We start from the raw sequence: 114,221 nt of genomic DNA on the forward strand, positions 1-114,221 counted from the left end.
CCTCACCCCCTTCCGAGGGCCACCGTGATGGACGGTAACGACGAGCGGCCGGGCGCGACCACCGTGATGGTCGTGGACGACGTTGCGGCCAACCGCTACGCCATGGGTGCCGTGCTGCGCCGCGCCGGTCACCGGGTGGTGCCGGTGGCGAGCGGCGGCGAGGCGCTCGTCGAACTCGAGGCGCGGCTACGGGGCGGGGCCCTACCTGATGTGGCGCTCGTGGACGTCGGACTGCCGGACATGAGCGGCTTCGAGCTGTGCCGCCGGGTGCGGGCCCGGCCCTCCACGGCGGACCTGCCCGTCGTCCACTTCTCCGCCGCCGCCGTCGGCCCGGGCGACCGGTGCATGGGCCTGGACGCGGGCGGCGACGCCTATCTGAGCGTGCCCGCCGAGCCCGAGGAGATCCAGGCCGTCGTGCGGGCCGCGGTGCGCGGGGCACGCCGACGCGGCGGCTTCGAACTGCTCGCGCAGCGGCTGACCCTGCTGTCCGAGGCGATCGTCACCGTGCAGGCCGCCCGCTGCCCGCGGGAGCTGGCCGACGCCGCCGCCGAGGGCGCGGCCCGGATCACCGGCACCGACGCCGTGGTCTTCGTCCTCGGCCCGAACGGCGAGATGGACTCGGGCACCTCCAGGAGCCGGCTCGCGATGCCGGACGCCAGCGCGCACGAGGCGGCGGCCCGGCTCATCACCCGCATCGCCGAGGGCCGCACCGGAGTGCACAGCACCGTCGTGCCCGCCCCGCTGTGGCCCGCCGGGTTCTTCCGGTCCGGACGGCAGGACGACGCCCGGCTGGTGCTGGCGTTCACCCAGGAGGGCCGGACACCGGTGTGCGTGGCCACACCGGCCCGGCGCACCCCGCTGGACGACGTGTCGGTGCTCCGGCTCGCCCAGGCCACCGCCTTCGCCGCCGAACCGCTGTTCATGTACCGGGCGGAGCGGCACATCGCGCTCACCCTCCAGCGCAGCTTCCTGCCCGACCCGCGGCGCCTGCCCCGGCTGCCCGGCGTCGACCTCGTCGTGCGGTACGTGCCCGCCTCCCGCGAGACCGAGATCGGCGGCGACTTCTACGCGGCCCTGCGCACCCCGAGCGGCATCCTCACCGCGGTCGGCGACGTCGTCGGGCACTCGCTGGAGGCGGCCACGGTGATGGTCGAGATCCGGCACGCCCTGCGCGCCTACTGCGTCGAGGACGGCGATCCCCGGGTGCTCGCGGTGCGGCTCGACCGGATGCTCCAGCACTACCACCCCGACGTCACGGCGACCGTCTGCCTGGTCCTGGCCGACCCCGCCTCCGGGAGCGTCCGGATCGCCAACGCGGGCCACATCCCGCCGCTGCTCCTGCGCGAGGACGGCGACTGCGCGTATGTGAAGGTGCGCGGCCCGCTGCTCGGCCTCGGCCTCGACCGACCCGAACCCACCGAGGTGACGCTGGCCGCCGGCGACCGCCTGCTGATGGTCACCGACGGTCTGATCGAGACCCGCGGAGTCGACCTCGCCGTGTCCATGGACCAGCTCCGCACCGCCGCGAGCGCGGCCCCCGCGGGCCTGGACTCGCTGTGCGACACCCTCCTGGGCTGCTTCGGCCATGAACGGGAGGACGACATCGCGATGCTGGCGCTGCGGCTAGGGTGAGCGAAATTGCCGTAGAACAGGAGTGCCCATGCCGCAGATCACCGTCGAACGTTCCCCGGCGCTCGACCACGTCGACTGGGAAGCGTTCGCGACCGCCCTGCACCCGGTGGTCGTCGAGACGGCGGCCGCACGTCTGGAGGCGTGCAAGACGCGGGTCCTGCGCACCACGGACGAGGCGGTCGGCGCCGAGCCGGAGGGCCATGCCGTCGTGCAGGTCACGCTCGCCCTGCTGGCCGGCCGCAGCGACGAGACGAAGGCGCGGCTCACCGAGGCGGTCGTGGACCTGCTCACCAAGCACGTCCGCCCGGTGGACGGCCTCAAGCTGCACCTGTCCGCCGAGGTCCGCGACCTCGACCCCTCCTACCGCAAGGCCGAGATCTAGGACGCCAGCGTGATGAGCCGGGCGGCCAGGTCGCTGAACGGCCCGTCGGCCGGCTCGTCCTTGAGGATGCGGCGCAGCAGCGCCGTCATCTCCTCGTCGTAGGCGGCGCTCACGGCGGCCAGCGCGGCGAAGTCGTGCACCAGCTGCACCTCCAGCTCGGCGCGCGGGATGCGCCGGCCGTCCAGCCAGATCAGCGCCGTCGACTCGGCCAGCGAGATCCAGGAGCGGACGACCAGTTCCAGCCGGGCGGGCGGGTCCTGCACCCGCAGGTGCGACAGGATCTGGACGTACGCGGCCTGCCGTACGGAGTCGATGAGCGCGTTCGTCGTCGAGGAGCCGACCGCCGGGCCGCCGCGCATCAGCGCGGAGAAACCGGGGCCGTGCTCGTCGACGAAGTCGAAGTAGCGGCGCATCACCCGCAGCAGCCGCGCACCCAGCGGACCGTCGTGCGGCTCCACGAACCGGGACGCGAGATCGTCCGAGGCCCGCTTCAACGCGGCCTCGTACAGGCTGAGTTTGCCGGGGAAGTAGTGGTAGACCAGCGGACGGGAGATGCCCGCCGCCGACGCTATCTCGTCGATGGAGACCTCGTCGGGCGAGCGGCGGCTGAACAGGTCGAGGGCGACGCCGATCAGCTGCTGCCGTCGCTCCTCGACGCCCATGCGGCGGCGCACCCCGGTACTCATACGAACACCTTACCGATCGGATTCGGCCCCGGAACGGGCCGCACCGGCCGGCGAGGTTCACATGTCCAGCACCAGGCGCTCACCGCGTGCCCGCGACACACAGATGAGCATCGAGTCGTCACGCTCCGCGTCCGTCAGCAGCTCGTCCCGGTGGTCCACCTCGCCCTCCAGCACCCGCTGTTGGCAGGTGCCGCAGAAACCCTGCTCGCAGGAGTACAGGGTGTCCGGCAGCTCGGCCCGCACGGCGGCCAGCACGGACGAGCCGGCCGGGACGGTCAGCACCCGTCCGCTGCGCCGCAGTTCCACCTCGAAGGAACCGTCGCCGCAGGCCGGGGCGCGGGGCGCGAACCGCTCGGTGCGGACTCCCGGCGCCCGCTCCGCCACCGCCGCCATGAGCCCCTCGGGACCGCAGCAGTAGACGGCGGCCTCCTCGGGCGCCCCCGCGAACAGCCGGTCCAGATCGGGCAGTCCGTCCTCGTCCTCGGCGACCACGGTCACCCGGCCCTGCCCGGCGTCCAGCTTCTCGACCTCCTCCAGGAACGGCATCGACGCCCGCGTCCGCCCGCCGTACAGCAGCCGCCAGTCGGTGCCCTCGGGCAGCGTCCGCAGCATCGGCAGGATCGGCGTGATCCCGATGCCCCCGGCGACGAAGACGTACGCGTCCGCCGCCACCAGCGGGAAGCGGTTCCGCGGCCCGCGCACCTCCAGCTCGACACCCTCCTGCACCTGCTGGTGCACCTCGCGCGAACCACCCCGCCCGTCCTCGACCAGCCGGGTGGCGACGGTGTACGACGAGGTGTCCTCCGGGTCCCCGCACAGCGAGTACTGCCGGACGAGCCCCGAGGGCAGCACCAGGTCCAGATGGGCGCCGGGCTCCCAGCGGGGCAGGTCGTGGCCTTCCAGACGCAGCTTCACGACCCCGTCGGCGACCTGCTCGTGCGCGGTCACCAGCAGCCGCAGCGCCCGGGTCCGGGGCCGCCCGGAGACCGGCTCGTCCAGCGCCGGCATCGGCCACAGCGGCGAGGCCTGGATGCGGCGGCGCAGGGCCCGCCGCGCGAGGAGCGCCGCGCCCGCGACGACGGCGACCGTGCTGAGCCTCGGCATCACTTGCTTCCCTTCTCGGCGGCGACGGCGGCGGGGGAGGAGGCCAGATAGGCGACCGCCTGCTCGGTGGAGCCCTCCTGGGAGGGGTGGTACTCCCGGCTGAGATAGCGCGGGATCGAGCGGAGCAGGTCCCCGGTGGCGGGCAGCACCCCGCGCCGCCCCCGGACGTAGAAGGCACGGAAGCTCGCCCTGCCGTCCAGCAGGGTCGGGTCGTTCTCCATGAAGAAGCGGGCCCCGCGCTGCCACAGGAACACCAGCGCCGTGAACGCCGTCGCCCAGGTCCGCACCCGCCGCCGGTAGCCGCCGTCGACATGCAGGAACAGGTCGAAGGCCACGGACCGGTGCTCCACCTCCTCGGCGCCGTGCCAGCGCAGCAGGTCCAGCATGGTGGGATCGGCGCCCCGGCGGTCCAGCTCCGCGGCGTTCAGCACCCAGTCGCCGAGGAACGCGGTGTAGTGCTCGATGGCCGCGATCAGCGCGACCCGCTCCATCAGCCACCAGCGCCTGGCCCGGCCCGGCGGCAGGGTCCGGTCCCCGAGCAGCTTCTCGAAGAGCCAGTCCACCTGCGCGGTGTACGGCGTCGGATCGAGCCCCTGCTCCTTCAGATGCGGCAGGACCTCGTCATGGGCCTGGGAGTGCATGGCCTCCTGGCCGATGAACCCGATGACGTCCGCCCGCAGCCGCTCGTCCCGGATGTACGGCAGCACCTGCTTGTACACGTGCACGAACCATCGCTCGCCGGCGGGCAGCAGCAGATGCAGCACGTTGATGGTGTGCGTGGTGAACGGATCCCCCGGCACCCAGTGCAACGGGGTGTGGTCCCACGAGAAGGACACCTTGCGCGCCGTGAGCGCGGTCCACTCGTCCTCGACGGGCCGGGGCACCCGGGCCTGCTTGTTAGACATGGCGTCAATGTACTGACGGGTAAGTCCGAGGGAAACCCTCCTGCACCGACTTCTTGGCGCCCCGGCCGGACGGCCGAACCCCTGGATCAGCCGAGCGCGTTGATGGCCCGCCCGTCCTTGAGGGTGCCCTTGAGCTGGGCCTGCGCCCCCTGCCGGGTCTTCGCCGCCAGCACCGAGCCCTCGCTCTGCGCGCTCACCCCGCCCGTCGTGCGGATGGACTCGGTGTCCCGGCTGCCCGCCGCCAGGACGTACCAGGACCCGCCCTGCGACTTCCACAGCACCCCGGCCAGCACATGCGGATCGCGCGGACCGCACGCGGCGACGTTCTCGGCCTTCGCCGCCACCGCCCCGTGGCTGGTGCCCGGCGTGCGGAACTGGGCCAGCACGCGCGTGCCGCCGCCCCGCCAGGTCTCGGCGCGGGTGCACGCCCAGTCGGCCGTGCCACTCGCCTCCGGCAGCGGCTGGTGCGCGAACTCCCAGGCGTTCACCGTCCGCACCCCCTGCGTCCGCACCGCCGACAGCGAGCACGCGTACGGCGCCCAGGTCCGCAGCTCCTCGGCGCCGGAGGCGTCCTTGACCGAGCCCGGGCGGCCGGTGGTCAGCCGGGCCGGGACCAGCTCGCCGAGGTCCGACAGCAGGCGGGAGCCGTCGCCGTCGGTCACCTCCAGGACGTTCCAGGAGGTGCAGTTCGACTGCTGGGCGGCCGGGCTGGCCAGCGGTGCGGTCACCCCGTCGGTCAGCGGGAGCGCCATCGCCCCGGAACCCGGCTTCAGCAGGTCCCGCTCGGCGGCCTTCTCCACCCACGGCGCCATCAGGTAGCGGACGTTGATGTCGGCCCGCCCCAGCACCACGGCGCTCGCCTCGGCGCCGGTGGCGTTGTCGACCCGCGCGAAGTCCAGGGCGGCACCGGCCGTGCCGTCCTTGGGCTCGGCGTAGCGGGCGATGCGCAGTCCGTCGTAGAGGATCACCACGCGCGCGTTGTCCACGGTGCTTGCGTACAGCAGTTGCGGCGGGCCCGCGGGGCCGCCGGAGAAGGTGCCGGGGGTGACGGAGACGCGGACCTTCGGGCCGGGGCGGGCCCACACCGCGAGGGCGCGGCGCAGCAGGGCCCGGTCGCCGGTGAGCTCGCCGCGCGCGGGCCAGACGGAGAAGTCGCGGCGGGACGCGGACTGCCAGGCGGCCGGCGGGACCTTCAGCAGCCGGCCCGGGTCGAGGGCGGCCTCGGCGGCCGGGTTCTTCGCGTACGAGGGCGCCGCCGCGCCGTCGGGGCCCCAGCCCTCGCCGGGCAGCCCCAGCAGCGCCCCGCACACCACGAGCGCGGCCCCGGCGACCAGCGCGGCCCGCAGGTGCTGCCTGCGCCGCATCAGATCGGTGGGCCGGGCCTGGAGCGAACAGGGGTCGAACTCGGGGGACTCCAGCAGCGGATACTCGGCGGGAAGGTCGTCCGCCTGATCCAGCGCCTCGTCGACGTCCGCCACCCCGGCCGCCGTCAGCAGGTCGCGTACGTCGCCGTCGGGGAGCTTCTCCAGGCCGCGCAGCACGTACACCGCGCGCGCCGGGCCGGACAGCGTCGAGAGCTGCTGGTCCAGGGCGAGTTCCTCGGCGCCGCCCGAGCGCGGGAAGAGCCGCAGGCCCCACACCTGGGGCAGCAGCGGCGGCAGTTGGGCCCGCTTGGGCCATGCCCTGCGGGCCAGCGGCAGGCCCGCCTCCAGTGCCGTGCGCACCACCTGGAGGCGGACGAAGGCGTACCCGGGGTCGCCCGCCCGGCCGGTCGACTGGGCCGGGATCACGGCGGCGGAGGTCCGGCCCCGGGGCAGGGCCCGCTGGGTGAGGGCGTGGGCGGTCAGGACCCGGCGGTTGCGGCCGAGCCCCGGCGGCAGCACCAGATAGGCGAGCCGGACCAGCCGGGGATAGTGCTCGACGAGCGCCGCCTCGGCCTGTTCGACGTCGACGACGGGGCCGGTGGCGGAGGAGGGCGTGGGGCGCGGGGCGACATCCTGTGACTGCACGTCCAGCCAAACGAGCGACCCCGCTGGTTGGTCACCGCCGTCCGGACGACCCTCAGCCGCCGGGCTCCACCAGGGCCCGCGCGTAGTTCGCCATCGACCGCTGGTAGCGCGGCAGATGGGCCGCGAGCGCGCCCAGCACCAGGGAGAGGCCCTCCCGGTCCCGGCCGAGGCTGGACAGGCACAGCGCGAGGGTGGCCCGTACCGCGTCGTCCAACTCGTCGGACGGCGCCTGCAGTTCCGGCGTCAACAGCGCGACGCCCTCCTCGGCCCGCCCGATGTTCCGCAGCGAGCTGGACAGCTGGATCTTCGCCCTCCGGCCCCGGTAGCCGGTGAGGCCTCCCGCCAGGGCCTCCCGGTACAGCGGGACGGCCCGGTCGGAGTGGCCGGTGGAGTCCCAGGCGCAGGCCCGCTCGAAGGGGCCGAGCGGGCTGCCGTCCGGGAGTTCGGCGACGAGGGCGTCGATCACGGCCCGGAAGTCGCCCGCCTCGTCCTCGGCGTAGTCGTCGAAGCTCGCCCAGGCGGCGCTCACACGGTCTTCCCAGTCTTGGTCCACCGCAGCACTCTCGCACGCGTACGTGCACGGCGGCAGCGGTATTTTGAGTGCTCCGCGCGCGGGAGCCGTATCCATCGGGAGGCAGGCCCCTGTATGGAGGAACTGATGAAGGTGACCCGACCGATGCTCGCGGCGGTGGCGGTGCTGGCGCTCGCGGGGTGCGGCTCCGGCGGTGACGAGGCGGCCGTACCCGAGACGGCGTCCGGCAGCCTGGAGCAACTGGCCGCCGAGGTGAAGTGCACGCCCGACCTGCAGACCGACGCCGACGAGATCCGGCAGGCCATCTGCAAGAACCCCGACGGCAAGTTCATCCTCGCCACCTTCGCCACCGACCGCGGCCAGCGCGAGTGGATCAACGGCGCGAAGGACTACGGCGGTCACTACCTGGTCGGCCGCAAGTGGGTGGCCGTGGGAGACGAGACCAGCACCCTGACGTCGCTGCGCGAGACGCTCGGCGGGGACATCGAGGAGGGCACCGACCACACGGCGCACACCGGCGGCCACTGAGACACGGACATGCGCGAAGGCCGGCGGTGAGGAATCCTCACCGCCGGCCTTCTTCATGGCGTCACGCGCAGCGCTGGCCGTTGTTGATGCAGTTGACCATCTTGTTCATCAGCCTCGTGGAGAAGAAGTTGATGAAGTCGTTGTGGTCGGTGATCGGCTTGTGCAACTGCTCCGGGAAGGTGTCCACCGCGTACGGGTTCACCACCTGGCCGTTCTCCACGGTGGGCGGGGGAACGTCGTAGACCAGCCGGACCTGGAGCTGGGGGATCGCCTTGAAGCCGTTGGCGCAGGTGCCGTCGGCCTGGACGAACGCCACGTGGGTGCGGTGGTTGGCGCTGTCGATGTTCTGGCCGTCCCAGCAGCTCTGGAAGTTGGTCGTGCGGACCACGTCACTGCCCTCGGGGCAGATCGGGTACTTGTCCTTAAGCTGGACCTTGTTCTCGAAGCCGGTGCAGCTCCAGTTGACGTTGGCGTTGCCGTTGCCGTTGACGAAGGCCTTGGCGTCACCGGTGATGATGCGCAGCGCCTGCGGCATCGCGACGACCGGACCCCGCTTGTTGCCGACGAACTTCAGCTGCGCCTGGACGGGTTCGAGGATCTTGCCGACATTGCCCTCGGTGCCGCCGCCGGCGTTGTTCTGGTCGAAGTCCTGCGTGCCATCCTGCAGACGCAGCACCGGCCAGAAGTACGACGACCGGTCGCCCTGGTTCTGGCAGGTGGTCTGCGCCCCGGCCAGGTCCTGGTCGCTGGCGAAGGCGTCGTTGTTCTGGTTGCCGACGTAGTCGTGCAGGTGGTGGGCGCCGTTGCTGACACCCGGGGCCACGATCACGTTGTCGGTGTTGTGGTTGTCGTTGCTGTTGGTGCCGCACCTGGTGGTGAAGGTGCCGCGCGAACCGGACCTGCCGTTCGCCTTCAGACCGTTGGCGCCGACCCCCGGCTGGGCGTTGGCCTGCACCTGGGTGATGTCGACGAAGTCGTCCGCGGTCGGGCCGTTGCCGGCCTGTCCGTTGCCCTGGTCCTGGCCGTCACCCTGGTCCTGGCCGTCCCCTTGATCCTGGCCGTCCCCGTCCTGGCCCTGATCCTGGCCGTCACCCTGGTCCTGGCCGTCGCCGCCCTGGTCCTGGCCGGCCTCGCCGTCATTGGTCTGCGGCTGCTCCGCGGGCGTGCCGGTGCAGCCGGACAGGTTGTCCAGGTCCTCCGAGGCGTTGCCACCGACGCGGTTGATCTCCAGCTGGATGCGGTCGATGAGGACCTTCCGCCGGTCCTTGAGCGGCTGGAGAATGGCGTTCTGGACGAAAGCGGCGTCCCGGGCCTGGGCGTCCCGCGTGGTCGCGAGCCGCTGGTAGGCCTCGGTGATCTGCTGGTCCATCGTGGCGAGCTCGCCGTCGACCTCACCCCGGGCCTGGCCCGGTACCTCGGTGAGCTTCTGGCCGACGTCCGGGCAGTCGATCGTGGCGATCTGCACGCCGGCGGACCTCGTCCGGTTCTGGTCCGGGCCCGACTCGTGCGCGGATGCGTAGAAGTTCGCCCAGATCAGCCCGCCCCCACCGAGCGCTAGGGCCGCCGATGCGGCAATGGCCTTGGTGGCCAGCGGCGTACGGCGTTTTCGTGTGTTGCGTCCCATGGAACTCCTCTGACTTCCTTGCGGGGCAGCGAGGCGCCCGACAGGAGTGAAGCGGCTCCCTTCCATACGGACGCAGTCCCACCGGTGTTCAGCAGTCCCAGGAATTTCACGGCAACTGCCGTTTGACGCTTGTGATTTCAGCGCCCTTGGTCCAGATAGGCGAGAACCGCCAGGACGCGGCGATTGTCGTCGTCCGAGACCTCCAGATCCAGTTTGGCGAAGATGTTGGAGGTGTGTTTGGCGATGGCCCGCTCCGTGACCACGAGCTGGCCGGCGATGGCCGCGTTGGACCGCCCCTGCGCCATCAGCTCCAGCACCTCCCGTTCGCGCGGGGTGAGCCGGTCCAGCGGCCGCCGGTCCTCCGCCGCCCGCCGGGCCAGCAGCTGCTGGATCACCTGCGGGTCCATCGCGGTACCGCCGGCCGCGACCCGCCGTACGGCGTCCGTGAACTGCTCCGCGTCGAACACCCGGTCCTTGAGCAGGTAGCCGACCCCGCCGTCGCCGTCGGCGAGCAGCTCACGGGCGTAGAGCTGCTCCACGTGCTGGGAGAGCACCAGCACCGGGAGCCCGGGCCGGGCCCGGCGGGCCTCCAGCGCGCACTGCAGGCCCTCGTCGGTGTGCGTGGGCGGGAGCCGCACGTCCACCACGGCGACGTCCGGCTCCAGTTCGGCCAGCGCCCGCTGCAGCTCGGGTCCGCTCTCCACGGCCGCCGCGATCTCGAAGCCGTGCGCCTGGAGGAGCCGGACGAGTCCGTCGCGCAGCAGGAACAGGTCTTCGGCTAGGACAACGCGCAAGGGAGCTCCATGGTGACCAGGGTGGGGCCGCCCACGGGGCTGCTGACGGCCAGGATGCCGTCGAATGTACCCAGTCGGCGCTCCACCCCGGCGAGCCCCGAGCCGGCGCCGGTCACCGCGCCGCCCTTGCCGTTGTCGGTGACCGAGGCCCGCAGCATGCCCTCGGCGTGGTGCAGGTCGACCCAGATGCGGTCGGCGCCGGAGTGCTTGACCGCGTTGGTGAGGACCTCGCTGACGGCGAAGTACGCGGCCGACTCCACCGGCGCCTCCGCCCGCCCCGGCAGCTCCACCGTCACCTCGGTGGCCACCGGCAGCCGCAGCGCCAACGCCCGTACCGCGTCGCCGAGTCCGCGTTCGGCGAGGACCGGCGGATGGATGCCGCGCACCAGATCGCGCAGTTCGGCGAGCGCGTCGACGGAGGACTTGCGGGCCTGCGCGAGGAGCTGCCGGGCCTGCTCGGGGTCCTTGTCGAGGAGCATCTCGATGGTGCCGAGGTCCATGCCCATCGCGACCAGCCGGGCCTGCGCCCCGTCGTGCAGGTCGCGTTCGATACGGCGCAGTTCGGCGGCGGAGGTGTCCACGGCGTCCCGCCGTGTCTCGGTCAGCACCCGGACCCGCTCGGCCAGTTGGCCCTGGTTGGAGGCGAGCACGGCCCGGGTGAGCGTGAAGTGCAGGCGCAGCAGCCGGGTGGCGTAGAAGTGCGCGAGCACCAGGAACCCGGCGGCGAGCACGGCAGCGCCGAACGCCGACGCCTGCCCGGTGATCGGCAGGAAGCCGTACCAGTAGCCGTCGGGGAAGATCCGCCACATCCCCAGCGCCAGCGCGAACCCCTCCAGCGGGTACAGCACGAGCACGGCCGGAAGGAGCGCGGTGACGAAGCCGACCGTCATGTCGAACGGCAGCCACCGCAGATCCCGCCAGGTCGCCGGGTCGCGCAGCATGCCGAAGGTGCGGGTCCAGGGGTTGGCGTCGCGCGGTATCGGCCGGTACGCCGGAGGGATCCGCACCCCGCCCCACTGGACCGCGACGACCCGCCGCCAGTCCGCGAACGCCCGCACCCCCGTGAGCACCCACGGCGTGGTGACGATCCCGACGCCGATCGGGATCAGCGCGATGGACACCAGGGACAGCGTGAAGCAGAGCACCGCCCCCGGCAGCAGCACCAGCGCCAGCCCGAGTCCCCGTACCGCCGCGAGCGTCATGCCGCGGGCCCTGCTGTTCGTCTCTGCGGTCGTCATGGCGCAAGTCTGGACGAGCCCGGGGACCGGGTCACGGGGCCGGGCCCCCGCTCAGGGGGTGTCGCCAGGTACACCATCGAGCGAGGCCAGCACCTTCGCCTCCACCTCCGGGTCGAGCCCCTTCGTCGAGCGGTCCGCGCGCATCGGCGCCGTGCCGCCGAGGCTGCCCAGCCAGCTCCAGGTGTCGGCGACGGTCTCCTCGACGGGACGGCAGCGCAGCCCCGTCGTCACGGCCCGGGAGACGTCGGCGGCGTGCAGCGCGGCATGCATATCGCTGTCCGGCGGCACCCACACCGGCAACTGGACCCAGGGCTCGATCCCGGCCTCCAGGATCGGCTCCGGTGCGGTCCAGCGCAGGTCGGCCGTACCGCCGGTGACGGCCGCGCACGCGTCGAGCAGCGCGCCCATCGTGGCGTGACCCGAGGGGCCGATCAGGTTGTACGGGCCGCTCAGCTCCTGCTCCGCGGCGCCGAGGAGCCAGTCGGCGAGGTCGCGGGCGTCGATGTACTGGATCGGCAGCTCCCGCGGCCCCGGCGCCAGCACCGGTCCGCCGCGGGCCGTGCGGTTCAGCCACCAGGGCAGCCGGCCGACGTTCTCGTACGGGCCGAGGATCAGCCCCGCCCGCGCCAGCACCGAGCGGTCGGGGCCGAAGGCGTCCAGCACCGCCAGCTCGCCGCCCCGCTTGTCCTGGGCGTACGCCGTCTGCTCGGCGTCGGGGGAGGCGCCGGTCACCGTCGGCGCGTCCTCGGTGTAACCGGCGGGCGGGGCCCAGTCGTACACCGAACAGCTGGACACGTACAGGTACCGCCCGACGCGGTCCCGCAGCAGCCGGGCGGCGTCCCGCACCGCGCGCGGCGCCGCCGACCAGGTGTCGACGACGGCGTCCCACTCGCCCTCCGCCAGCGCGGCGAGCCCGTCCGGGGCGGTGCGGTCGCCGTGCAGCGCCCTGACCCCGGCCGGGGCCTCGTGCCGCCCCCGGTGGAAGACGGTCACCTCCCAGTCCCGCCCGAGCGCCGCCTCGACCACGGCCCGCCCGACGAACTCCGTACCACCCAGCACCAGAAGTCTCATGGGTCTGACTCTGCCCGGCCCGGGCGCCGAGGGGAACAGGCATCTGCCGTCAGCAGAGCGCCGCCGCACGGCATGCGGAAGGGGCGCCCGCCATGACGGCGGGCGCCCCTTGCCGGAACCTCGTGGATCAGACCTGGCCGGCCTTCTCCAGGGCGGTGCAGCAGGTGTCGACGATCAGACGGGTCACCACGTACGGGTCGACGTTGGCGTTCGGGCGGCGGTCCTCGATGTAGCCCTTGCCGTCCTTCTCGACCTGCCACGGGATACGGACCGAGGCACCGCGGTTGGAGACGCCGTAGGAGTACTCGTTCCACGGGGCGGTCTCGTGCAGACCGGTCAGGCGGTCGTCGATGCCCGCGCCGTAGTTCTTGACGTGGTCGAGCGGCTTGGAGCCCTCACCGAGCGACTCGCACGCGGTGATGATCGCGTCGTAGCCCTCACGCATCGCCTTGGTGGAGAAGTTGGTGTGCGCGCCGGCGCCATTCCAGTCGCCCTTGACCGGCTTGGGGTCGAGGGTCGCCGCGATGCCGAAGTCCTCGGCGGTGCGGTAGAGCAGCCAGCGGGCCACCCACATCTGGTCGGAGACCTCCAGCGGGGCCAGCGGGCCGACCTGGAACTCCCACTGGCCGGGCATGACCTCGGCGTTGATGCCGGAGATGCCCAGGCCCGCCTTCAGGCAGTTGTCCAGGTGAGCCTCGACGACGTCACGGCCGAAGATCTCGTCGGCGCCGACGCCGCAGTAGTAGCCGCCCTGCGGGGCCGGGAAGCCGCCCTTGGGGAAGCCGAGCGGGTAGCCGTCCTTGAAGAACGTGTACTCCTGCTCGATGCCGAAGATCGGCTCCTGGCCGGCGAACTTCTCGGCGACCTCGGTCAGCGCGGCACGGGTGTTCGTGGCGTGCGGGGTCATGTCGATGTTCAGGACCTCGCACAGGACGAGGATGTCGTCGCCGCCGCGGATCGGGTCCGGGCAGGAGAAGACCGGCTTGAGCACGCAGTCCGAGGCGTGACCCTCGGCCTGGTTGGTGGAGGACCCGTCGAAGCCCCAGATCGGCAGCTCGGCACCCTTCGCGTCGTCGCCAAGGATCTTGGTCTTCGAACGCAGCTTGGCCGTCGGCTCGGTGCCGTCGATCCAGATGTACTCAGCCTTGAAGCTCACGGGCCACATCCTTCGGGGTGGGTCTCTAGGCGCACTTGCGGGTGCTGCGGCGCTGCGGCACTGGGGCGCCGCGTTGATGCCCGCGAGCCTGTCAACAGGCGATTTCCCGGTCATTGCTCGAATGTGAACCCCGTGTTACCTGGTGGTGCTGTGGTGCGTCTCACGCTGTGAGGGCCGGACGCGCGGCGGCGAGGGCGGGTGGGGCCGCCGGGGGCCGGACTCGTATGCGATGGGGTTGAGCAGGGGACATGGAGAGGCGACCGGCTGCCCCCCGAGGTACAGCCGGTCGCCACTCGTCGGCGCCTCCCGGCGCCTGGGAAGGTCAGGGGGTCATCCGACCTTCTCGATCACGGCCCGGCGGATCAGGAACTTGCCGGGCTCGCGGACCTGCTCGAACGCCGCGTTGTTCAGCAGGACGCAGGAGCCGGAGACCGAGGTGACCTCCACCGTCGTGGACTTGTTGTTGTCCAGGTTGGTGACCTTCAGCTTGGTGCCGGCCGGGAACTGGTTGCTGGACGCGGCCGGGGCGCCGCCCTCTCCGGAGAGGGTGACGGTGGAGCCGTTGCAGACCTGCTCCCCGGCCTGTTCCGCGGGCTGCTCGCCGGGCTGCTCGCCGGGCTGCTCGCCGGGCTGCTCGCCGGGCTGCTCGGCGGGCTGCGAGGGCTGGGCCTGCTCCGCCGGCGGCTGCGACTGCGCGGGCGGCGCGGCGGGTGCGGCCGCCTGGGAGCCCTGAGCCGACTCCCCGACGACGCACCCGGACGCCTCCTGCTGGACCTTGATCTGCGCGACGACCGCCTCACGGTTGGTGATCCGGGCCGCCGACTGGGCATCGGGCCTGGCCCGCTGCTCCTCGATGAACCGCTGGTTGTTGCCGAGAGCGGTGGCGAGTCCCTGGCAGACACTCGACTCCGCGGCGGTCTTCGGCGGGGCGGCGTTCGACGTGCTCGCCATGACGAAGGCACCACCGCCCGCCACCGTGGCGGCACTGACGAGCAGCGCGACCTTCTTCTTCGTACTGAGGGTTCTCCGGCGTGACATACGCGCCTCCTGGGAGGTGGGGAGCTGTATGCCGGTAGGTACGAGATACCGAACGAACTTGCTCAGGAGTTGCGGGAGTGACTGAAGTGACCTGCACCACAAGGGAGTTGCTGACTCCCGTTGGTTCACTCCTGGGGCGCGGCGTCCTCGTAGGCCACCACGTCGTCGTTCACGTACTGGAGCAGCCCCTGGGTCTGGCGGGTCAGCTCGTCCTCGCGGGTCTCGGAGCCGTCGCCCCACTGCCCGTTGGCGAACACCACCGACCGCACGGTCATCAGCCGCTCGAAGAGTCCCGGCGAACCCGGCGGCACGGTCGGCAGTCCCGCCTCCGGCGCCGGGTCGAGCGAGACGACCTGGTAGGTCACCGGGTCCATGGCGGCCATCATGAACACCCGCGAGGCGTCCTCGGGGCGCTCGAAGCTCAGCACGGACACCGTCACCTGGGAACGCCGGTCCGCGTCCGTGAACAGGGCCGCGGTCATCCGTGCGCACGGCCCGCCCTGCTCGATCAGCTCCGCCAGTTCCTGCGACATCCCGCGCGCGCAGTCGGTGGTGGTGACCCGGTCGACGCGCTCGAAGGCGGAGCCGTCCTCGAGGGTGACCGTCTCCCGCGGGAACGCCTGGTCCGCGCTGATGATCGGGCGCTCCAGCAGCGAGGGCAGCGCGCTCGGGACGTCGGAGGGCGTGCCGACGTCGACGCGGGGGACGCCCTCGGTGCCGGACGGCTCGGCGGCAGCGCTCGGGGTCGCGTCCGCGGCCACCGCCGGGTCCTCGCCGTCGCCGCCCAGGAGCAGCAGGGCCCCGACCACGACGGCCCCGGTCAGCACCCCGCCGGTGATCCCGGCCACGGTCCGCCGCATCCGCCGCCGGCGTATCCGCTCCTGCTCGGCGACCCAGGCGGCGTGCGGGTCCGGGGGACCGGCGTATCCGTACGGGCCGGGACGACCGTAGGGGGCGGGGTGTCCGTACGGGTCGGGACGACCGTACGGGTCGGGGTGTCCGTACGGCGTTCCATGATCCTGGCTTGTCATGGCGGCGGAGGGTAACAGGGTCCCCGGCCTCCGCTCACGCCGAGCGACAAACCCTCAACAACCGTGCGCCCAGGTCACTTTCGGGACAGCGCGTCCCGTACGGCCTCCTCGGTTCGGGCCACGACCGCGGTGCCGTCGTCCGCCGTGATGATCGGGCGCTGGATGAGCTTCGGGTGCTCGGCGAGCGCCTTGACCCACCGGTCGCGCGACGCCTCGTCCCGCGCCCACCCCTTCATCCCGAGCTCCTTGGCCACGGCTTCCTGGGTGCGGGTGATGTCCCACGGTTCGAACCCGAGCCGGTCGAGTACGGCGCGGATCTCGTCCTCGCCGGGGACGTCCTCCAGGTAGCGGCGGACGGTGTAGTCGGCGCCCTCGGCGTCCAGCACGGTGAGGGCGCTGCGGCACTTGGAACAGGCGGGGTTGATCCAGATCTCCATGGCGACAACGGTAAGCGGATGGGTGCGGAGATCATCGCTGTTCGATTTTCTGTGGCCCCAGGGGCCCCTCCCTGCCCCGCTGTGGCAGACCGTCAAACCCCTTGCCCACCAGGGCGTTTGCCGTCACAGGCGCTCTGCTGATTGTCAGTGGGGGGCGGTAGACTGGAAGCAGTGTTCGAGGGTGTCGCCGGAGCGTCCGGACGGACGGCGCCCTGACCGCGACAGGAGGATGCCTGTGCCCGCTGCCGCACTGAAGCCGAAGCCGACCCAGTCCACCGCGAAGCGCCCGGTCCTGCTGGACCTGCCGTACGTCCCGCTGGAGAAGCGCCCGCTGCCCGCGGGCCGCCCCCGCGAGTGGTACGTCACCCACAACCGCCGCCTCAAGGCGATGCGCCTCGCCATAGCCCTGCTCGACTCGGGCGTCTACGTCCCGAACCAGGCCCGCAACGAGACGATCCGCGACACGGCGGAACTGATCGGCATCCATCCCCCGTCGGACACGACGTGCCACATGGTGCGGGCGTTCATGCGCTACAACCGCTGAGGCGGCGGACGTCGCTGCGGGCCGTGCCTCCCCGCCGGGGGAGGCACCTCGCCTCACCCCCGCCGGGGAGGCACCTCACCCCGCCAACTCCCGCTCCAGCGGCGTCCGGAACCGCGGAGTGACCCGGGTCGTCCCCACCCACTGCCGCAGCCGCTCCGCCTCCGCCGAGATCGCCGTCTCCGCCTCCCGGCCCGTCCCGGAGGAATCCAGCAGGCGCCACGCGATCTCGCCGTCAGGACGCTGCGCCCAGCCCCCGACCACCCGCCCGTCCCACCACACCGTCGGCCCCACGTTCCCGCTCCGGTCGAACAGCGCCCCCCGCAGTGCCGGCGCCAGATACCAGTCCCGGCCCTGCCACCCCATCGCCGTGGGATCAAGCCCCGGCAACAGTGCCGCCCACGGCTGCCCCGGCTCAGCCGCCGGCCCGGTGTCCCCGGCGACGACGTATCCCGTGCCCTCGTCCAGCCCCACCGCCTCCGCCCCGATCGCCGCCAGCGCCCGCCGCACCTCGGTCACCCGCCACCCCGTCCACCACTTCAGGTCCGCCTCCGTGGCAGGCCCGCACACCGCCAGCCACCGCCGCAGCAGCTCCGCCTGCGCCTGCGCAGGGTCCAGCTCGGGGTGCTCCGGCGCCGGCGCCCACCGGAACTGCGTCGACGTCCACGAGCCGAGCGGCCGCCCCCGGACGACCTTCCCCTCGATCCCCAGCACCCTCAGCAACCGCGACGAAACGGTGTGCACCCCCTCGTAGCTCTTTCCGGCCGCGTACACGAACTGCTCCCGCAACCGCGGCTCGTCCCGGGCCAGTTCGGCCGCCGTCGCCTCCCCGCGCCGCGCCAGCGCGGCCAGCGCCGACGCCTCCACCTCCCGCAGCCACTCCGCGTCCGGCGCCCCCGCCTTCGCCATGTCCTTGACCAGCGACGCCCGCTCCCGGGCGGCGACCGCGAGTCCGGTGGACGCGTGCACCACGGCGGTGAGCTCGGTCGGGAACACGAACACCGTGTGCCGCATGCCATGCATCCGCACCAGCGAGCGGTCCTCGTACAGCGCCCGCTCCGTACCGGCGACGGTCTTCGCCGGGTCCGCCAGCCTCGCCCCGACGGCGAGGAACACCGTCGCCGGGTCCGTACCGTGCAGCGCCACCAGCGACCCGGCGACCTCCTCCGGGCTCCCCGCCCGCGCCTCCCCGGTCAGCCGGTGCCGCACCGCCAGCCGAGCCCGCCGCTCGGCCGCCCCGATGTACCGCAGCCCGTCGCCACCCATGTCCGACCTCCACCCGTCACCACCGTCACCGCATTTTGACGGAAGCCACTGACAAGCCCGGCGGGGCGAGTCCGGACCGGGGGCCTCGGGCTAGGCCCGCGCGGTCACGCGGGCTCCGTCTTCCGCGTCGCCGCCGCGATGGCCTCCCGCAGATGGTCCTCGTCGGCCTTGCTGAGCGAGGTCTGCACCAACTCGCCGCCGTACGGAGTGAGCTGCGGGATCACCTTGTCGTCGGCGGCCTTCTTCACCAGCACGAACAGCGCGGCGGCACCCGGCCGCAGATTCTGGCTGAGGTTCTTCATGAAGTCGTCGTTGATGCCCGTGTCGGTGACCGCGCCCCCGGCCGCACCGGCCGCCGCGCCCACCGCAGCGCCGAGCAGCGGGGCCAGGAAGAGCAGTCCGATCACACCGCCCCACAGCGCACCGCCGGCCGCGCCGACGGCCGTGTGGTTGACCGCCTGATGCAGCTTGACCTTCCCCTCCTCCTGGCGCTCGACGACGACCGCGTCCTCCAGCTCCACCAGATGCTGCTTGGACAGCTCGAACAGCTTGTCGCGGACCTGGTTCGCGGTGGCGACGTCGTTGTAGGCGATGACGAAGAGATCGCTCATGCTGGGGCACCCCTTGCTTCCCGTACGGCATCTTCCCGTACGTCCGTATTGCGGTATTTGCGCAATCGATCCGACTCTAGGCCGGTGGAAAAGGGGATGCACGCCGAGTGCCCGGCTCCCTAGCCTGGACTAATCTCAGCCACCCACGCCCATGGAGGGGAGGCCGTCATGGGCACCATCGTTCTTTCCGGGACCGTCGTCCTGGTTGTCATGGGTTTCGGTAACCCTCTCTACTGGCTCGCCGCCGTCGCCGTGCTGTTCCTGTACGTGCGGTACGGGCGCGTCGCGTCGCCCGCCCCACGGTCGGGCGGCGGATCCGGCTCGATGCCGTCGGACTACCGCGCGTACCGGCAGCGGCGCGACATGCAGGCCAAGTGGGAGCGCCGCTACCGCCGCGAGCGGCCCATGGAGTCCCGCCGTCAGGACCGAGGCCGCAACGGCTGAGCGCCGGTCAGAAGTTGGAGATCACGCTGGTGATCACCTTCTCGATCGTCTCGACGTCGTGTGCTTCGTACGCCTGCCCCCCGCCGGCGTCCGCGATCCGCTGGAGCACGCTCCTGCCCTCGCGGTCGCGGTCGTCGGCCTCGCTGCCGTAGGCGATGGTGAACACGCGCACCAGGGGCTTGGACGTGTCCCCGATGCGCCCCAGCAGCTCCTCCTCGGTCAGACTGCCCCGGTCCTCGTTGCGGCCGTCGGTGAGCAGGACGATCGCGTTGATGGCGCTCGGGTCGTAGTCCTTCCGCATGGCCTTGGTCGCCGCGTCCAGCGTGTCGTACAGGCCGGTCGCGCCCTCCGCCTCCAGGGCACGGAAGTTGTCGGACAGCTGCTTGCTCCGGGCCTGGTCGTAGGGGCCCACCGGGACGAGTTCCCGGTAGTCCGTGACGCCGCCCAGGTCCTCGGCGTCGGAGAACTTCCACAGCCCGACCTTGTCCGACCGGGTGAACTCACCGAACAACTCGGTCTCCGCCCGCTTCAGACGCTGCAGCTTGCTCTCCCCGGCGCTCACGATCCCGTCGTTCATCGAGGCCGAGGTGTCGATGACGAGGAGCACATTGGCGGGCCGGCGCAGCACGGGCCAGATGTCCAGCAGGTGCTTGAGCACGTCGTCGTCGGGGGTGGACAGAGGGTCGGGCGGGGTGTCGGGCAGGACGCCGTGGGCCTCGTTGAGCACGGGGGAGTTCTTCGGGGCCGTGCCCTCGTGCGTGCGGAAGCCGTAGGGCGCGAAGTGACGGGCGAAGACCTCGGGGGAGTGCAGGTAGGTGAGGAAGTCCTCCGCCACCGCCTTCTTCGCTGCGCCCCTGCCGTTCAGCTTGATGTAGGGGTGGTCGGAGAACAGGATTCCGTCCTCCGGGTAGAACGACACCAGGGGAGTCTGCGGCTTGGTGGTCTTCTTGCAGCCCTCCTCGTCGCTGAGCGCGCCACAGGGGTGGCCCGCGTTGTAGGCCGCCACGGTGCTCTCCTCCAGCGTGACGGCGGAGATGTAGGACATGGCTTTGTCCTCGTGCTCCTCGTCGGCCCGGCGCAGATTGGCGGTGAAGGTCAGCGTGGTGTCGCCGTAGTGCACCGCGGACTGCTCGATGTCCTTGACGAACTCGCGGTTGCCTGCGTCGTCGAGGCGCCCCTTGCTCAGCTCGCCGCTGGTGCCGGTCGCGGCGTAGAAGGCGCCGATCGTCGCGTTGAGCCCCGAGGTGGAGTACTCGGGATTGGTCTTGCCGAGCGTGAAGTCCCCCCACCCCGGCTTGCCCCGGTCCTTCCGGCCCCAGAAGCCCTTGGCGTTTCTCGACCAGTCGGCCAGCTCACTCCAGCTGAACCCGTTCTCGGGCCACTCCAGCACCTCGGCCATCGGCCGGGGCATGGCGACGGTGAGCGGACTGGTGACGATCGGCTCCGCCCGCTCCGGGAACAGGCCCTGGTTCTTGCCCGTCGCGTTCGTCCGGGCCAACGACAGCCACGCGCCCCCGGCCGGCGACCACACGTCCGGCCGCGGCCCGTCGTCCTCCTCCCAGCCCCGGGCGAGCGCCCGCATCGCCTCGCCCGAGTTCTTGTCGTGGACGACGACCTCCACGCAGGCGCTGCCGCTGCGCCGGGGACCGTAGGCCTTGGCGGCGCGCCGCAGGGATTCCGACTTGTCGACGGACGCGGCGATGCGCAGGAAGGTGTCGGCCTCGCCGCAGCTCGCCAGGGAGGCGGCGGGCGCATGGTCGTCGTCGGCCGTCGAGTCACCGCTGCCGCAGGACTGCACGGCCACGACGGCGATGACCGTCGCCGTGGCGACCAGCGGCACCCCCCACAGCAGCCGCCGCCGACGCGCGCCTGAGACGGCCCGCCTCCGCGGAGCCCTGGGCGGGACGGGCGGCCTGCCCGGCTTCCGGGGCATCCGTAAGGACAGGGTCGCGGCGGGGCGAGCAGGCGGGGCGGACGGCTCGACGTCGAGCGCGAGGAGGACGCGTACGGCCACGTGCGCCGCGTTGAGCGCGGCGTCCTGCTGCCCGCCGGCCGCCTCCAGCCCCTTCTTGTCCCCGTCCGCCAGGTCGCTGATCCCACGGATGAGGAGCCACTTGAGCCCCGTGGAAGCACGGCTCTGGACCGCCCGGGCGAAACCGGCGCCCTCCGTCTCGATCGCCGCCGTGTCCTCGTAATGCGTCCGGATGATCCCGTGCTCGGGGGCGTACGGGGAGTCGATCACGGTGTCCCCGGACGCGATCGGCTTCACGTGGATGCGGCCGGTGAGCAGCGGGGCGAGATCCTGCGCCACCTGTTCCGCGGTGCCGAGGACCTCTCCCGGGGGCTCCCAGCTCCTGGGACGGGCGTGGAATCCCTGCTCCGACTGCTTGCCCCGCTGGTACTCGTACACCGTCTCGGCGATGACGACATCCCGGGGCAGGGCGTCCTTGCGGCCGGCGGCGATACCGACGAAGAAGGCGGCCTCCGGCTGCACCTTGGCCAGCCAGCTGCTCACCGCCGTGGCGGTCGTGGTGTTGCCGGTCCCGGTCCTGGCCAGGTACACCCGCCAGGGAACCCGGCCGCTCAGCTCGTAGACGGCCGCGCGCGTACCGCCGTCGCGTTCGTCGGGGCCGGAGCGTGTCGCGCCGGCCGCCGTGAGATGGCGCTCGACCTTCTCGTACTCCACCGGAAGGGCCGTGAAGATCATCGCTGTGCGGGTACGGGCTACTGCCACCGGACCAACCGATCATGAGGCGGACTGCGAAGCGGATCGCCCAAGAGGCGCAGCAACATCATGCAGCCCAAGGCCCCTGGCGGGCACGGGGATTGACAGGAGCGCCCGCCAAAGACACCGCTTCTTAATAACCCGCCCGGAAACTGCTGTACCCGAGCAGCACGATGATCGCTGCGACGCTCCCCAGCACCACGGCGGTGGATATCCAGGACCGCCGCCGGCTGTTCCGCACCGGATCCGGATCGCCCCGGAACGGCACCGGACCGGGCGGGTTCTCCTTCCACCGGGCGGCCAGCATCCGCGCCCGCGCGGAGGGCTCCTTGTGCGCGGCCGCGTCCGCCCACTTGATGTCGAACTCCCGCTCGCCGTCGTCCCGTTCGGACATCCCCGTAGACCCTTCTCGAACAGCCGTACCCCCACGATACGACGACGCCCCCGCCCTGAGAACCAGGAACGGGGGCGCCGACGGAACGGCTCAGGCGTCGATCACACGTCGAAGTACAGCTCGAACTCGTGCGGGTGCGGACGCAGCTGGAGCGGGGCGATCTCGTTGGCGCGCTTGAAGTCGATCCACGTCTCGATCAGGTCGGACGTGAAGACGTCACCGGCGAGCAGGAACTCGTGGTCGCGCTCCAGGGAGTCGAGGACGGCCGGGAGGGAGGTCGGGACCTGGGCGACGTTCGCGTGCTCCTCGGGAGCCAGCTCGTACAGGTCCTTGTCGATCGGCTCGGCCGGCTCGATCTTGTTCTTGATGCCGTCCAGGCCCGCCAGGAGCAGCGCCGAGAAGGCCAGGTACGGGTTGCCGGAGGAGTCGGGCGCGCGGAACTCGACGCGCTTGGCCTTCGGGTTGGAGCCCGTGATCGGGATACGCATGGCCGCGGAGCGGTTGCGCTGCGAGTACACCAGGTTGATCGGCGCCTCGAAGCCCGGCACCAGGCGGTGGTAGGAGTTCACCGTCGGGTTGGTGAAGGCCAGCAGCGACGGGGCGTGCTTGAGGATGCCGCCGATGTAGTAGCGCGCCATGTCCGACAGGCCCGCGTAGCCGGCCTCGTCGTAGAACAGCGGGTCGCCGTTGCTCCACAGCGACTGGTGGACGTGCATGCCCGAGCCGTTGTCACCGAAGATCGGCTTCGGCATGAAGGTCGCGGTCTTGCCGTTGCGCCAGGCCACGTTCTTCACGATGTACTTGAAGAGCTGGAGGTCGTCGGCCGCGGCGAGCAGCGTGTTGAACTTGTAGTTGATCTCGGCCTGGCCGGCGGTGCCCACCTCGTGGTGCTGGCGCTCGACCTTCAGGCCCTGCTTGTCCAGCTCCAGGGAGATCTCGGCGCGCAGGTCGGCGAAGTGGTCGACCGGCGGGACCGGGAAGTAGCCGCCCTTGTAGCGGACCTTGTAGCCGCGGTTGTCCTCCAGCGCACCGGTGTTCCAGGCGCCCGCCTCGGAGTCGATGTGGTAGAAGGACTCGTTCGCGGAGGTCGCGAAGCGGACCGAGTCGAAGACGTAGAACTCGGCCTCGGGACCGAAGTACGCGGTGTCCGCGATACCGGTCGAGGCGAGGTAGGCCTCCGCCTTCTTGGCCACGTTGCGCGGGTCACGGGAGTACTGCTCGCCCGTGATCGGGTCGTGGATGAAGAAGTTGACGTTCAGCGTCTTGTCGCGGCGGAAGGGGTCGACCCGGGCGGTCGACAGGTCCGCGCGCAGCGCCATGTCGGACTCGTGGATGGCCTGGAAGCCGCGGATCGACGAACCGTCGAAGGCGAGCTCCTCGTCCGGGTCGAACGCCTCGACGGGCACCGTGAAGTGCTGCATGACGCCCGGCAGGTCGCAGAAGCGGACGTCGACGAACTTGACCTCCTCGTCCGCGATGAACTTCTTGGCCTCGTCGGCGTTCTGGAACATCCAGCTCCTCCTACTCCCGACGGTCCGTGCCGGGGTGGTAGTTCGTTCGTGCGGCCAGTGCGGTGGCACACGCTGACCTCGACCCTAGGGACGCGTGATTTCTCTGGCGTGACCCATTTGTTTCGCCCAAGTTAACCGGACCTCGTTCCACCGTAGCCCCGACGCACCCCGGCTGTCCTCGGTCATATGGGGGCGCAGTACCGTGGACGGGTGGACAACAGGCAAGCAATCGGATCCTGGCTCTCCGGGCCCCGCGCAGCCATGGAGGACGCCGGTGTCGACTTCGGATACCGGGGTGAGCAACTCGGTCTGCCGGAGCACGGGCCGGGCTCCATCGCCCGCCCGGGCAGGCGCCTCGGCGCCCTCGCCGTGGACTGGGGCCTGTGCCTCTTGATCGCATACGGCCTGATCACGGAGGGCTACGACAGCGCCACCGGCAACTGGGCGCTGCTCATCCTGTTCGTGATGAGCGCCCTGACCCTCGGCAGCGTCGGCTTCACACCGGGCAAGCGCCTGTTCGGTCTGCGGGTGCTCGCCCTGGACACCGGCAAGGTCAACCCGCTGCGCGCCCTGCTGCGCACGGTCCTGCTCTGCCTCGCCGTCCCGGCCCTGATCTGGGACCGCGACGGCCGCGGCCTGCACGACCGGCTGGCGCGCACGGTCGAGGTCCGGATCTGACGCCGGTCGGGTGACCCTCGCGGCCGTCACGGCCCGGGGTCCCCACGACGTCGAATGTTGTTCGAAACACTGCCGCCAACTCTGGCGGAGGTGGTTGGACAGTGTCGTACGACAAGACGTCGACGATCGTGGACCGGGCGACGCAGGTCGCCGACATCGCGGCCCGGCACAGCGAGGAGGCCGAAGCCGCGCGCCGGCTCTCGCCCCAGGTGGTGCACGCCGTGCGGGACGCCGGGTTCGCCCGGCACTTCGTGCCCCTGGCCCACGGCGGCACGGCCGGCGGCTTCACCGAGCTGACCTCGGCGGTCTTCCGGGTCGGGGAGGGCTGCACCTCAGCCGCCTGGGCGGCCTCCCTGTCGGCCTACGCCGGACGCTACGCGGCGTTCCTGCCCGAGCGGGGGCAGGCGGAGATCTGGGCGGACGGCCCCGACGCCCTGCTCGCCGCGGCCCTGATGCCGTCCGGCACCGCCCGTCGGGTGGACGGCGGCTGGCGGCTCGGCGGTGAGTGGAAGTACATCAGCGGGGTGCACTTCGCCGACTGGGCGCTCGCCTGCGCGGCCGTCCCCGACGAGCCGTCGTCGGACCCCGAGGGGCGCCCTGAGGTGCGGTACTTCGCGGTGCCGCGGGACGACTTCACGATCACCGACAGCTGGTACTCCGTGGGCATGCGCGGCACCGGCAGCGACACCCTGGTGCTCGCCGACGTCTTCGTGCCCGAACACCGCACCCTGGCCCGCTCCGCCGTCCACGCCGGCCGCGCCCCCGCCTCGGACGCCCGCTGCCACATCGTGCCGATGCACGCCGTGAACTCGCTGCCGTTCGCCGCTCCGCTGGTCGGCGCCGTGCGGGGCGCCATGCGGGCCTGGGTGGAGCGGACCGGGGCGCGGGTCGACCGGCGGGGCAGGGCCGTACGGGAGATGCCCTCCATGCAGGTCTCGCTGGCCCGCTCGGCCGCCGAGGCCGACGCCGCCGAGCTCCTCGTCCGGCGTACCGCGGCGGTCGCCGACGGAACGGAGTCCCCGGCCGACGGCGAGGCGGCGGTCCGCGGGGCCCGGGACCTGGCGCTGGCGGTGGAACTGCTGGTCTCGGCCGTCGACCGGGTCTTCCGCAGCAGCGGGACCTCCGGGCAGTCCTCGACCGACCCCGTGCAGCGCTTCTGGCGGGACGTGAACAGCGCCGCCTCCCACGTGGCGCTCTCCTTCGAGTCCACGGGCGCCGCCTACGGCGCCTGGGCGCTCTCCGACCGGAGCTGACGTCCGGTTGCCGGGAGGGCGGGGCTCGCGGATAGTCGCGTCATGGCCGAGCTGGACACTGACCCACCGGACACGACGGCGGCGTCCGAGGAGTTCCGGGCCGCGATGGGCCGCTTCCCCTCGGGCGTGGTGGTGGTGACCACCCGGTGCCCGGACGGCACCCCCCGCGGCTTCACCGCGAGCTCGTTCTGCTCGGTGTCGCTGGACCCGCCGATGGTGCTGGTGTGCCTGGCGAACTCGGCGGACTCGGCCGCGTCCTTCGCCCGCTGCGACCGCTTCGCGGTGAGCGTGCTCGCCCCGCTGCACCGCCCGCTCGCGGAGCGCTTCGCCACCAAGGGCGCCGACAAGTTCGGCGCCGCCGGGCTGCGGCTGAGCCCTGGGGGACTGCCGGCGGTCGAGCGGGCCCTGTCCGTGCTGGAATGCGCCGCACACGCACGTCACCCGGCCGGGGACCATACGGTCCTGATCGGCCGGGTGACGGGAGTACGACTGGGTGAAGGAGCCCCGATGGTCTACTACGACCGGTCCTTCAGAACGCTGGCCTGAGGCTCAGCGGGCCTGAGGCTCAGCGGGCCTGAGGCTCAGCGGGCCTTCGGGCCGCCCTTGGGGAGCTTCATGCCCTTGGGCATCGGCCCCTTCGGCAGCGGCATGTTGCTCATCAGGTCGCCCAGGGCCTTCAGGCGGTCGTTGGTGACGGTCACCTGGGGGCCCGTGAGCACCCGCGGCAGCTTCAGCATGGTCGTCCGCAGCTTCTTCAGCTCGACCTGACCCTCACCGGAGCCCACGATCAGATCGTGCACCGGCACGTCCGCCACGATGCGGTTCATCTTCTTCTTCTCGGCCGCCAGCAGGCTCTTCACCCGGTTCGGGTTGCCCTCGGCGACCAGCACGATCCCGGCCTTGCCGACCGCCCGGTGCACCACGTCCTGGCTGCGGTTCATCGCCACCGCGGGGGTGGTCGTCCAGCCCCGGCCGATGTTGTCCAGTACGGCCGCGGCCGCGCCCGGCTGGCCCTCCATCTGCCCGAAGGCGGCCCGCTCGGCCCGCCGCCCGAACACGATCGCCGTGCCGAGGAAGGCGAGCAGCACACCCAGGATGCCGAGGTAGATCGGGTGACCGATCAGGAAGCCGATCGCGAGAAAGACACCGAGGATGAGGAGGAAGACCCCCGCCAGCACGAAGCCGATCTTCTTGTCGGCCCTGCGGGTCATCTTGTACGTCAGGGCGATCTGCTTCAGACGCCCGGGGTTAGCGGCATCCGCCGCGCTGTCACTTCTCGCCATGGCACGAAGTCTACGTGGCCCCGCGAGCGCCGACGACGGCAGTGCCGGTCACCGAGCGGTCAGGGACCGGGGGTGAGCACCCGCTCCAGGATCTGCTGGGCCTCGACCCGGTCCTTGGCCCGGCGGCGGTCCTCCAGGACGGACGTCCAGGCGTTGCGGCGGGCGGTGCGCTGGCCGCTGCTCATGAGCAGCGATTCGACGGCACGGAGTGCAGTGCTGAAGGACGGAATGGCGGTGGCGCGTACCGGCGCGGCCTGCATGGGTGAGGTCCCCCCTCGGGTCGGGTGTGGATGCACGTGGTGTGAGTTCAGCGTCACTGAATGGTGTTACCAGGGCGTGACCGGCCGGTCAAACGCGAATGAAGCCTTCAGGGGCGGCTCGAAAACACCGACGCGGCCCTGGAGGCGCCCCCGTCTGCGGGGACGCCCAGGACCGCGTCAATCGGCCGTTACCGGGCGGTAGTTGCTTGTGCGCAGTTTCACACGCGCACGGTGACACTGCGTGCCGTCAGACCGCCTGCGAGGCGACGTACGAACCGCGCTTCTCGACGGCCATCTGGTACAGCCGTCCGGCGCGGTAGGAGGAGCGCACCAGCGGGCCGGACATCACGCCGGAGAAGCCGATCTGCTCGGCCTCCTCCTTCAGCTCCACGAACTCGTGCGGCTTGACCCAGCGCTCCACGGGGTGGTGGCGCACGGAGGGGCGCAGGTACTGGGTGATGGTGATCAGCTCGCAGCCGGCCTCGTGCAGCTGCCTGAGCGCCTCGCTGACCTCCTCGCGGGTCTCGCCCATGCCGAGGATCAGGTTCGACTTGGTGACCAGGCCGAAGTCTCGGGCCTCGGTGATGACCTTCAGCGACCGCTCGTAGCGGAAGCCGGGCCGGATGCGCTTGAAGATCCGCGGCACGGTCTCGACGTTGTGCGCGAAGACCTCGGGGCGGGAGTCGAAGACCTGCCGCAGCAGCTCCGGCACGGCGTTGAAGTCGGGGGCCAGCAGCTCGACCTTGGTGCGGCCGGCCTCGCGGCCCGCGGTCTGCTGGTGGATCTGGCGGACCGTCTCCGCGTACAGCCAGGCGCCGCCGTCCTCCAGGTCGTCGCGGGCGACGCCGGTGATGGTGGCGTAGTTCAGGTCCATGGTGACCACGGACTCGCCCACGCGGCGCGGCTCGTCGCGGTCGAGGGCCTCGGGCTTGCCGGTGTCGATCTGGCAGAAGTCGCAGCGCCGGGTGCACTGGTCGCCGCCGATGAGGAAGGTCGCCTCGCGGTCCTCCCAGCACTCGTAGATGTTGGGACAGCCGGCTTCCTGGCAGACCGTGTGCAGGCCCTCGCTCTTCACGAGGTTCTGCATCTTGGTGTACTCGGGACCCATTTTCGCCCGGGTCTTGATCCACTCGGGCTTGCGCTCGATGGGGGTCTGGGCGTTCCGGACCTCAAGGCGCAGCATCTTGCGTCCGTCGGGGGTGACTGCGGACACATCGGCTCCCTGTAGCTTCGATTCTTCGGCGTACACCAGGGTACGCCCGTGTTTACTCAGCCCTGCTGTCAGGCCAACCCCGCGGCCCGATGGCGGATTCCCGGCGTCAGACGGCCGCCCGCTCGATCTCCCGCGGCTTCAGCTCCGCGTTCTGCAGGACGTCGGTCAAGTGCCGCTCGACGACGGGCAGGACCTCGTCGATGGTCACGTCCCGGCCCAGCTCGGCGGCGAGGGAGGCGACGCCCGCGTCCCGGATGCCGCACGGGATGATGCGGTCGAACCACTTGTTGTCGGGGTTCACGTTCAGCGCGAAGCCGTGCATCGTGACGCCCTTGGCGACCCGGATGCCGATGGCGGCGATCTTGCGGTCCTCGCGGCGCTGGCCCGCGTTGGACGGGGCGTACTCGGGGCCGTTCAGCCGCGGGTCGAACTCCTCGTCCTGCAGCCGGGGGTCGAAGTCCAGCGCCAGACCGCCGATCGCGGGGCGCTGCTCGACCGGGTCGCCGAGCACCCACACTCCGCTGCGGCCCTCGACCCGGGAGGTCTCCAGGCCGAACTCCGCGCAGGTGCGGATCAGGGCCTCCTCCAGCCGCCGTACGTGCGCCACGACGTCCACCGGGCGCGGGAGCTTCTGGATCGGGTAGCCGACCAGCTGGCCCGGGCCGTGCCAGGTGATCTTGCCGCCGCGGTCGACGTCGATGACCGGGGTGCCGTCCAGCGGCCGCTCGTTGTCCGCGGTGCGCCGGCCGGCCGTGTAGACCGGCGGGTGTTCGAGGAGCAGCACGGTGTCGGGGACCTCGTCGGCGAACCGGGCGGCGTGCACCCGGCGCTGCTCGTCCCAGGCCTCCTGGTACTCGACGGCGTTCGCTCCGAACCCCATCCGGACGAACCGCAACTCACTCACGGCAAGCGCCTCCCTGGACGTCGTAAGGCACGAAGGGTGCCTACGCCACTGTACGACTGCCGGTCGAGCGTCAGTCTCGCGGGCAATCCTCACACGATCGGATGAACGGGTGACGAAATGTGCGATGGCGTGCTCACTCTCCGCTACATTCGCGCCGTTCACTGAGGCCATAAGGGCTGCTCACAGGCAATCCGGGCAAGTCAGAGGCCTGGAAGGCAGGAGACCGCACCGCAGATGTCGGAACGACCCGCGCAGCGCACCCCCAACCGTCAGCTCGCCGCGCTCATCGCAGAAGCGGGGTTCTCCAACGCGGGTCTCGCCCGTCGCGTGGACCAGCTCGGACTCGAACACGGGCTGGATCTGAGATACGACAAGACATCCGTGACCCGCTGGCTGCGCGGACAGCAACCGCGCGGCACCACACCCGCCCTGATCGCCGAGGTCTTCACCCGCCGCCTCGGCCGCCGGCTCACCGCCCAGGACCTCGGCCTCGACGCCTGTGCCCCCGTCTACGCGGGCCTGGAGTTCGCTGCCACGCCCGAGGAAGCCGTCGACATCGTCAGCGGGCTGTGGCGCAAGGACTCCGGCAGCCATGCCGAACTGCGCAAGATCGCCTTCACCCCGGCCGGGCTCGTGGTGCCCAGTCGGGACTGGCTGATCGGCCGGGCCGACGACCGGGTCGCACGCGGCGAGGCGCCGGTCCGGGTGCCGGTGCAGAACCGCCCCGCGGTGCCCCGGCAGCGCGGCGCCGAGCGCGGCCCCGGCCAGAAGGTCACCGCGGGCGACATCAACGCCCTCCGCTCGGTCGGCGAGCTCTTCCGCACCCTGGACAACATGTACGGCGGCGGCCATGCCCGCCAGGCCCTCGTGCGCTACCTGGAGCACGAGTGCGAGCCGATGCTGCGCGGCACCTACGGCGAGCAGACCGGCCGCCGCCTGTTCGCCGCGGCCGCCGATCTGACCCGGCTCGCGGGCTGGACGTCGTACGACATCGCGGCGCACGGGCTCGCGCAGCGGTACTACGTCCAGTCGCTGCGGCTGGCGCAGGCGGCCGGGGACCGGGCGTACGGCTCGTACGTGCTGGTCACGATGAGCCGGCAGGCCGTCTACCTCGGGCACGGGCGGGAGGCGGTGCAGCTCGCGCGGGTGGCCCAGCAGGGCGTCGGCTCCAGCGCCCCGCCCACCGTCCAGGCGCTGCTGCACGCGGCCGAGGCGCGCGGGCACGGGGTACTGGGGGAGGTGCGGGCCTGCACGGCGTCCCTGGCCCGCGCCGAGCGTGCCCTGGAGGCGGCCCGGCCCGGCGACGAGGTGCCGCACTGGGCGCGGTTCTTCGACGAGGCGCAGCTGGCCGACGAGCTCGGCCACTGCCACCGCGACCTCCAGCAGTTCCGGGCGGCGGCGCAGCACGCCGAGCGCTCCCTGCAACTGCGGGCCCCCGCCTTCGCCCGCAGCCGCCTGTTCTGCCGCGTGGTCCTCGCCACCGCACGCCTGGGCCTCGGCGAACTCGACCAGGCGTGCGCGCTGGGCGTGGAGGCCGCGGGCCAGGCGGCGGAGATGCGGTCGGTGCGGGCGGTGGAGTACGTCAGGGACTTCGAGCGGCGGCTGGAACCGTACAAGGACGCCGCCCCGGTGCGCGGCTACCGGGAGAAGGTGGCCGCGCTGGGGTAGGGCCGGTCGGCCCGCCTCAGGCCGCCCGGGCCGCCGGCAGGGGGTCCGCCCGGTGCAGGGAGCCGGTCACTCCCAGGTCGCTCACGATCGACCTCGCCGCGCGGCGGGCCGAGTGCAGGGCGCCCTGGACGGTACTGGTGTCCCGGTGGTCGCCGCAGACGTACAGGCCCGCCAGCAGGCGCACCGGGCGGTGCGGGTCGTGCGGGGGGCGCATGGACGGCACCGCGTCCGCCGTGTGATGGACGGCCAGGGTCTCCCAGCGCGCGGTGGACGTGCCGTACAGGCGGGCCAGATGCCTGCGGACCGCCGTGTCGAGGTCGGCCGGCGGTGTGCCCAGCACCGTCGACGACACCAGGGCACGGCCCGCCGGGGCCCGGGCCGGGTCCACCGCGCTGGCCACCGCCGTGTGCGCCACCGGGCCGCCCCGGTCGGCGTCGAGGAGCAGTCCGGCACCGCTCGACGGCGGCTCGTCCGTCGTGTGGTGGACGACCGTCACCGGATGGAAGGCGGGGACCCGCAGTCCGGGCAGCAGCTCGGCGGCGGTGCGGGCGCCGGTGGCGAGCAGGACCGCACGGCAGCGGTACACCCCGTGCTCCGCGGTGGTCACCGAGGTCGTGGAGACCGAGGTGACCCGCACCCCGGTGTGCACCGTCCCGGCGGGCAGCGACCGGGCGAGCGTCCGCGGCAGGGTCTCCGCGCCCCCCTCCGGCACGCACAGCCGCCCACTCGCGAAGGAGTGCAGCGCCAGGTCCGCGCACCGGCTGGAGACCGTCAGCTCCGGATCGCCCAGCAGGGCCAACAGCAGCGGCCGCACGAAGTTGTCGACCGTGCGGGCCGGCAGGCCCCGGGCCGTCAGCGACCGGCCGGCCGTCGTCTCGGGGCGGGCCAGCAGGCGGCCGGCCGGGGTGCCCGCGAGCCGGGCCAGCGCGGCGGCGAGCCGCGCCTGGTCGACCGCCGTGCCCAACGGCGCGCGGGGCGCCGACGTCGGCCGGGGGGCGCTCGCCAGGGCGCGCACTGTGTGGAGTGCGCCCCTTGCGCCACCCTGGGACGCCGGAGCGCCCACCCGATGGTGGCGTCCGTCGCTGTGCAGCAGGATGTCCGGGGCGAAGGTGCGCAGGGCGAGCACGTCGAGTCCCGGGGTCAGTCTCAGTTCGGGGTACGACGTGGACATCAGCTGCCCGACGCGGTCGAGCCGGAAGCCGTCGACCTTCTCGGTCGACATGCGGCCGCCCACCTCGTGGGCGGCCTCCAGGACTGTGACGGTCACTCCTGCGCTGGTCAGCCGTTGCGCCGCCGCGAGGCCGGCGATCCCGGCTCCCACCACGACGACGTCCGCCTGGTACGCGGGCTCAAGCACGTGCCCCTCCTCGAGGTTGCGCGGCCGGTGGAGACGTCATGCCCCCAACCGGCTCCGGGGATACCCGAGTTCGGCTCGAGGTTAGGGCGGCGGCCGGTCAGCGGAAGTCGCGCATCGACAGGGCACGGTCGCACGACGGTCGCATGCGGACAGCCGGCCGGGCCAGCCTCGTCACAGCGCGGCCCGTACGGCCGCCTCGGCATCGGGGAACGCGAAGGCGAACCCCGACTCCAGCAGCCGCTTCGGCACCACCCGTGCGCTGCCGAGCACATCCCCGGCCATCTCCCCGAGCACCGTCCGCAACACCGGCGCCGGCACCGCGAACAGCGTCGGCCGACCCAGCACCCGCCCCATCACCTCGGTGATCTCACGGTTCGTCAGCGGCTCCGGCGCGGTCACGTTGAACGGCCCCGACAGCCCGTCCGCCGCGATCAGATGCCGGATCGCCGCCACCTCGTCGTGCAGCGAGACGTACGACCAGTACTGGCTCCCGTCGCCCATCCGCCCGCCGAGCCCCGCCTTGAACAACGGGAACAGCCGCTGCCAGGCCCCGCCCTGCCGCGCCACCACAAGTCCCGTGCGCACGAACACCGTCCGCACCCCCGCCCGCTCGGCCGGCGCCGCCGCGCCCTCCCACGCCACGCACACCTCGGGCAGGAAACCGGTCCCGGGCGGCGCGCTCTCGTCGACGACCCGGTCGCCGGTCTCGCCGTAGTAGCCGATCGCGCTGCCGTTGACGAAGACCCGCGGCGGCTCGGGCAGCGCCGCCAGGGCCTCGGCGAGCGTCGCCGTGCCCCGCACCCGGCTGTCCCGGATCCGCTGCTTGTACGCGTCCGTCCAGCGCCGCCCGCCCACGCCGGCCCCGGCGAAGTTGAGCACCGCGTCGCACCCGGCGAGCCCGGCCGGATCGACGTACCCGCCCTCGGGGTCCCAGCGGACCTCGTCCTGTGCCCGCGGCGCGCGCCGCACCAGGCGCACCACCTGGTGCCCGTCCGCCTTCAGCGACCGGACCAGGGCGCCGCCGATGAGGCCGGACGCACCGGCCACCACGATCCTCGAATGTTCCATGGCCCCATCCTCTTCCCGCCTCGCCTGCCCGGTCGGCCCGGCCCGCCGCCGCCGTAGGGTGATCCGCATGCCCAAGTACCGACCGCCGCACATACGCACCGCCACGCCCGCGGACGAGGAGCAGCTGGCCCGGCTCGACCGTGACACCTGGTCGACGCTGCACGCGGTCACGCCCCGCCCGCAACCGCCGTACCGCGCCTTCTTCGACGAGCGCCACCTCCCCGAGGACCATCTGGTCGCCGAGCTCGACCGCCGCCTCGTCGGCTACATCCGGCTCGCCTTCCCCACCCCGCTCGCCTCGAACGCGCACGTCCGGCAGATCCAGGGCCTCGCCGTGTCCGACCGGGCGCGCGGCCTGGGCGTGGGGCGCGCGCTGATCCGGGCGGCCGTGGCGGAGGCCCGCCGCCGGGGCGCCCGCCGCCTCACCCTGCGCGTGCTCGGCCACAACACCCCGGCCCGGCGGCTCTACGAGTCCGAGGGCTTCGTGGTGGAGGGCGTCCTGCCCGGGGAGTTCTGCCTGGACGGCGTCTACGTCGACGACGTCGCCATGGGGCGCGCGCTCTGACCGGTCACGACGTGGTCGGCTCGCCCGTGTCCACCGCCCGCGTCGCCCCGGCCGCCCGCTCGGCGTCCTCGGCGACCTCCGCCGCGGTCAGCACATAGCCGGTTTCCGCGTCGGAGGTGGAGCGGGCGAAGACCACGCCGTACACCCGGCCCTTGGTGGTCAGCAGCGGGCCGCCGGAGTTGCCCGGGCGCACGGTGGAGCGGATCGAGTAGATCTCACGGGTCACCGTCCCGTCGTTGTAGATGTTCCGGCCCGTCGCCCGCACCCGGTCGGCGACCGTGGCCGCCTGGAGGTTCAGGTCGCCGTCCTGGGGATAGCCGGCGACGACCGCCGCGTCGCCGCGCGCCGCGCTGTCGTCCCACTTCAGCACCGGCGCGCTCAGCTCGGCCACGTACAGCACCGCCACGTCCTTGTCCGGGTCGAACAGCACCACCCGGGCGTCGTACGCCGGGCCCACCCCGCCGACCCGCACGCTCGGCTCGTCGATGCCGGCCACCACATGGGCGTTGGTCATCACATGCCGCGCCGCGTACACGAAACCGCTGCCCTCGCGGCCCTGGGTGCCCGCCACGCCCTCGATCTTGACCGTGCTCAGCTTGGCGGCCTCGGTGGCGGCCGCGGTGACGCTGTCGCCGGTGGGCCGGGCGACCTCGGCGGTCGACTCGCTCTCGAACGGGTTGAACACCTGCGGGAAGCCCGCCTCGGTGAGCGCCGAGGTGGCCCGCGAGAACCAGGCCGGGGTGGTCTCCGGCATCGCGTCCTGCACGGTGCCCAGCACCCGGGAGTCCCGGATCGCCGAGGTCAGCAGCGGCGAGGAGGTCGCGGCCAGCACGCTCGCCCCGACCCACGCCACGAGCAGGACGGCCACCGAGTTGGCCACCGCCCCGCCGACCCCGTCGGCCACCCGCAGCGGACCCCCGTCCAGCTCCCGGCGCAGCCGCAGCGCGAGACGCCCCGCCAGCTCGTGCCCCACCGCCGCCGGGACCAGCACCGTCAGCACCGCGGTCACCGTCGCCTCGGTCGTCCCCGGTGTGACCAGCTCCATGACCCACGGCAGCACCCACACACCGATGGCCGCGCCGCCCACGAACCCGGCCAGCGAGACGCACCCGGCGACCAGGCCCCGCCGGTAGCCGGAGGCCGCGTAGGCCAGGATCGCGAGCAACAGCAGGATGTCGAGCAGGTCCACGGAGCCGCCTTTCCCTCGGACCATCCAGTACGCACGGAACAGGTCCCGTGATCAGCCACGCGCGCGTGCACCCGGGAAACGCCGCAGACCGTGACGATGGTTCCACCGGCCGGCAGAGCACACATCGCGGGCGGAGCGGATCCGTCGGACAGTAGGTCCATGCGTGTCTTCCGACCGGCCTTCCGCGCAGCACGGGGGGCACGAAGGCGTCGTCCCGGCCGAATACCCGGCCCGGCGCTCGCCACGCTCGGCTGTCTGCCGGGGCTGGCCGCCGTCGCCGCCCTCGTCCTGTGCGCGGGCGGCGTGGAGCGCCCCGCGGCCGGGCGCTCCCTCGCGGCCCGCCCGGCGGCCGGGCACAGCGCCACCCGGCCGCCCATCGTGCCGCGCTCGGCCTGGCTCGACGAGGACACCCGGCGCTCCCAGCCGCCACCGCGCTACGACGACAAGGTCGTGGCCGTCTTCGTCCACCACACCGACTCGCCCAACGTCTACGACTGCGCCGAGACGCCCCGCATCATCCGCTACCTGTACACCGGCCAGACCGGCTCCCGGGACTGGGACGACATCGGCTACAACTTCCTCGTCGACCGCTGCGGCACCATCTACGAGGGCCGCGCCGGCGGCGTCGACCGCGCCGTCACCGGCGCCCACACCCAGGGCTTCAACCACCGCACCGCCGGGATCGCCGCCCTCGGTACCTTCACGGCCGGCGCGGAGGTGCCCAAGGCCATGACGGACTCCATCGCTGCGCTGGCCGCCTGGAAGCTGGGCCTGTCCGGCACCGACCCGCGCGCGGAGGTCCGCCTGGTCTCCAGCAACAGCCTCAGCCGCTACCCGCGCGGCACCCGCGCCACCCTGCACGCCCTCGCGGGCCACCGGGACGGCTTCATGACCAGCTGCCCCGGCGCCGCCCTCAGCGCCCGGCTCCCCGAGATCCGACAAGCAGCGGCCCGCCTCCAGGGCCGCCACTGAGCACAGCAGCAGGAGTCGGAGCTAGCCGCGGAAGCGGTCCCAGAGCCTGGGGTAGCGCTCGGCCAGGGCCGGCTCGTTCTCGAAGTCGACCGGGGTGCCCTCCGGTTCCGCTGCGGCGGGCGGGATGCCGAGGTCCGGGGCGACGGTGCCGGTGAGCTGTTCGTAGGCCTCGTCGGCCGCGTAGCCGAGCTCCTCGCCGTCGCCGTCGAACTCCTCGTCGAACTCGTCCAGGAGGTCGGCCAGCGAGTCGGGATGGTGCACCGCGCCCTCGTACACCTCCCGGCCCTGGCCGATCAGCCAGCACCGGAAGAAGTCGAACGCGTCGTCGCTCGCGCCGTCCAGCAGCACCCAGGCGGCGCCCCACAGATCCCACGTGTAGGCGCGGTTGTAGCGGGCCTCGAAGTGGCGGGCGAAGTCCAGGACCATCTCCGGGTCCAGCTGGAGCAGCCGGTCCACCAGCAGGTCCGCCTGCTCCTCGGGGTCGCCCTCGGCGGCCTCGCGCGTGGCGTCCACCAGCTCCCAGAACTCCGTCTCGTCCATCACGGGTCCAGCATCGGCCCTTGACGGGTGGGACGCACGTGGAGTGTGGCGGATTGTTATCCGGCGTCCGCGGTTGTCATCGCGCCTGTTCCGTGCCGTACAGGGCGGCCAGCCGCCGCGCGTCCGCCGTGAACCGCGCCCGTAGGGAGTCGGGGGCCACCACCTCGGCCTCCGGTCCCAGGGACGCCAGCTGGCTGTGCGCGACCTCCTCGGACTCCACCGGCACCGTCACGCACACCCACCCGTCCCCGTCCGGCGCACCGGCCTGCGCGAGCGCCTCCCGCGCGGACGGCGGATCGAGGACGTACGGCAGCCTGCGCGCCCCGTCCGGGGACAGCCGCAGGACCACCTCCGCGCGCAGCAGGGACCGCGCGAACTGCTCGGCCCGCTCCTCCCAGAAGGCGGGCAGGTCGAACTCCTCGTCCCGCTCGAACCGCTCCTCGCCCGCCTCCACGGCGGTGAACCGGTCGATGCGGTACACGCGGTATGTGCCGTGCCCGGCGACCCGCGCGCACAGGTACCAGACCCCGGCCTTCAGCACGAGCCCGTACGGCTCCAGCTCCCGCCGCACCTCGCCCTCGCCCCGCCGGTACACCGCCACCACCCGCCGGTCGTCCCACACCGCCTCCGCGACGGCGGGCAGCAGCGCGGGCGTCTCGGGCTCCTTGAACCAGTTGGGCGCGTCCAGATGGAACCGCTGGGAGGCCGTCCGGGACGCGTCCCGCAGCGAGGGCAGCAGCGCGGCGGACACCTTCAGCCGCGCGGCGGAGGCGGCGTCGTCGAGGCCCATCTCCCGCAGCGCACCGGGCACCCCGCTCAGGAACAGCGCCTCGGCCTCGCTGCGGTGCAACCCCGTCAGCCGCGTCCGGTACCCCCCGATCAGCCGGTACCCCCCGGCCCGCCCCCGGTCCGCGTACACCGGCACCCCCGCCTCCGACAGCGCCTGCGCGTCCCGCGTCACGGTCCGCTCGGACACCTCCAGCTCCCGGGCCAGCTCGGCGGCGGTCATGGAGGGCCGGGACTGCAGCAGCAGGACCATCTTGATCAGGCGGGCGGCGCGCATACGGCCATCATGCAGGAGGCCCCCACCGAGGTGGGGGCCTCCTGTGACGTCCTGTCCTACAGGCCGTACTTGGCGCGCGCTTCCTTCACCGCCGTGGCCTGCGTCTCGCCGCGCTTGGCGAGCTGGGCCAGGGCCGCGACCACGATGGACTCGGCGTCGACACCGAAGTGGCGGCGGGCCGCCTCGCGGGTGTCGGACAGACCGAAGCCGTCGGCGCCCAGCGAGGACCAGTCCTGCTCGACCCACTGCGCGATCTGGTCCGGGACCTGCCGCATGTAGTCGGAGACCGCCAGCACCGGGCCCTCGGCGCCCTGCAGCGCCTGCCGGACGTACGGCACCCGCTCCTCGCCCCGCAGCAGCGCCGCGTCCGCCTCCAGGGCGTCGCGCCGCAGCTCGGTCCAGGACGTCGCCGACCAGACGTCGGCCGCGACCCCCCACTCCTCGGCGAGCATCCGCTGCGCCTTCAGCGCCCAGTGGATCGCCGTACCGGAGCCCAGCAGCTGGATGCGCGGGGCGTTCGCCGGCACGGTCACACCCGCCGACTCGGCCGTGTTGAAGCGGTACAGGCCCTTGACGATGCCCTCGTCGATGCCGAGCCCGGACGGCTTCGCGGGCTGCGGCAGCGGCTCGTTGTAGACGGTCAGGTAGTAGAAGACGTTCGGGTCCTCGCCCGGTGCCGCCTCGCCGTACATCCGGCGCAGACCGTCCTTGACGATGGCCGCGACCTCGTAGGCGAAGGCCGGGTCGTACGTCAGCGCCGCCGGGTTCGTCGCCGCGATCACCGGCGAGTGGCCGTCGGCGTGCTGCAGGCCCTCACCGGTCAGCGTGGTCCGGCCGGCGGTGGCGCCGATCAGGAAGCCCCGGCCGAGCTGGTCGCCGAGCTGCCACATCTGGTCGGCCGTGCGCTGCCAGCCGAACATCGAGTAGAAGATGTAGAACGGGATCATCGCCTCACCGTGCGTGGAGTACGCGGTGGACGCGGCGATGAAGTCGGCCATCGAGCCGGCCTCGGTGATCCCCTCGTTGAGGATCTGGCCGTTCTTGGCCTCCTTGTAGTACATCAGCTGGTCGCGGTCGACCGGCTCGTACGTCTGGCCCTTGGGCGAGTAGATGCCCAGGGACGGGAAGAGGCTCTCCATGCCGAACGTGCGCGCCTCGTCGGGGACGATCGGCACCCAGCGCTTGCCCGACTCCTTGTCGCGGACCAGGTCCTTGACGAGCCGCACAAAGGCCATCGTGGTGGCCACGTTCTGGGAACCCGACCCCTTGTCGAAGGAGGCGAAGGCCTTCTCCGCGGGGGCCGGCAGCGGGGCGAGCGCGTGCGTACGACGGGCCGGGGCGGGGCCGCCGAGGGCCGCGCGGCGCTCCTGGAGGTAGCGCACCTCGGGGGAGTCGGCGCCGGGGTGGCCGTAGGGCACCACACCGTCGACGAAGTCGCTGTCCTTGATCGGCAGCTCGAGGAGATCACGCATCGTCTTGAACTCGTCCACCGTCAGCTTCTTCATCTGGTGGTTGGCGTTCTTCGACGCGAAGCCCTCGCCGAGCGTGTGACCCTTGACGGTCTGCGCCAGGATCACCGTCGGCGCGCCCTTGTGCTCGACGGCGGCCTTGTAGGCGGCGTACACCTTGCGCGCCTCGTGACCACCGCGGGAGAGGTGGAAGCACTCCAGGATCTTGTCGTCGCTCAGCAGCTTCGCCATCTCCACCAGCGCCGGGTCGGCACCGAAGAAGTCCTGGCGGATGTAGGCGGCGTCACGCGTCTGGTACGTCTGCACCTGCGCGTCCGGTACCTCGCGCAGCCGGCGTACCAGCGCGCCGGTGGTGTCGAGCGCGAACAGCTCGTCCCACGCCGTACCCCACAGCGTCTTGATGACGTTCCAGCCGGCGCCGCGGAACTGCGCCTCCAGCTCCTGCACGATCTTGAAGTTGGCGCGGACCGGGCCGTCGAGGCGCTGCAGGTTGCAGTTGATGACGAAGGTGAGGTTGTCCAGCTCCTCGCGGGCGGCGAGCGCGAGGGCCGCCGTCGACTCGGGCTCGTCCATCTCGCCGTCGCCGAGGAACGCCCACACGTGCGAGGCGGAGACGTCCTTGATGCCGCGGTTGGTCAGGTACCGGTTGAAGCGCGCCTGGTAGATGGCGGAGAGCGGACCGAGACCCATGGAGACGGTCGGGAACTCCCACAGCCAGGGAAGGCGGCGCGGGTGCGGGTACGACGGCAGGCCGTCGCCGGCGGACTCCTGGCGGAAGCGGTCGAGGTGGTGCTCGCTCAGCCGGCCGTCGAGGAAGGCGCGGGCGTAGATGCCGGGGGAGGCGTGGCCCTGGATGTAGAGCTGGTCACCGGAGCCATCCGCCTCCTTCCCCTTGAAGAAGTGGTTGAAGCCGGTCTCGTACAGCCACGCGGCGGAGGCGAAGGTGGCGATGTGGCCGCCGACGCCGTACTTCGAGCCGCGGGTCACCATGGCGGCCGCGTTCCAGCGGTTCCAGGCGGTGATCCTGCGCTCCATCTCCTCGTCACCGGGGACGGCCGTCTCCGCGGCGGTGGGGATGGTGTTCAGGTAGTCGGTTTCCAGCAGCTTGGGCAGCGCGATGCCGGTGCCCTCCGCGCGCTCCAGGGTGCGGCGCATCAGGTAAGCCGCACGGTGCGGGCCGGCCGCCTTGGCGACCGCGTCGAGGGAGGCCTGCCATTCGGCGGTCTCCTCCGGGTCCCGGTCGTGGAGCTGGTCGAGCTCGCTGGGCTGGATGGCGTTGGGGTCGGTCATGTCGCCGCCTTCCTCAGTCGAAGGGGGTTCCCTCATCGGTAAGGGTTCGGGGGTGCCCTTGGTCTTTGGCAGGACAGGGCGTGGGTCTCGGTTCAGACCCGTCGGCGACTGTAACTCCCTGATCGATGATCGATCAAAGGGTTGAAGGGGAAAACCTCTCGATAACGAGAAAGTCGGCACGGGGTGCCTCCGCCGGAGACACCGGGTGCCGTCTATTTGTGCAGGTGGGACGACGTATGAGCGGGGGTCCGCTCAGGGCTCGTGGCGCGGCGCGCAGCCCAGGACGTGAGCCTTGACCAGTTCCGCGATCCGCGGGTCCCGCCGCCGGAAGGCCTGCACGAGCTCCTCGTGCTCCTCCGCGTACGACTGCTGCACGGTCCCCAGCCAGCGGATGGAGAGGGCGGTGAAGACCTCGATGCCGAGCCCCTCCCAGGTGTGCAGCAGGACCGAGTTCCCGGCCGCCCGCACCATCTCCCGGTGGAAGCCGACGGTGTGCCGCACCTGCGCCGTACCGTCGGCGTTCCGGTCCGCCTCGTACAACGCGGCGACATGCGGCTCCAGCGCGGAGCAGTCCTCCGCCAGCCGCCCGGCCGCCAGCTCCGCGGCGATGGCCTCCAGGCCGGCCCGCACGGGATAGCTTTCCTCAAGATCAGCGGCGGTCAGATTCCTGACGCGTACGCCCTTGTTGGGCGCCGACTCGATCAGCCGCAGCGACTCCAGCTCGCGCAGCGCCTCGCGCACCGGCGTCTGGCTGACCTCCAGCTCGGTCGCGATCCGCCGCTCCACGATCCGCTCGCCCGGCTGCCAGCGTCCGCTGATGATCCCTTCCAGGATGTGCTCGCGGATCTGTTCGCGCAGCGAGTGGACGACGGGCGCGGTCATGAGGGCTCCTTAGGGCGCGCGTTTGACGATTAGACAATAAGGCCGTCCTCGCGTCGGGGGAGGGCGCACAGGGGCGCTTTCACGCAGGTGAGACGAGGCTTACACGGCGTGCGGCGTGAGCAGTGCCCGCGGGGCGGAGCCGCACCTCGATGCCATCCGCGTCCCTCTCGCGGCGTCACAGCCGGCCTTCCGTAACGGCGGCGCCCCGCCCGGAAGATTTCCGGACGGGGCGCCGTACAGGCAAAAAGCCCAGCTGGATTACAGGCCGAGCTCGACCTCGAACTCGCCCGCCTCCAGGATCGCCTTGACCGCCGTCAGGTAACGGGCCGCGTCGGCGCCGTCCACCAGGCGGTGGTCGTAGGAGAGGGTCAGGTACGTCATGTCGCGGACGCCGATGACCGGGCCGTCCTCCGTCTCGATGACGGCCGGGCGCTTGACCGTGGCGCCGATGCCGAGGATCGCGACCTGGCCCGGCGGCACGATGATCGTGTCGAAGAGCGCACCGCGCGAACCGGTGTTGGAGATGGTGAAGGTCGCGCCCGACAGCTCGTCCGGCGTGATCTTGTTGGCCCGGACCTTGCCCGCCAGGTCGGCGGTGGCCTTGGCGATGCCGGCGAGGTTGAGGTCACCGGCGTTCTTGATGACCGGGGTCATCAGGCCCTTCTCGGAGTCCACCGCGATACCGATGTGCTCGGTGTCGAAGTAGGTGATGGTCCCCTCGGCCTCGTTGATCTTGGCGTTGACGGGCGCGTGGGCCTTCAGCGCCTGGGCCGCGGCCTTGACGAAGAACGGCATCGGGGAGAGCTTGACGCCCTCCCGGGCCGCGAACGCGTCCTTGGCGCGGGCGCGCAGCTTCATCAGGCGGGTGACGTCGACCTCGACGACCGAGGACAGCTGCGCCTGCTCGTGCAGCGCCTTGACCATGTTGTCGCCGATGACCTTGCGGATGCGGGGCATCTTGACGGTCTGGCCGCGGAGGGGGGAGGCCTCCAGCGTCGGGGCCTTCTTGGCGGCAGCCGGATCCGCGGCGGCCGGAGCCGGAGCGGGGGCCTTCGCGGCCTCGGCGGCGGCGATGACGTCCTGCTTGCGGATACGACCGCCGACGCCGGTGCCCTTGACGGCACCCAGGTCGACGCCGTTCTCGGCGGCGAGCTTGCGCACCAGCGGGGTCACGTAGGCACCCTCGTCGGTGGCCTGCGCGGCGGGCGCCGGAGCGGCCTGAGCCGGGGCAGCCGGAGCGGCCGGCGCGGGGGCCGGGGCGGCCGGAGCCGGGGCGGCGGGGGCGGCCGGAGCAGCGGGAGCCGGAGCCGGGGCGGCCGGCGCGGCCTGAGCCGGAGCGGGCTCGGGCTCAGGCGCCGGGGCCGGGGCCGGGGCGGCGGGGGCCGGGGCAGCGGCCGGAGCCGCCCCCGGGGCGCCGATGACGGCGAGCTTGGCGCCGACCTCGGCCGTCTCGTCCTCGCCGACCGTGATCTCCAGCAGCACACCGGAGGTGGGCGCCGGGATCTCGGTGTCGACCTTGTCGGTGGAGACCTCGAGCAGCGGCTCGTCGGCCTCGACGCTGTCACCGACCGACTTCAGCCAGCGGGTGACGGTGCCCTCGGTGACGGACTCACCGAGCGCGGGCAGGACGACGTCCGTGCCCTCGGCGGAGCCGGAGCCGGCAGCGGCCTCGGCGGTGGGAGCCGGGGCCGGGGCCGCCTGCTCCGTGGACGGCTGGGCGGCCGGGGCCGGCTCGGGAGCCGGCGGGGCCACCTCCTCGGCGGCCGGAGCCTCGGCGGCAGCGGGCGCGCCCGTGCCGTCGTCGATGACGGCCAGCTCGGCGCCGACCTCTACGGTCTCGTCCTCGGCGACCTTGATGGAGGCCAGGACACCGGCGGCAGGCGAGGGGATCTCGGTGTCGACCTTGTCGGTCGAGACTTCGAGCAGCGGCTCGTCGGCCTCGACGCGCTCACCCTCGGCCTTCAGCCAGCGGGTGACAGTGCCCTCGGTGACGCTCTCGCCGAGCGCCGGAAGGGTTACGGAAACCGCCATGGTTTCGGTTGCTCCTAACGGATTGCGGAAGTCTGTGTCGTCGCTTCGTCGACCGAGGGATCAGTCGTGCGAGTGCAGCGGCTTGCCCGCGAGGGCCAGGTGGGCCTCGCCCATCGCCTCGTTCTGCGTCGGGTGGGCGTGGATGAGCTGGGCGACCTCGGCGGGCAGCGCTTCCCAGTTGTAGATCAGCTGAGCCTCGCCGACCTGCTCGCCCATGCGGTCACCGACCATGTGGACGCCGACCACCGCACCGTCCTTCACCTGGACGAGCTTGATCTCGCCCGCGGTGTTGAGGATCTTGCTCTTTCCGTTGCCCGCCAGGTTGTACTTCAGAGCGACGACCTTGTCCGCGCCGTAGATCTCCTTGGCCTTGGCCTCGGTGATGCCGACGGAGGCGACCTCGGGGTGGCAGTAGGTCACCCGCGGGACACCGTCGTAGTCGATCGGGACGGTCTTCAGACCGGCCAGACGCTCCGCCACCAGGATGCCCTCGGCGAAGCCGACGTGCGCGAGCTGGAGGGTCGGGACGAGGTCACCGACGGCGGAGATGGTCGGAACGTTGGTGCGCATGTACTCGTCGACCAGGACGTAGCCGCGGTCCATGGCGACGCCCTGCTCCTCGTAGCCCAGGCCCTGGGAGACGGGGCCGCGGCCGACGGCCACGAGCAGCAGCTCGGCCTCGAACTCCTTGCCGTCGGCGAGGGTGACCTTGACACCGTCCTGGGTGTACTCGGCCTTCGAGAAGAAGGTGCCCAGGTTGAACTTGATGCCGCGCTTGCGGAACGCGCGCTCGAGCAGCTTGGAGGAGTTCTCGTCCTCGACCGGGACGAGGTGCTTGAAGCCCTCGATGACGGTGACGTCCGTACCGAAGGACTTCCAGGCGGAGGCGAACTCGACGCCGATGACACCGCCGCCGAGGACGATCGCCGACTTCGGGACCCGGTCCAGGACGAGGGCGTGGTCCGAGGAGATGATGCGGTTGCCGTCGATCTCCAGGCCCGGCAGCGACTTCGGCACGGAGCCGGTCGCCAGCAGGACGTGGCGGCCCTGGACACGGCGGCCGTTCACGTCGACGGAGGTCGGGGAGGAGAGGCGGCCCTCACCCTCGATGTACGTCACCTTGCGGGAGGCGATGAGCCCCTGGAGTCCCTTGTACAGGCCGGCGATGACGCCGTCCTTGTACTTGTGGACGGCCGGGACGTCGATGCCCTCGAAGGTGGCCTTGACACCGAACTGCTCGCTCTCGCGGGCCTGGTCGGCGATCTCGCCCGCGTGCAGCAGGGCCTTGGTGGGGATGCAGCCCCGGTGCAGGCAGGTGCCGCCGACCTTGTCCTTCTCGATCAGGGCGACGTCCAGGCCCAGCTGCGCCCCGCGCAGGGCCGCGGCGTAACCACCGCTACCACCGCCGAGGATCACTAGGTCGAAAACAGTGCTGGCGTCGTTCGCCACGTCACGTCCTCCATGCATGTGCGCCACGCCGGTCTCCAGTGACCGGTCGGCGGCTGGTGTCCGGCCGCTCTTTGCTTTCGGCCCTTCGGTGGGGGCCCTGTCCTGCCGAGCCCCATCTTCGCACTTGTCGGCACGGGGCGAGACGCCGGGCCGACGTGTGAGACACCACACGCGGGCGGTATCCACCCGTCCTCGAGCGGCGGGGCCTCGCGCTACCCGCGAGCGAGGCCCCGCCGGACCCGGTCAGCCGAGGTCGCCGGCGGCGGTCAGCTCCGCGAGCCGCACCAGCGTGCGCACGCCGGAGCCGGTGCCGCCCTTCGGCGTGTAGCCGAACGGCCCCTGCTCGTTGAAGGCCGGGCCCGCGATGTCGAGGTGCGCCCAGGTGATGCCCTCGCCGACGAACTCCCGCAGGAAGAGGCCCGCGACCAGGCCGCCGCCCATCCGCTCGCCCATGTTCGCGATGTCGGCGGTGGGGGAGTCCATCCCCTTGCGCAGGTGGTCCGGCAGCGGCATCGGCCAGGACGCCTCGCCGACCTCCTCGGCGGCCTCCACGATCGCCGTGCGGAAGGCGTCGTCGTTGGCCATGACGCCGAACGTCCGGTTGCCCAGCGCCAGCACCATCGCGCCGGTCAGCGTCGCCACGTCGACGATCGCGTCCGGGTTCTCCTGCGAGGCCGCCCACAGGGCGTCCGCCAGCACCAGCCGGCCCTCGGCGTCGGTGTTGAGCACCTCGACGGTCTTGCCGCTGTACATCCGCAGCACGTCACCCGGGCGGGTGGCGGAGCCGGAGGGCATGTTCTCGGCCAGCGCCAGCCAGCCGGTGACGTTGACCGGCAGGCCCAGCCGCGCCACGGCGACGACGGCCGCGAACACCGCCGCCGCCCCGCTCATGTCGCACTTCATCGTCTCGTTGTGCCCGGCGGGCTTCAGCGAGATGCCGCCCGAGTCGTAGGTGATGCCCTTGCCCACGAACGCGAGGTGCTTCTTCGCCTTCGAGTGCGTGTACGACAGCTTCACCAGCCGGGGGCCCGCCGCGGAGCCGGCGCCGACGCCGAGGATGCCGCCGTAGCCGCCCTTCTGCAGGGCCTTCTCGTCGAGCACCTGCACCTTGATGCCGTGCTCCTTGGCCGCCACCTGGGCGACCGCGGCGAACGCCTCGGGGTTGAGGTCGTTCGGCGGGGTGTTGATCAGGTCACGGGCGCGGTTGAGCTCCTCGGTGACGGCGGCGGCCCGCTCGATCGCGGCCTTGAACGCCTTGTCGCGCGGCTTCCCGCCGAGCAGGGTGACCTCGCCGAGCGGCCCCTTGCCCTTGCCGTCCTTGCCGCTGTCCTTGTACGCGTCGAAGGAGTAGGCGCCGAGCAGCGCGCCCTCCGCGACGGCACCGGCGTCCGCGGCGTCGGCGAGGGGGAGAGCGAAGGCGGCCTTCTTCGAGCCGGCCAGCGCACGCGCCGCCACGCCCGCGGCCTTGCGCAGCGCCTCCGCGCCGTACTCGGCGCCCTTCTCGGGCTCCGCGCCCAGGCCGACGGCCACCACGAGGGGAGCCTTGAAGCCGGACGGAGCCGGGAGCTTGGTCACCTCGCCCTCGCCGCCGGAGGCACCGAGGGTCTCCAGGACGCCGGCGAGCCTGCCGTCGTAGGCCTTGTCCAGGGCTTCGGCGCCCGGGGCGACCACGGGGCCCTTGGCGCCCTTGGCGACACCGATCACGATCGCGTCGGCCCGCAGGCCGGGCGTCGCGGCGGTGCTGAGAGTGAGAGCAGTCACGGTGGTGAAATCTCGCTTCCGATGTGAAGTTGCAGTGGCCGAAAGGTGTGGGTCGACCGGGCCCGAGGGCCGACCCTATTCGGCTGAACGGGTGCGGGCTCAGCGGGGCCTTCCCCGGTGCGGCTGACACTCGGGACGAGCCTACGCGCGTGTGGTCCGTTCGCTCATTCCTGCGGGCGTTCACCTGTCGGTGGCGTCATGGCCACTTACCGCCCCTCACCCCCGGTGAGCTGAGACACACTCATCGCGTTCCGGTGAGCCGGTGGCTCGCCGCTTCGCATGATTTCCAAGGATCCTCCCCGATTCGGTTCCGTCCAGGGGGGTCTTCTGGGGGAGGGGACGACACATGGCGCACCGTGCGCGCAGATCGAGAAGGACCGCAGCCGCCCTGACGGCCGCGGGAGTCATCATGCTGGGACCGGGGGTGCCCGGCGCCTCGGCGGCCGTGGAGCCGCGCGTCGATCTGAGGGTGCTGGTGGTGGACGACGGGGGCAGCGCGGTCCGGGCCATCGCCGCCCAGTTGCGCGGCACCGGCATCCCGTACACCACGATCGACCTGAACGATTCGGCACGCCCGGCGGTGACCGCCGCGTTCCTCAGCGACACGGTCGGCGGCCGCCCGCGCGCCAAGTTCCAGGGCGTCGTCCTGCCGAACGAGGCCCCGTTCGGCAGCGGATCCGCCGAACAGAGCGCGCTGGAGGCCTACGAGCGGACCTACGGCATCCCGCAGGTCGACGCCTACACCTGGGCGCACCCGGGCGTCGGCCTCGACTACACCACCGAGGGCGGCTGGTCCGGCAGCCTCGACGGACGCCAGGCCGCGGTCACCGACGCCGGGAAGTCGACGCACTTCGGCTACCTCGACGGCGCGTTCCGCTTCGAGGACAACGCCCCCACGGTCCAGGAGAGTTACGGCTACGTCGCCCGCCCCCGCGCCGGCTTCACCAGCTACGTCGACGTCCCCGTGCCCGACGGCGACGGGCGCGGCAGCCTGATCGGGGAGTACGCCCACGACGGGCGCCGCGAGCTGGTGGTGACTTTCGCCTACAACCAGCACCAGCAGCAGTTCCGGGTCCTCGCCCGCGGCATCGTCGAGTGGCTGACCCAGGGCGTGCACCTCGGCCAGGACCGCAACTACTTCGCGGTGCACGTCGACGACGTCTTCGCCCCCGACGCCCGCTGGGACACCGAGCGCAACTGCACCCCCGGCGACATCGACTGCGTCGGCGGCGGCGAGGAGACCGACCCGATCCGGATGACGGCCGAGGACGCGGTGTACGCCGCCCAGTGGCAGCACACCCACGGCTTCACCATGGACATGGTCTACAACGCCGGTTCCGGCGAGGAGTGGAAGACCGAGCACGGCGGCACCGACCCGCTCACCGCCCGGCTGCTCGCCGACAAGGCGCAGTACCGCTGGATCAACCACACCTACACGCACCCCTTCCTCGGCTGCGTCCAGGACACCTCGACCGTGCCGTGGAGCTGCGCGAAGAACGCCGACGGCTCGACGAAGTACATGAGCCGGTCCGAGATCGCCGCACAGATCCGCGACAACCACAACTGGGCCGTCGCCAAGGGACTCCCCGTCGACCGCACCGAACTGGTCACCGGCGAGCACTCGGGGCTGAGGACGCTTCCGCAGCAGCCGAACGACAACCCGAACCTGGCCGGCGCCCTCGCCGACAACGGCGTCAAGTGGGTCGCCTCGGACAACTCCCGCGAGCCCGAGCAGCGCGCGGTGGGCGCCGCCCTGACCGTGCCCCGGCACCCGATGAACGTGTACTACAACACCGGCACCGAGGCCGAGATGGCCGACGAGTACAACTGGATCTACGCCTCCGCGGAGGACGGCGGCAGCGGTGTCTGCGCGACCAACCCCGCCTCCACCTGCCTCGACGAGCCCCTGGACCCGGCCACCGGCTACGACGAGTACATCGTCCCGCAGGAGGCCCGCATCGCCCTCGGTCACGTGGTCGGCAACGACCCGCGCCCGCACTACGCCCACCAGTCCAACCTCGCCGAGGACCGCATTCTCTACCCGGTGATGGAGAAGGTGCTGGCCGACTACCGGGCCCTGTTCGCCGACAACACCCCGGTGGAGAACCTCACCCAGAAGGCCATCGGCACCGAGCTCCAGCGCCGCACGGCCTGGCGTACCGCGGTGGCGAACAACCGGGTCACGGCGTACCGCATCGGCACGACCGTGACGGTGAGCGCCCCGTCAGGAACCCAGATCCCGGTGACGGCACCGGAGGGCACCAGGAAGCAACTGCTGCTGGGCACCACCGTGTTCGGCACGCCGTACGCGGGGGAGCGCTCGGCCTGGGCCGCACCGGCGTCGCTGCAGTCGGCTCTCACTTTGAAACTGCCGTCGGCCTGAGGCGAGTTGCCGACCGGCCCCACCCCGGATCCTGACCGGCCGGGGTGGGCCGCTCGGACCGTAGGACCCGTTCCGCAGGGGGGAACTCACGCATGAGGCGATCGGGCCGTCATGTCACCATGCTCACCGAAGGCACCTACCCGCATGTCCACGGCGGCGTCAGCACCTGGTGCGACCAGCTCGTCAAGGGCATGCCGGAGGTCGACTTCCACGTCGTCTCCCTGACCGGGACCGGCCGGGAACCGGTCACCTGGGAGCTGCCGCCCAACGTCCGCCGGCATGTCACGGTGCCGACCTGGGGACCGCGCCCGGGACGCGGACGCGCCCTCTTCGGCCGGGCCCGTCGCCGCTTCCTCGACTCCTACGAGCGGTTCCTGCTCTCCTTCCTCGACCCCGGGGCGGGGCCCGACTTCGGCGAGGCGCTGTACGAGCTGGCCCGGCTCGCCCGCGCCGGGCAGCTGTCCGCCGCGCTGCGCTCGGAGTCCGCGCTGCGGTCGCTGATGTGGATCTGGACGATGCCGCATCTGCCGACGGCCGCCGCCGGGCCCACCGTGCACGACGCGCTCACCGCGACCGACCTGCTGGAACACGCGCTGCGCCCGCTGGGCACGCGGATCCCGGAGGACTCGGTGGCGCACGCGGTGAGCAGCGGCCTGGCCACGCTGCCCGCGCTCGCCGCCCACCGACTGGACGGGGTGCCGTTCCTCCTCACCGAGCACGGCATCTATCTGCGCGAGCGCTACCTGGGCTACCGCAGCGCCGAACAGCGCTGGCCGGTGAAGGCGTTCATGCTCGGCTTCTACCGTGAACTCAATTCACACGGGTACCGGGCGGCCGACCTGATCACACCGTGCAACCAGTACAACCGTCGCTGGGAGGAGCGCGGCGGCGCCGACGCCGACAAGATCCGCACGGTCTACAACGGCGTCGACCCGCACGCCTTCCCGCACGCGGGCCCCGAGCCCGACGTCCCCACCCTCACCTGGTGCGGCCGGGTCGACCCCATCAAGGACCTGGAGACCCTCCTCCACGCCTACGCCATGGTCCGCGCCGAACTCTCCGAGACCCGGCTGCGGCTGTTCGGCCCGGTCCCGCCCGGCGGCGAGGCGTACCGGACGAAACTGGAGAAGCTCGCCGCCGAACTCGGCGTCACCGACGGCCTCACCTTCGAGGGCCGCATCAGCGAGGTCTGGCGCGCCTACGCCGCCGGACACGTCGTCATGCTGTCGTCGATCTCCGAGGGCTTCCCGTTCTCGATCATCGAGGCCATGTCCTGCGGCCGTACGACGGTCTCGACGGACGTCGGGGGAGTGCGCGAGGCGGTCGGCGACACCGGACTGGTCGTCCCGCCGCGCGAGCCGGAGAAGATGGCCGCGGCCGCCCTCACCCTGCTCAGGGACGACGAACGCCGCCTGGCCCTGGGCGAGTTGTCCCGGCAGCGGGTGATCGACCGGTTCACCCTGCGCCGTTCCGTGGACGCCTTCCGGACGATCTACCAGGAGCTCGCGGGCCTGCCCGAGGTGTACGAGCCGACCGTCGAGACCGTCGCCGACTGGACCCTCGAACTGCGCGACCCCTGGTACGAGAAGGTCGCGACGGACGGAACCGACTGGTGAGCCGGGGCCTGCGCATGCCCCCGGGCGCCCCCGGCACCCTGCCCGTGATCCCCCGGCAGCGCACACCCCGCTGGGCGGGGCCCGACCCGGTCGACGAACTGGCCGAGCGGCTCGACGGCTTCGTCGCCGCCGCCGTCCACCCCGACGAGATCGCCGCGCTGCTGGAATCCGACGGCCTCTCGGACGACCAGATACGCGAGCGCTACGGCGTCAAGAACTCCTTCGCGCTGGCGGAGGAGCTGTACGAACGGGTGGCCCGCCGCTACCCCGAACCCGAGCACACCGCCCCCGACCCGTGGCGGACAAGCCTCCTGAGCTGTCTGCTCCGGGGCGTCGTCTTCGCCCTGCCCGGCTTCGGCTACGTCCTGGGCGCCCCCCTGCTCGCGGGCCCCCCGGACGACCACGGTCTCCCGGCGGGCACGGTCCCCCTGCTGGCCGCGGCCCTGTTCGGCTGGGCGTGGAACCAGGGCCTGGCGCACCGGGCGTACACCTGGCTGGGGCTGGGCGACCGGGCCGCGGCCCGACGCTCCCTGCTGCTGGGCGGGCCGGCCGGAGCGCTGCTGGGCGCCCTGGTGGCCCTGCTCGCCGCCGGTACCGCGGCCCCGGCGGCGGTCGCCTTCGCGGCGGGGCAGTCCTGCTACCTGGGCGCGGCGACGGCCCTGCTGGTGCTGGGCCGCGAACGGGCCCTGCTGGCGGCGCTGCTGCCGATGACGGCCGGGGCCGTCCTGGCGCTGGTCCGCCCCGTCCCGGACGCGGCACGACTCATGCTGCTCCTGGGCTCGGCGGCCGCGGTGGCGGTCCTGGCAGTGCGGGCAGCGGCGCCGCGCGGAAGCGGCACCCCGGCGGCCGGCCCGGCGCCGGGCACCGTCCCCCTCACCGCCTCCCTCCCCTACGCCCTGTTCGGGCTCAGCACCGGTGTCCTGGTCGTGTACGCGGCCCTCGGTGACGTCCTCGCGGGCGACGGGCTCTCCGCCGTGGCCGCCCCCGCTGCCGTGGCCCTCACCCTCAGCATGGGCCCCGCCGAATGGCTGCTGCACCGCTTCCGCAGCCGCGGCCTCGCCGGGCTGCGGGCCTGCAGCACACCGAGGGCGTTCCGGCGCACCACCGCCCGGGCGCTCGTCGCCTGCCTCGGCGCCTACCTGGCCGCCCTGCTCGCCCTCGACCTCGTCACCGCCGCGCTGTGGCCGCACGCCCCCGCCGTCTCCGGCCTCCGGCTCGCCGGACTGCTCCTGCTCGGCGTGGTGATGTGGACGGGCCTGCTGCTCCAGTCGTTCGGCGCGGTCGCCGGCGCCGCCCTGATCTGCGTCCTGGCCGCCCTGGCCCACACGCTCGCCCTGGTCACCCACACCGGCGGCCCGCACACCGTGGGCGCGGCGGTGTACGGCGCGGCGGCCCTGGCGCAGTCCGCCCTGGTGTGCGTCCTGCTGGGAAGGGCAACCGCCCACAGATGAAGAACCTGTTGGTCCCTTACTACGAGCACCCCGCCGTCCGCCCGGCCGAGTGGGACGCCGTCGTCGCCGCCGCGCCCCGCCTCTACGGCGTGATCCTCAACCCGGCCAGCGGCCCCGGCGACGGCCCCGACCCGGCCTTCGCCGACCTCGCCGCCCGGCTGCGCGCGGCGGACGTCCGGGTCCTCGGCTACACCGACACCGGATACGGCCGCCGGCCCGCCGCCGACGTCCTGCGCGACCTCACCCGGCACCGCGACTGGTACGGCACCGACGGCGCCTTCTTCGACCAGGTCGCCACGGACCGCGAGGAGTTCGCGTACTACCAGCGGCTCGCGGTCGCGGCCTGGGGCCTCGGCAGCGCCACCCTCGTCCTCAACCACGGCACCCCGCCCCACCCCTCCTACGGCCGCATCGCCGACGTGCTGGTCACCTTCGAGGGCACCTGGTCCACGTACCGCGAACTGCCCCCGCGGCAGGAGAGTTACGGCGCCGGGGTGCGCGTATGCCATCTGCTGTACGGCGTCCCGGCGGGCGTCGACGCGGAGCGGCCGGCGCGGGCGCGCGGGGCCACGGTGCACTGTGCGGTGCCCGGCGTGGGGGATCATCCCTGGGGTACGTTGCCGCACGCCTTGGAGCCCGCCCGGTGAGACGTTTGTACGCGCTGGCCGCCCTGTTCGTCCTGCTGCTCGCGGGCTGCACCACGGCCTCCGACGGCAAGCCGCCGGGCGCCCGCTGGCAGCCCCGCCCCGGCACGGGCTGGCAGTGGCAGCTGAGCGGACGCCTGGACACCTCCGTCGACGTGCCGGTCTACGACATCGACGGCTTCGACCACTCGGAGCGGACGGTCGAGGGCCTGCACCGGGACGGCCGCAAGGTGATCTGCTACCTGTCCACCGGCGCCTGGGAGGAGTTCCGCCCGGACGCCGGGGAGTTCCCCGGCAAGGTGCTGGGCCGGGGCAATGGCTGGGAGGGCGAGCGCTGGCTGGACATCCGCCGCACGGACGTCCTGGAGCCGCTGATGGCGGCCCGGCTCGACATGTGCCGGGACAAGGGCTTCGACGCCGTCGAGCCGGACAACATGGACGGCTACCGCAACCGCACCGGCTTCCCGCTCACCGCCCGCGACCAGCTCCGCTACAACCGGCTGATCGCGAAACTGGCCCATGACCGGGGTCTGGCCGTCGGCCTGAAGAACGACCTGGACCAGATCCCGGAGTTGGTGGGGGACTTCGACTTCGCGGTGAACGAGCAGTGCGCGCAGTACGACGAGTGCGGCGCGCTGAAGCCGTTCACGGACGCGGACAAGGCGGTCTTCCACGTGGAGTACGAGCTGCCGACGAGCCGCTTCTGCGCCGACTCCCGCCGGCTGGGGCTGAGTTCGCTGCTGAAGAAGTACGAGCTGGGAGCGTGGCGCGAGCCCTGCTAGAGGCCGAGCGTCAGCACGACGAGGGCCCCGGTGGCGGCGGTCTCCGCGACCCCGCCGAAGACGTCCCCGGTGACCCCGCCGAAACGCCGGACGCAGCGGCGCAGCAGGAGGTCGGCGACGGCGAGGGCGGCGAGGACGGCGAGGAGGGTGCGGACGGCGTCACCGGCGCCCAGGAGCGCCCCGGCGGCGCCCGCGCCCAGGGCGACGGCGACGGTCACGGCCACCGCCGACCGCACCGGCACCACTCCGGCGACGGCCGCGCCGAGCCCCTCCGGCCGGGCGGCGGGCACCCCGGCACGGGCGGCGAGGGTGAGCGCCAGCCGGGCGGCGACGGCGGAGACGAGGGCGGCGAGGGCACCGCGGGCCCAGGAGTCGGCGTAGAGCTGGGCGAGGGCGGCGACCTGGGCGAGCAGCACGAACAGGAGGGTGATGACGCCGAAGGGCCCGATGTCCGACTGCTTCATGATCCGCAGGGCGTCCTCGGCGGGCTTGCCGCTGCCGAGCCCGTCGGCGGTGTCGGCGAGGCCGTCGAGATGCAGCCCCCGGGTGAGGAGAGCGGGCACGGCGGCGGAGGCGACGGCGGCGAGCAGCGCCCCCGCCCCGAGGAGGAGCAGCACCAGCCCCAGGGCCCCGGCCAGCGCGCCGACGACCAGCCCGGCCACGGGAGCGGCGAGCATGCCCCCGCGCGCGGCGTCCCGGTCCCACCGCTCGACCCCGACCGGGAGGACGGTGAGGGTGCCGAAGGCGAAGCGGAGACCGTGCAGGCCGGGAGCGCGGGACATCCGGGCAGGCTAGCCGCACCACTCCCACGGCCCAACACCGGCCGCGGCCTCGTCCCGTCGCGGGCACACTCGGCCCATGGGGTCATGGCTGGAGCGCAACATCATCGAACCGGGCAAGCTGCCCCTGCTCCTCGCCCTCACCGCCTTCGTGCTCACCTTCGTCATTACCCGGGTCGTCACCCGGCTCATCCGGGCGGGCAAGGGCCCCTTCGGCAACGTCCAGGCCGGCGGGGTGCACATCCACCACGTCGTCCCCGGTGTGATCCTCACCGTCATCGGCGGGTTCGGCGCGGTCGCGAGCAGCCGGCACGGGTTCGGCGCGGCCGTGTGCGCGGTGGTGTTCGGCATCGGCGCGGGACTGGTGCTGGACGAGTTCGCGCTGATCCTGCACCTGGCCGACGTCTACTGGACCGAGGAGGGCCGCCAGAGCGTCGAGGTCGTCGTCCTCACCGCCGCCCTCGTCGGCCTGGTCCTCTCCGGCTTCTCGCCGTTCGGCGTCAACGACCTCACCGAGGACGAACTCCAGGGCCGGGGCAGCGTGATCTGGACCGTCGCCGTGAACTTCCTCTTCTCCCTGGTGGCCCTCTCCAAGGGGAAGACCTTCCTGGCCGTCTTCGGGATCATCGTCCCCGTCGTCGCCCTGGTCGGCGCCCTCCGCCTGGCCCGCCCCGGCTCCCTGTGGTCCCGCCGCTTCTACGGCCGCCGCCCCCGCGCCCGCGCGAGATCCACCCTGCGCGCCACCCGCCACGACAAACGCTGGGCGGCCCCCACCCGAGCCGTCCAGGACTGGATCGGCGGCAAACCGACCCCGATCCCCGACCACACCCCGCCCGACCACCGACCCTGACGCCGCGAAGGCCCCAATCCGGCCCCGGTCACCACCCGCTTCCCGGACGACTGCTGACCCGGGCGGCGCGGAGACGCCAATCCGGCCCCGGTTCGCCAACCGTTCCCGGACGACCGCTGACTCCGGCGGTGCGGAGGCGGCCAACCGCTCCCCGGACGACTGCTGACCCGGCGGCCCGGAGACGCCAATCCGGCCCCGGACGCCAACTGCTCCTGGACGACCGCTGACTCCGGCGGTGCGGAGGCGGCCAACCGCTCCCCGGACGACTGCTGACCCGGCGGCCCGGAGACGCCAATCCGGTCCCGGTTCGCCAGCCATTCCCGGCTGATCGCTGACCGCTGACCCCGGCGGCGCAGGAGCGGCCATCCGGTCCCGGACGCCAGCCGCTCCCGGCTGACTGCTGATCCCGGCGGCGCAGGGGCGCCAATCCGGCCCCGGAGGTCAACCGCTCCAGGACGACCGCTGACCCCGGCGGTACGGAGGCGGCATCCGGCCCGGAACGCCAACTGCGCCCCGGGCGAGCGCCAGCGGCGGCCGATCAGACCCTGGCCCCGGCCCTTCCGGGGACCGCTGGCGGCAGCCGTGCAGCGGTCCTGGGCCGGGCCGGTCGGTGGGCGTTCCCTGACGGCGGCGGCAAACGGACCCGGACGCCAACTCCTCCCCAACGGCCGCTTACCCCGGCCGGGAGGGTCAGTTTTCGGACTTTTCCAGTTCCGCGTCCAGCGGCTCCGGGAGTTTCTCCTCCGGCGTCTCCGGGAGTTCCGCCGCCAGGGACGCCGCGGCCTGGACCATGGGCAGGGCCAGCAGCGCTCCCATGCCCTCGCCGACCTTCACGCCCTGCGTGAGCAGGGGGTCCAGGGCCATCCGGTCCAGGGCCTTCGCCTGGCCGGGCTCGCCGCTGTCGTGGGCCGCCAGCCACCAGTCCGGCGCCCGGAACGCCACCCGCTGGCCCACCAGCGCACACGCGGCCACGACGACGCCGTCCAGGATCACCGGCATCTTCCGCACCGCGCTCTGCAGCAGGAAACCCGTGATCGCGGCCAGGTCGGCCCCGCCCACCGTCGCCAGCAACTGCAGCTGGTCCCCGAGCACCGGCCGGGCCCGGCGCAGCGCGTCCCGGATCGCCGCGCACTTGCGCATCCAGGCCAGGTCGTCGATGGCGAGCCCACCCCGCCCGGTCACCACGGACGCGTCCGTCCCACACAGCGCGGCGACCAGCACGCCCGCCGCCGTCGTACCGCCCACGCTCACATCGCCGAGCACGACCAGATCCGTACCGGAGTCGGCCTCCTCGTCGGCGATCCGGACGCCGACCAGGAAGGCGGCCTCCGCCTCCTCCAGGGTCAGCGCGTCCTCGATGTCGATGCGCCCACTGCCGCGCCGCACCCGGTGCCGTACGACGTCCTCGGGCAGGCTCTCCGGGTCGCAGTCGAGACCCAGGTCCACCACCCGCACCGGGACCCCCAGTTGTCGCGCGAGCACCGACACCGGCCGGCCGCCCTCCAGGACGTCCCGCACCAACTGCCCCGCGCTGCCCGCGGCCCGCGCCGAGACACCCAGCTCGGCGATCCCGTGGTCGCCGGCGAACAGCAGCACCCGCGGCTGTTCCACCGGCCGCACCGGCACGGCGCCCTGCGCCGCGGCCAGCCACTCACCCAGGTCGTCGAGGCGGCCCAGCGACCCGGGCGGCACGATCTGACGTTCCCGGCGCGCCTCCGCGTCGCGGCGGACCCCGCCGTCGGGGCGCTCGATCAGATCGGTGAAGTCGTCGAGATTAAGCGAGCTCATTCGCCGAACAGTACCGGCCCCGGTCGAACGGAAGGCCGCCACATCGCGTCCGCATCGTTGCGTCCAAGATCGCTATCCCATACGTTCCGTTTTGCAGTTAAATGTCGCATCTCTCTCCCTGCCCGGAGCCGCCCCATGACCGCCCTCTTCCCTGGCACGGACCTCTGCCGCGCACCGCACCGCGACGACTGTCCCTGGTGCGGCTCGACCCGCCTGCGCACCCGCCTGCACACCGACGGCTTCACGCTCGACGCCTGCGGCGACTGCGCCCACGCCTTCCAGAACCCCGGCCTGCTGCACTACCCGTACCAGGGCCGCCCGCGCCGCGGCCGGCTGCTGGCCACCGCCCGGGCGATGCTGCCCTTCCCGGAACCCGAGAGCTGGCTGGACGTCGGCACCGGCGACGCGGCGTTCCCCGAGGCGGCCAAGGAGGTCTTCCCCTACACCTCCTTCGACGGCGTGGACGCCACCGCCCGCGTGGAGTGGGCCCGCACGGCGGGCCACCTGGAGGAGGCCTACACGGGCGAGCTGACCGACCCCCACCTCACGGCACACCTGCGCGCCCGCTACGACGTGGTGAGCGTCCTGCACCACCTGCACCGCACCCCCGACCCCCGCGAAGAGGTCCGGGCGGCCCTGACGGCCCTGCGCCCCGGCGGCCACCTGCTGCTGGAACTCCCCGACCCCGGCAGCGCGTTCGCCGCACTCCTCGGCCGCTGGTGGCACCCCCGCACCCGCCCCGGCCACCTCGTGCCCCGGTCCAACCTCCGCGCGGAACTGGCGGCGCAGTCCTGCACGGTCGTCACCACGGCCCGCTGCGACTTCTCCCGGGCGTACCGGATCATCGCCCGCAAGCAGCGCGCGTAACCGTCACCCGGCCGTCACCCCCGCAACGTCACCGCCTGCCCCGCCACCACCAGCAGCACGTGCTCGCACTCACCCGCGAACGCCGCGTTCAGCCGCCCCAGTTCATCCCGGTACCGCCGCCCCGACGCCGTCGCCGGCACGATCCCGGACCCCACCTCGTTGGAGACCGCCACCACGGTCCGCCGCGTCCCGCGCACCGCCTGCGTCAACTCCTCCACGCGGTCCCGCAGCGCCCGTTCCCCGCCCTCCGCCCACACCGCGTCGTCCCACGCCCCCACGGCGTCCATCGCGTCCGTCAGCCACAGCGACAGGCAGTCGATCAGCAGCGGCGCCCCGTCCTCGGCCAGCAACGGCACCAGGTCGCAGGTCTCCGTCGTACGCCAGGACCCGGGCCGCCGCTCCCGGTGCGCCGTCACCCGGGCCGTCCACTCGGTGTCCCCGCCGCGCAGCCCGCCGGTGGCGACATAGAGCACGTCCGGGAACGCCTCCATGCGCCGTTCCGCCTCCACCGACTTCCCGGACCGCGCCCCGCCCAGCACCAGGGTGCGCCGCGGCACGTCCGGCACCTCCTCGTACGCCCCCACCACCAGCGTCGTCCCGTCCGGTACGGCCCGCGCCCCCAGGGCGGCCAGCCGCCGCCGCACCTCGGCCCCCGGCGGCACGTCATGGTCCAGATGCACGGCGATCACGTCCGTCGTCGGCCGGACCGCCCCCACCGCCCGCAACCGGGCCAGCGCGTCGGGCCGCCCCAGCACATCGGCGACGACCATGTCGTACGCCCCGGTGTCCCCGTTCTCCAGCCCGGCCGGCGCGCTCCCGGGCGGCAGGTACAGCAGCCGCTGCCCGTCGGGCCCGGTCACCGCGTACCCGGTGCCCCCCGCGTCCATCGCCATGGCCCGCACCCGATGGCCCGTCAGCAGGGCCAACTCCCGTCCGTCCGGCACCCGGCCCGGCGCGGGCAGCCCCGCGGGCACCTCGACGGCCGGTCCGTCGTGCGGATGCGACAGCAGCACCTGCCGTACGCCCGCCAGGGAACGCCCCGCCCGGGCGGCCGCGAACGCCGCCCCGGGGGTCAGGTCCAGCAGCAGGGCCCCGTCCACGAGCAGCGCGGTCGCCGCCCGGGCGGCCGGACCGAGCGCGGTGGCGCAGGCCGCGCAGGTGCATTCGGGACGGGGGAGGCCCGTGGGGGCACCGGTGCCGAGCAGAGTCAGTTCCACGGACTGATTTTCACCGGTCACGGTGCAGCCCGCGCGACTGGGGCGCCCTCATGGGGCGCGGCGACCCGCGCGACCGGCCTCCGGCCGCCCGCAGATCACAAACCGCCTCGATCTTGTTCGCGGCAGCTTCCGCAGCCAATAGGCTGACAGGGACAGAAGCTCACCTAGGAGGCCCCGCATGGCAGCATGGACCTGGCGCTTCGAGAAGGCCGACGGGACGGAGACCGCACCCGCCGTGGAGCCGGAGGAGTTCACCACGCAGGGAGACGCCGAGTCCTGGATCGGCGAGGTGTGGAAGGACCTCCTCGCCGGCGGCGTGGACCAGGTACGGCTGTTCGAGGACGCCACGGAGATCTACGGACCGATGAGCCTGCACGCCGAAGAGGCCTGAAGCCGGCCCACGACCGGAGAGCGGGGCGCCTCGGGGCGCCCCCCTTCTCGCCCGGCCCGAACGGGGCTCAGCCCCGCACCCCGCACAGGTGCAGCAGCGCCGCCATGCCGCGGTAGGGGTCCGTCCGCCCCGCCCGCTCCTCGGCCGCCAGCAGCGTCTCCACGTCGGCCGGGATCGGCGCGTCGTCCGCCGCGGTGTCGGTGAAGACCCGTACCCCGTACCAGGAGTGCAGCGGGGCGCCGATGCCGGCGAGGGTCGCGGTGAGGGTGGAGAGGCGGTCCGCCCGTACGTCCAGGCCCAGCCGGTTGCGGTAGGCGGTGGTGTCGAAGGCGGCCAGTGCCCCGGCCCAGTCGCCGGACAGGCCGGGCCGCATCGCCAGCGCGTCGCCGTTGCGGACCAGCAGCGAGAGCAGGCCGCCCGGGGCCAGCACCCGGGCCAGACCCGCCAGCAGCGGGTCGGGTTCCTCCACGTACATCAGCACGCCGTGGCAGAGCACCACGTCGAAGCTGCCCGGCAGGAAGTGCACGCCGGTCTCCCGGCCGTCCCCCTCGATGACCCGCATCCGCTCGCGGATCCCCTCCGGCTCGCCCGCCAGCGCCTGCCGCGCCGCGGCGATCATCGTCGTGTCCTGCTCCAGGCCGGTCACCTGATGCCCGGCCCGCGCCAGGCGCAGGGACTGCGTGCCCTGGCCCATGCCGACGTCGAGGATCCGCAGGCGCCGCCCGACCGGGAAGCGCCCGGCTATCTGCTCATCGAGCTGCCGGGCCACCAGCTCCTGCCGTACGACGTCCCGCAGTCCGCCCAGCTTCGTCAGCCAGGCATGCGCCGCGCCCCCGGAGAACGGCGTCGTGCTCAGGGCCGCTCCCCGCGCTTGACCTGCGGCTTGGGCAGCCGGAGCCGGCGCATCTGGAGGGACCGCATCAGGGCGTAGGCGACGGCGCCGCGCTTGTTGTCGTCCGGGTAGCGCTCGTTGAGCTGCTTCTTGAGGCGGTAACCGGTGGCGATCGAGTCGAGCACGATCAGCACGATCACGACCAGCCACAGCAGCAGCGCGATGCTCTGCATCGCACCCACCCGCACCATGCTCAGCACGAGGATGATCACGGCCATCGGGAGGAAGAACTCCGCGACGTTGAAGCGCGAGTCGACGAAGTCGCGCGCGAAGCGGCGCACCGGACCCTTGTCACGGGCCGGCAGATACCGCTCGTCGCCGCTCGCCAGCGCCTCGCGCTGCCGACTCAGAACCTGCCGGCGCTCCTCGCGCTGACGCCTGGCGGCCTCCTTGCGCGTGGTCGGCGTATTGGCGACGCTGCGCCGCTGGGACTGGGCCTCACTGCGCTTGGGCGTGGGCCTGCCCTTCGGGGCCTGCGGGTCGCGGGGCTGATTGGAGTCGGTCAGGGTCGCCTTGTCGGCGACCGATGCCTTCTCATCCTTGGCACGGCTACGGAACACAAAACCCAAGGGTACGGGGTCGCCGCGCATGGACCCCCGCCCGGTGGGGAACGAATCGGCAACACCGGTCGTCCTGTAGGGGACAGAGGGGACGTTGCATCCGTTTCCGGGAACCCCGAGGGACACCTACTCCTTACGCCGGAGCCGGAGCGCACGCAGTCGTCCTTGGGGATGAGCGCATCCGTCCCCGAACAGTGCGGTAATGGATGCAGGGCCCGTACTGTGGGTTCTGTCGCAGGTGCTGGAGCTGGAGTCCGTCAGAAGGGGGCGCGCGAAGCCCATGAGCGGTGTCATGAAGCGTATGGGGATGATCTTCCGCGCGAAGGCGAACAAGGCCCTTGACCGGGCCGAGGACCCGCGCGAAACCCTCGATTACTCGTACCAGAAGCAGCTGGAACTGCTCCAGAAGGTGCGCCGCGGTGTCGCGGACGTGGCGACCAGCCGCAAGCGCCTGGAGCTCCAGCTCAACCAGCTGCAGTCGCAGTCCTCGAAGCTGGAGGACCAGGGCCGCAAGGCGCTCGCGCTGGGCCGCGAGGACCTGGCCCGCGAGGCGCTGTCCCGGCGGGCGGCGCTCCAGCAGCAGGTGACCGACCTGGAGACGCAGCACGCCACCCTCCAGGGCGAGGAGGAGAAGCTGACCCTCGCCGCCCAGCGCCTCCAGGCCAAGGTCGACGCCTTCCGCACGAAGAAGGAGACGATCAAGGCCACCTACACCGCCGCCCAGGCGCAGACCCGGATCGGCGAGGCCTTCTCCGGCATCTCCGAGGAGATGGGCGACGTGGGCCTGGCGATCCAGCGCGCCGAGGACAAGACCGCCCAGCTCCAGGCACGCGCCGGCGCCATCGACGAACTCCTCGCCTCCGGTGCCCTCGACGACCAGTCCGGCATGCACAAGGACGACATCCAGGCCGAGCTCGACCGGCTCTCCGGCGGCACGGACGTGGAGCTGGAACTGCAGCGCATGAAGGCGGAGCTGGCCGGCGGCACCTCGGCGCAGCAGCAGGCCCTCGAGGGCGGCAACGGCACGTCCAAGTCCCAGCAGCAGCCGCAGGACACCCCGCGCTTCGACAAGCAGTAGGGCCCACGCCGAGGAGGGCGACATGATCGTACGGATCATGGGGGAGGGGCAGGTGAGGCTGGCCGACAGCCACCTCGCCGCACTGAACGAGCTCGACAACGATCTCCTGGCCGAGATGGAGAACGGCGACGGCCCCGGTTTCCGCCGCACCCTGCAGGCCCTGCTGACCAAGGTCCGGGAGCTGGGCGACCCCCTCCCGGACGACTCCCTCGAACCCTCGGAACTCATCCTCCCGTCCCCGGACGCCACCCTGGAGGAAGTCCGGGAACTGCTGAGCGACGACGGCCTGATCCCGGGGTGAACGAGGGCGCTTCCCGGCGCGGGTCCGGTTTCCCCGGACCCCGCGTACCGTAAACAGCCGTGAACACCCTCGACCGCGCCAGAGCCCACCTCAAAGCGCACCCCCTCGCACTGGACGCGGCGCTCGCCACCGGCGTCCTGATCTGCATGGTGGCCGGCTCGTTCGTGGACCCGCACGGCAAGGACGGCGTCACCTGGGGCCTGCGCACCCCCGACGCCCCCAGCATCGCCCTCATGGCCGTCGGCGCCGGCGCCCTGGTCTTCCGCCGCCGCGTCCCCCGGACCGTCCTCGCCGTCGCCGGCACCCTCTCCGTCATCGAGAGCGTCACCGGCGACCCCCGGGCGCCCGTCGCCATGTCGGCCGTCGTCGCGCTCTACACCGTCGCCTCCACCACCGACCGGCACACCGCCTGGCGCCTGGGCCTGCTTACCATGACCCTCCTGACCGGCGTCGCCATGCTCGCCGGCCCCCTGCCCTGGTACGCCCAGGAGAACCTCGCGATCTTCGCCTGGACCGGCATGGCCGCCACCGCCGGCGATGCCATCCGCAGCCGCCGCGCCTTCGTCGACGCCATCCAGGAACGGGCGGAACGCGCCGAGCGCACCCGGGAGGAGGAGGCCCGCCGCCGGGTCGCCGAGGAACGCCTGCGCATCGCCCGCGATCTGCACGACGTCGTCGCCCACCACATCGCCCTGGTCAACGTGCAGGCCGGAGTCGCCGCCCACGTCATGGACAAGCGCCCCGACCAGGCCAAGGAGGCGCTGGCGCACGTACGCGAGGCCAGCCGCTCCGCGCTCAACGAACTCCGCGCCACCGTCGGACTGCTGAGACAGTCCGGCGACCCCGAGGCACCCACCGAACCCGCGCCCGGCCTGCACCGCCTCGACGAACTCGTCGGCACCTTCCGCAGCGCGGGCCTCCAGGTCGAGGTCGCCCGCGCCGACCAGGGCACCACGCTCCCCGCCGCCGTGGACCTCGCCGCCTACCGGGTCATCCAGGAAGCCCTCACCAATGTGCAGAAGCACGCGGGCAACCAGGCGAAGGCCGAGGTCAGCGTCGTACGCGTGGGTCCCCAGGTGGAGATCACGGTGCTCGACGACGGCCGCCACGACGACCAGGCGCCGCCCTCCGGAGGCGGCCACGGACTGCTCGGCATGCGCGAACGCGTCACCGCGCTGCGCGGCACCCTGACCACCGGTCCCCGGTACGGCGGCGGGTTCCGGGTGCATGCGATCCTGCCGGTCAAGACCCGTACCGCCGCCACGGGAGAGCCGGGGGAGACCGTATGACCATCCGTGTCCTGCTCGCCGACGACCAGGCGCTGCTGCGCAGCGCCTTCCGCGTCCTGGTGGACTCCGAACCCGACATGGAGGTGGTGGGCGAGGCGTCCGACGGCGCCGAGGCGGTGGCGCTGGCCAAGGAGCAGCGCGCCGACGTCGTCCTGATGGACATCCGGATGCCCGGCACCGACGGCCTCGCCGCCACCCGCATGATCAGCGCCGACCCGTCCCTCGCCCAGGTCCGCGTGGTCATACTGACCACCTTCGAGGTCGACGACTATGTCGTGCAGTCGCTGCGGGCCGGCGCCTCCGGCTTCCTCGGCAAGGGCTCCGAGCCCGACGAGCTGCTGGCCGCCATCCGGGTCGCCGCCGGCGGCGAGGCGCTGCTCTCCCCGGCCGCCACCAAGGGCCTGATCGCCCGCTTCCTCGCCCAGGGCGGCCCCGGCGACGACGAGCAGGACCCGGCCCGGGCGGAACGGCTCGACGCGCTCACCGTGCGCGAGCGCGAGGTGCTGGTGCAGGTCGCCGGCGGCCACTCCAACGACGAGATCGCCGAGCGCCTCGAAGTCAGCCCGCTGACCGTGAAGACCCACGTCAACCGGGCCATGGCCAAGCTCGGCGCGCGGGACCGGGCCCAGCTCGTGGTGATCGCCTACGAGTCGGGCCTGGTCCGTCCGAGGGTGGACTGAGCGTCACCCAGGCGTACTGCGCCGGGAGTACGCGCGGCGTCAGGAACGGGACCTCGGGGCTACGAATGAGGGGTTCCGGATGGCTCAGGGTGTAGGAGCCGCTCTGCTCAACAGAAGAGAGACCCTGATCCCATGTCCTGGCTGTCCAGATTCAGCCTCGCGCAACGAGCCCTCGTCGGGCTCATGTCGATCATCGCGCTCGCCTTCGGAGCGATCGCCATACCCCAGCTCAAGCAACAGCTGCTGCCGTCCATAGAACTCCCCATGGTGTCCGTGCTCGCCCCCTACCAGGGCGCCTCCCCGGACGTGGTGGAGAAGCAGGTCGTCGAGCCCATCGAGGACAGCCTCGAAGGCGTCGACGCCATCACCGGCGTCACCTCCACCGCCAGCGAGGGCAACGCCCTGATCATGGCGTCCTTCGACTACGGCAACGACACCCAGCAGCTCGTCGCCGACGTCCAGCAGGCCGTCAACCGGGCCCGCGCCCAGCTCCCGGACGACGTCGACCCGCAGGTCGTCGCCGGTTCCACGGACGACATGCCGACCGTGGTGCTCGCCGTCACCGCCGACAAGGACCAGCAGGCCCTCGCTGACCAGCTGGACCGGACGGTCGTACCGGACCTGAAGGACATCGACGGCGTCGGCCAGGTCACCGTCGACGGCGTGCGGGACCTTCAGGTCACCGTCACCCCGGACGACGCGAAGCTGGCCGAGGCCGGTCTGACCGCGCAGTCCCTCACCCAGGCCCTCCAGGCGGGCGGCGCCACCGTGCCGGCCGGCTCCTTCGACGAGGACGGCGCCAACCGCACCGTGCAGGTCGGCGGCGGCTTCACCTCGCTGGACCAGATCGAGAACCTGCGGATCAAGGGCGACGGCAAGCCGGTCCGCCTCGGCGCGGTCGCGAAGGTCGAGCAGGAGCAGGCCCCGGCCGACTCCCTGACCCGGACCAACGGCGAGCCGAGCCTCGCCGTCATGGTCACCATGGACCGCGACGGCAGCGCGGTCGCGATCTCCGACGCGGTCGACGACAAGCTCCCGCAGCTGCGCAAGGACCTCGGCGCCGGCGCCGAGGTGACCGTCGTCAGCGACCAGGGCCCGGCGGTGGCCAAGGCCATCGACGGCCTGACCACCGAGGGCGCCCTGGGCCTGCTCTTCGCGGTCCTGGTCATCCTGGTCTTCCTGGCCTCGGTCCGCTCCACGCTGGTCACCGCGGTCTCCATCCCGCTGTCGGTCGTGCTCGCGCTGATCGTGCTGTGGACGCGGGACCTGTCCCTGAACATGCTGACGCTGGGCGCCCTGACCATCGCCATCGGCCGGGTCGTGGACGACTCGATCGTCGTCCTGGAGAACATCAAGCGCCACCTCGGCTACGGCGAGGAGCGCGAGGAGGCCATCCTCAAGGCGGTCCGCGAGGTGGCGGGCGCGGTGACCTCCTCCACCCTCACCACGGTCGCCGTGTTCCTCCCGATCGGCCTGACCGGCGGCATGGTGGGCGAGCTGTTCGGCTCGTTCAGCCTGACCGTGACCGCGGCCCTGCTGGCGTCGCTGCTCGTCTCGCTGACGGTCGTACCGGTGCTGTCGTACTGGTTCCTGCGCGCCCCGAAGGGCACCCCCGAGGACGCCGAGGAAGCCCGCCGCCGGGCGGAGGAGAAGGAGGCGCAGAGCCGCCTGCAGCGCCTGTACGTCCCCGTCCTGCGCTTCGCGACCAGGCGCCGCCTGACCAGCGTGGCCCTCGCGGTCGTCGTCCTCATCGGCACCTTCGGCATGGCGCCGCTGCTGAAGACGAACTTCTTCGACCAGGGCGAGCAGGAAGTCCTCACCGTCAAGCAGGAGTTGGAGCCCGGCACCAGCCTGGCCGCGACCGACGCCCAGGTGCGGAAGATCGAGCGGCTGCTCGGGGACACCGAGGGCGTCAAGGACTACCAGGTCACCATCGGCTCGTCCGGCTTCATGGCGGCCTTCGGCGGCGGCACGGACACCAACCAGGCGTCCTACTCGGTGATGCTGGAGGACTCCGCGTCCTCCGCGGACGTCACCGACCGCATCGAGAACGGCCTGGACAAGCTCGACGGTGTCGGCACCACGACCGTCGCCGCCGGTGACGGCTTCGGCAGCCAGGACCTGAGCGTCGTGGTGAAGGCGGCGGACGGCGAGGTCCTGCGCGAGGCCGCGGAGAAGGTCCGCAAGGAGGTGGCGGGCCTGGACGACGTCACCGACGTCACCAGCGACCTGTCGCAGAGCGTCCCGCGGATCTCGGTGCGGGCCAACGACAAGGCGGCGGAGGCCGGTTTCACCGACGCCACCCTCGGCGCTGCGGTCGCCCAGGCGGTGCGCGGCACCACCGCGGCGCAGGCCACCCTGGACGACACCGAGCGCGACGTCGTCATCAGGACGGAGCAGCCGGCGCGGACGCTCGCCGAGCTCAAGGCCCTTCCCCTGGGCCCGGTGAAGCTGTCCGACGTGGCGACGGTGAAGCTCGTCGACGGGCCGGTGTCGATGACCCGGATCGACGGCCAGCGGGCCGCGACGATCACGGCGAAGCCGACCGGTGACAACACCGGCGCGGTCAGCGCGGACCTCCAGTCGAAGATCAACGCCCTGGACCTGCCCGCGGGCGCCACGGCCGAGATCGGCGGGGTCTCCGAGGACCAGGACGAGGCGTTCGCCAACCTGGGCCTGGCCATGCTGGCGGCCATCGCGATCGTGTTCATGCTGCTGGTGGCGACCTTCCGCTCGCTCGTCCAGCCGCTGATCCTGCTGGTCTCGATCCCCTTCGCGGCCACCGGCGCGATCGGCCTGCTGATCCTCACCGGCACCCCGATGGGCGTCCCCGCGATGATCGGCATGCTGATGCTGATCGGCATCGTGGTGACGAACGCGATCGTCCTGATCGACCTGATCAACCAGTACCGCGGCCAGGGTTACGGCGTGGTCGAGGCCGTGCTGGAAGGCGGCCGCCACCGGCTGCGCCCCATCCTCATGACGGCCCTGGCGACGATCTTCGCCCTGCTCCCGATGGCGCTCGGCGTCACCGGCGAGGGCGGATTCATCGCCCAGCCGCTCGCGGTGGTGGTGATCGGCGGCCTGATCACCTCGACCCTGCTCACCCTGCTCCTCGTCCCGACGCTCTACACGATGCTGGAACTCCGCAAGGAGCGCCGGGCGAAGAAGCGCGCGGCGAAGCGGGAGAAGAAGGCGGAGGTACCGGACCGGCCGGAACCCGTGAAGGTCTGACCGAAGCGGCCGGGTCCCCGCCATGGCGGAGCGGGGCCCGGCCGTATCCTTTGCCCTCAACGGACGTACGGGGGAGAGGGATCGGGGCGTGCCACTGCACAGGGACGATCCGAAGTCGGTCGGCGGGTACCGGCTGGTCGACCGGCTGGGCGCCGGCGGCATGGGCGTCGTCTACCGCGGAAGATCGCGTTCCGGCCGCGAGGTCGCGGTCAAGGTGGTGCACGCCCAGTACGCCGAGGACCCGGTCTTCCGTACCCGCTTCCGGCAGGAGATCGCCGCCGTCCGCAAGGTGAGCGGTGCCTTCACCGCGCCGGTCGTGGACGCCGACCCGGAAGCCGCGCGGCCCTGGATGGCGACGCAGTACGTGCCGGGGCGCTCGCTCGCCGAACGGATCCGTGAGGTGGGCCCGCTGCCGGAGCCGGCGCTGCGACGGCTGGCGCTGGGGCTGGTCGAGGCGCTGCGCGACATCCACCGGGCCGGAGTGGTGCACCGCGACCTCAAGCCCGCCAACGTCCTGATGGCCGACGACGGCCCCCGCGTCATCGACTTCGGCATCTCCCGCGCCGCGGAGAACAACACCCTGACCGAGACCGGCCAGATGATCGGCACCCCGCCCTTCATGTCCCCGGAACAGCTCACGGACGCCCGCTCGGCCGGCCCCGCCTCGGACGTCTTCTCGCTCGGCGCGCTGCTGGTGTACACCCTCACCGGCCGGGGCCCCTTCGACGCCGACAGCCCCTATCTGACGGCGTACCGGGTGATCCACGACGAGCCCGTGCTGGACGGCGTGAGCGAGCCGCTGCGGGCGGTCCTGGAGCGCTGCCTGACCAAGGAGCCCGCCGACCGGCCCCCGCTGGAAGAGCTGGCCGCGGAGTTCGCCCGGCTGCGGCCCGACGCCTCCGAGGAGGCCCTGCCCACGGTGCCGCTGCGCTCGGAGGCGGCGGCGGTGCAGCTGACCCGGTCCGAGCCGGACCCCGACTCCGGCACCCGGAGCGTCCGCGGGCGCCGCGGCCGCCTGCTGTGGGCCACCACCGGCACGGTCGGCGCCCTCGCCCTCGGCCTGACGGCGTATCTGCTGGTCGGGCCCTCCGCCGGGGACGACGGCGGCCGAGCGGGCTCCACCGCCCCCTCCCGGTGGGCGCCCCCGCCGGCCGGCTGGCAGCCCTGGCAGACGACGGTGTACGCCACCGCCGGGCGCGGCGTGGAAAAGGGACGTGACCTGGTGGCGGAGGGGGTGGACAGCGGCCCGGAGTGCCGGCTGTACGAGGACTCCGTCTACTGCGCGGGCGACGGGGTCCTGCCGGTGCGTCTCGACGGGCTGACCGGACGCACCGACTGGCGGGCGGACGTGGCGCGGCCCGCCCGGGGCCAGGCGTCGTACGTCTACGAGCTCCTCGGCGTCGTGGACGACGCGGTGCTGGTCGAGCACCGGCCCCAGATGGGGCAGGACAGCAGGGGCTCGGTCGCCGCCTTCGACACGGCGACCGGCAAGCGGCTCTGGCAGCGCGCGGTGAGCACCGCCTGGACCCGCCCGCACCTCTCCGGCGACCTCCTGATCCTCCCCGACGGCGGCGACGGCTCTTCGGTGACCGCCCGCTCGCCCCGCACCGGCACCGCGCGCTGGACGACGCCGCTGCCGAAGGAGCAGTACTGCGACGCGGCGGACACCGCCGAGGACCTCTATCTGGAGTGCGTCCCGGGCATCACGGCCACCGACAACATGCTGCTCGTGGGGCTCGACCGGTCCGACGGCTCCACGCGGCGCCTGACGGTGCCCAACCGCGGCATTCTCGTCGGGATGCACGACGGTCACCTGCTCTACCTCGACCCGGTCGTGAACGAGGACGGGCACGTCCTCGGGGGCGACGAGGGGCCGTACACCCGGATCCGGCTGGTGCACCCGGACACCGGCGCCGGGACGACGACGAAGCTGGCGGAGTCCTTCGAGGGGAAGGTGACCCTGGCCGACGGCACGCTGTGGTTCACCGGATCCTCCGGCCGGGTGACCGCCGTGTCGGTCCGCACCGGCAGGCAGTTGTGGCGGGGGTCGACGAGCCTGGAACAACCGGGCGCCGTCACCCACGACCCGCGCACCGGCGTGGTCTACGTCTCCAGCGCCAGCGGGCGGGTCGCCGCCCTGGACACCGGAAAGGGCACGCTGCTGTGGGAGACCCAGCCGCGTGCCCAGTGGGTGGCGGGCCAGTCGTCCCCGCTGCCCGAGGTACTGCTCCACCGGGGCGCCCTGGTCGTCGCCACCCCGGCCGGCGACGTCTTCACCCTCGACCCCGCCCACCCCGGCCGGAAACCCGTACCGGGGTGAGCGCGCCCCCCGTCGTCACACCCTCGCGGGCTACGGCAGCGCCAGCATCCGCTCCAGCGCCAGCTTCGCGAACGCCTCGGTCTCCTTGTCGACCTCGATGCGGTTGACGAGGTTGCCCTCGGCCAGGGACTCCAGGGTCCAGACCAGGTGGGGCAGGTCGATGCGGTTCATGGTCGAGCAGAAGCAGACCGTCTTGTCGAGGAAGACGATCTCCTTGCCCTCCGGCGCGAAACGGTTCGCCAGGCGGCGGACCAGGTTCAGCTCGGTGCCGATGGCCCACTTGGAACCGGCCGGGGCCGCCTCCAGCGCCTTGATGATGTACTCGGTCGAACCGACGTAGTCCGCCGCGGCCACGACCTCGTGCTTGCACTCGGGGTGGACCAGGACGTTGACGCCCGGGATGCGCTCGCGGACGTCGTTGACCGAGTCCAGCGAGAAGCGGCCGTGCACCGAGCAGTGGCCGCGCCACAGGATCATCTTCGCGTCGCGCAGCTGCTGCGCGGTCAGGCCGCCGTTGGGCTTGTGCGGGTTGTAGAGGACGCAGTCCTCGAGCGACATGCCCATGTCCCGCACGGCGGTGTTGCGGCCGAGGTGCTGGTCCGGCAGGAACAGGACCTTCTCGCCCTGCTCGAACGCCCAGTCGAGGGCCCGCTTGGCATTGGACGACGTACAGATCAGGCCGCCGTGCTTGCCGGTGAAGGCCTTGATGTCGGCGGACGAGTTCATGTACGACACCGGGACGACCTGCTCGGCGATCCCCGCCTCGGTCAGCACGTCCCAGCACTCGGCGACCTGCTCGGCCGTGGCCATGTCGGCCATGGAGCAGCCGGCCGCGAGGTCGGGCAGGACCACCTTCTGGTCGTCGCTGGTCAGGATGTCCGCGGACTCCGCCATGAAGTGCACGCCGCAGAAGACGATGTACTCGGCCTCGGGGCGGGCGGCCGCGTCCCGGGCCAGCTTGAAGGAGTCGCCGGTGACGTCCGCGAACTGGATGACCTCGTCGCGCTGGTAGTGGTGGCCGAGCACGAACACCTTGTCGCCGAGCTTCTCCTTGGCCGCGCGGGCGCGCTCGACCAGGTTCGGGTCGGACGGCGAGGGCAGGTCGCCGGGGCACTCCACACCGCGCTCGCTCCTGGGGTCGGCCTCACGGCCGAGGAGCAGCAGGGCGAGGGGCGTCGGCTGTACGTCGAGCTCCTGGGTCTGGGCGGTGGTCACGACACGCACCCTTTCTGTTCTGCGGCTCGCCGGCCGGGCGGGACCGGGCCGGCGGGGTCACCAACTGGCTTTTCGTCGAAATGACGCTATCTATCATAACCGGTTCACGTCAGTTTGACGATGGCCATAGCGTCCATGTGACGTGAATCCCTGTGAGAGGCCTTTCATTCCCGAAAGAGCCGTTTTCTGCTCCGCGGCGGGTGTGCGAGCATGAAGAAGGAACCGCACGAACCGGTAAGACAAGCGCCCGGCCCGGAATGAAATCGGGGCCCCGCAGGTTGCAACCGTCGGCAAGCAGTCTCCGTACAACCCGGGAGAGATGTAGATGTCCGTATCGGACGAGACCAGCACCGTCACCGACGGCATCGTCCTGACCGACGCCGCCGCGTCCAAGGTCAGGGCCCTGCTCGACCAGGAAGGCCGCGAGGACCTGGCCCTGCGCGTCGCCGTCCAGCCCGGCGGCTGCTCCGGCCTGCGCTACCAGCTCTTCTTCGACGAGCGCTCCCTCGACGGCGACGTGGAGAAGGACTTCGACGGCGTCAAGGTCGTCACCGACCGGATGAGCGCCCCGTACCTGGGCGGCGCCACCATCGACTTCGTCGACACGATCGAGAAGCAGGGCTTCACGATCGACAACCCGAACGCGACCGGCTCCTGCGCCTGCGGTGACTCGTTCAACTGACAGGCAGTACCCGTCACGACGGCGGCGCCCCCGGATGACCGGGGGACGCCGCCGTCGGCGCGTCCGGGGCCGCTAGCGCGCCGACGTCTCCGGAAGCCGGGCGCCCGGCTTCTCCAGGGGGATCGCCTCGCCGTCCTGGCCCACGACCTTCCGGTCGCCGACCGGCTCGTCCAGGGGCACCGTGCGGTGGTACTCCTTGGCGATCAGGATGCACACCTTGCCGGGCCAGGGGGTCTCGGTCACCGTGACCGTCACCGCCTCCCCGCTCTCGCGCGCGCTGACGTCGTAGTCGGCGCACACCCCGCCGGTGAAGGCGACGGTGAGTTCCCTGCCGTCGCTGGTGTAGCCGTGGGCGGTCACCTCACGGGTGGTCCGCTCCTCGCCCGGCCCGGTCGGCCGCGGGCTCGGCTGCTCGGTCGGCGGGCCGGAGGGCGCCGGAGAGGCCAGGAACTCCGGGTCGATCGCCGGATGCGTCACGGTGAAGCTGTCCTGCGCGCCCGGCGCCCGTACCTGGAACAGCCAGGACGGCACCAGTGCCTGCCGGGCGTCCACATGGTGCGCGGCCAGCCCGAACACGGCCTTCTCGACCGTGATGGTCTCCTTCTTCCCGGGCTTCCCGGGCTCCCCGCACGCCGCCCCGTCCTCCAGCGGTACGGGACTGGCGCAGCCCCCGATGCCCGCCCGGGAGTCGTCCGCCGGCGCCGAGTTCAGCAGCGCGAGCGTCTTCCCGGCGCTCAGCACGGGATAGGTGTCGCTCTTCACCGGCGCCTTCAACTGGCCGCTGCCGCCGACCACTTCGCCCTGGGCGTTCACGGTCACGCCCGTCGTCCAGCCGTAGGTGGGCAGCCCGCCGACCACCGGCTCGGCGTTCACCACCCGCTGGGCGTCCATGACCTGGCTCGCGTCGAGCTTCGCGTCGTCCTGGCCCACCGCCTTCAGCACCGGGGCGGCGGCCTTCTTCGCGGCCTCCTCGCTCACCGCGGCGACGGCGTCGCCGCCGGGCTTGTCGGTGCAGACGGTCGGGCTCTCGCAGCTGTCGCCGCCGGGGGCGTACCGCTGGAAGGTCCAGGTGCCCGGCGCCTGCCGGTTCACCTGCAGACTCGGCCCCGACCCGTCCTTGCCGCCGATCCGCCAGGCCTGCCCCTGGAGCACCGGCTTGCCGGTGACCTCGAGGGCCGCCGCGAGCCGGGCCACCTCGTCCGCGGTGACCTCGCCTCCCGCCCGGTACACCGGGGCCGACGCGGGCCCCTCCGGAAGCTCGCCGGGGATCTCGAAGGTGGCGCCGTACGGATTCGGCTCTCCGGGCGCGATACCGCTCCCCGAGCCCTCGGAGTACCCGTCGAGCGCCAGCGGCGGGGGAGTGTCCGCCCCGGGCGCCCCCGAGGACGTGCCGTCGTCCGAGCCGTCGGAGGCGCCGGCGGCGAGGTAGGCCCCGCCACCCCCGACGAGCAGCACCGCGGCGGCCACGGAGGCGATGATCACGGGGGAGCGGCGCCGGCCCGGACCGGAGTCCGCGGCGTGCTCCTCCGCGGCGCCCTCGCGTCGCGCGGTGTTCTCGTCGGCCCCGACGGTGCCATCGGCGTCCCGCGCGGGGCCGGTGTTCTCGACGGCGCCGGGCTCGGCCGCGTCGTCGTCGGGTCGCTCGGTGTTCACCGCATCGCTCCTTGGGTCGTATCCCGCGTCCCCTTTACGGGGGACAGCGATGGGACGCGGCACATGAGCGCACGGTTCCCGTAAGGGGGCGGATTCAGTCGCCGTACTCCGACATGGCGTCCAGCAGCCGTGCGGACCTGTTCGGCACCTCCACCCCGTGGATGAGCGACGGAGAGACCGGGTGCGGGGTGGTCCGGTCGGGAACCGCCCAGTGGGGAGCCATCCGGGCGCAGTCGCCGCGCAGCGCCGCCAGACCGCCGTCCAGGTCCGCCGCGGCGGGAACCGGAGCCTTGAGTTTCGTCATAGCGGAACCGTAGGCACGCCATGGCCTGCGAAGAAAGATCTACTATCGGGTAGTTTTGGACGCTTCTGAGCCACTCCCGAACCCGGTAGCGTTAATCGTCAACCCGCCTCCGCATCCGCAGGAGAATCCCAGCCGTGCGCATCGCAGTCACCGGCTCCATCGCCACCGACCACCTCATGACCTTCCCCGGCCGCTTCGCCGACCAGTTCGTCGCGGACCAGCTGCACACGGTCTCGCTCTCCTTCCTGGTCGACAACCTGGACGTCCGCCGGGGCGGCGTCGGCGCGAACATCGCCTTCGGCATGGGACAGCTGGGCACCCGGCCGATCCTCGTCGGCGCCGCGGGCTTCGACTTCGACGAGTACCGGGCCTGGCTCGACCGCCACGGCGTCGACACCGAGTCGGTGCGCATCTCCGAGACCCTGCACACCGCGCGCTTCGTGTGCACCACCGACGCCGACCACAACCAGATCGGCTCCTTCTACACGGGCGCCATGAGCGAGGCCCGGCTCATCGAGCTGAAGACCGTCGCGGACCGCGTCGGCGGACTCGACCTGGTCCTCATCGGCGCCGACGACCCCGAGGGGATGCTGCGCCACACCGAGGAGTGCCGTTCGCGCGCCATCCCCTTCGCCGCCGACTTCTCCCAGCAGATCGCCCGGATGAACGGCGACGAGATCCGGATACTGCTGGACGGGGCGACCTACCTCTTCTCCAACGAGTACGAGAAGGGGCTCATCGAGACCAAGACCGGCTGGTCCGACGCGGAGATCCTGGCCAAGGTCGGCTGCCGCGTCACCACGCTGGGCTCCCAGGGCGTCCGGATCGAGCGGTCCGGGGAGCCTCCGATCGAGGTCGGCTGCCCCGAGGAGGAGCGCAAGGCCGACCCCACGGGCGTCGGCGACGCCTTCCGTGCCGGTTTCCTGTCGGGGCTGGCCTGGGGCGTCTCCCTGGAGCGCGCCGCGCAGGTCGGCTGCATGCTCGCCACGCTCGTCATCGAGACCGTGGGCACCCAGGAGTACCAGCTGCGCCGCGGCCACTTCATGGAGCGGTTCATGAAGGCGTACGGCGACGAGGCCGCGGCCGAGGTCCAGGGCTACCTGAGCTGACCTAGCTCACCCGGCGGACGAGGTACGCCGTTCCCCGCTCCGCCGGTTCCTCCCCCGCGTACTGCTGACCCCGCATCTCGCACCACGCGGGGATGTCGAGGCGTGCCGCCTCGTCGTCGGACAGGACCCGGACCATGCCGCCCACCGGCACGTCCCCGATCACCTTCGCCAGTTCGATCACGGGGATCGGGCAGCGCTTGCCCAGGGCGTCGACGATCAAGGCGTCCTGCGCGACGACGGTCGTGGGCGTCGGTGCGCCGAGCTTCTCCCGCACCGACGCCACCGCCTCCGGCAGCACCTCGAGGAACCGCTCCACGTCCTCCCGCGCCGTCCCCGGCGGCAGGGACACCCGGACGTTGCCCTCGCTCAGCACCCCCATCGCCCTCAGCACATGGCTGGGCGTCAGCGTGCTGCTCGTACAGGACGACCCGGACGAGACGGAGAAACCGGACCGATCCAGCTCGTGCAGGAGTGTCTCCCCGTCGACATAGAGACAGGAGAAGGTGACGACCCCGGGCAGCCGCCGCACCGGATCGCCCACCACCTCCACATCCGGCACCAGCTCCGGCACCCGGGCCCGGATCCGGTCCGTCAGCTCCCGCAGTCGCGCCGCCTCCTGGGCCGCCTCCGCCCGCACCGCCCGCAGCGAGGCCGCCGCCGCCACGATCGCCGGCAGGTTCTCGAACCCGGCCGCCCGCCCGGACTCCCGCTCGTCGAGAGGCCCTTGCGGAGCGAACCGCACCCCCTTGCGCACGACGAGCAGCCCGACCCCGGAGGGCCCTCCCCACTTGTGCGCACTGGCGGTGAGCAGCGACCAGTCCCCCTCGATCCGCCCCCACCCCAGCGACTGCGCCGCGTCCACCAGCAGCGGCACCCCGGCCTCCCGGCACACCCCGGCCACCTCGGCAACGGGCTGCTCGGTCCCCACCTCATGATTGGCCGACTGCAGACAGGCCAGCGCGGTGTCCTCCCGGAGCGCCTCCGCGTAGTCCGAGGGGGCCGCCCTTCCCGTTCGGTCGACCGCCACCCGGGTGACCGAACCGCCCTCCTTCTCGTGCACTTCGGCGGAATGCAGCACGGATGAGTGTTCAACGGCTGACACGATGAGGTGACGTCCGACGCGCCTCCGCCCGGCCACCGCCCCCGCGATCCCGGTGTGCACGGCCCGGGTACCGGAAGCGGTGAAGCTCAGCTCATCGGGACGGCACCCCACGACCTCGGCAGCCGCCTCCCGAGCGGCATCCAGCAGCAACCGGGCCCTGCGCCCCTCGCGGTACAGCCGCGCGGGATCGGCCCACCCTTCATCGAGGGAGGCCAACAGCGCCTGACGAGCGACGGGGTGGAGGGGAGAAGCGGAAGCAGCGTCGAAGTAGGACACACGGCAACGCTAACCCCCTCAGGGGCGCGGGGAACTGCGCGATCAGCCACAAACTGCCCGCACCCGCCAATTCAGCTAAGCCACGGAGCGACTAGGCACCCCTCCTCGCGAACCCTCGGAGAGGGTCGGCTAGGGTTTGGTCCGCATAAACATCCAAACCCCTGCCCGACGCAGGGCGGCGACCGACCAGCGAGAAGGCCGCAGCTCAATCCGCGCGGGCGAGACTCTCGGGAAGGCGCTACGTGAGTCCCAACGGCTCCGACCGCTCGCCGCGGCGCCCGATGCGGCGGAAGCTGCTGCAGGCACTGACCGCGGGCCTGGTCCTGGCGACCGCCACCGGTTGCACATACAAGGACTTCCCCCGCCTTGGTATGCCCACCCCGACCACGGAAGAGGCTCCGCGGATCCTCTCCCTGTGGCAGGGATCCTGGGCTGCCGCGCTCGCCGTCGGCGTGCTGGTGTGGGGCCTGATCCTGTGGAGTGCCATCTTCCACCGGCGCAGCCGCACCAAGGTCGAGGTCCCTCCGCAGACCCGGTACAACATGCCGATCGAGGCGCTGTACACGGTGGTCCCGCTGATCATCGTCTCGGTGCTCTTCTACTTCACCGCCCGGGACGAGTCGAAGCTCCTCGAGCTCAAGGACGATCCCGACGTCACCATCAACGTCGTCGGCTTCCAGTGGAGCTGGTGCTTCAACTACGTCGAGGACGTCGACGGTTCCACCGGTGATGCCACCAAGTCCAAGGAACTCGACGCGATTCCGGACCGCTACAAGGACGACTTCCCGGCCGATGCCGGCGGCGTCTACGACTGCGGCACCCCCGGCGCGCGCAACCCGCAGACCGGCAACCCGGGTCCGACCCTGTGGCTGCCCGAGGGCAAGCGCGTCCGCTTCGTCCTGACCTCGCGTGACGTCATCCACTCCTTCTGGGTGGTGCCGTTCCTCATGAAGCAGGACGTCATCCCGGGCCACACCAACGCCTTCGAGGTGACCCCCAACCAGGAGGGCACCTTCCTGGGCAAGTGCGCCGAGCTCTGCGGCGTCGACCACTCCCGGATGCTGTTCAACGTGAAGGTCGTCTCCCAGGAGCGCTACGAGCAGCACCTTCAGGAACTCGTGAAGAAGGGGCAGACCGGTTACGTTCCCGCCGGCATCGCGCAGACGAGCCACGAGAAGAACCGGGAGACGAACAACCTGTGAGCATCCTCAACGAACCCCAGGGTGCCGCGGCAGGGTCCCACTACGAGGACGAGCTGCCGGTCCGGCGCCAGAACCGTGGCAGCGTCGTGATCAAGTGGCTCACCACCACTGACCACAAGACGATCGGCACGCTGTACCTCACGACGTCGTTCGCGTTCTTCTGCATCGGTGGCCTGCTGGCGCTGTTCATGCGTGCCGAGCTGGCCCGTCCGGGCCTGCAGATCATGTCGAACGAGCAGTTCAACCAGGCGTTCACGATGCACGGCACGATCATGCTGCTGATGTTCGCGACGCCGCTGTTCGCGGGCTTCGCGAACTGGATCATGCCGCTGCAGATCGGCGCCCCCGACGTCGCCTTCCCGCGGCTGAACATGTTCGCCTACTGGCTGTACCTGTTCGGCTCGCTGATCGCGGTCGCCGGCTTCCTCACCCCCGACGGCGCCGCCGACTTCGGCTGGTTCGCCTACACCCCGCTGTCCGACGCGGTCCGCTCGCCCGGCATCGGCGCCGACATGTGGATCATGGGCCTGGCCTTCTCCGGCTTCGGCACCATCCTCGGCTCGGTCAACTTCATCACCACGATCATCTGCATGCGCGCACCCGGCATGACGATGTTCCGCATGCCGATCTTCACGTGGAACGTGCTGCTGACCGGTGTGCTGGTCCTGCTCGCCTTCCCGGTGCTGGCGGCGGCGCTGTTCGCGCTGGAGGCGGACCGCAAGTTCGGTGCCCACATCTTCGACTCCGCCAACGGCGGCGCCCTGCTGTGGCAGCACCTCTTCTGGTTCTTCGGCCATCCAGAGGTGTACATCATCGCCCTGCCGTTCTTCGGCATCATCTCCGAGGTCATCCCGGTCTTCTCCCGCAAGCCGATGTTCGGCTACATGGGCCTGATCGCGGCCACGATCTCGATCGCGGGCCTGTCCGTGACGGTGTGGGCGCACCACATGTACGTCACCGGCGGAGTGCTGCTGCCGTTCTTCTCCTTCATGACGTTCCTGATCGCCGTACCGACCGGTGTGAAGTTCTTCAACTGGATCGGCACGATGTGGAAGGGCTCGCTGTCCTTCGAGACACCGATGCTGTGGGCGACCGGCTTCCTGATCACCTTCACCTTCGGCGGTCTGACCGGCGTCATCCTGGCCTCGCCGCCGATGGACTTCCACGTCTCGGACTCGTACTTCGTGGTGGCGCACTTCCACTACGTGGTGTTCGGCACCGTGGTGTTCGCGATGTTCTCCGGCTTCCACTTCTGGTGGCCGAAGTTCACCGGCAAGATGCTCGACGAGCGGCTCGGGAAGATCACCTTCTGGACGCTGTTCGTCGGCTTCCACGGCACCTTCCTGGTCCAGCACTGGCTGGGCGCGGAGGGCATGCCGCGGCGTTACGCGGACTACCTCGCCGCCGACGGCTTCACCGCCCTGAACACGATCTCCACGATCAGCTCGTTCATCCTCGGCGCGTCGATCCTGCCGTTCTTCTACAACGTGTGGAAGACCGCCAAGTACGGCAAGAGGATCGTGGTGGACGACCCGTGGGGCTACGGCCGCTCGCTCGAGTGGGCGACGTCCTGCCCGCCGCCGCGGCACAACTTCCTCACCCTGCCGCGGATTCGCTCCGAATCCCCGGCGTTCGACCTGCATCACCCGGAGATCGCCGCTCTCGACCAGCTCGAGAACGCCCCTCACGGTGACAAGGCCCTCGCTGGTGGCAAGGAGGCCGGCAAGTGAAGATCCAAGGCAGGATGTTCATCTGGCTGAGCGTCTTCATCCTCGTCATGGCGATCGTCTATGGCGTGTGGTCGAAGGAGCCGGCCGGTACGACGGCCCTCTTCCTGGCGTTCGGTCTGGCCATCATGATCGGCTTCTACCTGGGCTTCACGGCCAAGCGGGTGGACGCCGGGGCACAGGACGACAAGAACGCGGACGTCGCGGACGACGCCGGCGAGGTCGGCTTCTTCAGCCCGCACAGCTGGCAGCCGCTCTCGCTGGCCGCCGGTGGCGCGCTCGCCTTCCTCTCGGTCGCCGTCGGCTGGTGGCTGATGTACTTCTCGGCCCCGCTGGTCCTGATCGGCATCTGGGGCTGGGTCTTCGAGTACTACCGCGGTGAGAACCGCACCCAGTAGCACGCGCCCGGCGCAGGGAGCCCGGACACTCCGTCAGGAGGGTCCGGGCTCCCTCTTTTGGCAGCCACTTTTCCCCCGTACGGACCACTCGGCGCGCCGCCCCTGACGCGGCTCCCTAGCGTCGAGGGCATGAACCACACTCCGCGCACCCGCACCGTCGTCGGCTGCACGCTGCTGGTGATCGCGCTCGGCGCGAGCGTCACGGCGTGCAGCGGGGACGGAAACCCGCTGGCGGCCGCGCCGTACGACGCGGCGGACCAGATCTCCTTCAACGGCCCGAAAGCCGGCGGAAAGAAGGCCGACCCGGACAAGCCCCTGGAGGTCACCGCAGAGGGCCGTGACGGCCGCATCACGGACGTCACGGCCATGGACGCCACAGGACGCTACGTGAGCGGCGAACTCGCCGCCGACGGCAGCCGCTGGCACAGCACCTCCCCGCTGGCCGCCAACGCCCGCTACACGCTCCGGGTGTCCACCGAGGACGAGGACGGAGCCCCCGGCCGCCGCGTCCTCACCTTCGACACCGGCAAGCCGCTCACCAAGCAGCGCCTGGACGTCACCTTCGGCCCCAAGACGGGCACGTACGGCGTCGGCCAGCCCATCACGGCCGAACTGAGCAAGCCGGTCAGGGACGAGGCCCAGCGCGCCGTCGTCGAGCGCGCCCTCAAGGTCGAGTCGATGCCCGCCACCGAGGGCGCCTGGCACTGGGTGGACGACAAGGAGCTCCACTACCGCCCCAAGGAGTACTGGCCCGCCCACGCCACCGTCCGGGTGCGCAGCAACCTGGACGGCATCAAGGTCAGCGACCGGCTCTGGGGCGGCCGGGCCAAGCCGCTGACGATCACCACGGGGGACCAGGTCATCGCCGTGACGGACGCCTCGTCGCACACGATGACGGTCTACCGCAACGGCAAGGCCATCAAGACCATGCCGGTCACCACCGGCAAACCCGGCTTCGAGACCCGCAACGGCGTCAAGGTCGTCCTCGGCAAGGAGTACTTCGTACGGATGCGCGGCACCAGCATCGGCATCGCGGAGGGCTCGGCGGAGTCGTACGACCTGCCGGTGTACTACGCGACCCGGGTCACCTGGAGCGGCGAGTACGTGCACGCCGCCCCCTGGTCCGTGGGGTCCCAGGGCTCCGCCAATGTCAGCCACGGCTGCACCGGCATGAGCACCGACAACGCGGCCTGGTTCTTCAAGAACGTCCGCGAGGGCGACCTGGTCAAGGTCGTGAACTCCTTCGGCAACACCATGGAGACCTTCGGCAACGGCTTCGGGGACTGGAACGTCGCCTGGGCGAAGTGGCGCAAGGGCAGCGCCCTGGTGGGCGGCGAGCCGGAGGGCCCCCGCCCGGCGGACGCGGCACGGCTGCGCCCGACGACGGTGTGACGCCCCAGGAGGCCCCTAGGCGCTCTGCAGCCTCTGGGTGCGCAGCAGGGCGGCCAGCGAGGCCGCGAACTCCACCGGATCCACCGGCAGGGTCACCGCGGCCTCGGCCCGGCTCCAGGTGGCCAGCCAGGCGTCCTGGGGGCGGCCCATGAGCAGCAGGACCGGCGGGCAGTTGAACACCTCGTCCTTGATCTGGCGGCACAGCCCCATGCCCCCCATGGGCACGGCCTCGCCGTCCAGCACACAGACGTCGATCCCGCCCTTGTCCAGCTCGCTCACCACCGCCGCGGGCGTCGCGCACTCCACGAACTCCACCAACGGGACATCGGGAGCCGGTCGCCGGCCGGCGGCCAACCGCACCTGCTCGCGGGTGTTGGAGTCGTCGCTGTAGACCAGCACCGTGGCGGTCGGCCGCATGTTTCCTCCGGGACATCAGCGTCGTACGGACAGAACCGATGCCGCGGATGCTACTCCTCCGAACACGCCGTCAACAGCGGTTGGAGCACCAGCGCGATGGGCCATCCGGGCAGTACACGAGGTGCGAACACTCCGAACGGCACCCCCCGGAGTGAGGGCGGGATAAGCGACCGACATAATGTCGGTCGTGGCGACAGCAACGACAGTAGAAACCGGGCACGCGCACCCGTCGGTCAATCGGCCGAACCTCACCAGCGTCGGAACCATCATCTGGCTGAGTTCCGAGCTGATGTTCTTCGCGGCCCTCTTCGCGATGTACTTCACCCTGCGATCGGTGACGGGCCCCGACTTCTGGTCGGAGAAGGCCCACGCCCTGAACTTCCCGTTCGCGGCGACGAACACCACGATCCTGGTGCTCTCCTCCCTCACCTGCCAGCTCGGCGTCTTCGCCGCCGAGCGCGGTGACGTGAAGAAGCTCCGGATGTGGTTCATCGTCACCTTCGTGATGGGTGCGATCTTCATCGGCGGCCAGGTCTACGAGTACACCGAGCTGGTGAAGAAGGACGGGCTCTCGCTCTCCTCCGACGCATACGGCTCGGCCTTCTACCTGACCACCGGCTTCCACGGCCTGCACGTGACGGGAGGCCTCATCGCCTTCCTGCTGGTCCTCGGCCGTACGTACGCGGCCAAGAGGTTCACTCACGAGCAGGCAACCGCCGCCATCGTCGTGTCCTACTACTGGCACTTCGTCGATGTCGTCTGGATCGGCCTCTTCGCAACGATCTACATGATCAAGTAGCCGGGCCCGTCCCGCGCGCTGCGAGCAAGCAAGCGCACATCCCAGAAGCATCGACGCAGAAGATCCTGACACCGGGGTAATCCGTGAAAAAGCTCTCCGCACGACGACGCCATCCGCTGGCGGCGGTCGTCGTCCTACTCCTCGCGCTGGCGGCCACTGGGGGGCTGTACGCCTTTGTCGCGCCCACGGGCAAGGCGCAGGCTGAGGAAACCGCCCAGTCCCTGGCCATCGACGAGGGCAAGAAGCTCTACGCCGTCGGCTGCGCCAGCTGCCACGGAACCGGCGGTCAGGGCACCTCCGACGGTCCGCCTCTGGTGGGCGTCGGCGCCGCGGCCGTGGACTTCCAGGTGGGCACCGGCCGCATGCCGGCCGCGACCTCCCAGAGCGCCCAGGCGCCGGAGAAGCCGGTCGTCTACTCGCAGGCCGAGATCGACCAGCTCGCGGCGTACGTCGCCTCCCTGGGCGCCGGTCCGTCCATCCCGACCGAGGCGGAGTACGGCCCCGAGGGCGCCGACATCGCCAAGGGCGGCGACCTGTTCCGCACCAACTGCGCGCAGTGCCACAACTTCACCGGCAAGGGCGGTGCGCTGACCCACGGCAAGTACGCGCCTCCGCTCGACGACGTCGACCCGAAGCACATCTACGAGGCCATGCAGACCGGCCCGCAGAACATGCCCTCCTTCCCCGACACGACGCTGTCGGAGCAGAACAAGAAGGACATCATCGCGTACCTCGACGCGGTCAACAGCGACGACACCGAGAGCCCCGGTGGCCTTGAGCTGGGCGGACTCGGTCCGGTCGCCGAAGGCCTGTTCGCCTGGGTCTTCGGGCTCGGCGCGCTGATCGCGGTCGCCGTCTGGGTCGCCGCTCGGACCGCAAAGGCCAAGAAGTCATGAGTAGCCAAGACATTCCAGAGAAGAACCTGCCCGCTGAGCAGGACGCACACGGCGCGGTGAGCGTCGCGGACGACAAGGACCCGTTCGCGGATCCCGGTCTGCCGCCCCACGAGCACCGGATCCAGGACATCGACGAGCGGGCCGCCAAGCGGTCCGAACGTGCCGTCGCCATGCTGTTCGTGGTGTCGATGCTGGCCACCGTCGCCTTCATCGCCGCCTACGTGGCGATCCCGGTCGACAAGTCGGTCTACATCTTCCCGATCGGGCACGTCAGCGCGCTGAACTTCGCGCTGGGCATGACGCTCGGCATCTCGCTGTTCTGCATCGGCGCGGGCGCGGTCCACTGGGCCCGCACCCTGATGTCGGACGTCGAGGTCGCCGAGGACCGCCACGCGGTCCAGTCGCCGCCGGAGGTCAAGGCCAAGGTTCTGGCCGACTTCGCGGAGGGCGCCAAGGAGTCCGCGCTCGGCCGCCGCAAGCTGATCCGGAACACGATGTTCGGCGCGCTGGCCCTGTTCCCGCTCTCCGGTGTCGTCCTGCTGCGCGACCTCGGTCCGCTGCCCGGCACCTCGCTGCGCCACACCCTGTGGTCCAAGGGCAAGCTGCTCGTCAACATGAACACCAACGAGCCGCTGCGTCCCTCGGACGTCGCGGTCGGCTCCCTCACCTTCGCCAAGCCGGAGGGCCTGGAGGAGCACGACCACGACTTCCAGAAGGAGATCGCCAAGGCGGCCCTGATGATCGTCCGCATCCAGCCGGACAACATCAAGGACAAGCGCGAACTCGAGTGGTCGCACGAGGGCATCGTCGCGTACTCGAAGATCTGCACCCACGTCGGTTGCCCGATCTCCCTGTACGAGCAGCAGACGCACCACGCGCTGTGCCCCTGCCACCAGTCCACCTTCGACCTCTCCGACGGTGCCCGAGTGATCTTCGGTCCCGCCGGTCACGCCCTGCCGCAGCTGCGCATCGGTGTGAACGACGAGGGCTACCTCGAGGCGCTCGGCGACTTCGATGAGCCCGTCGGTCCTGCCTTCTGGGAGCGCGGATGAGCACTTCAGAGACCACAGAGTCCCGCGCACGCGGGAAGGCGCCGGCCGGCGAGCGAGTCGCCGACTGGGCCGACGGCCGGCTGGGCATCTACGGCCTGGCCAAGGCCAACATGCGCAAGATCTTCCCCGACCACTGGTCGTTCATGCTGGGTGAGGTCTGCCTCTACAGCTTCATCATCATCATCCTCACGGGTGTGTACCTGACGCTGTTCTTCCACCCGTCGATGAACGAGGTGGAGTACCACGGCAGCTACGTCCCGCTGCAGGGCCAGCTGATGTCCGAGGCGTTCAACTCGACCATGCACATCTCCTTCGATGTGCGCGGTGGTCTGCTGATCCGGCAGATCCACCACTGGGCCGCGCTGATCTTCCTGGCCGGCATGTTCGTGCACATGATGCGCGTGTTCTTCACCGGCGCGTTCCGCAAGCCGCGTGAGATCAACTGGCTGTTCGGCTTCCTGCTGTTCGTCCTCGGCATGTTCACCGGCTTCACCGGTTACTCGCTCCCGGACGACCTGCTCTCCGGCACCGGTGTCCGCTTCATGGAGGGCGCGGTCCTGTCCGTGCCCATCGTCGGCACGTACCTGTCGTTCTTCCTCTTCGGCGGGGAGTTCCCGGGCGGCGACTTCGTGGCCCGCTTCTACTCGGTGCACATCCTGCTGCTGCCGGGCATCATGCTCGGCCTGGTGGTCGCCCACCTGATCCTGGTCGTCTACCACAAGCACACGCAGTACGCGGGTCCCGGCAAGACCAACAAGAACGTCGTCGGCATGCCGCTGCTGCCGGTCTACATGGCCAAGGCCGGAGGCTTCTTCTTCCTGGTCTTCGGTGTCATCGCGGTCATCTCGGCGATCGCCACGATCAACCCGATCTGGGCCCTGGGTCCCTACCGTCCGGACCAGGTGTCCACCGGCGCCCAGCCCGACTGGTACATGGGCTTCTCCGAGGGCCTGATCCGTGTGATGCCGGGCTGGGAGATCAACTTCTGGGGTCACACGCTCGTCCTGGGTGTGTTCATCCCGCTGATGATCTTCCCGCTGGTCCTGGTCGCCATCGCGGTCTACCCGTTCATCGAGGCCTGGGTCACCGGCGACAAGCGCGAGCACCACATCCTGGACCGCCCGCGCAACGCGCCGACCCGTACCGCCTTCGGTGTCGCGTGGATCACCTGGTACATGATCCTGCTGATCGGTGGTGGAAACGACCTGTGGGCCACCCACTTCCACATGTCGATCAACGCCATCACCTGGTTCGTCCGCATCGGGTTCTTCGTCGGCCCGGTCATCGCCTTCATCGTCACCAAGCGGATCTGCCTCGGCCTCCAGCGCCGGGACCGGGACAAGGTGCTGCACGGCCGCGAGTCGGGCATCATCAAGCGCCTGCCGCACGGTGAGTTCATCGAGGTGCACGAGCCGCTCAGCCAGGAGCAGCTGCACACCCTCACCGCGCACGAGCAGTACAAGCCGGCCGAGATCGGCCCGACGGTCGACGAGAACGGTGTCGAGCGCAAGGTGAAGGGCTCCGAGAAGCTGCGCGCCAAGCTCAGCAAGGCGTACTTCGGCGAGGAGGCCCAGATTCCGAAGCCGACCGTCGAGGAGTACAAGGAGATCACGAGCGGCCACGGCCACCACTGATCACTGCGCACGCCACGCCACGGCGAAGGGCCCCGTCCGGTGTACGGACGGGGCCCTTCGCCGTGTCCGGGGCTGGATAGGGTGGGGACCACACCCCTGTCGGGGTGCATCTCTGCTACGACACCCAGGAGCGGCCCCATGAGCGCTGTGACCCCCGCTGGAGGCGACACCGCGGCGGGCCGTTCCTGGCCCCGGTTGCTGAACGGCCTGCTGGAGGGGCGCGATCTGGGCGCCGACGACACGGCCTGGGCGATGGACCTGATCATGCGCGGCGAGGCGACCGACGCGCAGATCGCCGGGTTCGTGGTGGCGCTGCGGGCCAAGGGCGAGACGGTCCAGGAGATCACCGGCTTCGTCCGGACGATGTACGCGCACGCCCATGTCATCGAGGTGTCCGGCGACACCGTCGACATCGTCGGCACGGGCGGGGACGGCGCCAAGACCGTCAACATCTCCACGATGTCCGCGATCGTGGTGGCCGGCGCGGGCGCCAAGGTCGTCAAGCACGGCAACCGTGCGGCATCCTCCGCCTCGGGTTCCTCGGACGTCCTGGAGAAGCTCGGGGTCAACCTGGAGCTGCCGGTGTCCCGAGTGCCGCAGGTCGTCGAGGAGGCCGGGATCACCTTCTGCTTCGCGGCGAAGTTCCACCCGGCGATGCGTCACGCGGGCGCGGCGCGCGGCCAGTTGGGCATCAGGACCGTCTTCAACGTCCTCGGTCCGCTCACCAACCCGGCACGCGTGCGGGCACAGGCGGTCGGGGTCGCCGACCCGCGGATGGCGCCGATCGTGGCCGGGGTGTTCGCCGAGCGCGGCAACTCCTCCCTGGTCTTCCGCGGCGACGACGGCCTGGACGAGCTGACCACCACCGCCACCTCCCGGGTCTGGATCGTCCGGGACGGCAAGGTCACCGAGGAGGCCTTCGACCCGCGGGACGTGGGCCTGGAGCTGGTGCCGGTGGAGGCGCTGCGGGGCGCGGACGCCTCCTACAACGCGGACGTCGCGCGCAGGCTGCTGAACGGCGAGACGGGCCCCGTCCGGGACGCCGTGCTCCTCAACTCGGCGGCGGCACTGGTGGCGTTGGACCCGACCGGGGCGCCCCTGGCCGAGCAGATCCGCACCGGTATGGCGAGGGCGGCGGAGTCGATCGACTCCGGCGCGGCCAAGCGGACGCTGGAGCGCTGGGTGGCCGCCAGCAACGCCTAGCGGTCACCGGTCGACGTCCCGCGATCCGGACACGGGTTGCGGGACGACGATCACTTCCCCTAAATTCCTGTACCAGGTCATGAGTGACAGTCATGAGGCCCCGGCCGACTGTCCGGCAACCCTCCGTCCGTGGCGGGGTGCCCCGGGTGAGGACCAGGCCGTGAGCAGCAAGGCTCGCGGCAAGCGCGGACCCCTCGCGATACACCAGGGGTCCTGGGTCGATCGAGGGAGCCTTCCGTGAGCAAGCGAATGCGATAGGGCCGCCGAGCCCCGCCTCCGCGCACCCCTTTTGTCTTTCTTCTCTTCTCTCACGGGAGCCCCCATGTCTGTCTCCACCGCTGCCTCCGCACCGACCATTTGTGCCCCGCTGCCCGTTCTCGGCCGGGATGTCACCGTCCCGCTCGTCACCGGCGGCGAGGTCACCTACGCCGCGCTCGACTACGCCGCCAGCGCCCCCGCGCTCCAGCGGGTCTGGGACGACGTGGCCGCCTACGCCCCGTACTACGGCAGCGTCCACCGGGGCGCCGGGTACCTCTCGCAGCTCTCCACCGACCTCTTCGAGAACGCCCGCCGGACGGTCGCGGAGTTCCTGGACTGCCGCGCCGACGACCAGCTGATCTTCACCCGGTCCACGACCGACTCCCTGAACCTGCTCGCCGCCGCCCTGCCCGCCGGCTGCCAGGTCTTCGTCTTCGAGACCGAGCACCACGCCTCCCTGCTGCCCTGGCAGGACGCCGAGGTCACCTACCTCGACGCCCCGCGCACCCCGCGCCAGGCCGTCGAGACCCTGGAGCGCGCCCTCGCCGCCCGCACCGCGTCCGCCGACGGCGGCCACGCCCCGGCCCTGGTCTGTGTCACCGGCGCCTCCAACGTCACCGGCGAGCTGTGGCCGGTGCGCGAACTGGCCGCCGCCGCCCATGCGCACGGCGCCCGCATCGTCCTGGACGCCGCGCAGCTCGCCCCGCACCACCCAGTCTCGGTCCAGGACCTGGACGTCGACTGGATCGCCTTCTCCGGCCACAAGCTCTACGCCCCCTTCGGCTCCGGCGTGCTGGCCGGCCGCGCCGACTGGCTGATCGCGGCCGACCCGTACCTCGCGGGCGGCGGAGCCAGCCGCAAGGTCAGCCGGCGCGCGGACGGGGGAGTGGACGTGGAGTGGCACGAGAGCGCGGCCCGGCACGAGGCCGGCTCGCCGAACGTGATCGGCGCCTACTCCATCGCCTCGGCCTGCAAGGCCCTCACCGAGGCCGGTTTCGACACCCTGGTCGCCCGGGAGCGGTACCTGATCGAGAAGGTCCGCGAGGGGCTCGCCGGGGTGCCCGAGGTCCGGATCCTCTCCCTCTTCGGCGACGACGCCCCGCGGGTCGGCGTGCTCTCCTTCGTGGTCGACGGCTGGAACAGCTCCCACTTCGCCGCCGCCCTCTCCGCCGAGTACGGCATCGGCGTCCGCGACGGCCTGTTCTGCGCCCACCCGCTGGTCCGCACCCTGCTCGGCAGCGACCCGGGCACCCAGGGCGAGTGCGGCGCCCCCGAGGCGGCACCCGGCGAGAAGTCCCTCAACGCCATCCGGGTCAGCTTCGGCGCCGGCACCCCGGACGAGCACGTGGAGCGCTTCGTGACCGCGGTGCGCGAGCTGGTCACCGACGGCGCCCAGTGGAACTACCGTACGGTGGACGGGCGTTGCGTACCCGCCGTGTGATCCCCTGACGTACGCTCCCGGTGCGGGTCGACGGGGCGGACGGAACGGGCGGGGGCGGGGTGCAGGCGCTGCGGGACACGGATCCTCGGCGGATCGGGCCGTACGAGGTGCTCGGACGGCTCGGCGCCGGAGGGATGGGCGAGGTGTACCTCGCCGAGGCACGCGGCGGGATGCGGCTCGCGGTCAAGGTGGTGCGGCCCGAGCACGCCGGGGACCGGACCTTCCGCGCCCGGTTCCGCCAGGAGCTGCGCGCCGCGCGGGACGTCGGCGGGGACGGCACGTACACCGCCCGGGTCGTCGACGCCGACCCCGAGGGCGAACCGCCGTGGATGGCGTCCGAGTTCGTCGAGGGGCCCACCCTGCGGGACGCCGTGCTGGACGGCGGGCCGCTGCCCGCTCCCGCGGTACGGGTCCTCGCGGCGGCGCTCGGCCGGGCCCTGACCGCGATCCATGCCAGGGGCCTGGTGCACCGGGATCTCAAGCCCTCCAACATCCTGCTGGCGGCGGACGGCCCCCGGGTCATCGACTTCGGGATCGTCCGGGCGCTGGAGGCGACCGCGCTGACGAGCCCCGGGTCGATCGTCGGCACGGTCGGCTATGTCTCCCCGGAGCAGATCCGCAACACCGGCGAAGTGGGCCCGCAGAGCGATGTGTTCGCGCTGGGAGCGGTCCTCGCCTACGCCTCCGGGGGACGCCGGCCCTTCGGCGAGGGCCATGAGTCGGTGGTCCTGCTGCGCATCCTGAGCGGCGACCATGATCTGTCCCAGGTGCCCGAGGAGTTCCGGCCGCTGGTGGAGTCCTGCCTGAGCCCGGACCCGGCCGGGCGGCCGGGTCCGGGGGCCGTCATGGCGGCCGTGGGACACACGGAGGCGTCGCTGCCCGCCGCTGTGCGGCCGGGCTGGTTCACCGGCGGCGGCCCGCGGTGGGTGCCGGGAGACGACGCGGAGCGCAGGAGCGGAGTCGAGTACATGGCGACGGCGACGGAGGCGGACGCGGTCGCGCCTCCAGCGGCGGCACTGCCCCCGCCGTCGCGCCGCGGTGTGCTGCGGGCCGTGGCCGGTGGTGCCGTGGTGGCCGCCGCCGGGGGTGTCGGCGGCTGGTGGTGGCTGCGGGAGCCGGAGCGGGGGAAGAAGGACCCGCCCTCCGCGACGGCCACCGGGAAGCCGGTCCTGCGCTGGCAGTTCTCGATGGACCAGGTCATGACCCCGCGGCTCGGCTCGCTCTCCCCCAAGGGCGACGTCCTGTACGCCGCCACGTCCTCCGTCGACCTGTACGCGCTCTCCGACCGTGGGGAGGACCTCTGGAAGGCCGACCTCGGCGGCGCCGGTCTCGATCCCCTGGCGACGGCGGACGGCGTCTACTGCACCGTGGTCGAGGGCGACAGCGCGGACGGCTCCCAGCGGCTGCGGCTGTGCCGGTACGACACGGCGGGCGAGCGCGGCTGGAGCCGGAGCCTGGGGCCGACGGGCACCGCTCCCGTCCTCGCCGGCGAGACGATCGTGGTGGGCGCCGGGGACGAGGACATCGGGGAGTTGCGCGCCTACGCGGCGGACGGCGGCATGCGCTGGCAGCGAGGGCTCGTGGGCCCGCTCACCGAGGCACCCCTGGTGCACGGCGGTGTGATCTACGCCGGAACCCGCGCGGGCCTGCTGGCCGCCTTCGACGCCGGGGACGGCACACCGCTGTGGAAGGCGGAGGCGGACGCCGACCTGCGGCGGCCCGTGATGGTGGCGGGCCGGGCCCTTGCCGCCGCCTCCGCCGGCGAGCAGACCTGGCACGGCTTCACCCTCGACGGGCAGCGGCTGTGGCGCGGGGCCGAGGCCGACTCTGAGCTGGAAGGTCCGGTCACCGCGGCCGGCCCGCTGGCGCTTCTCACGGAGGACCGGGTGGTGAAGGCGTTCACCGCGGACGGCCGGCCGGCCTGGACGTACGGGGACGGGGACTTCGACATCACCGCACCCGCGGTGTCGGACGGCCGGATCCTCCTGCAGACTCCCGACGAGATACACGCCCTGAACCTCGAGGGCGAGCGGTTGTGGCGCTTCCCGCTCCCGGCCGGCTATCCGGTCTCGGCCCCCCTGCTGCGCGGCAACCGCCTCTACGTCACCTCGGAAGAGGGGGTGGCAGCCCTCGACCTCACGGCCGGCCCCTAGCCGTCGAGGCCGATGGCGAACGCCGCCTCCAGGTCGTGCTGGGAGTACGTCCGGAACGCGACGTGGGTGTCCGTGCCCTCCACGCCGGGGATCTTGCTGATGCGGCCGGGGATGACCTCGGCGAGGTCCTCGTGCTCCTTGACGCGGACCATCGCGATCAGGTCGTAGGTGCCGGTGACGGAGAAGACCTCGCTCACGCTGTCCAGCGAGGCGATCTGCTCGGCGATCTCGGGGATCCGGTCCACGCTGGTCTTGATGAGGACGATCGCGGTGATCACGGCTGGTTGTCTCCCTCGGGGGCGGGCATCGCTGGGGCGGCCTTCACTCTAGTCGTACGGCCGAACCGCACCCAGGCGTAGCTGCACCCCAGGCCGAAGCCCACGAGATGGGCCAGATACGCCACGCCGGGCCCGCTCGTGGCCCGGCCCGCGGCCAGCCACTGCAGGGTCGCCCAGAACGGCAGCACCACCCAGGCGGGAAAGCGCACCGGCAGGAAGAACAGGAACGGCAGCAGGCTGGTCACCCGGGCCCGCGGGAACAGCGCGAGGCAGGCGCCGAGGACCGCCGAGATCGCGCCGGACGCCCCGACCAGGGACTGCCCGGAATCGGCGTTGGCCGCCGCGTACCCCAGCAGGGCGAGATAGCCGCAGCCCAGGTAGAAGAGGGTGAACTGGACGCGGCCCATGCGTTCCTCGGTCAGCGCGCCGAAGACGTAGAGGAAGAGCATGTTGCCCAGCAGGTGCACCCAGCTGCCGTGCACGAAGAGTGCGGTGGCCGGGGTGAGGGCGGCGCGCGGCGCGCCCTCGAAGAGCTCGGCCGGGATCACGCCCCAGCGCCGGAAGTAGGCCCGCTGCGCCGCGACCAGCTCGTCGCCGGTGCCGTAGGCGGGATTCAGCCCCGAGGCCGGGCCGATCAGGAAGATCAGCGAGCACAGGCCGATCAGTGCGTAGGTGACCGGCGCGGACGGCATCCGCATGCCCCTGACGACCGTGCTGCTCCACTTGCGGATCATGACCACAGAGCATGACGTAAGGGGACGCACCGGAACGGACCGCCTCGCCGCTGTGGACGGCCGAGCGGCGAGTACCCGCCAGGCCGTAGGGTTACGAGCCACACGCACCGGGGACTCCGGTGAGTCACCGACACTGGAAGGAAAGAACGGTCGCGATGACGGTTCCCCTGCCGACGGCCACCACGCGGTGGCGCTGCACGCTCTGCGGCAACCTCACCCGTTTCGATGTGACCCGCTCGTCGAAGGTTGTCGAGTACGTCCACCTCGACCTCGCCGGTGAGCCCAAGGTCGAGGAGCGCGAGGTGGTCAGTGAGACCATCGAGTCGGTGCGCTGCCGCTGGTGCAACGCCGTGGACCAGGTGGAGCTCGTCGACAGGCCGGGCGCCGGCTCCTGAGGGAGCGGGCCCCGCTCGGGTGATCCCCCAAGCCAGGGGGGTCCCGCACAGGCATTGGGGTGAGACGGATGGTGGAGAGCGAAGGCGGGGGGCCGGACGACGGCGCCGCCGAGGTGCTCGACCGTCCGCTGCCCGACGGAGTGCGCCGACGGGTCGTGCAGATCGTCTCCGACGGGTTCGGCGGGCTGACCGTCGGTGAACTGCCCGCCCAGCTGAGACAGTACGCCCGCTTCGCCCCGAACCGGCGGGCCAAGTTCGCCGGCAACGCCATGGCCGCGGCCCTGGAGACCGATCCGCTCTTCCGCCAGCGCATCGGGGAGAAGCTGAGAGAGGCCCAGCCGGAACTCTCCGGCGCCCTCGACTCCGGCTCGCCGCCTCCGGCCGCGGATCCGCTCGACGTGGCGGCCGCGGCCTACGTGATCCGGCCCGCCGGCTGGGTCAAGCTGGTGACCGCGGCGGGCGAGGAGGCCCAGCGGGCCGACGCCGAGCGCGTCGACGAGGAGAGCCGGGCCGAACTGGAACGGCTGCGCGCCGACCTCGCCCAGGCCAGGGAGCAGATCCGGACCGAGACCGAGCGGCTGCGCACCGAGCTGGACGCGTCCAAGAAGGAAGCGGAATCGCTTCACCGCAAGCTGCGGGCGGCCCTCAGCGACGTCAAGCGCGGTGAGGCGGCGCTGCGCAAGGCGCGCGCCGAGATCGAGGCCGTACGGGCGGAGACGCACGGGCAGGTGTCGGCCGCCGAGAGCGAGACCCGGCGGCTGAAGTCGCGGCTCGCGGAGGCGGAGTCCGCCCTGGAGGCCACCCGCAGGGCGGCGCGCGAGGGCCGCAGCGTGGAGGACATGCGGGTACGGCTGCTGCTGGACACGCTGCTCGACGCCACCCAGGGGCTGCGCCGGGAGCTGGCGTTGCCGCCGGTGTCGGTGCGTCCGGCCGAGACGGTCGACGCGGTCGAACCGGGACGGATGACCCCCAAGGACATCGCCGCGCGGGCGCTGTCCGAGAACGACCCGGCCATCGTCGACCAGTTGCTGGCGCTGCCCCAGGCGCATCTGGTCGTCGACGGCTACAACGTCACCAAGACCGGCTATCCCCAGATGCCGCTGGAGAAGCAGCGCCTGCGGCTCCTCGGGCAGCTCTCCCAGCTCGCCGCGCAGACCGGCGCCGAGGTGACCTGCGTCTTCGACGGGGCCGAGCTGGCCGCGCCGGTGCTGCTGGCGCCGCCGCGCGGGGTGCGGGTGCTGTTCTCCAAACCCGGGATCACCGCCGACGAGTTGATCCGTCAGCTGGTGCGCGCCGAGCCGCCGGGGCGTCCGGTCATCGTCGCCTCGACCGACCGCGAGGTGGCCGACGGGGTGGCCCGGGCGGGTGCCCGGCCGGTGGCTTCTGCGGTGCTTCTGAAGCGACTGTCCTGAAGGTCAACCTACAGCGGCAATGCCCGAATTGACGGAACCGTCACGCAACGTAGCGTCAAGTCGGCATCACTGCACGTGGGTTGATGGTAAAGAATGCGGACCGTAATCGGGATAAATCGCCCAGGGATTTGAACTGATCACAGCTGTATCACTAGGGTCTGCCTTCGAACCTCCGCTCGGAAGATCACTCAGAAGAAGGAGTTCGCCTCCGTGGCGTCCCACCGTCGACCCAAGCAGCCGAGCCGCGCACGTGTGACCGTGCTGACCACCGCCGCTGCTGCCGCCGTGGCCATCAGCTCGCAGGCGGCCAACGCCGCGCCCAGCGAGAAGCCGAGCAAGGACGAGGTCAAGGCCAAGGTCGACAAGCTGTACGAGGAGGCCGAGCAGGCCACCGAGAAGTACAACGGCGCCAAGGAGAAGCAGGAGAAGCTCCAGAAGGAGATCTCCACCATCCAGGACAACGTCGCGCGCGGTCAGGAAGACCTGAACGAGATGCGCGACTCCATAGGCCTGGCGGCCGCCGCCCAGTACCGCACCGGCTCCATCGACTCCTCGGTCCAGCTGTTCCTGTCCGCCGACCCGGACGACTACCTCGACAAGGCCTCCACGCTCGACCAGTTGAGCAGCCAGCAGGTCGAGTCGCTGAAGAAGATCCAGGACAAGCAGCGCGACCTCGCCCAGGACCGTGCCGAGGCCGGCGAGAAGCTCAAGGACCTCGCCTCCACCCGGACCGAACTGGGCAAGAAGAAGCAGGAAGTCCAGGACAAGCTCGGCGAGGCGCAGAAGCTCCTGAACTCGCTGACCGCCGCCGAGAAGGCCGCCCTCGCCGCCGAGGAGGAGCGCGCCAGCCGCTCGTCCGCCGACCGCGTCGACCTCAGCGGCGCCACCGCCGGTTCCGGCCGCGCCATGGCCGCCTTCCAGGCCGCCCAGAGCAAGATCGGCTCGCCCTACATCTACGGTGCCTCCGGCCCCTCCTCCTTCGACTGCTCGGGCCTGACCAGCTGGGCCTTCGCCCAGGCCGGCGTCGGCATCCCGCGCACCTCGCAGGCCCAGGCCAACGCCGGCACCCGCATCTACAGCCAGTCCGACCTGAAGGTCGGCGACCTGGTCATCTTCTACGGCGACCTGCACCACGTCGGCTTCTACGCGGGCAACGGCCAGGTGCTGCACGCCCCGCGCTCCAACACGGTCGTCCGCTACGAGTCGATCAACAACATGCCGTACCAGTTCGGCGTCCGCATCTGAGCACCCGCAAGATCGCGACACCGTGCCGCCCGAACGGGCGAATCCCGGCAACGTGAACTGACCCCACGCCCCGCCCATGACCTGCGTCCTAGGCGGGGCGTCACGTTGCGTGCGCACGGCGGTCGTTGGCCGGTGGCCCGTCGCGGGGCTACTGTCTGCCGCGTTTCCCCTCGCCGGGGAAGGTCCTTGTCCGCCAGCGGAAGGGGTGCGGCTTCTCGTGGGGTCCCATCGTCGCCTTGTACCGTCCGGGTTCGACCGGGGCGCGAGCGCCGCGCTCTGCGTCATCTCAGCCGCCGCCGCGGCCTTCGGAGCCGTACCGGCAACGGCCGCTCCGCACGACGACACCCGGGCCGAGGTGGACCGCCTCTACGAGGAGGCCGAACAGGCCACCGAGGCCTACAACAAGGCCGATGAGCGCGCCGACTCGCTGCGCAGGGAGGTCGGCACCGCGCAGGACCGGATCGCCCGGCAGCAGGAGCGCATCAACTCCATGCGGGAGGCGCTCGGTTCGCTGGCCGGAGCGCAGTACCGCTCCGGCGGGCTCGACCCCTCCCTCGCCCTGCTGTTCTCCGACGACCCGGACGACTACCTCGACAAGGCCGCCGTACTGGACCGGATCAGCGCCCGGCAGGCGGGCGAGCTGAAGGAGCTCCAGGACGCCATGCGCGATCTCTCCCAGGAGCGCTCCGAGGCCTCCCGCAAGCTCGGCGAGCTGGAGAAGAGCCGCAAGGCCGTCGCCGCGCACAAGCGGACGGTGGAGGGCAAGCTCGCCAAGGCCCGGCAGCTGCTCAACTCGCTGCCGTCCGACGAGCGGGCCGCCTACGACCGGGCCTCCCGCTCCGGCCGCTCCGACATGCCCGACCTCGGCAGCGCCGTCCCGGCGTCCGGCCGCGCGGCCGCCGCGATCGCCGCCGCCCGCTCCGCCCTCGGCAAGCCGTACGTCTGGGGCGCCAGCGGTCCCAGCGGCTTCGACTGCTCGGGCCTGATGCAGTGGTCGTACGGGCAGGCCGGGGTCGCCCTGCCCCGCACCTCCCAGGGCCAGCGCTTCGCCGGCCGCCAGGTCCCCCTCTCCCAGGCCCGGCCCGGTGACCTGGTCACCTACCGCTCCGACGCCAGCCATGTGGGGATGTACATGGGCAACGGCCAGGTGATCCACGCGCCCTATCCGGGGGCGCCGGTGCGCTACGACCCGGTGGGGATGATGCCGGGAGCCACGGTGACCAGGGTCTGACGGCCCACGACGGGGGTCTGACCTCGGCGGCCTGATCGCCGTACGATCACGGCATGGCTGGTCGAGGGCGGACGTCCGGATCCGGTGTGGTGGTGCTGTGTCTGCTGTTCGTCTCCCTCGTGGCGTGCGGGGGGCGGCCGGTCACGGATGCGGCTCGGGATGCGGTGCAGCGGGTGCTGGACCGGCGGGCCGAGGCGATCGTGGAGCGGGACGAGTCGGCGTTCGTCCGCACCGGGGCGCGCAGCGGCTTCGACGATCTGCGCGAGGTGCCGTTCGCGGAGTGGTCCTACCGGGTGACCGGGCTCCGGCGCAGCGGGGACAGCGCCACCGCCCAGGCGGAACTGCGCTACCGACTCCGGGACGACGACCGCGCGCCGGTCACCGCCGCCCGGAGCCTGGAGCTGAGCCTCGACGCCGGCGGCGACTGGTACGTCGAGTCCGAGCGGCCCGCCCGGAAGGCCGCCGACCAGCTGTGGGACCAGGGCCGGGTGGACGTGGTGCGCGGTGAGCGCAGCATCGTGCTCGGCGTCGGGCAGAGCGGCGCCCGGCTGCGCGCCTTCGCCGACCTGGCCGACCGGGCGGTGCCCGCGGTGAACCGGGCCTGGGACACCGAGTGGCCGCGCCGGCTCGTCGTCCTCGTACCGGAGTCCCTGGAGGCGATGGCGGGACTGCTCGGCTCGCCCGCCTCCTCCTACCGCGGCATCGCGGCCGTCACCACCGGCGAGACCGGCGCCCCCGCCGACGCGCCCGCGGACCGGGTCATCCTCAACCCGGTCGCGTACGGCGTCCTCGGCCACAGCGGCAAGCAGGTGGTGCTCACCCACGAGGCCACCCATGTCGCCACCCGGGCCCACACCAGCGCCGCCACCCCGCTCTGGCTCTCCGAGGGATACGCCGACTGGGTCGGCTACCTCGGCACCGGACGCTCGCCCCTGGAGGCCGCCCCGGAGCTGTGGCGGGCGGTGACCGAGGGGGAGATCCCGGCGGGGCTGCCGACCGACGAGGACTTCGGGTTCACCGGGGACTCGGGCGGGCTGGCGCAGGCGTACGAGAGCGGCTGGATGGCCTGCCGGATGATCGCGGAGCGCTGGGGCGAGGAGCGGCTCGGCGAGTTCTACCGGGCCGTCGGCGCGCACGAGAAGCGGCCCGGCGCGGTCGAGGAGGCCCTGGACCAGGTCCTCGGCACGACCGTGGAGGACTTCACCGCGCAGTGGCGGGAGTACCTGCGCACGCAGTTCGGCTGACCGGGCCCCGTCTCAGGAGGGCAGCGAGCCCTCCTTGGCGCGGGCGGCCCGGGCGGGCAGGGGAGCGGGCCCGCCGGCGGAGACCGTGGAGCGCCACAGGACGCGGGCGGCCAGGACCGTGGCCAGCACCAGCAGCCCGTTGCGCAGGGCCAGCAAGGTGATGCCGAGCCAGTCGCTGGACACCACGTGCGCGAACCAGACCGGGAACTCCAGCACCGTCAGCAGGCACGCCGCCAGCAGCAGAGCGACCGGCACGCCCATCCGGCTGCCCCGGAAGCACAGGCACACCGCCGCCAGGCCGACCAGCCACACCAGGTACTGCGGGCTGATCACCCGGCTGGTCGTGGTGAACATCAGCACCGCCACCAGTGCGGCGTCCGCGAGCGTGTGCGGCAGGAACCGGTTCGCCCGGAACCGCCACCACAGCAGCCAGCCGAAGGCCAGCGCGGTCAGCACCAGCGCGGCCGTGCTGACCACGCTCACGTACGGGCCGAGGAACTCCACCGAGCCGTAGTTCAGCAGCACCTCCCCCTCCCAGCCGAAGTGCCGGGCCACATGGAAGACCAGGGCGCCCAGCGACTCCACCTCGGTGCCGCGGTCCCGCTGGAAGGTCAGGAACGCGAACGCGCCCGGCATCGCCACACCGAACAGCACCGCCAGCCCGGCGGCGGTCACCGCGGCCGACACCCACGCCGAGCGGCGGCGGGCGGCGACCAGCAGCAGCACCGGCCACACCTTCAGCAGCGCCGCGAACGCCGTCAGCGCGCCCATCACCCGGGGGTGCCGGGCACCCGCCAGCAGGGCGGCCACCGCCACCGCGGTCACCATCACGTCGTAGCGGGCGTACACGGTCGGCCCGAGCAGCGGGACGCCCACGACCCACACCCAGGTGCCGCGCAGGCTCCGGCCCGGGCGCAGCCCCGCGTACAGCAGCAGGGCGAGGACGGCGAGGTCGGCGGTGAAGGCGAGGACGAAGAAGGCGGAGGCGTAGTCCAGGTGGAACAGGACCGCGGGGGAGAGGATCGCGAGGGCGGCGGCGGGTGGGTACTGCCAGGTGACGTCGTTCTGAGGGAACGTTCCGGTGCGCAGCACCTCGTACCAGCCCTGGTAGATCACGGAGACGTCGCTGGTGACGTCCGGGCCGGGGAAGACGTACACCTTGAACACGAAGAGCAGTAGGACCGCCCTGGTCAGGGCCCAGATGACGAGCAGCCCCGCCACGGACCGCCGCATGCCCGTCGTCTCCACCTGGTCCCCTGCCGTCCGCGTCCGTCTTGAGGGGAACATGATGTCCCGGGAAACTGTGCGTCGGCCACCAGCGCGGCCGTCGCGCGGTGTGCGGTACGCCTCGGATAAGGTCGGCCGCGATGCACAAGACGCTCATCGTGACGAACGACTTCCCGCCCCGCCCCGGCGGCATCCAGGCCTTCCTGCACAACATGGCCCTACGGCTGGACCCGGAGCGGCTGGTCGTCTACGCCTCCACCTGGAAGCGCGGCCAGGAGGGCGCCGAGGCCACGGCCGCCTTCGACGCCGACCAGCCCTTCACCGTCGTACGCGACTCCACGACGATGCTGCTGCCCACGCCCCGGGTGACCCGGCGGGCGCTGGGGCTGCTGCGGGAGCACGGCTGTACGTCGGTGTGGTTCGGGGCGGCGGCGCCGCTCGGCCTGATGGCCCCGGCGCTGCGCAAGGCCGGTGCCGAGCGCCTGGTCGCCACCACGCACGGCCACGAGGCCGGCTGGGCCCAGCTGCCCGCCTCCCGGCAGCTGCTGCGGCGGATCGGGGACTCGACGGACACCGTCACCTACCTCGGGGAGTACACCCGCTCCCGCATCGCGACCGCGCTCAGCCCCGCGGCGGCCCGGCGGATGGCGCAGCTCCCGCCGGGTGTCGACGAGAAGACCTTCCACCCCGGCTCCGGCGGTCCCGAGGTCCGCGCCCGCCTGGGGCTGACCGACCGCCCGGTGATCGTCTGCGTCTCCCGGCTGGTCCCGCGCAAGGGGCAGGACACCCTGATCCTGGCGATGCCCCGGATCCTGGTGAAGGAGCCGGACGCGGTCCTGCTGATCGTGGGCGGCGGCCCCTACGAGCGGGACCTGCGCAAGCTGGCCCACGAGACCCGGGTGGCCGACTCCGTCCACTTCACCGGCGCGGTCCCCTGGTCCGAGCTCCCCGCCCACTACGGCGCCGGCGACGTCTTCGCCATGCCCTGCCGTACGCGTCGGCGGGGCCTGGACGTGGAGGGGCTCGGCATCGTCTACCTGGAGGCCTCGGCGACGGGGCTGCCCGTGGTCGCGGGCGACTCGGGCGGGGCGCCGGACGCGGTCCTGGACGGCGAGACGGGCTGGGTGGTGCGCGGCGGCTCGCCCGAGCAGGCGGCCGACCGGATCGTCACCCTCCTCGGCGACGCGGAACTGCGCCGCCGGATGGGGGAGCGGGGCCGGGAGTGGGTCGAGGAGAAGTGGCGCTGGGACCTGCTGGCGGAGCGGCTCAAGGACCTGCTGTGAAGGACCTGCCGTAGCCGGACGGACGACAAAGGCGCGGGGCCCCCGACGGGGACCCCGCGCCTTCGCGCACCGGCTGGTCACTTGGCGTAGATCGCCTCGATCTCGTGCGCGAAGTCCTTCGCCACCACGTTCCGCTTGAGCTTCAGCGACGGCGTCAGATGGCCCGACTCCTCGCTGAACTGGGAGGGCAGGATGCGGAACTTGCGCACCGACTCCGCCTTGGACACCGCCGCGTTGCCGTCGTCGATCGCCGACTGGATCGCGGCCAGCAGGTCCGCGTCGTCGATCAGGGACGCCGCCGTGGCGCCCGCGGGCTTGCCGTGCTCGGCGGCCCAACGGCCCAGGAACTCCTCGTCGATGGTGACCAGGGCGCCCACGAACGGCCGCCCGTCGCCCACCACCATGCACTCGGCGACCAGCGCGTGCGCGCGGATCCGGTCCTCGATCACGGCCGGGGCGACGTTCTTGCCGCCCGCGGTGACCAGGATCTCCTTCTTGCGGCCGGTGATCCTGAGGTAGCCGTCCTCGTCGAGGGTGCCGATGTCACCGGAGTGGAACCAGCCGTCCCGCAGCGCTTCCTCGGTCGCGCCCGGGTTGTTCCAGTACTCCTTGAAGATGTGCTCGCCGTGCAGCAGCACCTCGCCGTCGTCGGCGATGCGCACCACCGAGCCGGGCAGCGGCTGGCCGACCGTGCCGATCTTCTGGCGGTCCCAGGGGTTGAACGCGGTGGCGGCACAGGTCTCGGTCAGGCCGTAGCCCTCCAGGACCGAGAAGCCGATGCCGCGGAAGAAGTGCCCCAGCCGCTCGCCGAGCGGGGCGCCGCCGGAGATGGCGTACTCGCCCCGGCCGCCGAGGACGGCGCGCAGCTTGCCGTAGACGAGCCGGTCGAAGACCTTGTGCTTGATCCGCAGGCCGACCGACGGGCCCGAAGCGGTGTCCAGCGCGCGGCTGTAGGCGATGGCGGTGTCCGCCGCCCTGTCGAAGATCTTGCCCTTGCCGTCCGCCTGCGCCTTGGCCCGCGCCGAGTTGTAGACCTTCTCGAAGACGCGCGGCACACCGAGGATCAACGTCGGCCGGAACTCGGCCAGTTCGGTGGTGAGGTCCTTGATGTCGGGCAGGCAGCCCAGCTTGATCGGCGCGATCATCGGGGCGATCTGCACCAGCCGGCCGAACACGTGCGCCAGCGGCAGGAACAGCAGCACCGAGCACTCGCCGGTACGGAACAGCGGGCGCAGCCGCTCGACGATGTTGCCGCACTCCGCGAAGAAGTTGCGGTGGGTGAGCACACAGCCCTTGGGGCGGCCGGTGGTGCCGGAGGTGTAGACGATGGTCGCCGGGTCGTCGGCCTTCGCCAGCGAGCTGCGCTCCTCGACCGTCTCGTCGCTGACGTCCTGTCCGAGCCTGCCCAGCTCCTCGACGCCGCCGCCCTCGATCTGCCACAGGTGCTTCAGGGCGGGCAGCCGGTCGCGCACCGACTCCACGGCGGCCGTGTGGCTGTCCAGCTCGGTCAGCACCGCGGTGGCGCCCGAGTCACCGAGGATCCACTGCACCTGCTCCGGGGAGCTGGTCTCGTACACCGGCACGGTCACCGCGCCCGCCGACCAGATGGCGAAGTCCAGCAGGGTCCACTCGTACCGGGTGCGGGACATCAGCCCGATCCGGTCGCCCGGCTGCACGCCGGCCGCGACGAGCCCCTTGGCGGCGGCGCGCACCTCGGCGAGGAAGGCGGTGGCCGTCACGTCCTGCCAGGCACCGCCCACCTTGCGCGCGATGACGGCGACGTCCGGGTGCTGCGCGGCGTTTCTGCGGACGATGTCCGTCAGATTGCCGTCCGCGGGGACCTCGTACATGGCCGGAAGGCTGAACTCGCGCAAGACTGCTGCTCCTCATAGGGCGCCGGCGCCACGACGTTGTGTGATGCGACGGTGCGGTCCAAGGCTCGGGCAGGTACCCAGGCATTTCCGGTGGTTGAAATCCTGAGCACGACTGGACTGCCCGGACGTTACCCGCCGGTATGGCGTCTTCGACAGAGGGCCCGGCGAGATGTTCGGTGCGTCACACGGATCGGTACCGCATGAATGGGTGCTTCTGCGCGCACAGTAGTCGACCCCTTTCACGACTGGCCAGTAACCGCAGGTCCGACCGCCACTGTTCACGCCTGCCGCACAGGCTTACGCTTGATCGCCATGGCATCCACACCATCCGGCAACAGCAGGACGCGCGTTCATGTGGTCAGCGACGTACACGGAAACGTCCGTGACCTGGCCAGAGCCGGGGACGGCGCGGACGCTTTGATCTGTCTGGGTGACCTGGTCCTCTTCCTCGACTACGCCGACCACTCCCGCGGCATCTTCCCCGACCTGTTCGGCGCCGAGAACGCCGACCGCATCGTCGAGCTGCGCACCGCCCGCCGCTACGACGAGGCACGCGAGTTCGGGGCCCGGCTGTGGGCCGGGATCGGCTCGGACCGCGGCGCGGTGATCGAGAAGGCGGTGCGCAAGCAGTACGCCGAGCTGTTCGCGGCCTTCCCGACGCCGACGTACGCCACCTACGGCAATGTCGACATGCCGCCGCTGTGGCCCGAGTACGCCGGGCCCGGCACGACCGTGCTGGACGGGGAGCGGGTGGAGATCGGCGGCCGGACGTTCGGCTTCGTCGGCGGCGGCCTCAGGACGCCGATGCGCACGCCCTACGAGATCAGCGACGAGGAGTACGCGGCGAAGATCGAGGCGCTGGGCGAGGTGGACGTGCTGTGCACCCACATCCCGCCGGAGGTGCCGGAACTGGTCTACGACACGGTGGCGCGGCGCTTCGAGCGGGGCAGCAGGGCGCTGCTGGAGGCGATCCGGCGGACGAAGCCGCGCTACTCGCTGTTCGGGCACGTCCACCAGCCGCTGGTGCGCCGGATGCGGATCGGGTCCACGGAGTGCGTGAACGTGGGGCACTTCGCCGGGACCGGCAAGCCGTGGGCGCTGGAATGGTGACCTCGGCTGCGCGGTAGCCTTCACGCTGCGCAGCCGTGCGCACGAGGACGACACACCGGCCGCATCTGGAGGAGCCACAGCGATGGCGGAACACACCAGCTCGAGCATCACGATCGAGGCGGCACCGGCCGACGTCATGGGGGTGATCGCCGACTTCGCCCGCTACCCGGACTGGACCGGCGAGGTGAAGGAGGCGGAGGTCCTCGCCACGGACGGCCAGGGCCGCGCCGAGCAGGTACGCCTGGTGATGGACGCCGGGGCGATCAAGGACGACCAGGTGCTCGCCTACACCTGGACCGGTGCGCACGAGGTCTCCTGGACGCTGGTGAAGTCCCAGATGCTGCGCTCGCTGGACGGCTCCTACATCCTCAAGCCCGCGGGCGCCGGGGCGACCGAGGTCACCTATGTGCTGACCGTGGACGTCAAGATCCCGATGCTCGGCATGATCAAGCGCAAGGCGGAGAAGGTTATCATCGACCGGGCGCTGGCCGGGCTGAAGAAGCGCGTGGAGTCCGGTTCCCAGTAAGGGACCCGGGTGGGCCTCCGTTACCGTTCACCCTCATGCGCACCATCTTGATCACGGGTCCGGGCGGCAGCGGTCGTACGACTGTTGCGGCCGCCACCGCACTCGCCGCCGCCCGCGCCGGTGATCGGGTCCTTGTGCTGAGCGCCGACCGCGCCGACACCCTCGGCGCCGTGCTCGGTACCCCCACCGGCCCCGAGCCGGTGACCGCCGACGAGCGGCTCACCGCCTGGCGGCCCGATGCCGCCGCCGGGTTCCGGGACGACCTCACCGCCTTCCAGGAGCGCGCCACCACCGCCCTCGATCTCCTCGGCGCCTCCCGGCTCGACCCCGAGGAGGTCACCCCTCTTCCCGGCGCCGAGGAGCTCACCCTGCTGCGCGCCCTGCGCGACGCGGCCCTCTCCGAGCGGCACGACCTGCTCGTCGTCGACCTCCCGGCCACCCCGCACGCCCTCGCCCTGCTCGCCCTCCCCGAGGAACTGCGCCGCTACCTGCGCCGGCTGCTGCCCTCCGAGCGGCAGGCGGCCCGCGCCCTGCGGCCCGTGCTCGGCCGGCTCGCCGGGGTCCCCATGCCCGCCGAGTGGCTCTACGAGACGGGGGCCCGCTGGGACGTCGAGCTCGCCGCCGTCGAAGCCGTCGTCGCCGACCCGCGCACCGCCGTACGCCTGGTCGCCGAGCCCGGCCCGGCCGGCGCCGACGCCGTGCGGGCCACCGGCCTCGCCCTCGCCCTGCGCGGACTGCGCCCCGACGTCCTGATCGCCAACCGGGTCGCCCCGGAGGAGTGGCCCGCCGGGCTCGTCGTCCAGCAGCGCAAGGTCCTGGAGGAGTGGCAGGAGACGTACGACGTCCGGGCCGTGCCCCACCTCGGACGCGATCCGCGCGGGGCCGACGACCTCGCCGCCCTGGCCGTCCCCGACGCCGTCAACCCGGTGTCCTCCACCGTCGAGTGGCCCGTCACCGACCACCTCGCCGACGACGGCGTGCTGGTGTGGAGCCTCCCGCTGCCCGGCGCCCTGCGCGACGACCTCGACCTCGTCCGGCGCGGGGACGAACTCGTCGTCACCGCGGGCCCCTTCCGCCGTATCGTCCCCCTGCCGTCCGCCCTGCGCCGGTGCTCCGTCGACGGAGCGGCGCTGCGCGACGGCGTGCTGCGGATCCGGTTCGCGCCGGACCCGCGGTTGTGGCCCGGGACCCGGTGAGGGCGGTACGCCCGTTCGGGTAACGTCGTAGGGACGAACCGTAGTCAGGAGTCCGTCATGAGCGAAGAGCTTTCGCCGTCCGACCCCTCGGGACCGGAGGCGCTCGACGAGGCACGGGCGTCCGACGCCGACGCGTGGGCGACGGCGTGCGCCGAGGACCTCGCCGCGGAGCAGGCCCGCCGTCGCACCCAGCACGGCCCGCCCCCCGGGTCGGCCGCCGAGGAACTGCGCAAGCTCGTCGACGCGGTCAGCGACAAGCTGACCTCGCTGCAGTCCCCGCTGTTCGGCGCGGTCGCCGGACCCGCCGCCCAGCAGGTGGTCAAGCAGGTCGTGGAGCAGGCGAAGGCCGCCGTCGAGCCCGTCATCGAACGCAACCCGGACGTCTTCGACCACCTCGCGGCGGCCGGGAACGAACTCCTCGCCGCCTACCGCTCCGCCGTCCAGGCCCAGGAACGCCGCTGGACCGCCGGCGACGACCGCGGCCCGGACGAGCGCCGGGACCGCGGCGACGAGTCCGGCCCCGGCGAGCGCATCGACCTGGACTGAGGGCGTCCGCCGCTGCAGAGGTCCTCGAACCGGACTCGTGCGCCTGTCTGCGGAGCGGACGACAGGAATCGCAGGGCAGGGGCTCGGGTACGGTTGGCCATAGCGGGGCTCGACCGAAACTGAGGGATTCATGGGACTCACCATCGGCGTCGACATCGGCGGCACGAAGATCGCGGCCGGCGTGGTCGACGAGGAAGGCAACATCCTCTCGACCCATACGGTGCCGACCCCGGGCACGCCCGAGGGCATCGTGGACGCCATCGCCTCCGCAGTCGAAGGCGCGCGCGCCGGGCACGAGATCGTCGGCGTGGGCATCGGCGCCGCCGGCTACGTCAACCGCCAGCGCTCGACGGTCTACTTCGCGCCGAACATCGACTGGCGCCAGGAGCCGCTGAAGGAGAAGGTCGAGGCCCGCGTGGGCCTTCCGGTCGTCGTGGAGAACGACGCCAACGCCGCGGCCTGGGGCGAGTACAAGTTCGGCGCCGGCAAGGGCCACCGCAACGTCATCTGCATCACGCTCGGCACAGGCCTCGGCGGCGGCATCATCGTCGGCAACAAGCTGCGCCGCGGCCACTTCGGCGTCGCCGCCGAGTTCGGCCACATCCGCATGGTCCCGGACGGGCTGCTGTGCGGCTGCGGCTCGCAGGGCTGCTGGGAGCAGTACGCCTCCGGCCGCGCCCTCGTCCGGTACGCCAAGCAGCGCGCCAACGCCACCCCGGAGCGCGCCGAGACGCTGCTCGCCCTGGGCAACGGCCACCCCGACGGCATCGAGGGCAAGCACATCTCCGTCGCCGCCCGGCAGGGCGACCCGGTCGCCGTCGACTCCTACCGCGAGCTCGCCCGCTGGGCCGGCGCGGGCCTCGCCGACCTGGCCTCCCTGTTCGACCCGTCGGCGTTCATCGTCGGCGGCGGCCTCTCCGACGAGGGCGAGCTGGTCCTGGACCCGATCCGCAAGTCCTACAAGCGCTGGCTGGTGGGCGGCAACTGGCGCCCGGTGGCCGACGTGATCGCGGCCCAGCTGGGCAACAAGGCGGGCCTGGTGGGGGCGGCGGACCTGGCGAGGGAACCCGACCCGGCCATGTGACTCCCTCACGGGGCGCGGGGCGTACACGCCCCGCGCCCCGAGTCGGGGGCGTTACATTGCTCCGTATGTCTGACGGTTCGGCCCTCGTCCGGGTCCTGAGCTACAACATCCGCTCGATGCGGGACGACACCGCCGCACTGGCCAGGGTGATCCGGGCCTGCGCACCCGATCTCGTGCTGGTGCAGGAGGCTCCCCGCTTCTTCCGCTGGCGCAAGAAACTGGCCCGCCTGGCCCGGGCCTCCGATCTGGTCGTCCTCACCGGCGGCGGCACCGCCGCGGGCCCCGCGATCCTGTGCGGCCTGCGTGCCACGGTCGAGCGCACCGAGGACGTCCTCCTCCCGCTCACGCCGGGGATGCACCGCCGCGGCTTCGCCACCGCGGTGGTCCGTTTCGGCTCCGCCCGGGTGGGCGTCCTCAGCTGCCATCTCAGCCTGCAGAAGGACGAGCGCTACGAGCAGGGCGGCATGCTCCTGGACCGGCTGGCCGCCCTCGGTGTGCAGCACGCGATCGCCGGCGGCGACCTCAACGAACGCCCCCACGGCCGCACCTTCCGGCGTCTCGCCGACGATCTCCAGGACTGCTGGGCGGTGGCCCCCTGCGGCGGGGAGTACACCTCCACCCCCGCCGACCCGCACCAGCGCATCGACGCGATCCTCGCGACCAAGGGCATCGAGGTCCTGAGCTGCGGGGTCCCGCTGGACCATCCCGGCGTGTCCGGGGCCGACCTCGTGCGGGCCACGGATCACCTGCCGGTGCTGGCGGTCCTTCGCGTGCCCGCGGCCTGAACCGGCGTCGAGCGGAAACGCCCGAGGGCGGCCCGAACCGTCTCCCGGTCCCGGCCGCCCTCGGCATCCCCGCGTTCTGAAACTCCGCGCCCTTTAGACGACTGCTCCCCGCCCGGGATCGTCGTCGTCCTCGTCGCCCGTCCGCATCCGCATCACCAGCGTGGCGAATCCGCCCAGGAAGCCGCCGATGCCCAGCGTGGTGAGCCACCAGGTCATCTCCCAGCCTAGCAGCACCGCGAGCAGCAGCAGTATCGGTCCGCCGAGCACCGCCAGCCACGCGAACTTCGCCGTGGTGTCCGCCGCGGGCAGCTCCGGCGGCTCCGGCGGCACGAAGTGCCCCTCGTCGTCCTCGTCGAAGTCCCCGTCCGTCGGCTCGGGCGCCGAGTAGTCGCGGGGGCCGACGCCGGGCGCGAAGGCGACGGAGCCGCCCAGCGGCCGCACCGGCTCGGTCAGCGTGTCCCCGTCGGTCTTCTCGGCCTCGGCCTCGTCGTCGTTGGTCTCGACCTCCAGCAGCGCCAGATCCTCGACGGACTTGAACGGCTTGGACCCCGGCGGGTCCACCGGCTCGTCGCCGTACCCGGCGACGATGGCCGCCCAGGCGGCGTCCTCGTCGAAACGGGCACCCTGGTCGTCCGGCTCGCGATCCTCGCGGTCGGAGTCGTGCTCAGCCACCTACGGCCGTCCCTTCCTTGCCGAGACCGGATGCGAGCCGGGTCATGAACGCGTGGCTCTCCTCGAAGATCCGGTCCGCGTCATGGTCCAACGTCGCCACGTGGTAGCTCTGTTCCAGCACGATCTCCGTCACGTCCGTCGACGACACCCGGCTGAGCACGCGGGCCGAGTCGGCCGGCGGCACGACATGGTCCTGCGGGCTGCGCAGCAGCAGCAGCGGCTGGGTGACCTGCGGCAGCTCACCGTCGACCAGCCGGAAGAACTGCCGCAGGGAGTGCGCCGCGTGCAGCGGCACCCGGGTGTAGCCGATCTCCTCGCTGCCCTCCTTGGCGATGTCGCTGGCGATGCCCTTCGTCGTGGGCACGAAGTGCCGGACCACCGGGAGGGCGTGGGCGGCCAGGCCGTGCACCTTGTTGGCGGGGTTGACCACGACCACGCCGTCGATCGCGTCGCCGTGCTTGGCGGCCAGCCGGAGCGCCAGGGCGCCGCCCATCGACAGACCGGCCACGAACAGGCGCGAGGAGCGCTCCCGCAGCGCGCGCAGCTCGCGGTCCACCTCCGCGTACCAGTCCTGCCAGCCGGTGAGCCGGAGGTCCTCCCAACGGGTGCCGTGCCCGGGCAGCAGCGGCAGCGAGACGGTCATACCGCGCTCGGCGAGATACTCCGCCCAGGGGCGCAGCGACTGCGGGGAACCGGTGAAGCCGTGGCAGAGGAGAACGGACGTCTCCCCGCCCTCATGGCGGTACGGCTCGGCTCCAGGAAGGACCGGCACCTTCGGTCTCCTGTTCATGAGGTCGGTTGCAGGTACTTCACCGTACGCGACCGCACTGACACCGACCAGGGCCGACGGCCTCTTTGACGGCGCTCCGGGTTAAGGTCTCATCGACACGCACAGGAGGCACTCGGTTGTTGTACGGCGCGATGAAGGTATCCATCGGGGGGCCGCTGAAGCTCGCCTTCAGGCCCTGGGTGGAAGGCCTGGAGAACGTCCCCGCCGAGGGCCCCGCCATCCTGGCGAGCAACCACCTCTCGTTCTCCGACTCGTTCTTCCTGCCCGCGGTCCTCGACCGCAAGGTCACCTTCATCGCGAAGGCCGAGTACTTCACGACCCCGGGCCTCAAGGGCCGGCTGACGGCCGCGTTCTTCAAGGGCGTCGGCCAGCTCCCGGTGGACCGCTCCGGCGCGCGCGGCGCGGGCGAGGCGGCCATCAAGAGCGGTATAGAGGTGCTGGAGCGCGGCGAGCTGTTCGGCATCTACCCCGAGGGCACCCGCTCGCCCGACGGCCGGCTCTACCGGGGCAAGCCCGGCGGCCTCGCGCGCGTGGCGCTCGCCACCGGGGCGCCGGTCATCCCGGTCGCCATGATCGACACGGAGAAGATCCAGCCGCCGGGGAAGGTCGTGCCCAAGCTGATGCGGCCGGGCATCCGGATCGGCAGGCCGCTGGACTTCAGCCGCTACCAGGGCATGGAGCACGACCGCTTCGTCCTGCGCGCGGTGACCGACGAGGTCATGTACGAGATCATGAAGCTCTCCGGCCAGGAGTACGTCGACATCTACGCCACCGCCGCCAAGCGCCGGCTCGCGGAGGAGGCGAAGGCGGAGAAGGAGGCGGAGAAGGCCGCGAAGGCCGCTCTCGCCAAGGCCGAGAAGGAACAGGCGGACAAGGAGAAGTCCGAGTCCTAGACGCGGCGGTGCCGTTCGGGGGGTGGGGGAGTTGGCCAGGCGCGAGAAGGTCCTGAGGATGTCGGTCGAGCAGCCGCTGTGGCGTGCGCTCATGGGGTACCGGATCCTCACCCTGCTGTACGCGATCGGCCTGTTCATCAGCGCCTACGACGAGTTCGCGCGCCCCTGGGCCGCCGTCGCCTACTTCGCCGTACTGACCGTGTGGACGTTCGCGACCCTCCCCAAGGTGGCGAACGCCGCCGCCTGCACCAAGCCCTTCCTGGCCGCCGATCTGACGCTCGCGCTCGTCGGCATCCTGCTCACCGGGGTCGCCGACTCGGCCGCCCACATCGAGGCGGGCAGCCCGACCCTGCCGTCGATATGGACGGCCGGTTCCGTGCTGGCGTTCGCCATCAAGGGCGGCTGGCGCTGGGCGGCCTTCGCCTCCACCCTGGTCGCCGTCGCCAACCTCGTGCACCGCGGCTCCCCGACCCGCGACACCGTCCACGCGGTGATCCTCGTCTGGGTGGCCTCCATCGCCATCGGCTACGTCGTCGAGGTCGCCCGCGCCTCCGAGCGCACCCTCGCCCGCGCCCTGGAGATCGAGGCCGCGACCCGGGAACGCGAACGGCTGGCCCGGGACATCCACGACAGCGTCCTGCAGGTGCTCGCCATGGTGCAGCGGCGCGGTGCCGTCATCGGCGGCGAGGCGGCCGAACTGGGGCGCCTCGCCGGCGAGCAGGAGGTGGCGCTGCGCACCCTGGTCTCCGGCGGGCTGACCCCGGTGTCCCGGGTGTCGGAGAACGCGGCCGAGGGGGCCCTGGTCAGGGCCGTGGACGAAGAGCCCGACGCGGACGGCCCGCTCGATCTGCGGGCGCTGCTCGCGCCCTACGCCGGGTCCCGGACCAGCCTCGCCGAACCCGGGGCGCCCGTGGTGCTGCCGCCGGCCGCCGCGCAGGAGCTGGCCGCGGCCGTCGGGGCCGCCCTGGACAATGTCCGGGAGCACGCCGGCGAGCAGGCGCGCGCGTGGATCCTGGTGGAGGACGAGCCGGACGCGGTGATCGTGACCGTCCGGGACGACGGCCCCGGCATCCCCGAGGGGCGGCTCGCGCAGGCCGAGGGCGAGGGACGGCTCGGGGTCGCGCTGTCGATCCGGGGGCGGCTGCGGGACATCGGGGGCAGCGCGGAGCTGATCTCGGTGCCCGGGCAGGGCACGGAAGTCGAACTGAAGGTACCGAAGCAGATGTCCCGGGGGATGCGATGAGCGAGCAGGGCGGACCGATCAAGGTGATGGTGGTCGACGACCACCCGATGTGGCGCGACGCCGTCGCCCGGGACCTGAGCGAGTCCGGGCTGGAGGTGGTCGCCACCGCGGGCGACGGCGAGCAGGCCGTGCGCCGCGCCAAGGCCGTGGGCCCCGACGTGCTCGTCCTCGACCTCAACCTGCCCGTCAAGCCCGGCGTCCAGGTCTGCAAGGAACTCGTCGCCCACAACCCGGCCCTGCGCGTGCTGGTCCTGTCCGCGAGCGGGGAGCACGCCGACGTCCTGGAGGCCGTGAAGTCCGGCGCCACCGGCTATCTGCTGAAGTCGGCGTCCACGGAGGAACTCCTCGACGCGGTCCGCCGTACCGCCGTCGGCGACCCGGTGTTCACCCCGGGCCTGGCCGGGCTCGTCCTCGGCGAGTACCGGCGCCTCGCCTCCGAACCCGCCCCCGCCGACCGCGACACCGGCCGGCCGGGTGCCCCGCAGCTCACCGACCGCGAGACCGAGGTGCTGCGGCTGGTCGCCAAGGGCCTGAGCTACAAGCAGATCGCCGAGCGGCTCGTGATCTCCCACCGGACCGTGCAGAACCACGTCCAGAACACCCTCGGCAAGCTCCAGTTGCACAATCGCGTGGAACTCGTTCGGTACGCCATCGAGCGCGGACTTGACGACGCGTAAACGAACCTCCTGCTGTTTCACCGGAATTGCGGCTCCGACCCATCCCTGAGTGACCTGGATCACTATTAGCGTGGCCTTTCCAGGCAACCGCGGCGAAGGGACATTTCCATGCGGGTCGGAGTACTGACCGGAGGCGGCGACTGCCCCGGTCTCAACGCCGTCATCCGGGCCATCGTCCGCAAGGGCGTACAGGAGTACGGCTACGACTTCACCGGCTTCCGGGACGGCTGGCGCGGTCCGCTCGACGGCGACAGCGTCCGTCTCGACATCCCCGCCGTACGCGGCATCCTGCCCCGCGGCGGCACGATCCTCGGATCCTCGCGCACCAACCCCCTCCAGCACGAGGACGGCATCCGGCGGATCAAGGAGAACCTGGCCAAGCAGGAGGTCGACGCGCTCATCACGATCGGCGGCGAGGACACCCTCGGGGTGGCCGCGCAGCTGTCGGACGAGTACGGCGTGCCCTGTGTCGGCGTCCCGAAGACCATCGACAACGACCTGTCCGCCACCGACTACACCTTCGGCTTCGACACCGCCGTCGGCATCGCGACCGAGGCCATCGACCGCCTGCACACCACCGCCGAGTCCCATATGCGGGTCCTCGTCGTGGAGGTGATGGGCCGTCACGCCGGGTGGATCGCCATCCACTCCGGCCTCGCGGGCGGCGCCAACGTCATCCTCATCCCCGAGCAGCGCTTCGACATCGAGAAGGTGTGCGCCTGGGTGACCTCCCGCTTCAAGGCGTCGTACGCCCCCATCGTGGTCGTCGCCGAGGGCGCCATGCCCAAGGACGGCGAGATGGTGCTCAAGGACGGGTCGCTGGACTCCTTCGGGCACGTCCGGCTCTCCGGCGTCGGCGAGTGGCTGGCCAAGGAGATCGAGAGGCGCACCGGCAAGGAGGCCCGCACCACCGTCCTCGGGCACGTCCAGCGCGGCGGCACCCCCAGCGCCTTCGACCGCTGGCTCGCCACCCGCTTCGGACTGCACGCCATCGAGGCGGTCCGCGACGGCGACTTCGGCAAGATGGTCGCCCTGCGCGGCACGGACATCGTCCGCGTCCCGATCGCGGACGCCACGGCGAAGCTGAAGACGGTCGATCCGGCACTCTACGAGGAGGTCGGGGTCTTCTTCGGCTGACCGGGCAGCCGAGGGTTATGGGCCGTATATTCGGCCCATAACCCTATGATCCGGGAGCCTGTCGTGGAGATCCTCGCCTTCGGCGTCCAGGCGGACGAGAAGCCCCTGATCGAGCGCGCCTTCGCCGGTCACCACGAGGTGCGCTGTCTGGACGTCTTCCTCAACGAGGACACCGCTCCGATCGCGGCCGGCTACGAGGCGATCTCCACCAGCGTCAACGCCGACCTCGGCGCGCGCGTCCTGGAGCTCCTGGCGGCGGGCGGCACGCGGATGGTCGCCCAGCGCTCCACCGGGTTCAACAACATCGACCTGGACGTCGCCGAGCGGCTCGGCATGACGGTCGCCCGGGTGTCGTACTACTCGCCGTACGCGGTCGCCGAGTTCGCCTGGGCGCTCGCCATGGCCGTCAACCGCCGTATCGTGCGCGCCTCCACCCGCACCCGGGACTTCGACTTCCGGCTCGACGGGCTGATGGGCCGCGACATGCACGGCCGCACCGCCGGCGTCCTCGGCACCGGCAAGATCGGCGAGGCGTTCGCCCGCATCGCCCACGGCTTCGGCATGCGGCTGCTCGGCTGGGACGTCGCCGAGAACCCGGCCTGCATGGAGCTCGGCATGCGCTACGTCCCCAAGGACCAGCTGCTCGCCGACTCCGATCTGGTCAGCCTGCACGTGCCGCTGATGCCCGAGACCCAGCACCTGATCGACGGGCCCGCCCTGAAGGCGATGCGGGACGACGCGATCCTGGTGAATTCCAGCCGCGGCGGCCTGATCGACACCGCGGCCCTCGTCGCGGAGCTGCGCGAGGGCCGCTTCACCGGCGTCGGCCTCGATGTGTACGAGGCGGAGGCGGGCCTGTTCTTCCTCGACAAGTCCCTGCAGGCGATCGAGGACGACGTCCTGGCCCGGCTGGTCACCTTCCCGAACGTCCTGGTCACCTCGCACCAGGCGTACTACACCGTGGACGCCGTCGGCCAGATCGTCGACGCCACGGTGCAGAACGTCCTGGACTACACGGAGGGCCGCCGCTCGAAGAACGTGCTGGTGCCGCGCAGCTGACCGACCAGCTCCCGCACGATCGAGGCGCCGTTCAGCGTCAGCACCGACTCGGGGTGGAACTGCACCCCGGCGAAACCGGGCCCGCGCAGCGCGTGCACCTCGCAGGACGCGCTCCGGCTGATCTCGACACCGTGGGCGGCCAGTTCACCGGCTGCCTCGTCGTCGCAGCGGGCCACGAAGCTGTTGTAGAACCCGACGGTCTCGGGCCGCCCGAACAGCTCGACCGACGTCTGCGCCCCCTGGTACGGGACCTCCTTCCGGACGATCTCGAGCCCCAGCTCGGCCGCGATCAGCTCGTGCCCGAGGCAGACGCCGAGGACGCCGTGCCGGTGGCCGCGGAGCACCTCGGCGGTCAGGGCCCGCAGGAAGCGCATCTTGGGGTCGGCGGTGTCGGACGGGTCACCGGGACCGGGGCCGAGCACGACCGGCCCCTCGTGCGCGCGGGCGGCTTCCGCCAGGCCCGGCTCGTCGTAGCGCCGGACGGTGACGTCGAGCCCGCTGGAGCGCAGCACGTGCGCGAGCATCGCCGTGAAGGTGTCCTCGCCGTCGACGACCAGGGCGTGCCCGGTGAGCTCCGCGGCCCGCTCCTGCATCCGCAGCCAGAACGGGGCGAGCGAGGCCCGGCGCCCGTCGAGGGCGGCACGCACGCGGGGGTCGTCGGTCAGCTTGGGGCGGGTGCCGTCCGTGCGGGGCCGGGACGGGCGCACCCCGAGGGCGGCCAGCACGCCCGCCGCCTTGGCGTGGGTCTCGGCGACCTCGCTCTCTGCGTCGGAGCCCCGCACGAGGGTCGCGCCGACCGGAACCCGCAGCCGCCCGTCGGCGTCGATGTCCGCGGTGCGGATGAGGATGGGGGAGTCGAGGGTCTGCGCGCCACCGGAGTCCCGGCCGAGCAGCGCCAGGGCCCCCGCGTAGTAGCCGCGCCCGCCGACCTCGTGGCGCTCGATGACCCGGCAGGCGTTCTGCACCGGGGAGCCGGTGACGGTGGCCGCGA

General features: G+C 71.9%; 104 protein-coding genes and 1 riboswitch (1 of these 105 running past the window's edge). Of the genes, 55 read left to right on the plus strand and 49 right to left on the minus strand.

Annotated features, from left to right (window positions below; genetic code table 11):
• The first annotated feature begins 27 nt into the window (after positions 1–27).
• Together M8H82_RS00500 and M8H82_RS00505 are read left to right on the plus strand one after the other, a co-directional pair.
• Positions 28–1,632, plus strand: a complete 1,605-nt coding sequence (locus M8H82_RS00500) for a fused response regulator/phosphatase (RefSeq protein WP_250070242.1) — start codon at positions 28–30, stop codon at positions 1,630–1,632.
• Positions 1,633–1,660: 28 nt separating this feature from the next.
• Entirely contained in the window at positions 1,661–2,014 is a 354-nt protein-coding gene (locus tag M8H82_RS00505) for a 5-carboxymethyl-2-hydroxymuconate Delta-isomerase (protein ID WP_250070243.1), read from the plus strand.
• Here M8H82_RS00505 and M8H82_RS00510 read toward each other — a convergent pair.
• The 5 genes from M8H82_RS00510 to M8H82_RS00530 form a co-directional block, all read right to left on the minus strand.
• Positions 2,011–2,700, minus strand: coding sequence for a TetR/AcrR family transcriptional regulator (locus M8H82_RS00510; RefSeq protein WP_250070244.1), 690 nt, complete (start codon positions 2,698–2,700; stop codon positions 2,011–2,013). The two genes, M8H82_RS00505 and M8H82_RS00510, sit on opposite strands and share 4 nt — an antisense overlap.
• A 57-nt stretch (positions 2,701–2,757) precedes the next feature.
• Positions 2,758–3,804 carry a PDR/VanB family oxidoreductase gene (locus M8H82_RS00515; protein WP_250070245.1) on the minus strand — a complete coding sequence of 349 codons (1,047 nt, stop codon included), beginning with the start codon at positions 3,802–3,804 and terminating at the stop codon, positions 2,758–2,760.
• A complete protein-coding gene (locus M8H82_RS00520) occupies positions 3,804–4,709 on the minus strand; it encodes a metal-dependent hydrolase (protein WP_250070246.1) in 906 nt (301 codons plus the stop codon). Before M8H82_RS00520 ends, M8H82_RS00515 begins: the two co-directional genes overlap by 1 nt.
• A gap of 86 nt (positions 4,710–4,795) precedes the next feature.
• On the minus strand, positions 4,796–6,718 hold the full coding sequence (locus M8H82_RS00525; RefSeq protein WP_250070247.1) for a hypothetical protein: 1,923 nt from the start codon (positions 6,716–6,718) through the stop codon (positions 4,796–4,798).
• Positions 6,719–6,770: 52 nt separating this feature from the next.
• The gene (locus M8H82_RS00530; RefSeq protein ID WP_250070248.1) at positions 6,771–7,271 is read right to left on the minus strand and encodes a tetratricopeptide repeat protein; all 501 of its coding nucleotides are present in this window, start codon (positions 7,269–7,271) and stop codon (positions 6,771–6,773) included.
• Between the two features lie 105 nt (positions 7,272–7,376).
• Between M8H82_RS00530 and M8H82_RS00535 the strand changes: the two genes are divergently transcribed.
• Positions 7,377–7,778 carry a hypothetical protein gene (locus M8H82_RS00535; protein WP_250070249.1) on the plus strand — a complete coding sequence of 134 codons (402 nt, stop codon included), beginning with the start codon at positions 7,377–7,379 and terminating at the stop codon, positions 7,776–7,778.
• A gap of 61 nt (positions 7,779–7,839) precedes the next feature.
• Here the strand turns inward: M8H82_RS00535 and M8H82_RS00540 are convergent, their stop codons facing one another.
• From M8H82_RS00540 to M8H82_RS00575, 8 genes are all read right to left on the minus strand, one after another.
• The gene (locus M8H82_RS00540; protein WP_250070250.1) at positions 7,840–9,402 is read right to left on the minus strand and encodes a DUF1996 domain-containing protein; all 1,563 of its coding nucleotides are present in this window, start codon (positions 9,400–9,402) and stop codon (positions 7,840–7,842) included.
• Between the two features lie 137 nt (positions 9,403–9,539).
• Positions 9,540–10,196: a response regulator transcription factor gene (locus M8H82_RS00545; RefSeq protein ID WP_250070251.1), complete on the minus strand. Its 657-nt coding sequence runs from the start codon at positions 10,194–10,196 to the stop codon at positions 9,540–9,542.
• A complete protein-coding gene (locus M8H82_RS00550) occupies positions 10,181–11,434 on the minus strand; it encodes a sensor histidine kinase (protein WP_250070252.1) in 1,254 nt (417 codons plus the stop codon). Before M8H82_RS00550 ends, M8H82_RS00545 begins: the two co-directional genes overlap by 16 nt.
• A 51-nt stretch (positions 11,435–11,485) precedes the next feature.
• A complete protein-coding gene (locus M8H82_RS00555; RefSeq protein ID WP_250070253.1) occupies positions 11,486–12,505 on the minus strand; it encodes an SDR family oxidoreductase in 1,020 nt (339 codons plus the stop codon).
• A 127-nt stretch (positions 12,506–12,632) separates the two neighbouring features.
• A complete protein-coding gene (glnII, locus tag M8H82_RS00560) occupies positions 12,633–13,661 on the minus strand; it encodes a glutamine synthetase (protein WP_250070254.1) in 1,029 nt (342 codons plus the stop codon).
• 330 nt (positions 13,662–13,991) lie between these two features.
• Positions 13,992–14,699: a septal ring lytic transglycosylase RlpA family protein gene (locus M8H82_RS00565; RefSeq protein WP_250070255.1), complete on the minus strand. Its 708-nt coding sequence runs from the start codon at positions 14,697–14,699 to the stop codon at positions 13,992–13,994.
• Between the two features lie 125 nt (positions 14,700–14,824).
• On the minus strand, positions 14,825–15,730 hold the full coding sequence (locus tag M8H82_RS00570; RefSeq protein ID WP_250070256.1) for a sulfur globule family protein: 906 nt from the start codon (positions 15,728–15,730) through the stop codon (positions 14,825–14,827).
• Positions 15,731–15,804: 74 nt separating this feature from the next.
• On the minus strand, positions 15,805–16,167 hold the full coding sequence (locus M8H82_RS00575; protein WP_250070257.1) for an arsenate reductase family protein: 363 nt from the start codon (positions 16,165–16,167) through the stop codon (positions 15,805–15,807).
• Positions 16,168–16,402: 235 nt separating this feature from the next.
• Here M8H82_RS00575 and M8H82_RS00580 point away from each other — a divergent pair, with 235 nt between their 5' ends.
• The gene (locus M8H82_RS00580) at positions 16,403–16,711 is read left to right on the plus strand and encodes a hypothetical protein (RefSeq protein WP_250070258.1); all 309 of its coding nucleotides are present in this window, start codon (positions 16,403–16,405) and stop codon (positions 16,709–16,711) included.
• A gap of 75 nt (positions 16,712–16,786) precedes the next feature.
• Here the strand turns inward: M8H82_RS00580 and M8H82_RS00585 are convergent, their stop codons facing one another.
• Positions 16,787–17,974: a winged helix DNA-binding domain-containing protein gene (locus tag M8H82_RS00585; protein ID WP_250070259.1), complete on the minus strand. Its 1,188-nt coding sequence runs from the start codon at positions 17,972–17,974 to the stop codon at positions 16,787–16,789.
• A 104-nt stretch (positions 17,975–18,078) separates the two neighbouring features.
• Positions 18,079–18,585 (minus strand): DUF1269 domain-containing protein, encoded by a 507-nt coding sequence (locus M8H82_RS00590; protein WP_250070260.1) that lies wholly within the window; start codon positions 18,583–18,585, stop codon positions 18,079–18,081.
• A gap of 168 nt (positions 18,586–18,753) precedes the next feature.
• Between M8H82_RS00590 and M8H82_RS00595 the strand changes: the two genes are divergently transcribed.
• Entirely contained in the window at positions 18,754–19,029 is a 276-nt protein-coding gene (locus M8H82_RS00595) for a hypothetical protein (RefSeq protein ID WP_250070261.1), read from the plus strand.
• 7 nt (positions 19,030–19,036) lie between these two features.
• Here the strand turns inward: M8H82_RS00595 and M8H82_RS00600 are convergent, their stop codons facing one another.
• The 3 genes from M8H82_RS00600 to glnA all read right to left on the minus strand — a co-directional run bounded on the left by M8H82_RS00600 (position 19,037) and on the right by glnA (position 23,659).
• On the minus strand, positions 19,037–21,736 hold the full coding sequence (locus tag M8H82_RS00600) for a substrate-binding domain-containing protein (protein ID WP_250070262.1): 2,700 nt from the start codon (positions 21,734–21,736) through the stop codon (positions 19,037–19,039).
• A 151-nt stretch (positions 21,737–21,887) separates the two neighbouring features.
• Positions 21,888–22,148: a hypothetical protein gene (locus tag M8H82_RS00605; protein WP_250070263.1), complete on the minus strand. Its 261-nt coding sequence runs from the start codon at positions 22,146–22,148 to the stop codon at positions 21,888–21,890.
• 101 nt (positions 22,149–22,249) lie between these two features.
• Complete coding sequence (gene glnA, locus M8H82_RS00610) at positions 22,250–23,659, minus strand: type I glutamate--ammonia ligase (RefSeq protein WP_250070264.1); 1,410 nt, start codon at positions 23,657–23,659, stop codon at positions 22,250–22,252.
• A 210-nt stretch (positions 23,660–23,869) separates the two neighbouring features.
• On the opposite strand from glnA, the gene M8H82_RS00615 reads away from it, so the two are divergent.
• From M8H82_RS00615 to M8H82_RS00625, 3 genes are all read left to right on the plus strand, one after another.
• Positions 23,870–24,337: an RDD family protein gene (locus tag M8H82_RS00615; RefSeq protein ID WP_250070265.1), complete on the plus strand. Its 468-nt coding sequence runs from the start codon at positions 23,870–23,872 to the stop codon at positions 24,335–24,337.
• A gap of 101 nt (positions 24,338–24,438) precedes the next feature.
• Complete coding sequence (locus M8H82_RS00620) at positions 24,439–25,590, plus strand: acyl-CoA dehydrogenase family protein (protein ID WP_250070266.1); 1,152 nt, start codon at positions 24,439–24,441, stop codon at positions 25,588–25,590.
• Between the two features lie 42 nt (positions 25,591–25,632).
• Complete coding sequence (locus M8H82_RS00625) at positions 25,633–26,136, plus strand: flavin reductase family protein (RefSeq protein ID WP_250070267.1); 504 nt, start codon at positions 25,633–25,635, stop codon at positions 26,134–26,136.
• A gap of 35 nt (positions 26,137–26,171) precedes the next feature.
• Here the strand turns inward: M8H82_RS00625 and M8H82_RS00630 are convergent, their stop codons facing one another.
• The 4 genes from M8H82_RS00630 to lipB all read right to left on the minus strand — a co-directional run bounded on the left by M8H82_RS00630 (position 26,172) and on the right by lipB (position 29,250).
• Positions 26,172–26,873, minus strand: a complete 702-nt coding sequence (locus tag M8H82_RS00630; protein ID WP_250070268.1) for a DUF4191 domain-containing protein — start codon at positions 26,871–26,873, stop codon at positions 26,172–26,174.
• Between the two features lie 59 nt (positions 26,874–26,932).
• Positions 26,933–27,133, minus strand: a complete 201-nt coding sequence (locus M8H82_RS00635) for a hypothetical protein (RefSeq protein ID WP_250070269.1) — start codon at positions 27,131–27,133, stop codon at positions 26,933–26,935.
• A gap of 247 nt (positions 27,134–27,380) precedes the next feature.
• Positions 27,381–28,346: a lipoyl synthase gene (lipA, locus tag M8H82_RS00640; protein ID WP_250070270.1), complete on the minus strand. Its 966-nt coding sequence runs from the start codon at positions 28,344–28,346 to the stop codon at positions 27,381–27,383.
• Positions 28,347–28,452: 106 nt separating this feature from the next.
• Entirely contained in the window at positions 28,453–29,250 is a 798-nt protein-coding gene (lipB, locus tag M8H82_RS00645; RefSeq protein WP_250070271.1) for a lipoyl(octanoyl) transferase LipB, read from the minus strand.
• A 234-nt stretch (positions 29,251–29,484) separates the two neighbouring features.
• Between lipB and M8H82_RS00650 the strand changes: the two genes are divergently transcribed.
• On the plus strand, positions 29,485–30,918 hold the full coding sequence (locus M8H82_RS00650) for a regulator (protein ID WP_250070272.1): 1,434 nt from the start codon (positions 29,485–29,487) through the stop codon (positions 30,916–30,918).
• A gap of 16 nt (positions 30,919–30,934) precedes the next feature.
• Here M8H82_RS00650 and M8H82_RS00655 read toward each other — a convergent pair whose 3' ends face one another.
• Complete coding sequence (locus tag M8H82_RS00655; protein ID WP_250070273.1) at positions 30,935–32,275, minus strand: NAD(P)/FAD-dependent oxidoreductase; 1,341 nt, start codon at positions 32,273–32,275, stop codon at positions 30,935–30,937.
• Positions 32,276–32,446: 171 nt separating this feature from the next.
• Positions 32,447–33,343: a TIGR01777 family oxidoreductase gene (locus M8H82_RS00660; protein ID WP_250070274.1), complete on the minus strand. Its 897-nt coding sequence runs from the start codon at positions 33,341–33,343 to the stop codon at positions 32,447–32,449.
• A gap of 67 nt (positions 33,344–33,410) precedes the next feature.
• Between M8H82_RS00660 and M8H82_RS00665 the strand changes: the two genes are divergently transcribed.
• Positions 33,411–33,908 (plus strand): GNAT family N-acetyltransferase, encoded by a 498-nt coding sequence (locus M8H82_RS00665; RefSeq protein WP_250070275.1) that lies wholly within the window; start codon positions 33,411–33,413, stop codon positions 33,906–33,908.
• 4 nt (positions 33,909–33,912) lie between these two features.
• On the opposite strand, the gene M8H82_RS00670 is transcribed toward M8H82_RS00665, so the two are convergent.
• A complete protein-coding gene (locus M8H82_RS00670; protein ID WP_250070276.1) occupies positions 33,913–35,097 on the minus strand; it encodes a MarP family serine protease in 1,185 nt (394 codons plus the stop codon).
• 159 nt (positions 35,098–35,256) lie between these two features.
• On the opposite strand from M8H82_RS00670, the gene M8H82_RS00675 reads away from it, so the two are divergent.
• Positions 35,257–36,069 (plus strand): peptidoglycan recognition protein, encoded by an 813-nt coding sequence (locus M8H82_RS00675; protein ID WP_250070277.1) that lies wholly within the window; start codon positions 35,257–35,259, stop codon positions 36,067–36,069.
• A 21-nt stretch (positions 36,070–36,090) separates the two neighbouring features.
• Here M8H82_RS00675 and M8H82_RS00680 read toward each other — a convergent pair whose 3' ends face one another.
• From M8H82_RS00680 to M8H82_RS00710, 7 genes are all read right to left on the minus strand, one after another.
• Positions 36,091–36,609 (minus strand): DUF4240 domain-containing protein, encoded by a 519-nt coding sequence (locus M8H82_RS00680; RefSeq protein ID WP_250070743.1) that lies wholly within the window; start codon positions 36,607–36,609, stop codon positions 36,091–36,093.
• Positions 36,610–36,685: 76 nt separating this feature from the next.
• Positions 36,686–37,672, minus strand: coding sequence for a YafY family protein (locus M8H82_RS00685; protein ID WP_250070278.1), 987 nt, complete (start codon positions 37,670–37,672; stop codon positions 36,686–36,688).
• A 56-nt stretch (positions 37,673–37,728) separates the two neighbouring features.
• Positions 37,729–40,431, minus strand: coding sequence for a pyruvate dehydrogenase (acetyl-transferring), homodimeric type (aceE, locus tag M8H82_RS00690; RefSeq protein WP_250070279.1), 2,703 nt, complete (start codon positions 40,429–40,431; stop codon positions 37,729–37,731).
• A 252-nt stretch (positions 40,432–40,683) separates the two neighbouring features.
• A complete protein-coding gene (locus M8H82_RS00695; RefSeq protein WP_250070280.1) occupies positions 40,684–41,313 on the minus strand; it encodes a GntR family transcriptional regulator in 630 nt (209 codons plus the stop codon).
• A gap of 258 nt (positions 41,314–41,571) precedes the next feature.
• Positions 41,572–43,344, minus strand: coding sequence for a 2-oxoglutarate dehydrogenase, E2 component, dihydrolipoamide succinyltransferase (gene sucB, locus M8H82_RS00700; protein WP_250070281.1), 1,773 nt, complete (start codon positions 43,342–43,344; stop codon positions 41,572–41,574).
• Positions 43,345–43,404: 60 nt separating this feature from the next.
• Positions 43,405–44,793: a dihydrolipoyl dehydrogenase gene (gene lpdA / locus M8H82_RS00705; RefSeq protein WP_250070282.1), complete on the minus strand. Its 1,389-nt coding sequence runs from the start codon at positions 44,791–44,793 to the stop codon at positions 43,405–43,407.
• A gap of 243 nt (positions 44,794–45,036) precedes the next feature.
• On the minus strand, positions 45,037–46,554 hold the full coding sequence (locus tag M8H82_RS00710) for a leucyl aminopeptidase (protein ID WP_250070283.1): 1,518 nt from the start codon (positions 46,552–46,554) through the stop codon (positions 45,037–45,039).
• 346 nt (positions 46,555–46,900) lie between these two features.
• Here M8H82_RS00710 and M8H82_RS00715 point away from each other — a divergent pair, with 346 nt between their 5' ends.
• From M8H82_RS00715 to M8H82_RS00735, 5 genes are all read left to right on the plus strand, one after another.
• Positions 46,901–48,937 carry a hypothetical protein gene (locus tag M8H82_RS00715; protein ID WP_250070284.1) on the plus strand — a complete coding sequence of 679 codons (2,037 nt, stop codon included), beginning with the start codon at positions 46,901–46,903 and terminating at the stop codon, positions 48,935–48,937.
• Positions 48,938–49,029: 92 nt separating this feature from the next.
• Positions 49,030–50,553 carry a GT4 family glycosyltransferase PelF gene (gene pelF / locus M8H82_RS00720; protein WP_250070285.1) on the plus strand — a complete coding sequence of 508 codons (1,524 nt, stop codon included), beginning with the start codon at positions 49,030–49,032 and terminating at the stop codon, positions 50,551–50,553.
• Positions 50,550–52,004 carry a hypothetical protein gene (locus M8H82_RS00725; RefSeq protein ID WP_250070286.1) on the plus strand — a complete coding sequence of 485 codons (1,455 nt, stop codon included), beginning with the start codon at positions 50,550–50,552 and terminating at the stop codon, positions 52,002–52,004. Before pelF ends, M8H82_RS00725 begins: the two co-directional genes overlap by 4 nt.
• Positions 52,001–52,651, plus strand: a complete 651-nt coding sequence (locus tag M8H82_RS00730) for a spherulation-specific family 4 protein (protein ID WP_250070287.1) — start codon at positions 52,001–52,003, stop codon at positions 52,649–52,651. The genes M8H82_RS00725 and M8H82_RS00730 overlap by 4 nt, the downstream gene beginning before the upstream one ends.
• Complete coding sequence (locus M8H82_RS00735) at positions 52,648–53,430, plus strand: endo alpha-1,4 polygalactosaminidase (RefSeq protein WP_250070288.1); 783 nt, start codon at positions 52,648–52,650, stop codon at positions 53,428–53,430. The genes M8H82_RS00730 and M8H82_RS00735 overlap by 4 nt, the downstream gene beginning before the upstream one ends.
• Here M8H82_RS00735 and M8H82_RS00740 read toward each other — a convergent pair.
• Positions 53,427–54,212: an adenosylcobinamide-GDP ribazoletransferase gene (locus M8H82_RS00740; RefSeq protein ID WP_250070289.1), complete on the minus strand. Its 786-nt coding sequence runs from the start codon at positions 54,210–54,212 to the stop codon at positions 53,427–53,429. The two genes, M8H82_RS00735 and M8H82_RS00740, sit on opposite strands and share 4 nt — an antisense overlap.
• Positions 54,213–54,288: 76 nt before the next feature.
• Here M8H82_RS00740 and M8H82_RS00745 point away from each other — a divergent pair, with 76 nt between their 5' ends.
• Positions 54,289–55,059 carry a hypothetical protein gene (locus M8H82_RS00745; protein ID WP_250070290.1) on the plus strand — a complete coding sequence of 257 codons (771 nt, stop codon included), beginning with the start codon at positions 54,289–54,291 and terminating at the stop codon, positions 55,057–55,059.
• A gap of 690 nt (positions 55,060–55,749) precedes the next feature.
• Here the strand turns inward: M8H82_RS00745 and cobT are convergent.
• On the minus strand, positions 55,750–56,847 hold the full coding sequence (gene cobT, locus M8H82_RS00750; RefSeq protein ID WP_250070291.1) for a nicotinate-nucleotide--dimethylbenzimidazole phosphoribosyltransferase: 1,098 nt from the start codon (positions 56,845–56,847) through the stop codon (positions 55,750–55,752).
• Between the two features lie 135 nt (positions 56,848–56,982).
• On the opposite strand from cobT, the gene M8H82_RS00755 reads away from it, so the two are divergent.
• On the plus strand, positions 56,983–57,714 hold the full coding sequence (locus M8H82_RS00755; protein ID WP_308293226.1) for a class I SAM-dependent methyltransferase: 732 nt from the start codon (positions 56,983–56,985) through the stop codon (positions 57,712–57,714).
• 14 nt (positions 57,715–57,728) lie between these two features.
• Here the strand turns inward: M8H82_RS00755 and M8H82_RS00760 are convergent, their stop codons facing one another.
• Positions 57,729–58,931 carry a bifunctional adenosylcobinamide kinase/adenosylcobinamide-phosphate guanylyltransferase gene (locus M8H82_RS00760; protein WP_250070292.1) on the minus strand — a complete coding sequence of 401 codons (1,203 nt, stop codon included), beginning with the start codon at positions 58,929–58,931 and terminating at the stop codon, positions 57,729–57,731.
• A 178-nt stretch (positions 58,932–59,109) separates the two neighbouring features.
• Here M8H82_RS00760 and M8H82_RS00765 point away from each other — a divergent pair, with 178 nt between their 5' ends.
• Entirely contained in the window at positions 59,110–59,322 is a 213-nt protein-coding gene (locus M8H82_RS00765; protein ID WP_250070293.1) for a hypothetical protein, read from the plus strand.
• 67 nt (positions 59,323–59,389) lie between these two features.
• On the opposite strand, the gene M8H82_RS00770 is transcribed toward M8H82_RS00765, so the two are convergent.
• Together M8H82_RS00770 and M8H82_RS00775 are read right to left on the minus strand one after the other, a co-directional pair.
• Positions 59,390–60,091, minus strand: coding sequence for a methyltransferase domain-containing protein (locus M8H82_RS00770; RefSeq protein ID WP_250070294.1), 702 nt, complete (start codon positions 60,089–60,091; stop codon positions 59,390–59,392).
• Between the two features lie 83 nt (positions 60,092–60,174).
• Positions 60,175–60,804: a DUF3043 domain-containing protein gene (locus M8H82_RS00775; protein WP_250070295.1), complete on the minus strand. Its 630-nt coding sequence runs from the start codon at positions 60,802–60,804 to the stop codon at positions 60,175–60,177.
• A 262-nt stretch (positions 60,805–61,066) separates the two neighbouring features.
• On the opposite strand from M8H82_RS00775, the gene M8H82_RS00780 reads away from it, so the two are divergent.
• The 6 genes from M8H82_RS00780 (at position 61,067) to M8H82_RS00805 (ending at position 69,676) form a co-directional block, all read left to right on the plus strand.
• Entirely contained in the window at positions 61,067–61,852 is a 786-nt protein-coding gene (locus M8H82_RS00780; RefSeq protein ID WP_284048342.1) for a PspA/IM30 family protein, read from the plus strand.
• 22 nt (positions 61,853–61,874) lie between these two features.
• Positions 61,875–62,153, plus strand: coding sequence for a hypothetical protein (locus M8H82_RS00785; protein ID WP_250070297.1), 279 nt, complete (start codon positions 61,875–61,877; stop codon positions 62,151–62,153).
• 59 nt (positions 62,154–62,212) lie between these two features.
• A complete protein-coding gene (locus M8H82_RS00790; RefSeq protein WP_250070298.1) occupies positions 62,213–63,442 on the plus strand; it encodes a histidine kinase in 1,230 nt (409 codons plus the stop codon).
• On the plus strand, positions 63,439–64,122 hold the full coding sequence (locus tag M8H82_RS00795) for a response regulator transcription factor (RefSeq protein ID WP_250070299.1): 684 nt from the start codon (positions 63,439–63,441) through the stop codon (positions 64,120–64,122). Before M8H82_RS00790 ends, M8H82_RS00795 begins: the two co-directional genes overlap by 4 nt.
• A gap of 132 nt (positions 64,123–64,254) precedes the next feature.
• Complete coding sequence (locus tag M8H82_RS00800; RefSeq protein WP_250070300.1) at positions 64,255–67,356, plus strand: efflux RND transporter permease subunit; 3,102 nt, start codon at positions 64,255–64,257, stop codon at positions 67,354–67,356.
• A gap of 88 nt (positions 67,357–67,444) precedes the next feature.
• The gene (locus M8H82_RS00805; protein WP_250070301.1) at positions 67,445–69,676 is read left to right on the plus strand and encodes a protein kinase; all 2,232 of its coding nucleotides are present in this window, start codon (positions 67,445–67,447) and stop codon (positions 69,674–69,676) included.
• A gap of 30 nt (positions 69,677–69,706) precedes the next feature.
• Here M8H82_RS00805 and nadA read toward each other — a convergent pair whose 3' ends face one another.
• Positions 69,707–70,891, minus strand: a complete 1,185-nt coding sequence (nadA, locus tag M8H82_RS00810) for a quinolinate synthase NadA (protein ID WP_250070302.1) — start codon at positions 70,889–70,891, stop codon at positions 69,707–69,709.
• A gap of 325 nt (positions 70,892–71,216) precedes the next feature.
• On the opposite strand from nadA, the gene M8H82_RS00815 reads away from it, so the two are divergent.
• Positions 71,217–71,573, plus strand: coding sequence for an iron-sulfur cluster assembly accessory protein (locus tag M8H82_RS00815; protein ID WP_250070303.1), 357 nt, complete (start codon positions 71,217–71,219; stop codon positions 71,571–71,573).
• Between the two features lie 72 nt (positions 71,574–71,645).
• Here the strand turns inward: M8H82_RS00815 and M8H82_RS00820 are convergent, their stop codons facing one another.
• Complete coding sequence (locus tag M8H82_RS00820; RefSeq protein WP_250070304.1) at positions 71,646–73,226, minus strand: hypothetical protein; 1,581 nt, start codon at positions 73,224–73,226, stop codon at positions 71,646–71,648.
• 94 nt (positions 73,227–73,320) lie between these two features.
• Positions 73,321–73,530 (minus strand): hypothetical protein, encoded by a 210-nt coding sequence (locus M8H82_RS00825; RefSeq protein WP_250070305.1) that lies wholly within the window; start codon positions 73,528–73,530, stop codon positions 73,321–73,323.
• A gap of 134 nt (positions 73,531–73,664) precedes the next feature.
• On the opposite strand from M8H82_RS00825, the gene M8H82_RS00830 reads away from it, so the two are divergent.
• The gene (locus M8H82_RS00830; RefSeq protein WP_250070306.1) at positions 73,665–74,639 is read left to right on the plus strand and encodes a carbohydrate kinase family protein; all 975 of its coding nucleotides are present in this window, start codon (positions 73,665–73,667) and stop codon (positions 74,637–74,639) included.
• A gap of 1 nt (position 74,640) precedes the next feature.
• On the opposite strand, the gene M8H82_RS00835 is transcribed toward M8H82_RS00830, so the two are convergent.
• Complete coding sequence (locus M8H82_RS00835; protein WP_250070307.1) at positions 74,641–76,017, minus strand: cysteine desulfurase/sulfurtransferase TusA family protein; 1,377 nt, start codon at positions 76,015–76,017, stop codon at positions 74,641–74,643.
• 242 nt (positions 76,018–76,259) lie between these two features.
• Here M8H82_RS00835 and coxB point away from each other — a divergent pair, with 242 nt between their 5' ends.
• From coxB to M8H82_RS00855, 4 genes are all read left to right on the plus strand, one after another.
• A complete protein-coding gene (gene coxB, locus M8H82_RS00840; RefSeq protein WP_250070308.1) occupies positions 76,260–77,219 on the plus strand; it encodes a cytochrome c oxidase subunit II in 960 nt (319 codons plus the stop codon).
• Positions 77,216–78,949: a cytochrome c oxidase subunit I gene (ctaD, locus tag M8H82_RS00845; protein WP_250070309.1), complete on the plus strand. Its 1,734-nt coding sequence runs from the start codon at positions 77,216–77,218 to the stop codon at positions 78,947–78,949. Before coxB ends, ctaD begins: the two co-directional genes overlap by 4 nt.
• The gene (locus M8H82_RS00850; protein WP_250070310.1) at positions 78,946–79,344 is read left to right on the plus strand and encodes a cytochrome c oxidase subunit 4; all 399 of its coding nucleotides are present in this window, start codon (positions 78,946–78,948) and stop codon (positions 79,342–79,344) included. Before ctaD ends, M8H82_RS00850 begins: the two co-directional genes overlap by 4 nt.
• Positions 79,345–79,473: 129 nt before the next feature.
• Positions 79,474–80,736, plus strand: coding sequence for an Ig-like domain-containing protein (locus M8H82_RS00855; protein ID WP_250070311.1), 1,263 nt, complete (start codon positions 79,474–79,476; stop codon positions 80,734–80,736).
• Positions 80,737–80,751: 15 nt separating this feature from the next.
• Here the strand turns inward: M8H82_RS00855 and M8H82_RS00860 are convergent, their stop codons facing one another.
• The gene (locus M8H82_RS00860) at positions 80,752–81,153 is read right to left on the minus strand and encodes a hypothetical protein (RefSeq protein WP_250070312.1); all 402 of its coding nucleotides are present in this window, start codon (positions 81,151–81,153) and stop codon (positions 80,752–80,754) included.
• 178 nt (positions 81,154–81,331) lie between these two features.
• On the opposite strand from M8H82_RS00860, the gene M8H82_RS00865 reads away from it, so the two are divergent.
• The 7 genes from M8H82_RS00865 (at position 81,332) to M8H82_RS00895 (ending at position 90,589) form a co-directional block, all read left to right on the plus strand.
• The gene (locus tag M8H82_RS00865; protein WP_250070313.1) at positions 81,332–81,952 is read left to right on the plus strand and encodes a heme-copper oxidase subunit III; all 621 of its coding nucleotides are present in this window, start codon (positions 81,332–81,334) and stop codon (positions 81,950–81,952) included.
• Positions 81,953–82,035: 83 nt separating this feature from the next.
• The gene (locus M8H82_RS00870) at positions 82,036–82,848 is read left to right on the plus strand and encodes a c-type cytochrome (RefSeq protein ID WP_250070314.1); all 813 of its coding nucleotides are present in this window, start codon (positions 82,036–82,038) and stop codon (positions 82,846–82,848) included.
• A complete protein-coding gene (locus tag M8H82_RS00875) occupies positions 82,845–83,900 on the plus strand; it encodes a ubiquinol-cytochrome c reductase iron-sulfur subunit (protein WP_250070315.1) in 1,056 nt (351 codons plus the stop codon). Before M8H82_RS00870 ends, M8H82_RS00875 begins: the two co-directional genes overlap by 4 nt.
• Positions 83,897–85,534, plus strand: coding sequence for a cytochrome bc complex cytochrome b subunit (locus M8H82_RS00880; protein WP_250070316.1), 1,638 nt, complete (start codon positions 83,897–83,899; stop codon positions 85,532–85,534). The genes M8H82_RS00875 and M8H82_RS00880 overlap by 4 nt, the downstream gene beginning before the upstream one ends.
• 138 nt (positions 85,535–85,672) lie before the next feature.
• Positions 85,673–86,737: an anthranilate phosphoribosyltransferase gene (gene trpD, locus M8H82_RS00885; protein WP_250070317.1), complete on the plus strand. Its 1,065-nt coding sequence runs from the start codon at positions 85,673–85,675 to the stop codon at positions 86,735–86,737.
• Positions 86,738–86,812: 75 nt separating this feature from the next.
• A riboswitch (SAM riboswitch) is annotated at positions 86,813–86,929 on the plus strand.
• A gap of 130 nt (positions 86,930–87,059) precedes the next feature.
• A complete protein-coding gene (locus tag M8H82_RS00890) occupies positions 87,060–88,436 on the plus strand; it encodes an aminotransferase class V-fold PLP-dependent enzyme (protein WP_250070318.1) in 1,377 nt (458 codons plus the stop codon).
• A gap of 20 nt (positions 88,437–88,456) precedes the next feature.
• Positions 88,457–90,589: a PQQ-binding-like beta-propeller repeat protein gene (locus M8H82_RS00895; RefSeq protein WP_250070319.1), complete on the plus strand. Its 2,133-nt coding sequence runs from the start codon at positions 88,457–88,459 to the stop codon at positions 90,587–90,589.
• Here the strand turns inward: M8H82_RS00895 and M8H82_RS00900 are convergent.
• A complete protein-coding gene (locus M8H82_RS00900) occupies positions 90,586–90,867 on the minus strand; it encodes an Lrp/AsnC ligand binding domain-containing protein (RefSeq protein ID WP_250070320.1) in 282 nt (93 codons plus the stop codon). The two genes, M8H82_RS00895 and M8H82_RS00900, sit on opposite strands and share 4 nt — an antisense overlap.
• On the minus strand, positions 90,864–91,601 hold the full coding sequence (locus M8H82_RS00905; RefSeq protein WP_250070321.1) for a rhomboid family intramembrane serine protease: 738 nt from the start codon (positions 91,599–91,601) through the stop codon (positions 90,864–90,866). Before M8H82_RS00905 ends, M8H82_RS00900 begins: the two co-directional genes overlap by 4 nt.
• A 155-nt stretch (positions 91,602–91,756) precedes the next feature.
• Between M8H82_RS00905 and M8H82_RS00910 the strand changes: the two genes are divergently transcribed.
• The 5 genes from M8H82_RS00910 (at position 91,757) to M8H82_RS00930 (ending at position 97,128) form a co-directional block, all read left to right on the plus strand.
• A complete protein-coding gene (locus M8H82_RS00910) occupies positions 91,757–91,996 on the plus strand; it encodes a hypothetical protein (protein ID WP_055541554.1) in 240 nt (79 codons plus the stop codon).
• A 68-nt stretch (positions 91,997–92,064) separates the two neighbouring features.
• Positions 92,065–93,408, plus strand: coding sequence for an NYN domain-containing protein (locus M8H82_RS00915; RefSeq protein ID WP_250070322.1), 1,344 nt, complete (start codon positions 92,065–92,067; stop codon positions 93,406–93,408).
• 210 nt (positions 93,409–93,618) lie between these two features.
• A complete protein-coding gene (locus M8H82_RS00920) occupies positions 93,619–94,653 on the plus strand; it encodes an NlpC/P60 family protein (RefSeq protein ID WP_250070323.1) in 1,035 nt (344 codons plus the stop codon).
• Between the two features lie 217 nt (positions 94,654–94,870).
• Positions 94,871–95,884: a C40 family peptidase gene (locus M8H82_RS00925; RefSeq protein ID WP_250070324.1), complete on the plus strand. Its 1,014-nt coding sequence runs from the start codon at positions 94,871–94,873 to the stop codon at positions 95,882–95,884.
• Positions 95,885–95,937: 53 nt separating this feature from the next.
• The gene (locus M8H82_RS00930; protein WP_250070325.1) at positions 95,938–97,128 is read left to right on the plus strand and encodes a hypothetical protein; all 1,191 of its coding nucleotides are present in this window, start codon (positions 95,938–95,940) and stop codon (positions 97,126–97,128) included.
• Positions 97,129–97,140: 12 nt separating this feature from the next.
• Here M8H82_RS00930 and M8H82_RS00935 read toward each other — a convergent pair whose 3' ends face one another.
• Positions 97,141–98,376, minus strand: a complete 1,236-nt coding sequence (locus M8H82_RS00935) for a glycosyltransferase 87 family protein (RefSeq protein WP_250070326.1) — start codon at positions 98,374–98,376, stop codon at positions 97,141–97,143.
• Positions 98,377–98,495: 119 nt separating this feature from the next.
• Here M8H82_RS00935 and M8H82_RS00940 point away from each other — a divergent pair, with 119 nt between their 5' ends.
• Positions 98,496–99,638 (plus strand): glycosyltransferase family 4 protein, encoded by a 1,143-nt coding sequence (locus M8H82_RS00940; RefSeq protein ID WP_250070327.1) that lies wholly within the window; start codon positions 98,496–98,498, stop codon positions 99,636–99,638.
• 77 nt (positions 99,639–99,715) lie between these two features.
• On the opposite strand, the gene M8H82_RS00945 is transcribed toward M8H82_RS00940, so the two are convergent.
• A complete protein-coding gene (locus tag M8H82_RS00945; protein ID WP_250070328.1) occupies positions 99,716–101,512 on the minus strand; it encodes a long-chain fatty acid--CoA ligase in 1,797 nt (598 codons plus the stop codon).
• A gap of 312 nt (positions 101,513–101,824) precedes the next feature.
• Between M8H82_RS00945 and M8H82_RS00950 the strand changes: the two genes are divergently transcribed.
• The 6 genes from M8H82_RS00950 to M8H82_RS00975 all read left to right on the plus strand — a co-directional run bounded on the left by M8H82_RS00950 (position 101,825) and on the right by M8H82_RS00975 (position 106,759).
• Complete coding sequence (locus tag M8H82_RS00950; RefSeq protein ID WP_250070329.1) at positions 101,825–102,622, plus strand: metallophosphoesterase; 798 nt, start codon at positions 101,825–101,827, stop codon at positions 102,620–102,622.
• Between the two features lie 82 nt (positions 102,623–102,704).
• A complete protein-coding gene (locus tag M8H82_RS00955) occupies positions 102,705–103,148 on the plus strand; it encodes an SRPBCC family protein (RefSeq protein ID WP_250070330.1) in 444 nt (147 codons plus the stop codon).
• Positions 103,149–103,183: 35 nt separating this feature from the next.
• Positions 103,184–104,344 (plus strand): ArsA family ATPase, encoded by a 1,161-nt coding sequence (locus M8H82_RS00960; RefSeq protein ID WP_250070331.1) that lies wholly within the window; start codon positions 103,184–103,186, stop codon positions 104,342–104,344.
• 57 nt (positions 104,345–104,401) lie between these two features.
• Complete coding sequence (locus M8H82_RS00965; protein WP_250070332.1) at positions 104,402–104,890, plus strand: DUF5304 domain-containing protein; 489 nt, start codon at positions 104,402–104,404, stop codon at positions 104,888–104,890.
• Between the two features lie 130 nt (positions 104,891–105,020).
• A complete protein-coding gene (locus M8H82_RS00970) occupies positions 105,021–105,974 on the plus strand; it encodes an ROK family glucokinase (RefSeq protein ID WP_250070333.1) in 954 nt (317 codons plus the stop codon).
• 65 nt (positions 105,975–106,039) lie between these two features.
• Positions 106,040–106,759: an endonuclease/exonuclease/phosphatase family protein gene (locus M8H82_RS00975; RefSeq protein ID WP_250070334.1), complete on the plus strand. Its 720-nt coding sequence runs from the start codon at positions 106,040–106,042 to the stop codon at positions 106,757–106,759.
• Positions 106,760–106,852: 93 nt separating this feature from the next.
• On the opposite strand, the gene M8H82_RS00980 is transcribed toward M8H82_RS00975, so the two are convergent.
• Both M8H82_RS00980 and M8H82_RS00985 read right to left on the minus strand, forming a co-directional pair.
• Complete coding sequence (locus M8H82_RS00980; protein WP_250070335.1) at positions 106,853–107,431, minus strand: hypothetical protein; 579 nt, start codon at positions 107,429–107,431, stop codon at positions 106,853–106,855.
• The gene (locus tag M8H82_RS00985) at positions 107,424–108,203 is read right to left on the minus strand and encodes a carboxylesterase (protein WP_250070336.1); all 780 of its coding nucleotides are present in this window, start codon (positions 108,201–108,203) and stop codon (positions 107,424–107,426) included. The genes M8H82_RS00980 and M8H82_RS00985 overlap by 8 nt, the downstream gene beginning before the upstream one ends.
• Positions 108,204–108,352: 149 nt before the next feature.
• Here M8H82_RS00985 and M8H82_RS00990 point away from each other — a divergent pair, with 149 nt between their 5' ends.
• The 5 genes from M8H82_RS00990 to M8H82_RS01010 all read left to right on the plus strand — a co-directional run bounded on the left by M8H82_RS00990 (position 108,353) and on the right by M8H82_RS01010 (position 113,230).
• On the plus strand, positions 108,353–109,114 hold the full coding sequence (locus tag M8H82_RS00990; protein WP_250070337.1) for a 1-acyl-sn-glycerol-3-phosphate acyltransferase: 762 nt from the start codon (positions 108,353–108,355) through the stop codon (positions 109,112–109,114).
• Positions 109,115–109,145: 31 nt separating this feature from the next.
• Positions 109,146–110,357 carry a MacS family sensor histidine kinase gene (macS, locus tag M8H82_RS00995; RefSeq protein ID WP_374211610.1) on the plus strand — a complete coding sequence of 404 codons (1,212 nt, stop codon included), beginning with the start codon at positions 109,146–109,148 and terminating at the stop codon, positions 110,355–110,357.
• Positions 110,354–111,034 (plus strand): response regulator transcription factor, encoded by a 681-nt coding sequence (locus M8H82_RS01000; RefSeq protein WP_250070339.1) that lies wholly within the window; start codon positions 110,354–110,356, stop codon positions 111,032–111,034. The genes macS and M8H82_RS01000 overlap by 4 nt, the downstream gene beginning before the upstream one ends.
• Positions 111,035–111,142: 108 nt before the next feature.
• Positions 111,143–112,171 (plus strand): 6-phosphofructokinase, encoded by a 1,029-nt coding sequence (locus M8H82_RS01005; RefSeq protein ID WP_250070340.1) that lies wholly within the window; start codon positions 111,143–111,145, stop codon positions 112,169–112,171.
• A gap of 63 nt (positions 112,172–112,234) precedes the next feature.
• Positions 112,235–113,230, plus strand: a complete 996-nt coding sequence (locus M8H82_RS01010) for a 2-hydroxyacid dehydrogenase (protein ID WP_250070744.1) — start codon at positions 112,235–112,237, stop codon at positions 113,228–113,230.
• Here M8H82_RS01010 and M8H82_RS01015 read toward each other — a convergent pair.
• Positions 113,182–114,221: the 3' portion of an anthranilate synthase family protein gene (locus tag M8H82_RS01015; protein WP_250070745.1), read on the minus strand. It continues 841 nt past the right edge of the window; the window shows 1,040 of its 1,881 coding nt (coding positions 842–1,881); the start codon falls outside the window, past its right edge; its stop codon occupies positions 113,182–113,184. The genes M8H82_RS01010 and M8H82_RS01015 overlap by 49 nt on opposite strands.

Origin of the sequence: Streptomyces sp. YS415 (assembly GCF_023544665.1) — a bacterium.
GTDB lineage: Bacteria > Actinomycetota > Actinomycetes > Streptomycetales > Streptomycetaceae > Streptomyces.

Bases quoted from the DNA above. Each gene is read 5' to 3' on its own strand.
- M8H82_RS00860 (WP_250070312.1), bottom strand. From the start codon at position 81,153: ATGCGGCCGACCGCCACGGTGCTGGTCTACAGCGACGACTCCAACACC.
- M8H82_RS00550 (WP_250070252.1), bottom strand. From the start codon at position 11,434: ATGACGACCGCAGAGACGAACAGCAGGGCCCGCGGCATGACGCTCGCG.
- M8H82_RS00745 (WP_250070290.1), top strand. From the start codon at position 54,289: ATGGGGTCATGGCTGGAGCGCAACATCATCGAACCGGGCAAGCTGCCC.
- M8H82_RS00625 (WP_250070267.1), top strand. From the start codon at position 25,633: ATGGCCGAGCTGGACACTGACCCACCGGACACGACGGCGGCGTCCGAG.
- M8H82_RS00565 (WP_250070255.1), bottom strand. From the start codon at position 14,699: ATGTCACGCCGGAGAACCCTCAGTACGAAGAAGAAGGTCGCGCTGCTC.
- M8H82_RS00540 (WP_250070250.1), bottom strand. From the start codon at position 9,402: ATGGGACGCAACACACGAAAACGCCGTACGCCGCTGGCCACCAAGGCC.
- M8H82_RS00555 (WP_250070253.1), bottom strand. From the start codon at position 12,505: ATGAGACTTCTGGTGCTGGGTGGTACGGAGTTCGTCGGGCGGGCCGTG.
- M8H82_RS00975 (WP_250070334.1), top strand. From the start codon at position 106,040: ATGTCTGACGGTTCGGCCCTCGTCCGGGTCCTGAGCTACAACATCCGC.
- M8H82_RS00765 (WP_250070293.1), top strand. From the start codon at position 59,110: ATGGCAGCATGGACCTGGCGCTTCGAGAAGGCCGACGGGACGGAGACC.
- M8H82_RS00730 (WP_250070287.1), top strand. From the start codon at position 52,001: ATGAAGAACCTGTTGGTCCCTTACTACGAGCACCCCGCCGTCCGCCCG.
- M8H82_RS00515 (WP_250070245.1), bottom strand. From the start codon at position 3,804: ATGCCGAGGCTCAGCACGGTCGCCGTCGTCGCGGGCGCGGCGCTCCTC.
- M8H82_RS00970 (WP_250070333.1), top strand. From the start codon at position 105,021: ATGGGACTCACCATCGGCGTCGACATCGGCGGCACGAAGATCGCGGCC.
- M8H82_RS00650 (WP_250070272.1), top strand. From the start codon at position 29,485: ATGTCGGAACGACCCGCGCAGCGCACCCCCAACCGTCAGCTCGCCGCG.
- M8H82_RS01005 (WP_250070340.1), top strand. From the start codon at position 111,143: ATGCGGGTCGGAGTACTGACCGGAGGCGGCGACTGCCCCGGTCTCAAC.
- M8H82_RS00910 (WP_055541554.1), top strand. From the start codon at position 91,757: ATGACGGTTCCCCTGCCGACGGCCACCACGCGGTGGCGCTGCACGCTC.
- M8H82_RS00915 (WP_250070322.1), top strand. From the start codon at position 92,065: ATGGTGGAGAGCGAAGGCGGGGGGCCGGACGACGGCGCCGCCGAGGTG.
- M8H82_RS00510 (WP_250070244.1), bottom strand. From the start codon at position 2,700: ATGAGTACCGGGGTGCGCCGCCGCATGGGCGTCGAGGAGCGACGGCAG.
- pelF (WP_250070285.1), top strand. From the start codon at position 49,030: ATGAGGCGATCGGGCCGTCATGTCACCATGCTCACCGAAGGCACCTAC.
- M8H82_RS00965 (WP_250070332.1), top strand. From the start codon at position 104,402: ATGAGCGAAGAGCTTTCGCCGTCCGACCCCTCGGGACCGGAGGCGCTC.
- M8H82_RS00990 (WP_250070337.1), top strand. From the start codon at position 108,353: ATGAAGGTATCCATCGGGGGGCCGCTGAAGCTCGCCTTCAGGCCCTGG.
- M8H82_RS00950 (WP_250070329.1), top strand. From the start codon at position 101,825: ATGGCATCCACACCATCCGGCAACAGCAGGACGCGCGTTCATGTGGTC.
- M8H82_RS00505 (WP_250070243.1), top strand. From the start codon at position 1,661: ATGCCGCAGATCACCGTCGAACGTTCCCCGGCGCTCGACCACGTCGAC.
- sucB (WP_250070281.1), bottom strand. From the start codon at position 43,344: ATGGCGGTTTCCGTAACCCTTCCGGCGCTCGGCGAGAGCGTCACCGAG.
- M8H82_RS00825 (WP_250070305.1), bottom strand. From the start codon at position 73,530: ATGACGAAACTCAAGGCTCCGGTTCCCGCCGCGGCGGACCTGGACGGC.
- M8H82_RS00930 (WP_250070325.1), top strand. From the start codon at position 95,938: ATGGCTGGTCGAGGGCGGACGTCCGGATCCGGTGTGGTGGTGCTGTGT.
- M8H82_RS00595 (WP_250070261.1), top strand. From the start codon at position 18,754: ATGGGCACCATCGTTCTTTCCGGGACCGTCGTCCTGGTTGTCATGGGT.
- M8H82_RS00960 (WP_250070331.1), top strand. From the start codon at position 103,184: ATGCGCACCATCTTGATCACGGGTCCGGGCGGCAGCGGTCGTACGACT.
- M8H82_RS00590 (WP_250070260.1), bottom strand. From the start codon at position 18,585: ATGAGCGATCTCTTCGTCATCGCCTACAACGACGTCGCCACCGCGAAC.
- M8H82_RS00500 (WP_250070242.1), top strand. From the start codon at position 28: ATGGACGGTAACGACGAGCGGCCGGGCGCGACCACCGTGATGGTCGTG.
- aceE (WP_250070279.1), bottom strand. From the start codon at position 40,431: ATGACCGACCCCAACGCCATCCAGCCCAGCGAGCTCGACCAGCTCCAC.
- M8H82_RS00800 (WP_250070300.1), top strand. From the start codon at position 64,255: ATGTCCTGGCTGTCCAGATTCAGCCTCGCGCAACGAGCCCTCGTCGGG.
- M8H82_RS00575 (WP_250070257.1), bottom strand. From the start codon at position 16,167: ATGGAGATCTGGATCAACCCCGCCTGTTCCAAGTGCCGCAGCGCCCTC.
- M8H82_RS00685 (WP_250070278.1), bottom strand. From the start codon at position 37,672: ATGCGCGCCGCCCGCCTGATCAAGATGGTCCTGCTGCTGCAGTCCCGG.
- M8H82_RS01000 (WP_250070339.1), top strand. From the start codon at position 110,354: ATGAGCGAGCAGGGCGGACCGATCAAGGTGATGGTGGTCGACGACCAC.
- M8H82_RS00695 (WP_250070280.1), bottom strand. From the start codon at position 41,313: ATGACCGCGCCCGTCGTCCACTCGCTGCGCGAACAGATCCGCGAGCAC.
- M8H82_RS00630 (WP_250070268.1), bottom strand. From the start codon at position 26,873: ATGGCGAGAAGTGACAGCGCGGCGGATGCCGCTAACCCCGGGCGTCTG.
- M8H82_RS00665 (WP_250070275.1), top strand. From the start codon at position 33,411: ATGCCCAAGTACCGACCGCCGCACATACGCACCGCCACGCCCGCGGAC.
- M8H82_RS00775 (WP_250070295.1), bottom strand. From the start codon at position 60,804: ATGCGCGGCGACCCCGTACCCTTGGGTTTTGTGTTCCGTAGCCGTGCC.
- trpD (WP_250070317.1), top strand. From the start codon at position 85,673: ATGAGCGCTGTGACCCCCGCTGGAGGCGACACCGCGGCGGGCCGTTCC.
- M8H82_RS00715 (WP_250070284.1), top strand. From the start codon at position 46,901: ATGGCGCACCGTGCGCGCAGATCGAGAAGGACCGCAGCCGCCCTGACG.
- cobT (WP_250070291.1), bottom strand. From the start codon at position 56,847: ATGAGCTCGCTTAATCTCGACGACTTCACCGATCTGATCGAGCGCCCC.
- M8H82_RS00740 (WP_250070289.1), bottom strand. From the start codon at position 54,212: ATGTCCCGCGCTCCCGGCCTGCACGGTCTCCGCTTCGCCTTCGGCACC.
- M8H82_RS00585 (WP_250070259.1), bottom strand. From the start codon at position 17,974: ATGGGTGGCGACGGGCTGCGGTACATCGGGGCGGCCGAGCGGCGGGCT.
- M8H82_RS00570 (WP_250070256.1), bottom strand. From the start codon at position 15,730: ATGACAAGCCAGGATCATGGAACGCCGTACGGACACCCCGACCCGTAC.
- M8H82_RS00660 (WP_250070274.1), bottom strand. From the start codon at position 33,343: ATGGAACATTCGAGGATCGTGGTGGCCGGTGCGTCCGGCCTCATCGGC.
- M8H82_RS00890 (WP_250070318.1), top strand. From the start codon at position 87,060: ATGTCTGTCTCCACCGCTGCCTCCGCACCGACCATTTGTGCCCCGCTG.
- M8H82_RS00600 (WP_250070262.1), bottom strand. From the start codon at position 21,736: ATGATCTTCACGGCCCTTCCGGTGGAGTACGAGAAGGTCGAGCGCCAT.
- M8H82_RS00680 (WP_250070743.1), bottom strand. From the start codon at position 36,609: ATGGACGAGACGGAGTTCTGGGAGCTGGTGGACGCCACGCGCGAGGCC.
- M8H82_RS00785 (WP_250070297.1), top strand. From the start codon at position 61,875: ATGATCGTACGGATCATGGGGGAGGGGCAGGTGAGGCTGGCCGACAGC.
- M8H82_RS00605 (WP_250070263.1), bottom strand. From the start codon at position 22,148: ATGTCCGAACGGGACGACGGCGAGCGGGAGTTCGACATCAAGTGGGCG.
- M8H82_RS00675 (WP_250070277.1), top strand. From the start codon at position 35,257: ATGCGTGTCTTCCGACCGGCCTTCCGCGCAGCACGGGGGGCACGAAGG.
- M8H82_RS00780 (WP_284048342.1), top strand. From the start codon at position 61,067: ATGAAGCGTATGGGGATGATCTTCCGCGCGAAGGCGAACAAGGCCCTT.
- M8H82_RS00955 (WP_250070330.1), top strand. From the start codon at position 102,705: ATGGCGGAACACACCAGCTCGAGCATCACGATCGAGGCGGCACCGGCC.
- M8H82_RS00880 (WP_250070316.1), top strand. From the start codon at position 83,897: ATGAGCACTTCAGAGACCACAGAGTCCCGCGCACGCGGGAAGGCGCCG.
- M8H82_RS00855 (WP_250070311.1), top strand. From the start codon at position 79,474: ATGAACCACACTCCGCGCACCCGCACCGTCGTCGGCTGCACGCTGCTG.
- M8H82_RS00635 (WP_250070269.1), bottom strand. From the start codon at position 27,133: ATGCAGGCCGCGCCGGTACGCGCCACCGCCATTCCGTCCTTCAGCACT.
- M8H82_RS00905 (WP_250070321.1), bottom strand. From the start codon at position 91,601: ATGATCCGCAAGTGGAGCAGCACGGTCGTCAGGGGCATGCGGATGCCG.
- M8H82_RS00865 (WP_250070313.1), top strand. From the start codon at position 81,332: ATGTCGGTCGTGGCGACAGCAACGACAGTAGAAACCGGGCACGCGCAC.
- M8H82_RS00875 (WP_250070315.1), top strand. From the start codon at position 82,845: ATGAGTAGCCAAGACATTCCAGAGAAGAACCTGCCCGCTGAGCAGGAC.
- M8H82_RS00815 (WP_250070303.1), top strand. From the start codon at position 71,217: ATGTCCGTATCGGACGAGACCAGCACCGTCACCGACGGCATCGTCCTG.
- M8H82_RS00940 (WP_250070327.1), top strand. From the start codon at position 98,496: ATGCACAAGACGCTCATCGTGACGAACGACTTCCCGCCCCGCCCCGGC.
- M8H82_RS00755 (WP_308293226.1), top strand. From the start codon at position 56,983: ATGACCGCCCTCTTCCCTGGCACGGACCTCTGCCGCGCACCGCACCGC.
- M8H82_RS00795 (WP_250070299.1), top strand. From the start codon at position 63,439: ATGACCATCCGTGTCCTGCTCGCCGACGACCAGGCGCTGCTGCGCAGC.
- M8H82_RS00535 (WP_250070249.1), top strand. From the start codon at position 7,377: ATGAAGGTGACCCGACCGATGCTCGCGGCGGTGGCGGTGCTGGCGCTC.
- M8H82_RS00520 (WP_250070246.1), bottom strand. From the start codon at position 4,709: ATGTCTAACAAGCAGGCCCGGGTGCCCCGGCCCGTCGAGGACGAGTGG.
- glnA (WP_250070264.1), bottom strand. From the start codon at position 23,659: ATGTTCCAGAACGCCGACGAGGCCAAGAAGTTCATCGCGGACGAGGAG.